Origin of the sequence: Iodidimonas muriae (assembly GCF_014647255.1) — a bacterium.
GTDB lineage: Bacteria > Pseudomonadota > Alphaproteobacteria > Sphingomonadales > Rhodothalassiaceae > Iodidimonas > Iodidimonas muriae.
Genome location: NZ_BMOV01000003.1, coordinates 115,014 through 228,742 on the forward strand (window position 1 = coordinate 115,014; position 113,729 = coordinate 228,742).

The following is a 113,729-nucleotide window of genomic DNA, read 5'->3' on the forward strand; positions in this document are numbered from 1 at the left end:
TTTCAAAAAACAGACAATTTTCACGTTTTGGTTTTCGCGCCGGGCAACTTAGACGGCAAAAAATACGCGTAGAGGTCACCCCAACAAACGCCCGCCCATCATAATCGAGGGCGCGGTTCAAAAGGGCGTCATAAAGTTCATCATCGGATAACCATGGATATATCATAAGAGGAAAATAGCAGACCCAGTTCATGCCGTCCGCCGCAAATCGGGCATGGAAATGGCCTTGCAATTTTGCCGCGCCCCAGAAAGGGTGGAGCCGCCGATTTCATGCCCTTCAAACCGCGCGTGTATCCTTATGGTTTTTTTATTGTTCGCCTTTTTTCTAACCGCCCTGCTTTACGCCACCGTCGGATTTGGTGGCGGCTCCACCTATAATGCGCTTCTGGTGCTCTCTGACACAGATTACCGGTTGCTCCCGGCCATCGCCTTGCTGTGCAATATTATCGTGGTGGCGGGCGGTGTTTGGCAGTTTGGAAGGCGCGGCCATCTTCATCTGAAGAAAATCGCCCCATTTCTTGTCACATCGATCCCCTTGGCGTGGGTCGGCGGACGCCTGCCCGTTTCTGAAATGGTGTTCATCGGGCTGTTGGGCCTATCTTTAAGTGCCGCCGGTCTGCATATGCTTTTGCAAAAAAAGCCGGATGGCACAGCCAGCATAAAACCATCCAATCCGTGGCTCAATGCTGCCATCGGCGGGGCCTTGGGCTTTCTATCGGGCCTTGTGGGCATCGGCGGCGGCATTTTTCTCGCCCCGATTCTGCATCTGATGCGCTGGGATACGGCGCGCGCCATTGCGGGCACTTGCAGCCTGTTTATTCTCGTCAATTCCATCAGTGGTCTTTTCGGGCAAGCCATGAAGCTCGACAATCTGCAATTACTGGGGCAACTGACAGATTATTGGATGCTTATCCCCGCCGTGCTGATCGGCGGACAAATCGGCTCGCGCCTTGGGGCGCAAGCCCTATCGGAAACGCTTTTGCGGCGGCTGACATCGGTGCTGGTCTTATATGTTGCCGTCCGCTTGCTGATCCGTTGGGCGGCCCTTGCAGGTGCCTGATTGAGCACATGGGGAATTGTTGGATTATCTGGCTGGCCCCTGACATGTTGTCTGATCCGCAATACCTCGCCCACGGCCTTATAAGGTCGTGGATGTATCCACAAAATCTTTCGAGCCGGGATCCCACAGGCACAGTTCCGCTTTGCCAAGACCGCGCACAAGAATGCCTTTATCAAGACGGGCGCTGTAAGTCCGGTGATGATGGCCATGTACAATGAGTTGCGCCCCCATCTTCGCCGCCAATTCGTCGATCACGTCAAATCCCATCATCTGTCCATTGCGATCATCCACAATGGAAGACGGGCCTTCATGACAGACGAGAATATCAGCCGATAACGGTTCCAGGCGATCGAAATCTTCCGGAAAAATCGAGGTGCGATGCGTTTGGGGCAGGCCCTTGCGCCACCGTTTCTGATGGCTGCATCCGGCCAGCATATCTGCCCGTGTGTGAAATTTTATGGCCTTTTTCTCCGGCCTTGGATACCAGACCTTGCCGCGGAAAACACCCCCCAGACCGGCCAGACATGTGCCGCCAATATCGGTGACCGAGGCATGAAAATTATTATGTTTGAGTTTGGATTCAAAGAGATGGTCGTACCAGTGGGTCTCGTTGGAATCATGGTTGCCATAAATCCAGTGGACGGCGATTCCCTTATCCAGAAACTCGGCAAGTTCCTTGTCCAGTGGCTGTTCCAGTTCCATATCGCCGACCGGCACAATGGCCTGAATTGCAATGCCTCTCTCCAGTTGCCGCCGGATCTGTTGGCAAATGTCCGCCCACCTGCCATGGGGATCGCCAATGAATGCAATGGCAGCCTGTGTCATATAAAATCACCCTTCTTATAAAGATTGCCGTGCCAGACCACCCTGTGACAATCCTGAATTATTCCAGTACGCGGATAATGAACACACCAGCCCATGCGGAAAATCCTGTCAAGACGCCCCCCCAAAGCATGTCTGTTGCAACCTGATTGATGGACCAGTCGCGCAGGGTTGCATAATTGGTAAATTCATAGGTGCCATAGGCCATCAGCCCCAGCAACACGCCACCGATCAAGGCAGCCATGGGATCGCCCTTTTGCAGCGCCGGGACGGATACAAACCACAATATGCCGGCCACATATCCAAGATAAAACACCGCTGCGGGTATCACACGAAACGGATCGGCATAGAGATGGGCAATATGCTGGTCGAACACCGGCTTGATCAGCAAGCGCAATCCGATTGCATCAAGGGCAAAGAAGATCACCGTGGTTGCGGCATAAAGGATTATGATTTTCATTGGGTCGGTCCTTTCATGATGGCACGGACCGCACGGAGCACAAGCACCACCATGCCAAGGGCTGCCAAGCCGATCACCGGCCAGTTCGCGTCGGAGATATTGGCGACAATCACGCCGATCAGCGCCCAGACGATGGCGGCAGGATAGCCCCATTCCCGAGGGCGTGCGGTTTGCACGCCAAGCGCCACCACGATCACGCCAATAAGGCACAAAATGGCGGCAGACTGCTCTGACAGAATTGCATAGCCGCCAAGGACAATCCCTATTGCCACGCCCGTTGCCGCTGTCAGCCAGCCTGCATAAAGGGCCACCGGCCTTAGCTGTAGCCAAGGCTGGTTCCGACCGGCACGCAGCATGGCAGCGATTGCGGCGGCAGCCATCACCACGATCATCAGCGTGGCCCAGATCGGCGCGATATTTGCGATTGCAATCCAGAAAGTACCAATGATCAGGCTGATCACAAGTGGCAGGCGCATTGCGCGCCAATCGGGGTCATCCGCCGCTTGCCACACCCCGAAAGCCGCGCCAATGATCAACCAGGGATAAATAAGACCCCAGATTGAAAAGGCATAGCCTGCAGGCTGTATTGATGGATAGAACTGCCGCACGGGAAACTGGTCTGGCGTGAATCCGTTAAAGCCGGGGGTGAACAACGGAGCAAGTGCAAAAGTCAGTGTGGCAATCAGTACGGCAATGGCAAGGGTTCTGGCATTCATGACAGTCCTTTCAGCGCACGAAACGGCGAATTAATGGCAGGGCTGCCCAATAGGGTAAGGCGCTCAGCAGCTTGAGCCCGTATGTGAAACGGCGCGGGAAATGCACTTCAAATCGGCGCGTATTCAGCCCGTGGATAATTGCGCAGGCGGCGGTTTCCGGCGTGACCATTGCAGGCATGTTGAAGGTGTTGGTCCGGGTCATCCGGGTATCGACGAAACCGGGGCAAATTAACCGGACATCGATGCGCCCCGCCAATTCCGTGCGCAGTGTTTCGGCAAGATTGATAACCCCAGCCTTGGTTGCCGAATATATCTGGCCTTGTGGCAGCCCGATATATCCTGCAACAGACCCACAAAGTGCCAATTGTCCCCCAGCGCGCAACAATGGCGGCGCGATCTGCGCAATATGAAAACTGCCCGTAAGATTGACCGTAACGATCTTCGCGGCGCGATCCGGGTCCGCATCTGCAATGCTGCCGGGATCGTAAAGCGCCGCCAGATGCACAATCCTGTCCAGTGGACCGACAGAAGCAATCTTTTCGGCGGCGGCCTTGATGCTGTCTCGACCCGCAATGTCGAGCGGCAGTGCACGATGGTCGGGCCCAAGGCTTTCAGCCAATGCTGTCAGCTTATCAGCGGAGCGCGCCGACAAAACCAGCCGCGCACCGCGCCTTGCCCATTCGCGGGCCAAAGCTGCACCGATGCCTTCGCTGGCACCAATGATCCAGATGGTTTCAGGCCGGTTTTCTGTTTCAGGCATGCGCCAGTTCCACCTGCACCACATCCGTCTGCCCGACTGCAAAACAGGCAGCGCTGGATTCAAGATAGAATCGCCAATTGCGCAAAAAGCCTTCATCATGGCCCAGTTTTCGAACCCGCTGTGCCCGGCTTTTCAAGCGCTCCGCCCAGATCATGCAGGTGCGGGCATAGTTGCGCCCGAAGGCATAGCTGTCCCGAACCTGAAGGCCAGCCTGACGGGCCTGATCCGCGATTATCGCGTCCGACAACAACAGGCCGCCGGGGAAAATATATTGGCGGATATAATCGGAACTGCGCCGGTATATATCGAAATTGGCGTCCGGCACCGTTATCGCCTGAATCATTGCAACCCCGTTTTCAGCCAGCCGCGCCTTGAGCGTGGCGAAATAGGCGGGCCAATAGCGTTGCCCCACCGCTTCGATCATCTCGATGGAAACGATATTGTCGAACTGGCCGCTGCTTTTGCGATAATCCTGAAGCCGGATATCCGCCCGCCCATCCAGCAAGGCATCGGCATATCCCTTTTGGCTGGGGGATATGGTCAACCCGGTCACATGATGCCCGCTATCGGCGGCGCGTGCGGCAAAGCCACCCCAGCCACACCCGATTTCCAAGACGCGCTCTCCGCCCTTCAAGCGGCTTAGAATACGGTCATATTTTCGGTTCTGGCCACGGGCGAGGTCGTCGTCACCTGCCGCAAATATGGCAGATGAATAGGTCATGCTTTCATCAAGGCAAAGCTGATAGAATTCGTTGCCCACATCATAATGCGCCCGGATATTACGCGCCGCCCCACGGATCGAATTGGCGCGCATCAAGCGGTTTATCAGGCGAAACTGTAGGCTGTTCCAGACATTTGCAGTGTCATAGCCCTGAAAAAGATCAAGATTGCGCAGGCCGACCTGCATCAGATCTTGAATGGATGGCGTATCCCAAAGACCGGCAACATAGCTTTCCCCAAGTCCGATATTACCGCGGGCGGCGATTGCCGGAACCATGGCCCAGTCGTTGATCTGGAGTTCACCCGCCGGATCACCATGACCGAAATCATGAACCCCGCCATCGGGATCACGCAATCTCAAGCTGCCATTCCGGATGCGCGCGCACGTCTCGAACAGCTTGTTTTTCAGGCGTTTATCAAAAAACGACATCAGCTAATCTCCGAATTCGGGGGTGTGGGACGGGCGCGATATCGCGCGCCTTTCAGCTTCAGGCGCAAGGCTTGCCAGTAAATCAAAATGATGCCGCGCAACGCGCCTAAAGGCCGACGGATACCGGCCTTGAGCAAGCCTGCATTTGTCAGTGCTGTACGAGAGCCGGACAAGGTGGCCATCACCCCCTCAGAGCCGTTGCGATAGAGGATGCGGATGGCAATATGGGCAGATGTTATGTCGAAACAGAACTCATAGTCCCCCGCAACATCCTGAAACGGCGAAACATGCAGCGATTTTGGTGTTTTGATCCGGGTGCTCTTGGTGATCGGGGCGAAATCCGGGAGGTGGCAAAGATAGGAATGACGATCCCCGAAGGGCGTTGATACCTCGGCAATCACGGCGATAAGGGCCGCGCCCTCTATCGCCAGCCAGAAGCTGACCGGGTTGAAGCCATATCCCAAAAACCGGGGCTGGGTCAGCAAACGCAACTGCAGTGTCCGGTGGCCCAATCCGTTTATGGCCAGAATTTCACGTGCCCAGTCAGGGCCGCGCCCTTTCTTTGGCGGGCCGCCATGATCCCGGTCATAAACCGCCATGAGATTGAAGCGATTGCGCGAAAACAAAAGCGGGGGGGCATCTTCGGCCTCCGGGTCGATCAACACATAATCCACGCTATAGTGGAATTGATGGCCAATCTTTCCCAACCGTTTATGGGTCGTGATGCCCATGATATGTTCCACAGGGCCATTCATGCGAATTGCCGCTTCATCAGCCGGTCAATACGCACAGCGCTGGCAAAGCCGTCTTCATGGAAACCATGCCGCATCCATGCTCCGGCGAACCATGTATTGTTCTGCCCCTGAATATGCGAAATCTGCCGCTGTGCGGCTAAAGCGCCTGCGTCAAACACCGGATGGCGAAAGGATGTTTGGTCATATATCAGATGCTCCGGCACCGGCCGGGCCGGATTGAGCGAGACAAAAAGCGGATCGTTTTCGGGGATATTTTGCAACCGGTTCATCCAGTAGGTCACGCCTATAGATGTTTCTGGCCCGCGCATATCCGCATTATATACCCAACTGGACCACACGGCCTTGCGCTTCGGCATCTGGGCAATATCGCTATGCAGAATAACCTGATTATCCTGAAAGGTGACCGCTGAAAGTGCGGCGCGTTCTTGGGCCGTTGGCTGTGTCAGCAGGCGTAATGCCTGATCTGCATGGCAAGCAAAAATAACATGGTCGAACGGTGCGTGCTCGCCGCCAAGGCTGTTCACGATGCTCCGCGACCCGGTGCGGTGGACGGCGTGCACCGGCGTTGTGATGCGAATTTCCACACCGCGTCCGCGCAGATGGCGTTCCAGCCGGCTCAGATAGTTCGCGCTGCCGCCATCCACGGTCCACCATTGGTGCTGCTCCGTTGCGCTTAATAAGGCGTGATTACGGAAAAACCGGATAATGGCACTGGCGGGAAAGCTGCGGACCTTCTCCGGCGGGGTTGACCAAATCGCCCCGCAAAGGGGCATCAGATAATATTCCTGGAACCAGCGACCCAGCCGCATTTCGTCCATCATTTCGCCAATGGTCGTGTCGTTGTCCCGGTCCACCGTCTCCGCATTGCTGTTAAAGCGCTGGATATCTTGCAGCATGCCTATAAAGCCGGGGCGCAACATATTGCGCTTTTGCGCGATCAGGGCGCGCAGATTGCGCAGGGCATATTCCACCTGCCCGTCATTCACAGTGATGCCAAAGCTCATATCACTTCTGGCAACCGGCACATCCAGTTCCTGAAACAGGCGTGTCAGATGCGGATAATTGGCATAGTTGAAAACGATAAACCCTGTATCGACCGGCTGATCGCCATTCCGCCCGGCGATAACAGTGCGGGCATGTCCGCCAAGGCGCGGTGCTGCCTCGAACAGGGTAACAGCATGGTGCGGCTCCATCAGATAAGCCGCAGCAAGCCCGGATATACCACCGCCAATGATGGCAATGCGTTGTGGGCAGATCGGGGAGGCATCCAGAAACATCACACATCCAGTCGCTATTTTACAGGATTACGGATGGGCTGGTGATTTGGATCAAAAATGATCCAGATCGCATATGCCTGCGTAGAAGGGATATGTTTGCAGCAAGCCTTCATATCGCACATACTCGGGAGAGCGGCCCGAAAAGGCCGCACCTGGAAAATGTGCTGAACGGCAGGAAAAAGGTGCCAGTTTCACCCGTCTCCGAAGTCTCGGAGCAAACCACTTGGATGCTCGCGGTTCGCGACCAGCGTGACCGCAAAGCCTTTGGCCGCCTTTACGACCATTATGCACCACGCCTTAAAGGGTTCGTCATGCGCTCCGGCTTGCCTGCGGCACAGGCGGAAGAGGTGGTTCAGGATGTTATGCTGACCATTTGGCACAAGGCCGCGCTGTTCGACCCCCATCGCGCACAGGTTTCTGCCTGGGTTTACCAGATCACTCGCAATCGGACTATCGACATGATCCGCAAGGAGCGCCGCCCGGTTCCGGAGGAGATTGAACAGGATAACGCTGTTGCGCCGGATGATGCGGGCCAGATTTTAGCGGTCGAGCAAGAAACCAGATATCTGGCGCAGGCACTTGCCGGGCTTAAACCGGGCCAGCGGGATGCCATTGAAAAGGCCTATTTGGGTGAGCTGACACATCAGGAACTCAGCACCCAGACCGGATTGCCGCTGGGAACAATCAAATCGCGTATCAGGCTAGGGCTAAAACGATTGCGACATGAATTGAAGGGAATGCGCTAAAAGATGCCCGTAATCACGCACCATATTCCAGATGCCATGCTTGCAGCCTATGTCAGCGGCAATCTTGAACATTCTTTCGCACTGGTGGTTGCCACCCATGTTTCGCTATGTCTCGATTGCCGCGCGGCGATGGAGGCCCATCAAGCACTTGGTGGGGCAATTCTGGAAACGACTGTTCCGGAAAAGCTGCCCAAAAGCCTGAAATCAAGCATCATTGACCGGCTGGACAGCCCCATGGTGGCTGCACCGGGCTATGGCCGTTCGGGCATTTTCCCCGCTCCGGTTATGACGGCATTGAAAGGCAAGCCCCCACGCTGGAAAATGCTGGGCGCAGGGATCAGGCAAAGCATCCTGTCCGCAGATCGCAGTGGTTCGGCGCGTCTGCTTTATATTCCGCCGGGACGGGCCGTGCCGGAGCACAGCCATAACGGGCTGGAACTGACATTGGTGCTGCAGGGCAGCTTCAGTGACAATACCGGACATTTTGGCACAGGCGATCTGGAAATCGCGGATGCTGACCTTAGCCATCAGCCAACCGCTGATCCGGATGTGCCCTGCATTTGCCTTGCAGCAACGGATGCACCGCTCCGGTTCAAACCGCTTATACCGCGCCTGCTACAACCCCTGTTTCAGATTTAACGACCTGCAGCACGAAAATGAAAAATCAGACGACATCAAAGCCGGCATAAAAGTACTCGCCCACAGATTATCATCGCGGCCAGATGTCGGAGAATTGTAATGGAAGGAAAATGGCGCACCCGAGAGGATTCGAACCTCTGGCCTCTGCCTTCGGAGGGCAGCGCTCTATCCAGCTGAGCTACGGGTGCCTTGAGCCATGTCGCATCATGGTGCGTGCCAAGATCAGGCTGGCGGACACTAGCGGAAATGCCCGGCCATTGTAAATGCACAAAGCGCATTTTTTGCACGCCGCCTTAACAGACTGTCCCAGACGGCTTTTTAAACCTTATGGCCATCGGTACGGCGGGCAGCAAAAGGCGGAGTAAGCACCGTATCTTTGGCTTCGCGCAGTTGCTTTGGATAATCCGCCGTATAATGAAGGCCGCGTGATTCTTTCCGCGCCATGGCTGACCGCACGATCAGACCCGCCACCGTAACCAGATTGCGCAATTCCAACAAATCGCCGGTCACATGGAAATTGCCGTAATAATCTTGGATTTCGCGGGCGAGAAGATCCACGCGATGTTGTGCCCGTTCCAAACGTTTGTCGGTGCGCACAATGCCCACATAATCCCACATGAAACGGCGCAATTCCGCCCAGTTATGGCTGACCACAATTTCTTCATCGGAATTGGTGACGCGGCTTTCATCCCAATTGCGTGCCAAGGCGGGATTTGGCAAATCCTTTAGCCGCGAGACGATATTTTCCGCCGCCGATTGGCCATAAACCAAACATTCCAGCAAGGAATTAGAGGCCATACGATTGGCCCCGTGAAGGCCGCTATGGGACGCTTCGCCGATACAATAAAGCCCTTCCAGATCGGTGCGTCCGGCCCGATCGATCACCACACCGCCACAGGTATAATGGGCAGCAGGCACCACCGGAATCGCCTGTTTGGTAATATCGATCCCATAATCAAGGCAGCGCCGATAAATGGTGGGGAAATGGCCGATCACGAAATCCGGGTCGCGGTGGCTGATATCCAGCAACACATGATCCAGCCCCAAGCGCTTCATTTCATGGTCGATGGCCCGTGCCACCACATCGCGCGGCGCAAGTTCGCCCCGCTTGTCAAAGCGGTCCATAAAACGCGTGCCGTCCAGCAGCGTCAGATGCGCCCCTTCACCGCGCAATGCTTCGGTGATGAGAAATGTTTTTGCCTTGGGATGAAACAGGCAGGTGGGATGAAACTGGTTGAATTCCATATTGGCAATGCGGCATCCGGCCCGCCACGCAATGGCGATCCCGTCCCCCGTCGAGCCATCGGGATTTGAAGAATAAAGATACACCCGGCTTGCGCCTCCGGTGGCCAGCACCACCGCCTTGGCGGCGAACACATCCACATGGCCGGTGCGCCGGTTCAACAGATAAGCGCCATGGCACCGGTCCGCGCCCTTACCATCACCGGAAAGATGCCGATTGGTGATAACATCCACCGCCACATGATGCTCTAAAACGGTGATATTCGGTTCGGCGCGGGCACGGCGCTCCAATGCCTGCTGCACCGCCCGTCCCGTGGCATCATCCACATGAATCACCCGGCGCACCGAATGGCCACCTTCCCGCGTCAGATGATAGCCCGCAGCATCGCTATCTTCCTCGCTGCGGGTAAATTCCACCCCCAAAGAGATCAGATCCTCGATGGCCGCCGGACCGCGCTCGACCACAAAGCGCACGGCGTCTTTATCGCACAGTCCGTCACCGGCGATCAGCGTGTCTTCGATATGGCTTTCCACCGTATCGCCAACCGACAGAACGGCGGCGATGCCGCCTTGCGCCCATTTGGTGGACCCTGAAGACAATTTCCCCTTGGAAACCACCGCCACACGGCCATGGGGGGCAATTTTCAGCGCCAAGGACAACCCGGCAGCCCCTGCGCCGATCACCAGAACATCAAATTCAGCTTTCATGATCAGGCTGCTGCATCGGCATCGCTGCCACGGGTCAGTTGCAGGAAAATATCCTCCAGATCGGTTTCATCCGTGGATAAATCACGCACCTCAAGCCCAGAGGCCGATAAGGCCGCCAGCACCGCGCCCACATCATTGCCCTTCCGCGACACCTGAAATGCCAAGCGATTCGGCCCCGCCAAACGGGCACGGAAGCCATTGAACTGTTCGGGGATCTCGGAAATCTCGCTGGCCAGATCGATCAGAATTTCTTTTTCATCAATCCGCGCCAGAAGATCCGGCGTCGGTTCAGAGCACACCACTTCACCATGATTGATGATGGCGATGGTGTCGCACAGCTCTTCCGCCTCTTCCAGATAATGGGTGGTCAGCACGATGGTGGTGCCCCGCGCATGCAATTCGCGCACATAGGTCCATAACAACTGGCGCAATTCGATATCCACACCCGCCGTCGGTTCATCGAGAATCAACACCGGCGGGGTGTGCACCATGGCTTTGGCCACCAGCAAACGCCGCTTCATCCCGCCCGACAAGGTGCGCGAATAGGCATGGCGTTTGTCCCACAAATGCACGGCTTTCAGCAATTCTTCGGTGCGCCGTTCGGATTTTGGCACGCCGTACATCCCGGCCTGCACTTCCATCATTTCCCACGGCGTGAAAAAGGCATCAAAAACCAGCTCTTGCGGCACCACCCCGATAGAGGCACGGGCATTGCGTGGATTTTCATCCAAATCAAAGCCCCAGACACGCGCTTCTCCCGAACTTTTGTTCACAAGTCCGGCGAGAATATTGATGAAAGTGGATTTTCCCGCCCCATTGGGGCCCAAAAGGCCAAACATAGAGCCTTGCGGAATGTCCAGATCGATGCCCTTCAAAGCACGTTTGGGCGAGGGGCCACCATAGGTTTTCTCAAGGGAACGCACATGGATGGCAGAGGGGGACGTCATAACCGGACACTCCTTTCAATCGGATCGTATCCCTTGCGCTAGCACCAGCCCCGCCTTCGGTCAATGCGTCCATAAAGGCATGACCCTAGTTGTGTGGCCAGATTGGCAGGGTTATACAAACAGAAAATACGCGCGCTATGCGTTTCTCAAGCCAAGAAGGACAGCCAAACAATGACCACCCCTCCACCGGAAACCCTGATCGTTGATAAAAAGACCGTCTCTTGCGATGGCGGAGAAGGCGCATTGGGCCATCCCCGCGTTTATCTGACCATGGGCGATGAAGGCCGCGTGGAATGTGGCTATTGTGATCGGGCGTTTATCCTGAAAGGCGGGCCTGCGGATAAAAGCAGCACCAAGGCCGCGTAGCTCCCTTTCGACATCGTCTCTCGCACTATCGTCCGGCACCCCTTTTGCGGGCTGCCATCTTTTATGAAAGCACTGCCCCATGACAGACAGCAAACATCTCTATCTCGTCGATGGGTCGGGCTATATTTTCCGCGCCTATCACGCCTTGCCCCCCATGACCCGCAAGGACGGCACCCCCGTCAATGCGGTTTACGGCTTTTCCAACATGCTGCTCAAGCTGTTGAAAGACGTGAATGAGGGAGAAGCGCCCACCCATTTTGCGGTGATTTTCGATGCGGCGCGCAAATCCTTCCGCAATGATATTTACGATGCCTATAAAGCCCATCGCCCCCCGGCACCGGACGATCTGGTGCCGCAATTCGCGCTGATCCGCGAAGCCACCAATGCTTTCAACGTGCCCGCCATTGAAATGGAGGGCTATGAGGCTGACGATATCATCGCCACCTTTGCCACCCGCGCCCGGGCCGAAGGCTGGAAAGTGACCATCGTGTCGTCGGACAAGGATCTGATGCAGCTTGTCAGCAATGATGTGAGCCTGTTTGACAGCATGAAAAACCGCCGCATCGGCGCTAAAGAAGTGCATGATAAATTCGGCGTCATCCCTGAAAAAGTGATCGACGTGCAGGCGCTTTGCGGCGATTCCGTAGATAATGTGCCCGGCGTTCCCGGCATCGGCCCTAAAACAGCGGCGCAGTTGATCGCCGATTATGGCGATCTGGAAACATTATTGGCGCGCGCCGGCGAGATCAAACAACCCAAACGGCGCGAAAATTTGCTGGCCCATGCCTATGATGCCCGCATGTCGAAAAAGCTGGTGACACTCCATTGCGATGTACCGCTGGAAGACTGGACACTGGATAAGCTGGCGGTCTGCTCTATGGAGCCGGAAAAGCTTTTGGCATTTGCCGACGACAACGGGTTCAAGGCCCTGCGGGCCCGGGTGGTGTCGCATTTGGGGGACGGCATCCCCGGCACCAGCCTGCAAGAAGCGGAAACCACCGAGATCAAAGCCACCAATTACAGCATTGTTGACCAGATGGCGGATCTGGAGCGCTGGATCGCCCGCATCCGCGATACCGGCATTGTGGCCGTGGATACGGAAACCACCTCTTTGGACCCCATGCGCGCAGAGTTAGTCGGCATATCCTTATCGGTAAAAGCTGGCGAGGCTTGCTATATTCCCCTGCGCCACCGCAAAAGCGACGGGCTGGATTTCGGCACAGATACGCTTCGGCAACTCCCTGTCAAAGATGCCCTTTCGGCTTTGAAGCCGATCCTGGAAGACCCCGCCATTTTGAAGGTGGGGCAGAATATCAAATATGATATGGCGATTTTCGCCAATGAAGGCATCCGGGTTCATCCCATCGACGATACCATGCTGATCTCTTATGTGCGTGATTGCGGGCTGCATGGCCATGGTATGGATGAACTGTCTGAACTGCATCTGGGCATCACCCCCACACCCTTCAAAGACGTTGCAGGAACGGGCAAGAAACAGATCACCTTCGATCTGGTGCCCATAGAAAAGGCCGCCCATTATGCGGCTGAGGATGCAGACATCACCGGCCGCCTTTATCGCCTGTTGAAACCCCGCCTGGCCGAGGCGGGGCTGCTCTCGGTCTATGAACGGCTTGAACGCCCGCTGGTGCCGGTTCTGGTGGATATGGAACGCGCCGGGATCAAGGTGGACCGCGCCGAACTGTCGCGCCTGTCGGCGGAATTTGCCGAAGGAATGGCCCGCCTTGAAACGGAAATTCACGAACTGGCCGGTGAAAGCTTCAATATCGCCAGCCCCGCGCAGCTTGGGCATATCCTGTTCGACAAGATGGATCTGAAAGGCGGCAAGAAGGGCAAAACCGGTGCTTGGTCCACCAGTGCCGATGTGCTGGATAAATTGGCGGCAGAGGGCCACACTTTGCCGGAAAAAGTGCTGTCATGGCGGCAACTTTCCAAGCTGAAAAGCACCTATAGCGATGCTTTGGGAAAAGCCATCAATGAAAAAACCGGGCGGGTGCATACCAGCTTTTCCATGGCTATCACCTCGACGGGGCGGCTATCATCCACCGACCCCAATTTGCAGAACATCCCCATCCGCACCCCCGAAGGCCGCCGTATTCGCCGCGCCTTTGTGGCCGATACGGGCAATCTGTTGATCGCCGCCGATTATAGCCAGATCGAATTGCGCATATTGGCGCATATAGCCGATATCGATGCCTTGAAAGATGCCTTTGCCAAAGGGATGGATATTCACGCCCTGACCGCGTCTCAGGTATTTGGTGTCCCCATGGAAAACATGGACCCCGCCACCCGCCGACGGGCCAAAGCCATCAATTTCGGCATAATTTACGGCATTTCCGCTTTCGGCTTGGCGCGTCAGCTTGATATCGGGCGCGACGAGGCAAAAGCCTATATCGATGCCTATTTCGAACGCTTTCCCGGCATTCGCACCTATATGGAGCGCACCAAGGAACAGGCCCATGAAACGGGGCATGTAACAACCTTGTTCGGCCGACGCAGCCATGTCTCCGACATCAATGCCAAAAATCCCAATTTGCGGGCCTTTGCCGAACGGGCTGCCATCAATGCCCCCATCCAGGGCACGGCCGCCGATATCATCAAACGCGCCATGATCCGTATGCCGCAAGCGCTTTTGGATGCGGGCTTGCCCGATATCCGTATGCTCTTGCAGGTACATGATGAACTGATCTTCGAAGCCCCCAAAGATCAGGTAGAAGCCGCCATTCCGGTGATCCGCCGCGTGATGGAACAAGCCACGGCACCGGTTCTTGATCTGGCCGTGCCTTTGCTGGTGGATGTGGGCACCGGTGAAAATTGGGATGATGCACATTGACCGACCTTTTGCCTGATTCCGCCCAATTATCGGTGTTCCTTTCGGCCACTTTGGTGCTGGGACTAACACCGGGGCCGGATATGATTTTGGTGATCAATCGCTCGCTTGGCCTAGGCTTCAAGGCGGGAATGATCACCCTTTTCGGCATCATGATGGGCGGAATGATGCACATGACAGCCGCGGCCTTCGGATTGTCTCTTGTGCTTATCAATCTGCCCCACGCATACGATATTCTACGCTTTTTGGGCGCGGCCTATCTGTTGTGGATGGCCATCGGGATCGCCCGCCATGGCAGCGGACTGGATCTCAGCCATGCAGACCAAGCCACGCCGCGCCCCACATCACGGCTTTTGCGTCAGGCATTCTTGACCAATATCCTTAATCCCAAAGTGATTTTGTTCCTGTTGGCCTTCCTGCCCCAGTTCGTTCCGGCGCAGGCGGACAATCCCACCCAGCGTATTCTTGTTCTGGGCGCGTTTTTCTTTGGCATAGGCTTTGTCATCATGGCCCTCTTGGCCGCCCTTGCAGACCGTGTGCGCCATTGGGTAATGGCCCATCCGGCCGTGCTCCGCGGGCAATCCTATGTCACCAGCGTGTTGTTGTTCGGATTTGCCGCCGCATTGGCCTTTTCCAACCGCCCCTGATGGGGAGCCAATGCTTGCAGCGCCCTATCCGGTGCCTTTATCAACGAACGGGACCTTTTCAAGTGAAGGACACTTTATGACACGGCCCTATCGCGGCATTATTCTGGCAGGCGGTTCCGGCACACGGCTTTATCCGCTGACCCGGTCTGTCAGCAAACAACTGATGCCAGTTTATGACAAGCCGATGATCTATTATCCGCTATCAACGCTGATGCTGGCGGGGATCCGCGATATATTGATCATCACCACCCCCGAACACCAGACGCAATTCCAGCATTTGCTTGGCAATGGATCACAATTCGGCATTGATTTAAGCTATGCCACACAGCCCGAACCGGGCGGGCTGGCGCAAGCCTTCCTGATTGGCGAGCACTTTATCGGCAACGACCCCGTCAGCCTCATTCTTGGCGACAACATCTTTTATGGCCAAGGCTTTCGTACAGTCTTGGAAACAGCCACCAAACGGGATGTCGGGGCCACGGTATTTGGCTATTATGTCAAGGACCCCGAACGCTATGGCGTGGTGAGATTCGATGCCGAAGGCCGCGCCTGCGATATCGAAGAAAAACCACAAAAGCCCAAATCCCATTATGCAGTCACTGGGCTTTATTTCTATGACAATCAAGTGGTGGACATTGCCAAATCCATCCGGCCATCCCCCCGGGGAGAGCTGGAAATCACCGATGTGAACAAGCGCTATCTGGAAGCCAGAACCCTATCGGTGGAAACGCTGGGGCGTGGTTTTGCATGGCTTGATACCGGCACCCATGCCTCGCTTTTGGATGCGGCCGATTATGTCCGGGTGATCGAAGACCGGCAGGGATTGAAAATTGCCTGCCCCGAAGAAATCGCCTTCCGCATGGGCTATATCAGCGCTTCGGAGCTGGAATGCTTGGCGGCTCCTTTGCTGAAAAGCGGCTATGGCGATTATTTGATGCAAATCTTGCGCGGCGAGGGGGCACGATGAAAATTCTCCCCACCGCCTTGCCGGATGTCAAAATCATCGAGCCCAAAGTTTTTGGCGATAATCGCGGCTTTTTCATGGAAACATGGAACGCCCGACGCTTTGGCGAACTCGGTCTTCCCGACAAGTTTGTGCAAGACAATCATTCCCGCTCCACCGGCCCGGTTTTGCGCGGCTTGCATTATCAAATTGGCAAACCGCAAGGCAAATTGGTGCGCTGTATTGCCGGGGCCATTCTGGATGTGGCGGTCGATCTGCGCCGCCACTCCGCCGATTTTGGGCGCTGGGTAGGGGTGGAGCTTTCGGCGGACAATCATCGGCAGCTTTGGGTGCCACAAGGCTTTGCCCATGGGTTTCTGGTGCTGGGCGACAGCGCCGAAGTTTTTTATAAATGCACCGATTTTTATGCGCCTGCGTGCGAGCGTTCGGTCATCTGGAACGATCCGGAGATTGCCATTGATTGGCCTTTGAATGGCCGCCAGCCCCTTTTATCGGCCAAGGATGCAGCCGCGCCATGCCTTGCAGATGCCGAGGTCTATCCATGAAGATAATGATCACCGGCGCACAGGGCCAATTGGGCCGGGACCTGCAAGACACCGCCCCAAAAGATAGGGAACTGGTGGCGCTGGACCGAAGCCAACTGGATATTTGCGATGAAAGCGCTACCATGCGATGCTTGGAAGCGCACCGGCCCGATCTGGTGATCAATGGGGCAGCCTATACGGCAGTGGACAAAGCGGAAACTGCATCAGAGCAGGCCTTCGCCGTCAATGAACAAGGCGCGGCCAATCTTGCCAAAGCTGTGGGCGCTTCGGGGGCAAGACTGATCCATATTTCCACCGACTTTGTGTTCAGTGGCACCGCCAACACGGCCTATACGCCCGATGCCCGCACCCATCCGCTGAATATATATGGGGCAAGCAAACGCGCCGGTGAACAGGCCATTTTGCACCATATCCCGGATCGGGCTTTGATCGTGCGTACATCATGGCTGTATTCCGTTCATGGGGCGAATTTTGTCAAAACCATGCTGAAATTGATGGCCAGCCGCGATCAGCTATCTGTGGTGGCGGACCAGCTTGGAACCCCTTGCTGGGCGAAGGGGCTGGCGCATGCTTTATGGCGCTTGGCAGAAAAACCGCAAAACGGCATTCTACATTGGAGCGATGCGGGCGTTGCAAGCTGGTATGATTTTGCCGTCGCCATCATGGAAGAAGGGCTGGCGCTTGGGCTGCTGGACCACCCGGTTCCCGTCAGCCCCATCAAAAGCGTCGACTATCCCACTCCGGCCCGTCGCCCTGCTTTTTCCGTTCTGGACAGCACAGAGGGTTGGCAGAAATCCGCCACCACGCCGGTGCATTGGCGAACATCCCTACGCCAGATGCTATGTGCCTTTTCCCGACAGTCCGCCCCATATCCGCAAAAATAAACAAGGCAGGCCCAAAACGGGATGTGAACGGGATTTGGAAGGTTTAATCGCCCGGTGAATAGCCTCTGACCGGTCGCCAGCCCAAACGCTCCACCGACCATCCCCAAGACGCCCTACCCGGCGCGTCAATGGTCACAGCCACGTCAAAGCGTTGCAGGGTAAAGCGCCCCGGTGCGCCGGTGGCTGCGGTGATGGCTTTTGCGTCGCCAATGGGTGTGGCCTGCCAGCTCATGCGGGCATTATGGCCAAGTTCGGCGCGTCCTTCGGGCTGCAACATGGGATTGATGCTGGCCAGAATGGCCAAGGCGGTGCGATCCGCCTCCATGCTTTGCTGCGCCCGTTCCACCGCAATCGCCGCCCGTGATGCGCTTTGCTGCAAGCCGAACAAGGCTGCCAGCGCCGTTCCCAAAATCGCAAGGGCTACCAGAACCTCAAGGATCGTGAAGCCGCCATTGCGATCTGTACCCGCCCTTTTCGCAATCGTTGAAGCGGCTACAGGACTATGCCGCCCGCCCATCATTGCTGCTTGGGAATTCGGGTGCGAAGCTGAACCGGATCAGACAAGGAGCGGTTGATCTCGTCCGTCAGATAATCGACGAACCGCTCGCGGTCCTCGGATCCCCGGATGATATAGGCGGTGATGATCACCAACAGCTCCGTTCGTTCGATATTCAGAGAATCCACACTGAACAGGCTGCCAAGCCAGGGAATGTCTTTCAGTAACGGAATACCCGTATCGCCGCGGGTGATGCTTTCCCGGATCAAACCGCCCAAAACGGCTGTGCCGCCATCATCAAGGGTCAATTGGGTGCTCAAATTCCGGTTGGAAATGATCGGGCTGGCAATGGCCGTATTGGGATTGGGTAAAGCGCTGGACACTTCCTGGGTGATGGTCAGATCCACCCGTCCGGTGCTGTACACCACCGGCTCGATATTGAGCAAAACACCGGTGGAGCGAAATTGCACCGACTGCAACACATCGCGGGAGCCATCACCGCTTTGCTGGTCGGCTGCAGCCTGCGTGGTGATCACCGGAACATCCGACCCCACCTGAATATTCGCTGCGCCGCCTGAGCGGGCCACCAAGCGCGGCGTGGACAGCACATTCACCTGCTGGTTTTGCGCAAAAGCATTCAAGGCTGCCGACACATCGCCGCTGACAAAGCCGAGATTGAACCCGGACCCGGCAAGCCCCAAGCCGCCATCGGTACCAAAATTCACATCGGCGCCATTCGTCCCGATGGAATCCACAAAAAATTCAACGCCATAGCGCGTGTCGTCGGTCAATGTGACCTCGGCCACGGTCACTTCAATCAGCACTTCCGGCGTTGGCTGATCCAGCCGCTGCAGCAATTGCAGCAGCCTTTGATAATCACTGGCGGAACCAGAGAAAATCAGCCGGTTGCCCTGCGGGTCCACCACCAGACTGCTGGAATTGGAGGACCGCCCCCCCGTCCGGTTCTGGTTATTTGGACCAGCGGCACCGGGTGGCGGAATGTCGTCCGATGCACGCAGCCGGGTATTGTCCAGCACCGCATTGGCTGTTTCGGCGATCAATGTGGCATCAGCATTTTGCACATCATAAACAAAGATCTGATCCACATCGCCCTTTTCCGCAGGCTGATCGAGAACATTCAGCCAGTAAAGCACCCGGCTGCGGGCCTCTTCTTCCTTCACGAAAATCATCAGGCTATTGGAAAAAGGAACCGGCACCAGATGAATGGGGAGAATTTGCCGGTTTCCGTTCGAGGCCTGCCAGCCTTCAGACTGCAAAATGGTCTGCAATTGGGTGGCCAACTCATCGACTTGCCAGAAAATCGGCTTGAATTGCAGCACTTCGGAATCGGCAAAAGCCAGATCGTCCATGGTTTCGATAATATCGAGCGCCGCATCCACATCTTCGGGCAGCCCCGACAAAATCACCGATCCTGTGGCGCTGTCATTGGTCACTTCCAAGGCGCCGCCACGGGGAAAGGCCTGCAACAAAAGATTGCGCATATTGTTGGAATCGATGGCCTTCAGCTGCACAAACTGCACCACCGGACGCAAAGCCGCCGGGGTGCCCGGCCGGCTGCGAGAGCGAATGAAGCTGGGCCGTCTTTGCCGCGCACTGCTTTCGCCAATAACCACATAAAGCCCATGCTGGGCGCTGACACGGATGCCATAATCCTTCAGGGCCAAAGACACGAGGCTCAGAAAATCCGGAGCTGGGATCTCTCCCGAAGACCGCAATTGGATCACATCTTTACGCGATGCCACCTCGGGGCCGGTGGAATAGGGAACTTTCAAGATTTCGCCAAACACCACATCGATAAAGGCGGGCAAAGACAAAGGCGGCACAGAGGCATCCACCAGCCCATCGGGAATGGGCGGTGCCTGACCATCCTCTTCGGCGCGGCGGTCTGCGGCCTTGACCGACGGCACAGTATCGCGGCGCAAACGATCTTCGAAAGGTTTTTTCAGGCGCGGCGCATCATCGGCTCCGCTGCCGATCCGCGCATCTTCCGCCGCCTTCACTTCTGGCCGCTGGACCTGTTTCCCCAAGGTGTTTTCATTCACCTTCAGGTCGTCCTGTTTGTTTAATGTGCTACAGCTCGACAACAGCAAGCCAAATGCCACCGCTGTTGAAACAACCCGCATCCGCCCCCAAGGCGCTCCGGCACGTTCCCCCTCGTACGAGATCATAGAAAAACACCACGCATTGCAGGCACCAAAAAGCCCCCTTCAACAAGGGAAGGCCGGAAAAAAATCGAATCAGAACAGAGCATATCTTGTGCGTTCATTATGGTCACATCACGCGAGGGACGATAGGGCGCGGCACAGGCAGGGTCAATGTTTCTCGACCCCTTTCAAAAAGGCCGCATCGGGGATTTTAACAAATACCGGAAGATGCTGTACGGGATCGTCTTTATAGCGCACCTCGATGCCATCAAGCGTGATCGAAACGATCTCCCACCCTTCTTCCGGACTGGTATTTTCAGACCACCCGGCAACACGGCCATCGGCATGGCGCAGATAGATCATCGGCGTCCGGTCAACCAAGGCTGCGGCAATGATATCGGGAAACGGTTTTTTTTCAGGTCCGGACAGACGCCCATCAGCGCCTTCCGCTCCCCCCGCGGCACGGCCAGCCTTCGCCGCATAGTCTTCTTCGGGAACAGTCCCGAAAGCACCGTCTTTGAGCAGCAAATGGGTCAGGCTATAAAGATCATGGCCCGCCACAGCCAGCATCACCGCAGAGGGGGGCACGGGAGGCTGCCACGAGGATGCGGACACCATGTCGCGCCGATGGGCTGTTTGCGATGCCAGAAATGTTCCGGCCCCCACAATCACCCCCGCCAAAAACAAAAGTCCGGCCAAAGCAAGGAGACCGCGCAAACGCTCAACCGGCATATGCCTGCCTTTCCGCTACGCCGTTAAAGGCGGCTTTTTTGGGCGCAGCAAGGGCAGAAGAGGCCGCTGTTGCCGCAGGCTGGTCCTGAGCGGATTGGGCCTGAAATGGCGCAAATCCCGAAAGCCGGACATTGGATCTGCGTTTGGAGAAATTGGCATTCACATCGCCGGGAATCAGACGCGGTTGATGCAGCGCCATAGAAACCAGCACCATCACAATGGTCGCCTGATCGCCGCGTGCGGTCAGATCAAAGCGCAGACCACTTTGGCCATCAACGGTCAACACATCGGGGCTTACCTTGATATTGGATGCCTGCGCCCCAAGACCATTCACCAGCGCTTCCAATTCCCCTTGCACCATGGCGGCGGCGATACCCGGTGTCGGGGCGACCCACTGGCCTTTTTGCCAATCGGCCAAAGCCCCACGCGCCTGCTTTGCCCGTGAAGCCCAAAGAGTGCCATCATCCAGCCCCCGCAAGGAAAGTGCTTGCGACTGTGCGGCTTGTGCGCGACCGCTAGCCATCTGTGCCTGATCCTGCACCTGCAAATAAATCCAGAACAGCAAAAGACAGCCCAGCACCTTCAATCCCAGAAGCGTGCGGTCATTGCTTTGCTGCTTAAACCAGGATTTCCAGTCGGTCATCATCTTCTCTTTAGAAAGCCACAGTCTGTCTGCTGCCCATATGGCAAATCGGATAATGCAAAAGGTCCAAAGACGCACCTAATCGTAGCCAGCCTTTTATTGCAAGCACCATGGCGCAATGATAAATTCTGGATATGAAGGAAACCTTATAAAGGGAACCATCCATAAGCGCCATCCTGATGATCGCCCCATTCAGGACCATCCATCAGTACTGGCGCATATCATGCAAACTGGCGTATACCACGCGAAAAGCGCATAAAAAACCCTGCGCCAGCCAACCGGAAGCGATAGGGCTTGCGACCTTGAAGTCACTGTGATTACCTATAAAATCACATAAGGTATTAAAGATATCCTCGATGATTTTTATGGATCCGGCCCAGAGCGCGACGCACTAAAAAAAACGACTCGCAGACGCATCTACGAGCCGTTTTTAGCGTGCAAGACACACACACTTCAATTAAGCGAAGTGGGATGTTTTTATGGGTCGGACACACGAGGACCATCCACAAGTTACGAGAAAGTCCGTTGGAACGCAAGGTAGAAAGTGGCTCAGGACAAGGGACACAGGCTGGCTTCAGCCTGATGGAAATTATTGTCACACTGGCGCTGCTATCGCTGATTTCTACCATTTTATTTCAATCAGTTGTCACCCAATGGTCAAATATGCAACGGGTGTCTGCCGCCTTTGATCGCGCCCAAAGCCTGCCTTTGCGTGCGGCACTTTTTCGTGATGTGGCCCGTGAACTGGTGCCCGCATGGCCCAACAGCCCGGAACGCGTTTTCAATGGCGATGGGTCCGGCTTTGAAGGCATGACCTTACGTCCGTTATCTGCCGGAAACCGCAAGCTCACCGCGATAGAGATCGCGCTGGAAAACGACAGCACCCCGCAAAGACTGGTGATCGACACGGGCGACGGGCAACAAACGCTGGTCGAAGGCATCGAAAATGGCCAATTCGACTATTTCGGAATGGATGGCCAATGGCATGAGGCATGGCCGCCAAAAGCCAATCCGGGAAACGGCTTTTTCCAGGATCAGGCGTTCTTTCAGACACCGGCCCTGCCCGAAGCCATCCGCCTGCGTTTCCAGATAAGCGGCACTCCGGCCTTGTGGGTCGTCCCCCTTGAGAACCGCCACAGGCTCCCCTTTCGCCTTGAAGGCTCTTCTGCCAGTGGAGAGCTCTTTTGACAGTGGATCAAAGCCAAAAGCCCCCGCGTGAAAGATCTGCGGGCATCGTTTTGCCGATGGTGTTGGTGTTTGTTCTGGTCTTTGCCGCCATCGCCATGATCGGGGTCCGCGCCTCCCGCTCCGGACAGGCTCTTGTCTTGATGCAGCAACAAGACATTGCTGCCGAGCGGGCGCTTATGACCACCGAATCCCGCACCTTGTTTCTCTGGCTGACGGCGCAACCGCTTTTGGGGGGAATCACCTTATCCGAGGATGCAAAATTCAACGCCCTGAGCCTGCAAGACGGATTAAAGGCCCCGTCGGACGATAGCAATTTCTGGTCGGCGCGCGGCGGTATGCGTCTGGATAGCACCGGCATTGTGGTGCGTTATCAAGATACGGGCGGGCTGATTTCCCTCAATTCCAATATTGAACCGGAAATCCGGGTGCTGCTGGAAGCTTTTGACCAAAGCGGCAATGACGCCGCCCGTTTGGAAGCCCGCCTTCTTGATTATACAGATGCCAATAACAACCGCCGTTTTCTTGGGGCCGAAGCCCCCGCCTATCGCTTGCTCAACCGCCCTGCCCCCAGCCAATCGCCCCTGCGCAGTGCCATGGAAGCGCAAAATATTCTAGGCTGGGATGAAGTGCCTGTTCTCTGGCATAATGAACGGCTAATAACGGTGACCACAACAGATACCCGTTCCATCGGGCTTGTCACCGGGCTCATCGCACCGGAAGTGCGTGCCTTGTTGACAGACAAAGTGATCGAGGAGGAATTAAACGAAAGCAGCACCATGTTCGGACGACGACAGGCCAGTCCCACAGCCCGGGCACGGTTTAGTTTTTACGCCCCCGTCACCGGTCCATCGGGGGCACGCCTTATTGAACGCATCATCGAGGTGGAGCGTCGGGCCATTGCACCGGACCGACCTTTTTACCGTTTTTTCATCGGCGAGCGCCGACAGCCGCAGGATTACAATGACGCTTCGACAATCACTGAACCACTTATTCCGTCCGGCACTTGAAGCCTTGCACGAAGACGGTCGCGTCACAGCCCTGCAAAGCGGTGGTTTTTTTGGCGGGTCTGTGCTGGTCTTGCCGCGTGCATGGTGCCGCCATCAATTTTTCCCCGGCGATTTCCAGAACACCAAGGCCTTGCAAGCGCTGCAATTAAAGGTGCAATTCAACACCCCTTTCAAAAATCCCGGGCTGTATCTGCGCGCAGGCACATCGGGGGCCAGCGTCTGGACATGGGATCAAGATACGGTTTTCGCGCATATCCCCCCGAAATCCGGCAAAAGGCTGATCCCGGAAAGCGCCTTGTTTCCCGCCATCAATGCGCCGGACAGCCAGATAAGAAAGCTCGCATGCCTCAGCGGGGTTGAAGGACAGATCTGGAAAGACGGCAGCTTGAAAACCTCCCGCTGGTGGGCGCAAGAGCCCAATGCGCGGGATTGGCAGGCCTTTTTAAAAGCGGGCCGCTTGTCACCGGACAATCAGGAACAGCCCATAAAAACCACCAAGGCGGACATCACGACACCGCCCTTCATTGATGGGCCGCTTCTGCCTTGGCTGAAAAAAAGCATTACAGCCAATCTTGTCCCGATCGTCTTGTTGCTGTTTCTGGCCCCGTTCACCTATCAACTGACACAATGGGGCGCCGCCCTATGGTTGGAACGGCACTATCAAGGGCAATCGGCGCAAAAGCGCCAATCGGCCCAGCCCTTATTGGCAGACCGGCGTGATGCCCTGTCGGCCATCGGGTCCATTAACACGGCCATGTCTTTGGGCGATGAAAGCCTGTTGTTGCACGCCTTGATGGAATGGGTGCGCGTTCTGGACGGTTTCGAACTGGAAATCTCGCGGCTGCAATTTTCAGACAACAAGCTGGCGGTTTATGCCTCTGGAGAGGGCCAAAGCAAGGCCCCACAAATTGTTGAAGCATTGGAAAACAGCCCTGTCTGGAGCGATGTCAGCCTGCAACCCTCTGTTGGCAATACGGTGATCGTGCGTGGTATCCTTCATGCCTTTACCAGCCCCGAAGCGGCCCCCAAGCAGCCCACCGCCAACAGCGATCAAGGCGCATAAGCTGCTCATCACAAACGCGCTAGCCGGTTGTCATTTCTCGATAAAGTTCATAAATTCGCCCAAATTTGGTCTGATTTTTCTCCCCGTAGATGCACTGCCTTGACCGTGCCCATAAAGCCGAACAAAGAGGCAGAAAATACGAAAAGAAAAATCACGCCGGCGATCAGGGCATGATGAAGGAGAGAAAAAGGAATATCGGGCATGACCACCATCCCGGATCAACGCAACCTTGACAGGCTGCTTCATGGGGATCAAATGTCGTGCCAGATAAAGAGAAGGAAAGGGAGGGTCGCCTGACGACCGCCGTTTCAAAGGCCGGGGCGCTATGGCCAAGATTGGCTGGCATCCTGCACTGAACAAAATATATCAACCCGGGGCCGCTTATGCGGCATCGTGGAAACCGTCCAATTGAAAAGTCCGCTTATGCGGCAACGTCTTACCATCGGGTAGACGAGAAAGGAAGATCCGTGGCCGTTCCTATCCTGCAACAGATCCGCGTGGGGAGCTATATCCTCAAGCAAAAGCTGAAAGGCAATAAGCGCTATCCGCTTGTGCTGATGCTGGAGCCTTTGTTCCGCTGCAATCTTGCCTGTGCCGGCTGCGGAAAGATCGATTATCCCGATCCAATTCTCAACAAACGCCTGTCCGTGCAAGACTGTCTGGATGCCGCCGATGAGTGTGGCGCCCCCATTGTTGCCATTCCCGGTGGCGAACCATTGATCCATAAGGAAATTGGTGAAGTGGTGGCCGGATTGGTCAAGCGCAAGAAATTCGTATCCTTGTGCACCAATGCACTGCTGCTTGAAAAGAAATTGCATCTGTTCAAGCCCTCGCCTTATCTGTTCTTCTCGGTCCATCTGGATGGCCTGCAAGAAGAGCATGATAAATCGGTATGCCAAGACGGTGTCTTTGAAAAAGCCATCAAAGGCATCAAAGCGGCACAGGACAAAGGCTTTCAGGTCAATGTAAATGCCACCATTTTCGATGGTGCAAAGCCTGAGCGCGTGGCGGCCTTCCTTGATTATGCCAAGGAAATCGGTGTGGGTGTCACCATCTCGCCCGGCTATGCCTATGAACGCGCCCCCGATCAGGAGCATTTCCTCAACCGCAAGAAAACCAAGGAATTGTTCCGCGACATTCTGGCCCTGGGCAAAGGCCGCAAATGGACGCTCAACCATTCCAGCCTGTATCTGGATTTTCTGGCGGGCAATGAAAGCTACCATTGCACCCCTTGGGGCATGCCGACCCGCAATATCTTTGGCTGGCAAAAGCCGTGCTATCTGTTGGGCGAAGGCTTTGTCTCAAGCTACAAGGAATTGATGGAAACCACCGACTGGGACACCTATGGCACTGGCAATTATGAAAAATGCGCCAACTGCATGGCCCATTGCGGTTACGAGCCAACGGCGGCCTCCGATGCCCTTGCCCATCCGTTAAAAGCGCTGATGTCAGCCCTTCGTGGTCCGCGGACCACAGGGCCGATGGCCAAAGAAATCAATATGGATAATCAACGTCCGGCCAAATACATCTTTGACAATCAGGTGCAAGACTTCATGAGCGATGTGCATGAAGACAAGGCAAAAGCATCAGCCGCGAAGGCCAAATCCGGTAAAGACGCTTTGGCCAAGACGGCCTAGAACCTTCTGAGCGGCACTGCTTTGCCGCCCTAAACGCAGCAGCTCGGGGATCATCCCCGGGCTTGCCATAAGACCGCGCAGAACCGGCCAGACACGGACACTGCCATCGGGCCTCATTCCCAACAGGGCCGCTTGCGGAATTTCCTGATCGGCAGGATCGGCAATCACCCGCAAGGCAAGGAACGGCACCCCCGCCGCATTGGCCGCCTTGGCCACGCCGAAACTTTCCATATCCACGCCCACGGCCCGGCTTTCCCGGAACAATGCCCGCTTTGCCCCCTGGCTGGCAGCAGGCACCACCGCTTCCACAAGATCCCCAGCAACCGGGTTCAATCCCTCTTGTTCCAAAGTCGCCATGATCTGACGATGATGGTCAAGGGACACCGGCAAGATGCGGTTTTCGGCACTCCGCACAGCGGTGGCGACAATCACCTGACCGCTGCGTAAAGCCGGATCAAGCCCGCCAGCCAATCCCATGGACAACACCATATCCACGCCCTCGTCCAAAAGGGCATTGGCCGCATCACGGGCCCGGGAACGCCCGGGACCACTCGCCTTGATCCGGACGCGGTCAAGGCAGCCAGCAGCACGCGCCATCCCTGTCAGCACCTGCGCTTCAAACACAAGGCCGGTTACAATGCCAAGTCTGGTCATGATTTTACTCGTTACACCCAATATCGCCCTCCAAAAGGAGCGCGCCGTTAGTACAGATAATCCTCGAACGCCCGACTTGCATCGCCGTGCCAGCGCCCCTCATAGGCGGCCAGCATCTCATCGGCAAGGGTGCGATTGTCCTCAACGATCTGTCGCAAGGTGCACAAGAAATGCGCTTCCGTTTCATCGGCATCATTGCGCCGGTTGCGGGCATCCAGCCCCTGTGCGGCAATGTCGAGCACATCACGGGCCAGATCGCGCAAGCTGCGATTCCCCGGCACCGGTGTCGCCAAGCCCCATTTGGGCGCATTATCGCGCAATTGGCGCATCTCATCGAAGGTCCAGTCTTTCACCAGATCCCACGCCGCTGCTTGCGCTGTGCCATCATAAAGCAAACCGGCCCACAAGGCAGGCAAGGCACAAAGCCGCGCCCAAGGCCCGCCATCGGCCCCGCGCATTTCCAAAAAGGTTTTCAAGCGCACTTCTGGAAATACTGTGGTCAGATGGTCTTCCCAATCTTTCATGCAGGGCAGCAAGCCTTCATGACCGGGCAGTTTTCCGGCCATGAAATCGCGGAACGACAAACCCGACACATCATGCATCACCCCATCGCGTTCGATGAAATACATGGGCACATCAAGGGCATAATCCACATAGCGTTCGAACCCGAAGCCCTCTTCAAACACGAAAGGCAACATGCCCGTGCGGTCGGGATCGGTATCGGTCCATATTTGCGACCGAAAAGACAAAAACCCGCTGGGCTTGCCTTCCACAAAGGGGGAATTGGCGAACAGGGCCGTTGCCAAAGGCTGCAAAGCCAAACCGATGCGGAATTTTTGCACCATATCGGCTTCCGACCCGAAATCCAGATTCACCTGAACGGTGCAGGTACGCAGCATCATATCAAGGCCCATCGAGCCTTTTTTGGGCATATAGGCGCGCATGATATCGTAACGCGCTTTTGGCATGATGGGTATGTCATCGCGCTTGGCTGTGGGATGAAAGCCCATCCCTAAAAAGCCGATCCCCATCTCGTCACCAATGGCCTTCACCTGCGTAAGATGGCTGTTCACCTCCCGGCAGGTTTGATGAAGCGTTTCCAAAGGTGCGCCCGATAGCTCGAACTGACCGCCCGGCTCCAAGGTGATGGATGCCCCATCCTGCGCCAAAGCAATCAGGTTCTTGCCTTCATATTTCGGCGCCCAGCCAAAGTGCTGCAAACGCTCCAGAATAGCCCCGATCCCCCGCTCACCTTCATAGGGAATGGGGGCGTGGCTCTTGCGATCGAACACGAATTTTTCATGTTCGGACCCAATCCGCCAGCGCTCTTTTGGCTTTATTCCCCGTTCCAATGAAGTGACGAGGTCGGCCCTGCCAAGGGGCATGTGCGCATTATCGGCCATAAAGCCTAAGCTCCGCATAGAGTGATCGACGCATCGAATTAGGCGCTGCGATCAGCTATTGCAAGTCTGTCCGCACCAATTCATAGGCAGACGCAATCAGGGACAATGCGCTGATAGCCGCCGTTTCCGCTCGTAAAATCCGCGCTCCCAAACTGACGGAACAGGTTGCCCGGTGGGCGCAAATGGCCTCGCGCTCGGCAACAGTAAAGCCCCCTTCCGGGCCGATCAACAACCCGCAAGAGCCTAAACCATCACCGGATTGTGAAGATCTGAACCATAGCACGGACAACAAAAGCGGGGCAGTTCGCGCTTCATCACAAAAATATAGCGGCCTGTCATCTGGCCATGCTTTCAAAGCCGCGTCCAAACCCGTTGGGGGGTCGATCACCGGCGTACTCAAGCGCTCGCATTGCTCCGCCGCCTCTGCCGTGATGGACAAAAAGCGCTCCATTTTCACCCGCTCCGTATTGGTGCGTCCGGTGATCACCGGCATGAGTCGCGCCACCCCGAGTTCGGTGGCTTTTTCGACAATCAGGTCTGTTTTGGTGCGCTTTACCGGCGCGAAAAGCAGTGTCAGCCCCGGCAATGCCGGATCAAGGGATTGCGGCCGCGTTTGCCCTTCAACCATCAACTGTGCGGATTTGCGGTCGGCTTTGACAAGCCGCGCCAGCCATTCCCCGTCACGGCCATTGAACAGCAAAACAGTTGCCCCCACGGCCAGCCGCATCACAGACACCAGATAATGCGCCTGCTCCCGCCCCAAAATTATGGTGCGTTGGGTCAAAAGGTCGTCCGCGACATATAGTCGGATATGCGATGCTTTTTTGCTCATCAAGGATGCCTGCCGTTTCAAATGCGCGGCGTCAAGCCCGTGGGTTCTGTACTTCGCCCACAGGCGCGGTTAGCATCCTTTCTGAAGTATAAAGAAAGGGGCACACAATGCGCATGCTGATCCTTGTTTTCGGGCTTTTCCTGATGGCTTCAAGCGCCAAGGCCCACACCATCATCCACGCTGGAACCGTGATTACCGATCCACGGGAAACGCCATTACAGGAACAATCGATCATCATTGCCGATGGCAAGATCGAACGGATCGAAGCGGGCTATCTCAAAGGCGACCCCGCCCATGACACGGTGATCGACCTTAGATCCGCCACGGTGCTGCCCGGCCTGATTGACATGCACACCCATATCCTGTTCGAGTTGAGCCCCACTTCCGCCCTTCAACGCCTGAAGATGAGCGCCACCGATGCCGCCATGCAAGGCGCCCTCTACGCAAAGCGCACATTGGAGGCGGGCTTTACCACCGTCCGCGATCTGGGTGATGAGCCAGAGGCCATTTACGGCCTGCGCGATGCCATCCACAAAGGCTATGTGGCCGGTCCGCGCATCATTGCGGCGGGCAACAGCATATCCGGCACCGGCGGCCATGCGGATGTGGATGGCTATAATGCCGAAATCGTCCATATGCTTACCCCCGACACCATTTGCGATGGCCCCTATGATTGCCGCAGGGCCGTGCGCGAAACGGTGAAATACGGAGCGGATGTGATCAAGATCACCTCCACCGGCGGCGTGCTTTCCGATTCCGCCACCGGCCTGATGCAGCAGATGAAAGACGACGAAATCGCCGAGATCATCTCCACCGCCCATTCACTGGGCCGCAAAGTGGCCGCCCATGCCCATGGGGCCGATGGCATCAATGCCGCCTTGGAGGCCGGTATCGATTCCATCGAACATGGCTCCATGCTGGATGAACGCTCCATCACCCTGTTCAAGGAAAGCGAGGCCTATCTGGTGCCCACCTTGCTGGCAGGGAAAACCGTGGTGGATAAAATCCGCGAACAGAATTTTCTCCCCCCCGCCATCCGCGAAAAGGCATTGGGCCTGCCGCCCATTGTGATGGAAAATGTCGGGAAAGCCTATAAAGGCGGTGTGAAAATCGCTTTCGGTACCGATAGCGGCGTGTCGACCCATGGCACCAATGCGCAGGAATTCCTGTTGATGCGCGATCTGGGCATGAGCAACAGCGAAATGATCGCAGCCGCCACGGTGAATGCCGCCGATCTTCTGGGGATGAGCGATCGTCTGGGAACGCTGGCACCGGGCAAAGCCGCCGATATCATTGCCGTATCCACCAACCCTTTGGAAAATATCGAAGCCCTGTTGGATGTGGGCTTTGTGATGGGCGCAGGACGGGTGGCGAAAAACACCTTCTGATCCTGACCCATAATATATTGCGTGCGTCCTCTAACAGAAAGCCTTGCCATGCCCGGCTCATCGCGTCTTCGTCGTTCCGTTCTCTATATGCCCGGTGCCAACAGCCGGGCGTTGGAAAAGGCCCGCACCCTGCCCTGCGACGGGGTCATCCTCGATCTTGAGGATGCGGTGGCTCCCGATGCCAAGGCCAAGGCTCGCCAGCAAATTGCCGAGGCATTGACCGCAGGCGGCTATGGAACACGGGAAGTGATCGTGCGCATCAACAGCCTTGATGGCCCATGGGGGCGCGAGGATCTGGCCGCCTTTGCATCGTGCCGTCCCGATGCGATCTTGTTGCCAAAGGTGGAAAGCCCGCAGCAGCTTTGTGATCTCGATGAGGCCATGAAAAAGTTGGGCTATGATCCGGAGACGGCCATCTGGGCGATGATGGAAACCCCGCGTGGCATCTTGGCGGCGGATAAAATCGCGGCAGGAACGGATCGTTTGGCGTGCTTTGTGATGGGCACAAATGATCTGGCGAAAGACTTGCACCTTACCCCCACCCCTGCCCGCGAAGGCTTTGCCACCAGTTTCGGTCTGGCCTTGCTGGCGGCCCGCGCCTTTGGGCTGGCTATTCTGGATGGGGTTTACGGCGATTTGCAGAATACAGAGGGTTTTGAACAGGAATGTCGCCAAGGTGTCATGCTGGGATTTGATGGCAAAACGCTGGTGCATCCCAAACAGATCGGCCCGGCCAATGATCTGTTCCGCCCCTCGGCAGACGCCATCGCCCACGCCACACGCATGGTGACCGCATGGAAAGACGCCGAAGCGCAAGGCAAAGGGGTGGCAACGCTGGACGGCAAAATGATCGAACATCTGCATATTCAGGACGCCCAACGCCTGCTCGCCCTCGACCACGCCATCAAGGAGCGGGGATAGCCCTTACCGAATGTCTTTCCTCGTCTTTTCTCAACACGACACTCGTTTCAAAGTGAAATCTATTGGCAATAACCGAATTTTTCGTTTCTAATTTCACACCAATTTAACAAATTATTATTATCTTATATATCGTAGGCTGATTGCTTGCGCTCATTTATCGCTCAGTGCTATATATAAATATAACGACGCACATTTAGAATTTCGGGACAGGTCATGGGCACACCATACAAATCGCCGTTAGGAATTAACGCGTCAAAAACGGACATTGAATCTTTTGCAGAAGATGTTGCGCAAAAAGCTGGCTTCAATCCCGGGGATAGCATCGAGAAACTCGTGGAGCGCTCTGGCGGGAAGCTAGAAGTGGGTTCTAGCGGATCTGGCGATGATGAAAGTGGATCAATTGTCGCCCGTGCGATGAATGACTACACCATTTATCTTTCGCGACACACGTCCTTGGCACGCGACCGCTTTACAATTGCTCATGAATTAGGCCATCTTTTACTGCATTTTAGAAAAATCCAGGAGGAAAACCCTGGCGCTGTGATGAGGGCAACCCGTTGGGTTGACGAAAACGACGAACAACAAAAAAGAGCAGAGTGGGAAGCAAATTGGTTTGCCGCGGCCTTTTTAATGCCTGCTGAAAAATTCACGGATTTTTTCAACGAAAACGATAAGAATCTAGACGCCACTGCTAATCATTTCAGGGTAAGCGTCGCTGCTGCTGAAATCAGATCTAAATCGCTTGGACTTTCTACTTAAGAAAATTTAAATATGCAGGAAAACCTTACCAAGCCCGATTATCGGGTTAGGCTGTTTTTGTCAGTAGACCTTACCGGATCGACACAGTTTAAATCGCAAGAAGGAAAGACCAACTTTGATTGGCTTAAAATCTTTCAAAGATTTTATGGAGAATTTCCTTGTGAGTTTGCAAAAAACTACTCGAAAATCTGTGAAGATATAACGGAAATTTGTGATCTCGAACGCAAATCTGCACCAAAAGTGTGGAAGACCATTGGTGATGAGATTCTATTTGTAAATCGCATAAACAGCATCACCCATTTAGGTGCGTGCATCACAGCATTTTCAAAAACACTTATAGATTTTGGCACTGAAATTAATAGCGCCCATTCATTAAACACAAAAGGGAATGGTTGGATTGCCGCTTTTCCCCACCCAAATTGTAGCATCAAGCTTTCACGAGATAATCTTGAAGATCCGTTAAGTGGAAAAAACGACATACTGACCGAAGAATTTGAAAAACAAGTAGATGAAAATCCACATGAATTTGATTTTCTTGGAAAGGGAATTGATGGTGGTTTTCGAATCTCACGAAACGCGACCATAGATACATTCACCATCTCACCAGCATTGGCACTGCTTCTTTGTCAAGCAAAACGAAACAAAGATACAACTAAATTTAACTGTGATCTTTATTTCCATGAAATGCAGCAACTAAAGGGCGTGGTAAATAACAATCCATATCCAATCATCTCAATTGATACAAACAGAGACAATCGCAAAAAAGAAATAAATGAATTACAGTCTAATCTTTTGGGATCGCCAAAAAATACAGATAATGATAGATTACAAAAATACTTAGAAAAATATATTGATTATCATGGAATAGAAAAACCACAATTAAGACTATTTTCCAGTAAATCTAAAATTTCCTACCCAGAACATTATCATAATTATATAGAAAAATGGGAATTAGAAAAAGAAAAAATACAAAAAGCAGAAAAAAATGAAGAAGAATCTATCGGAATAGATATGTCTGAGTCAAACACTAAAGTTATGACAAAGGAACTGATACAGATACTACTAGAAAGCTTTAAAATAGACAGAAAAGATTGAAATTAATTGCTAGCTGATACCAGCAGGGCGCGCATGTTGCCTTGACCATTTATTTTTCCAAACATGTGCCTACTCGCCCTCGACCACGCCATCAGGGAGCGGGGGTAAAGAAACGATCCAGTCCCCATTCTTTCGTCACCCCCGGACGTGATCCAGGGGTCAAGTGCGGCGGGGCCGGGGTGCTCCATCAACAAAGAACTAAATTCCCGGGTCAAGCCCGGGAATGACGACCAAAATCGGGAATGACGTTAGAAGGGCTGGTCTTGCAACAAAAGGGCGTGGCGTTGCAACACAGACTGGATTTGGGGGGAAAGTTCGGGCATGGCGATGCGGTATTATCCCCTCCCATTTTGGGCAAGATTGCCCTGCTCACGCAATCGCGCCTTGCGCCATCGCCCTCTGGCCGCTACACCAAAGTGCAACCGTTTTTAATGTGCCCCTCAAGGCCTTTATCTTCATCCATGAAACCTTTAGCCTTTCTGGCTATGGTTTCGTTTCTTATCGTTGCCGCGTAAGGCTTTCGCCCAAGAATACGCGCAGGAACATATGCGTTCAGGGAGCTTGCTGATGGCCAGCACACATCGTCCTTTATCTCCGCATCTGCAAATCTGGCGGTGGGGCCTGCATATGGGCCTTTCCATTTCCCACCGTGTAACCGGATCGGGCAATGCCGTTGGTGCCCTTATCCTTGTCTGGGGATTTTGCGCCCTTGCCACCGGGCCGGAAGCCTTTGCCTTCTTCATGGATGTGATGACCAGCCTTTTGGGCCGCATCGTTTTGTTCGGCGTTACCTTATCGGTGATGCTGCATTTGTGCACCGGCGTTCGCCATCTGATTATGGATAGCGGGCGCGGGCTGGACATTGAAACCAACCGCAAGCTTGGCTATGCGGCCATAATTGTCGCGATTGTGCTCACGCTGGGCCTGTGGGGTGGTACCTACTGGTTCGCTGGCGCATTGTAAGAGGGAGGCAGATCATGTCGAAATTCCGCACGCCGATCTCGAAAGTTCGCGGCTTTGGCTCGGCCAAATCCGGCGCAGTGCATTGGTGGCACCAAAAAATGACCGCCATTGCCAATCTTTTTCTTGTTTTGTGGTTTGCCTTCTCGATCATGTCGCTGGGCGGGGCCGATTACGCCACCTTCATCTGGTGGGTACGCGACCCTCTCGTGACAGTGCTTTTGGTCCTGATGATCGCAAGCCTGTTTTATCATTTCCGGTTGGGCCTGCAGGTGGTGATCGAAGATTATGTGCATAATGAGGGAACGAAAGCCGTCAGCCTCATTGCGCTCAACCTTGTCACCGCCGGATTGGCCTTGCTCGGCATCCTGTCTGTTCTCAAAGTGTCTTTCGGGGGATGACGCCCATGTCCGCTGCCTATCCGATTATCGATCACACATTTGATGCCGTGGTGGTCGGCGCTGGGGGCTCCGGCCTGCGCGCCACCATGGGTATTTCGCAAGCCGGCCTGAAAACCGCCTGCATCACCAAGGTATTTCCCACCCGGTCCCATACCGTGGCCGCACAGGGCGGCATTGCCGCTGCCCTTGGCAATATGGGCGACGATACCTGGCAATGGCATGCCTATGACACCGTCAAAGGCTCGGACTGGCTGGGCGATCAGGATGCCATCGAGTATCTTTGCCGCGAAGCCCCCAAGGCCGTTTACGAGCTTGAACATTTCGGCGTGCCCTTTTCGCGCACCGAAGAAGGCAAGATCTATCAGCGCGCCTTTGGCGGCATGACCACGAAATATGGTGAAGGCCCGCCCGCACAGCGCACCTGCGCCGCCGCTGACCGGACCGGCCATGCCATGCTGCATGCGCTTTATCAGCAAAGCCTGAAAAACAAGACCGACTTTTTCATCGAATATTTCGCCATCGATCTGATCATGGACGATGAAGGCCAGTGCCGGGGCGTGATTGCCATCTGCATGGAGGATGGCTCGATCCATCGCTTCCAGTCCCATGCGGTGGTGTTGGCAACCGGCGGTTATGGCCGGGCGTTCTTCTCGGCCACATCGGCCCATACCTGCACCGGCGACGGCGGCGGTATGGTGCTGCGGGCCGGCCTTTCGCTTCAGGATATGGAATTCGTGCAATTCCATCCCACCGGCGTTTATGGCGCGGGCGTTCTGATCACCGAAGGGGCGCGCGGCGAAGGCGGCTATCTCACCAATTCCAAGGGTGAGCGCTTCATGGAACGCTATGCGCCTTCAGCCAAGGATTTGGCCAGCCGCGATGTGGTGTCGCGCTCTATGGCACAGGAAATCCGTGAAGGCCGCGGCGTGGGCGATGAAGGGGATCATATCCACCTGCATCTGGACCATCTGGACCCTGCAATCCTTGCCGAACGCCTGCCCGGCATTTCAGAATCTGCCAAGATTTTTGCCGGTGTGGATGTGCGCAAGGAACCGATCCCCGTGGTGCCCACCGTGCATTACAATATGGGCGGTATTCCCACCAATTATCATGGCGAAGTGGTGAACCCCACCTCCGGCGACCCCGACCGTGTGGTGCCCGGCCTGTTCGCTGTGGGCGAAGCGGCGTGCGTTTCCGTACATGGTGCCAACCGTCTTGGCTCCAATTCGCTGATCGACCTTGTGGTGTTTGGCCGCGCCACCGCGTTCCGCGTGGCCGAAACGGTGAAAGCCAACACCAACCACAAGCCCTTGCCGAAAAACAATGCCGAAATGGCTCTGGGGCGTCTGGATCATTTCCGCAATGCCAATGGCGGCTCACCCACCCCGGAAGTGCGCTTGCATATGCAAAAAACCATGCAGGCCAATTGCGGCGTGTTCCGCACCGAGGAGGTGCTGCAAGAGGGCAAGGTGAAGATGGACGAGGTCTATGCCCGCATGGACGATCTCCATGTCTCTGACCGCTCGTTGATCTGGAATTCCGATCTCATTGAAACGCTGGAGCTGGACAATCTGATCGGTCAGGCGATGGTCACCATGCACTGTGCGGAAAACCGCCATGAATCACGCGGCGCGCATATGCATGAAGATTATCCCAAGCGCAATGATGACGAATGGATGAAGCATACGGTGACGCGCTTTGCCGATGGCAAGGTGAGCATCGATTACCGCCCCGTGCACGACTATACGTTATCGGACGAATTTGAATATGTGAAGCCGAAGGAACGCGTCTACTAATTTCGCGCAAATTCTGGCTGAATGAGGACGAGACATGGCGAAATTCACATTGCCGAAAAATTCGAAAGTCACCAAAGGCAAGCATGTGCCCGCCCCCGAAGGGGCCAGCAATGTGCGGCGGTTCAACGTCTATCGCTACAATCCCGACAGTGGCGAAAACCCGCGCATGGACAGCTATGATCTGGATATGGACAAGTGCGGCCCCATGGTTCTGGACGCGCTGATCAAGATCAAGAACGAGGTGGATACAACCCTCACCTTCCGCCGCTCCTGCCGCGAAGGGGTGTGCGGGTCTTGCGCCATGAATATCAATGGCACCAACACCCTTGCCTGCACTTTGGCGCTTGATGATGTGAAGGGCGATGTGGCGATCCATCCGTTGCCGCACATGCCGATCATCAAGGATCTGGTGCCGGACATGTCGAATTTCTATGCGCAATATGAATCCATTGAGCCATGGCTGAAAACCACCTCCCCCGATCCTGCGGGTAAGGAACGGCTGCAATCCCATGAAGACCGCACCAAGATCGATGGTCTTTATGAATGTATCCTATGCGCCTGTTGCTCCACATCCTGCCCCAGCTATTGGTGGAATTCCGATCGCTATCTGGGCCCGGCGGCGCTGTTGCAGGCCTATCGCTGGATTGCCGACAGCCGCGATGAAATGGCTGGCGAACGGCTGGATGATCTGGAAGATCCCTTCCGGCTTTATCGCTGCCACACCATCATGAACTGCACCAATGTGTGCCCCAAGGGTCTCAACCCCGCCAAGGCCATTGCGGAAATCAAAAAACTGATGGTCGAACGGCAAATCTAAAGCCAACGCACCGATCCCCATATAAAAAGGCCGTAGCACGAAAATGCTGCGGCCTTTTTTCGTGGCTTATCCGCCCCTGCTTATGTGCTGGGCGAACGGGCATCCCGGCGATTGGGTCCACATATTTGATCACTGGCATTATAGCCGCGATGCCTCAGAATCCCCCTGTCCTGCCTTGGCGCTCGAATGCGGCCCGACGGGGCTTCTATCTTTTGAAATATCCGGTTCATGGGTCCACCCTTTCGTTTATACGATCGACACAGCTCCTATTTCCAAAGCCAAAAATATATAATTCCGATAGAAATAGATGGATTGTTTTGTAACAAGAAACAAAGAATCACTCTCACCTTGCCATTGGCTCCGATCCGGCTCATATCCTATGGCACAGACCATTCCCGATATGACGAGGACCACAGGCCGATCATGACAAACACCACCGACCAATCCCGCCCCAAAGCCACGGCCCGACAAAGATTCCTGACCGAGCTAGGCCCGCTTTTGGTGTTTTTCCTTGTGAATTGGCAGATGGATATTTTCGCCGCCACGGGGGCGTTCATGGCCGCCATGCTGATGGCCATGGCCTATAGCTGGCACGCGACAAAGCATATTGCGCCGATGATGTGGGTATCCACGGCTCTTGTGGTGGTGTTCGGCGGGCTCACGCTATGGCTTCATGATGATACGTTCATCAAGCTAAAGCCCACCATCATCTATATTTTCTTCGCCACCATCTTGATGACGGGGCTGTGGTTCGGGCGGGTGTTTTTGCGCACGGTGCTGGGGGCCGCCTTCCCGCCCATGACAGACCGCGGCTGGACCATTCTCACCCGCAATTGGGCGCTGTTCTTTATCGGGATGGCAATTTTGAATGAACTTGTGTGGCGCAATTTCTCAACAGACAACTGGGTTGCCTTCAAAACCTTCGGGGCAATCCCGCTGACCTTTGTGTTCGCCCTTGCGCAAGCCCCCGTTCTCAGCAGACATCATCTCCCCGATGATGCACCAACAACAGAAACCGAAGCGAATTAAATGATCCGCCGCATATGAAAGGCTGCCCCTAGGCCCAGGCATCCATAGCTTTAGCCATTTTGATATCCCTTTCAGACAGCCCATCGGCATCATGGGTGCTCAAGGTGACATCCACCTTATTATAAACATTGAACCATTCAGGGTGGTGGTCCATCTTTTCCGCCAACAGCGCCACCCGGCTCATGAACCCGAAAGCCGCATTGAAATCGCTGAACTGGAAGATTTTGCGGATTGCATCACGGCCTTCCACCTGTTCCCATCCCGAAAGGCTGGCCAGTGCTTCTTCTCGCGCTGCGCCACTTAATGCCTTGACCATAGAGCCATCTCCTTCTTGTGGTCGTCTCACCAATAAAGCGGCACAGTGGGCGATCAAGGATTGGCAATCAAGCCTTTGCGGATAGCCCCCGGACACACCGCGTCTTTTTCTACGCAGCATGCCCGGGGTCACGGGAGAACAATGCGGCCTTAGCGCCCAAGAGAGGCGCCCATCAGCATCCGCGCCATGGCAACAAGATCGGCTTTTTGCAATTGGGAAATAGCCACATCCACCTTATCGGCAGCCAGACGCAAAGCCCGCGCCGACTCTCTGAAACGTTCGCCGGTTTCTTTGATGTTTTTGCAATCAATGCTCAAACTCGCCAGATCCGAACGGGCTTTATGATAGCTATGGGAAAACACTTCAAAGTCTGCCACGACCTTTGTGTAGCCGGGCATGTCCCCGGAGACTTCCTGTAATGGAGAATGCGGCACGTGGTACATGCTATTTCCTAATCTCTGCGATCATTTCGCCCGCCGCATAGACGTATCTTTTTCAAAATAGCCTTAGCGCCGGGCGCCCTCTCCAGAGAAAAAGCAAAGAGCGTGCCAGATCACAAAACAAGGAAAATTCTCTCTTTTATGTGATAATATCGAGAAAAATTTGTATTTTTTCGCATTTTGCAATCGACTTTGCGACCCACGCCCTCTCTTTTTTCAAAAACCACATTCATCGCATTTTCATCTTCCGGGCCTATTATGCGTTGATGAGCCGCAGGTTTTCTCACTGTGTCTGCGTATCATATAGGTCAGGTCACATGATCCCCTCTTGTGATTTGGTATTTTCCTCCCTGAACTCGGGCAGTGCGTTGGCACTGCCTTTTTTTTTAGCGCACCGTTATCAGGCTTGAACAAACACAGCATCACAGACAACTTGAGTACGCCGCCGGCGCTGCCATATAGAAAGAGCCAATCAGGAAAGGGAGTGATTGTGGTATCGGTATTGTTTGTGTGCATGGGGAATATCTGCCGCTCCCCCATGGCGGAAGGGGCCTTTCGCGCCCGCGCCAAAGCTATCGGGCTACTTGAAAAAAGCCATGGCATTTTCGTCGATTCCGCTGGCACCACCCATTATCATGCAGGGCAATCCCCCGATCCGCGCGCCATCGCCCTGACCAGCCGCTTGGGCTTTTCCATCAAAAACCAACGCGCCCGGCAAGCCCTTGCCTCCGATTTCGAAACATTCGACTATATTTTGGCGATGGACCGCGACAATCTTCATTATCTGGAAGGCATCGCCCCCGAACAGCACCGGCACAAGCTCTCCTTGATGCTGTCCCATGCCCCCCAAGTTCGACTGGATGAAGTCCCCGACCCTTATTATGGCGGCGACGAGGGCTTCGAGCGATGCTTTCGTCTGATTGATCAGGCTGCCCAAGCGGTATTGGATAAAATTCTTGCCAAACATTTCCCCGATCATGGGCGAAACGTCCCTTGATCGGCGCCAAGAACATCACAGACTAAGCAATAAGTCAGGCTTGCTCAAAAGCGCCCGCTCTTCCATGCTGCTCTTTCATAATAACCGAGGAGGCGACAATGATCGGCTATGTCACAATCGGCACCAATGATCTGGATAAAGCGGCCCCGTTTTTCGATACGCTTCTGGGGCTAATGGGCGGCACGCGCATGATGGAAGGCGACGGTTTCATTGCCTGGAGCAAAGGCCAGGACGGCGCCGGCCTTGGGGTCACGAAACCCTTTGATGGCAAGCCCGCAACCGTTGGCAATGGCGTGATGGTGGCACTGGAAGCCAAATCCCGCGACGAAGTGGATGCCCTTTATAAAAAAGCGCTTGAATTGGGGGCCCGCGACGAAGGGGCGCCGGGCGAGCGTATGGAAGGCTTTTATGCCGGATATTTCCGCGATCTGGACGGCAATAAATTCAATGTCTTCCATATGAAAATCGACTGAATGGCCGGATCGACGACACCAATCGCCCTCCGCCCCCATCGGGCTTGACAGGGGCGGACGGAAAGGGCTTTGTCGCCGCCATGATCGATACCATAAAAACACCGGATAGTGTGGTGGGCTGGGTGGGGCGCATACCCCGCCCAGTGCGCCCCTATCTGCGCTTGATGCGCGCCGACCGTCCGGCAGGGTTCTGGTTGCTGATGTGGCCCGCATGGTGGTCCACAGCCTTTGCCCTGCCACCAAACGCCCCCGATTTCTGGCTATTTTGTGCCTTGTTTTTCATTGGCTCCATCGTCATGCGGGGCGCAGGGTGCACATGGAACGATATTGTCGATCGCAAGCTGGATAAAGCCGTGGCCCGCACCGCCTTGCGCCCTATTCCTGCGGGCGAGGTTACGGTGCAAAAGGCCATTCTATTTGCCATCGTCCTCAGCCTTTCGGGATTTGCTGTTCTGGTACAGCTCAACAGCTTTGCCATCTTGCTGGGCGTTTTGTCGCTGATTCCGGTAACGATCTATCCCTTTGCCAAGCGCATCACCAACTGGCCGCAAGCCGTTTTGGGCCTGACCTTCAATTGGGGGGCCTTGATGGGCTGGGCCGCCGCTTTTGGAACGCTTGGCCCCGTCCCCTTGCTGCTTTATGCGGGGTGCCTGTTCTGGACCTTGGGCTATGATACCATCTACGCCCATCAGGATAAGGCGGACGATGCCATTGTCGGTGTAAAATCAACCGCGTTGAAGCTGGGAGATCAATCGGCCCGCTGGATCGCCGGCTTTTATCTGGTTTTCCTGATTGCCACCGGATTTGCCGGTTCTCTGGCTGGCTTTGGCTGGGGCTGGTGGCCGGGGCTGGTGGCTTTGGCGGGCCATCTGGGCTGGCAAGTGATCCGCCTTGATATCGACGATCCACAGCGTTGCCTTTCCCTTTTCCGTGCCAATTCCTGGGTGGGCTGGATCGTGTTTCTTTCTGCGATTGCCGGAAAACTCACAGCCTCGTGAGGCCGCACGCCCCGATAAAAGGGCATACCGACGATCTTTTTTACGCAATTCGGCCTTGTGGCATTGCAACATGAGCGCTAGGAAAAGAGCCATCCGGCGGCCCCTTTCCGCCTATCTTATTTTCGTATCAGGAGTGCAGTTATGGACCTCTCTAAAATTGCCATTGGCGAAAACCCACCTTGGGATATCAATGCCATCATTGAGGTGCCTGTTGGCTCCGAACCGGTGAAATATGAGTTGGACAAAGAGTCCGGCGCTTTGTTTGTGGATCGCATCTTGCACACTGCCATGCGCTATCCGTGCAATTACGGCTTTATTCCCCACACTTTGGCAGAAGATGGCGATCCGGTGGACATCATGGTGGCCAACCGCACGCCGGTGGTACCCGGCGCGGTGATGCGCTGCCGCCCGATCGGCGTTTTGGAAATGGAAGACGATGGCGGCATTGATGCCAAGGTTCTGGTGCTTCCTGTCGATAAGCTGCACCCCTTTTACAAGGGCCTGACAAGCTATAAGGAACTGCCGCAGATCCTGCTGGACCAGATTACCCATTTCTTCAAGCATTATAAAGATCTTGAAAGCGATAAATGGACCAAGATCACCGGCTGGAAAGATGCCGATGTGGCGGCCGAAACCATTGTCAAAGCCATCGAGCGCGCAAAGGGATAATCCCCTTTCCCTCGTGAGGCATTGCCCGGCCTAAGGCAAAGGGCTATGGCTGGGCCGGACCTGATTTGATCGGAGGCACCGCCCGGCCATGGCTTTTTCCTCTCTGCGCGATTTCATCGACCATCTGGAACGCACCGGTGATCTGGTGCGGGTTTCGGAACCTGTTTCCACCCATCTGGAGATGACAGAAATCCAGACCCGCGTTATTGCCGAAGGCGGGCCGGCGATTCTGTTTGAAAATGTGCATGATGAACATGGAAAACCTGCCACAATGCCGGTTCTGGTGAACCTTTATGGCACTGTGGCCCGCGTTGCCGGGGCCATTGGCCGCACGCCGGACCAACTGCGCGAAGTGGGGGAAACCCTTGCCTTTCTGCGCCAGCCCGAACCACCAAAAGGCCTGCGCCAAGCGTGGGAATTGCTTCCCTTGGCCAAACAGGTTCTGGCAATGCGGCCCAAATCCGTGCGCCGCGCCCTCTGCCAAGAGCAGGTGTTTACCGGCGACGACATCAATCTTGATCGCCTGCCCATTCAAGGCTGTTGGCCCAATGAGCCGGCGCCTTTGATCACATGGCCGCTGGTTGTCACCAAAGGACCAACAGACAAGGCCGAAGACAATTACAATCTTGGCATCTACCGCATGCAGAAGCTGGATCAAAAACGCACCCTGATGCGCTGGCTCAAGCATCGCGGTGGCGCACAGCAATATGGCCGCTGGGCGAAAGAAAAGCGCGAACCCTTGCCCGCTGCTGTGGTCATCGGTGCCGATCCGGGCACTACTCTGGCGGCGGTGACGCCTGTTCCCGATACGCTTTCGGAATATCAATTTGCCGGATTGTTACGCGGCAAGCCGGTAGAGCTGGTGGACTGTAAAACCGTTCCCTTGCAAGTGCCCGCCAATGCCGAGATCGTACTGGAAGGCCATGTCAGCCTTGAAGACTATGGCGATGAAGGGCCTTATGGCGACCATACGGGCTATTATAATTCCGTCGAGCCATTTCCGGTGTTCACCCTAAGCGCCATCACCATGCGCCGCGATCCCATCTATCTCAGCACCTATACCGGCCGCCCACCCGATGAACCCAGCGTTTTGGGCGAAGCCCTGAACGAAGTGTTCATTCCGCTGATCCGCCAACAATTCCCCGAAATTACCGACTTCTGGTTGCCGCCGGAGGGCTGCTCCTACCGCATCGCCGTTGTCAGCATGAAGAAAGCCTATGCGGGCCATGCCAAGCGGGTGATGATGGGGGTCTGGTCTTATCTGCGCCAGTTTATGTACACCAAATTCGTGATTGTGGTGGATGACGATATCGACGCCCGTTCATGGGCCGATGTGATGTGGGCCATGTCCACCCGCATGGACCCGGTGCGCGATACCACCATGGTGGAAGGCACCCCCATCGATTATCTGGATTTTGCGTCTCCCGTTTCCGGCCTTGGCGGCAAGATCGGATTTGATGCCACCAACAAGCTGCCGGGCGAAACAAACCGGGAATGGGGCCGGGAGATCGCTATGGAAACCGATATCGTGGATCAGGTCACGGAAAAATGGTCCCGCCTTGGCCTGCCCGGCACAGGCACACCCATCTGGAAAGGCGCAAAAAAGACCTCCTAACATCAAGCTGTCCCATAACGCTCCACCACCTCATAGGCGGCGGCTTCATGGCCCAAATGGCTTTGAAACAAGGTGATATGGGAGATATCAAAGGCTTGGGAGGAAAATCCCATATGCTGCGCCACATAGCCCGCGGCCCGCAATGAACGGCCCCTGAACCGCGCCAAGGTGACATGGGGGATATATTTGCGGCTTTCCGGTGCAAGCCCTGCCCTGATCAGCCTTCGGTCAATTTTCTCATGCAAGGCAATCAGCGGGGCGGGATTTGAAACCCCCACATAAAGAATACGGGGTGCGCGCGGTTTTCCGAACAGGCCCATCCCCTGCAGCGTTACGGAAAAAGCGGGGACAGACAAACCCTGAAGGCTTAAGCGCACCTCTTGGGCCGCAACCGGGTCCAGATTGCCGATGAACCGCAAGGTCAGATGCAATTGATCCAAAGCCTGCCAGCGCGCCCCATCAACCCCGCTGCCCATCATAAGAAGCGATTGTTTCACCTCATTTGGCAATTCCAGCCCGACAAACAAGCGAATCATCATAAGGCCCCCTTGGGCGATGGCCGTCTCAGGAAGCATCCCCCATGGAGAGCGCTTTTTCCACATAAGGCAGAATGCGATCAACCATGATGGCAATGCCTTCGGCGGTGGGGTGGATACCGTCGCGCTGATTAAGCGATGGATCTGCGGCCACGCCATCGAGAAAAAACGGATAGAGTGTCACATCATATTTTTCGGCCAGATCGGGGAAAATGCTGTTGAAGCGCTTTTGGTAGTCCGCTCCCATATTCGGGGGGGCCAACATGCCCGCCAAAAGCACGGGGATGCCGCGGCTTTGCACAGCAACAATAAGCGCATCCATATTGGCGCGGGTGATTTCAGGGGCAATGCCGCGCAAGGCATCATTGGCCCCCAATTCCAAAATCACCAGATCAGGGGGGGTATCAAGCGCCGACAAGACCCAATCGAGCCGCGCCCGTCCGCCGGTGCTGGTATCGCCCGACACGCCCGCATTCACCACCTTGACCGAACTGTCAAAATATCCATTCAGGCGGCGCTCAAGCTGGGCAGGAAAGCCCTGCCCCGGCCCCAAGCCATAGCCGGCCATCAGACTATCGCCAAAGCCGACGATCACCGTTTCTTCCCGATCATCCTGGGCTTGGGCACTGTCCATTCGCGCAAACGTGAAGACGGCAAGCCACCCAATCAACAAAGCGGTCGTGTATCGTTTCAACGATGGTTTATATCGGGACCAGCCCATTTCAGGGCATGATGCACGCAGTTTGCTTATTTTCATCATGGAGAAAAAGATGGCGGTGTTGCGCACGATAATCAATCTGCAAAATGTGGACCTGCGCTTAAATAGCGCTGCTGGCCCGGTCCACATCCTGCGCGGCATTGATCTTACGCTCCATGAAGGCGAAACCGTGGGGATTGTCGGCCCATCCGGTTCCGGAAAATCCACCCTGATGGCGGTGATGAGCGGGCTGGAGCAGGTGACCGACGGTTATGTTGAGGTGGATGGCCATGATCTGACCAAAATGGGGGAAGATGCGCTGGCCCTGCATCGGCGCGAACGCATCGGCATTGTTTTACAATCCTTTCACCTGATCCCCACCATGACGGCCCTTGAAAATGTGGCGGTACCCCTGGAGCTTGCCGGGCGCAAAGATGCCTTTGAACGCGCCCGCACAGAGCTTGAACAGGTGGGGCTATCACACCGGTTGGAGCATTATCCCGCACAACTTTCCGGCGGCGAGCAGCAGCGCGTTGCCCTGGCCCGTGCCATGGCCCCCGATCCAGCAATTTTGTTTGCCGATGAACCAACGGGCAATCTGGATACCAAAACAGGGTCCACCATCATCGATTTGATGTTTCAACTGCATGAAGAACGACAAACCACGCTGATCCTTGTAACCCATGATCCGGCCTTGGCGGCCCGCTGTGACCGGGTGTTACATATGGCGGACGGTGTGATTGTCCGGGAAGACCGCGGCATAAACAGCAAAAACGAGGCCGCCCAATGATCGGGCGCTCGCAAACCATGCCTCTGGTTTTGCGCTTTGCCTTGCGGGAAATGCGCGAAGGGCTGCGCGGATTCCGTATTTTTCTTGCCTGCCTTATTCTGGGGATCACCGCCATTGCCGGGGTGGGGTCGCTCAGTGCAGCCTTATTGGCAGGAATGGCCGGTCACAGCCGGGTTTTGCTGGCGGGCGATGCGGAAATTCGCATCCTTCACCACACACTCAGCCCGGAAGACCGCCAATGGATGGAACAGCAAGGGCAGGTATCGCGGTCTCTCACCATGCGCACCAATGCCTTTGCGGAAAAAACCGGCGAGCGCACTTTGGTAGAGCTGCGGGCGGTGGATGATATTTACCCCCATTATGGCCGCTTTGAAACACGCCCTGCCCTTGATCGTGCGGATCTGCTTGGAAAGCAGGACGGACGCTGGGGCATTGCCATTGATGAAACACTCGCGGATCGCTTGAAAATCGCGCTGGGCGACACCATCCGGTTGGGACAGGTGGATTTTACCTTACGGGCCTTCATTGAGAACGAACCGGACCGGGCCAATTTCGGCTTCCAGCTTGGCCCGGCGGTCATTATCAATCTGGCGTCCATCCCCGAAACGGCCTTGGTACAGCCGGGCAGCCTTGTGACCTATGTTTATAAATTACGCCTGCCCGATGCGGTGGATATCAAACAGTGGGCTGAAAATACCCGTGACCGCTTTGACGGCTCCGGCTGGCGTATCCGCACCCATGAAAACTCGGCGCCGCGCATTCGCCGCATCGTCAACCAGATGGGAATTTTTCTGGCACTGGTGGGCTTGACGGCACTTGTGGTCGGCGGCGTGGGCGTGGGCAATGCTGTGCGCGCCTATCTGGACCGTAAAACCGATACCATCGCCACCTTCAAAGTGCTGGGGGCTTCTGGCTGGATGATTTTTGCCATCTATCTGATGCAGGTGATGCTATTGGCTGCCCTTGCGGTTGCCATCGGATTGTTGGTGGGGGCGGGATTGCCCTTTGCCCTGCAAGGCTTTTTAAGCGACCGTCTCCCGGTGCCACCCCAATTCGGGCTATATCCGGCCCCGCTTTTAAGTGCGGCGCTTTATGGGTTTCTCATCACATTGGCGTTCACCATCTGGCCCTTGGGCCGGGCGCGCGATCTTCCGGCGGCACGGCTGTTCCGCAAATTGGTGGCGGGATCGGGTGCGCGACCACGCCGGGTTTATGTGCTGATGCTGGCGCTGACAGTGGCGCTGATTGTGGTGGCAACGCTTTTATTATCACCGCAGCCAAAGCTGGCCATGGGCTTCATGGTTGCCGCGGCGGTGTGTTTGGGCGTGTTGCGCTTTATGGGCTGGCTTTTGATGAAAGCGGCCGCACGGATCAAGCATGTGCGTTCGCCGGGCTTGCGCCTTGCCATCGCCAATCTGTATCGCCCGGGGGCAGCCACTGCCCCTGTGATCGTGTCTTTGGGGCTAGGGCTGACCCTTTTTGCCCTGATGGCGCTGGTGGAAGGCAATATGACCCGCGAAGTGACGGGGCAAATCCCCAAAAGCGCCCCGGCGTTTTTCTTTGTGGATATCCAGCCTTGGCAAATCGATGACTTCATCGAAACCGCCCAAAACATCCCCGGTGTGGCAGCCCTTGAAACCGTGCCATCCTTGCGCGGCACCATCGTCAAAATCAACGATACGCTCGCCGAAGATTGGGATACCAGCAATGGATCGGGCTGGGTTTTGCGCGGTGATCGCAGCCTTAGCTATGCGGTGGACATTCCAAAAGACAATGTGGTGAGCGCAGGCACCTGGTGGCCAAAGGACTATGCGGGCCCGCCGCTGATTTCCTTCTCTGCCGAAGAAGCGCAAGAATTGGGCATAGGCCTTGGGGATCGGCTGACCATTTCTATTCTGGGCCGGGAAATCGAAGGGGAAATCACCTCTTTGCGCGATTTGGAATGGGACAGCTTCCAATTCAATTTCGTGGTGCTGTTTGATCCCAAAACCCTTGCATCTGCGCCCCACAGCTTTATGGCCACCTTGGAAGCCAAAGGAGACGCGGAAGAACGCGCCTACCGCATTTTGACCGACAAATTCCCCAATGTCACAGCGGTGCGCATCCGCGAGGTATTGGCCTCTGTCACCGATATTCTGGGCGATATCGCATCGGCGGTGCGGGCAACCGCTGCCGTCACCATCATCGCCGGTATTCTGGTTCTGGCGGGCGCCATGGCGGCAGGCCATCGCAACCGGGTTTATGATTCGGTGATCCTGAAGGTTTTGGGGGCAACGCGAAAGGATGTGCTGCGCGCCTATTGCCTTGAATATGCTCTGCTGGGTGCCCTGACCGGGCTTGTGGCCCTGGTTCTGGGGGGAATTGGCGGCTATCTGGTGGTGAAGCATGTGCTGGAAATCAATTTTGTGGTGATGCCCGGCATCATGGCGCTGGTGGTGACCTTGTCTGTGCTGGCAACAGTCGCATTTGGACTGATCAGTACATGGGCAGCGCTTTCCGTCCGTCCGGCGCGATTGCTCCGCGCGGCATAAGGATCACGAATTTCTTTCGGTTTTACTTGAAGATCGCGGTGAAGACACCGATATTGGAAACAACATAATGCGCATCTGTTAAGAAGGAAGAGGCGAATAATGGTCCAAAGATTTGAACCGCGCTTTGCTACAGGCCGAGCCCCTGCGCAGACACAGGCCGAGGTCGATGCCGGCCTGCGGTCTTTCATGCTGCGCATCTATAACTATATGACCGGCGGTGTGCTGCTGACCGGTATCATGGCCATGCTGACCTACCGCGTGCCGGCCATGCAGGAAATGCTTTACAATATCGTGCTGACGCCCAGTGGCCCCGCCATTGCCGGCATGACCGGACTTGGCTGGATCGTCACTTTTGCACCGCTTGGCTTTGTGCTGGTGATGTCCTTCGGGATCAACAAACTCTCCGCCAGTGCAGCCCAAGGCTTGTTCTGGGCCTTTTCCGCGGTGATGGGCCTGTCATTGTCGTCGATTTTCTTCACCTATACCGGCGTGTCCATTGCCCGCACCTTCTTTGTGACAGCCGCCACCTTTGGCGCGCTCAGCATTTATGGGTACAGCACCAAACGCAATCTGACCGCCATGGGCAAGTTCCTTTTCATGGGGCTGATCGGCATGCTGATTGCCATGGTGGTAAATATCTTCATCGGCTCGTCAATGATGGATTTCATCATCTCCGCCGCCGGTGTGCTGATTTTCGCAGGCCTTACCGCCTATGACACCCAGCGCCTGAAAAACCTGTATTTCCAGATCGGTGGCAATGGCGAAGCCGTCGCCAAGCACGCCATCATGGGGGCCTTGAACCTGTATCTGGATTTCATCAACTTGTTCTTGTTCCTGTTGCGCTTCATGGGTGCGTCCCGCGACTAAACCTTTTGCGCATAATGATCTGAAACCCGGTCTGGAAACAGGCCGGGTTTTTTTGTGCCTTCCCCCTCTTGCGCGACGCCCTGCTTGTACCATATGGTACATTTACCGAACAGTACAAAAGAGGTTTGCACCATGTCACGCTCCACCCCCAAAGCCGGTTTCCGCCTTGGCATCTATGTGTTCAAGGATGCGGAAATTGTCGATTATGCAGCGCCTTATGGTGTCTTTTCCGTGGCCCGGCGGCTTGATCCCGCTTTGGATGCCTTTTTGATCGCCGATGCCTTGCGCCCTGTACAGACCCAAGCGGGGATGACGGTGCTGCCCAATTACAGCTTTGCCGATGCGCCGGCCATGGATGCCTTTTTGATTCCCGGCGGTTTTGGCACGCGGCAAGAAATGTATAATGGCCGCCTTCACAGCTATATCCGCAGCCTCCCAAGCCAATGCCTGTTGACCAGTGTGTGTACCGGCAGCTGGATTTATGGCCATATGGGCTTGCTGGACGGACTCCCCGCCACCAACCGCAAAGAGCCGGACCGGCTGGAAGCATCGGGTGCTGGCTTGGTTCCCATTGACCGATTAGCACAGATTGCCCCGAAAGCGCAGATCTCGCGGTCACGCGTGGTGGATGCCGGTCGTATCATCACGGCGGGCGGCATTGCCAGTGGTATGGAGATGGGCTTTTATCTGTTGGAACGCGCAGGCTATGACCAGAGCTTTATTGAAGATGTGGCGCGAATCATGGAATATGCCGATGCTTATGCTTTGTACCGGTCGGATCGCCACATCATCGACCAGTCATAAGCCCAACCGATTTGCCCGGAACTTGTTAGGAACAGCCCGTGCCCAGCCCCAGCTACGATCATGATGAGGTGATTGCCCGCCTAGGCGAGGTGTTTCGCCATTATGGCTATCATGGTGCCAGCCTATCGCGCATCACCCAGGCAACGGGGTTGGGCAAGGGCAGCCTGTATAATGCCTTCCCCGGCGGCAAAGAAGACATGGCGAATGCGGTGCTGGGCAGCATTGACGACTGGTTTTCAAACACCGTTTTCAGCGTTTTGGAACAACAAGGCGACCCGGCGGCGGCCTTTGCAACCATGTTTGAAGCGGTGCGCCACTATTTCCACAGCGGCCAACGTATCTGCCTGATGGGGGCTTTTGCGATGGATGACAGCCATGATCGTTTTCCCGAACAAATCAGCGGATATTTCGGGCGTTGGTGCGATGCCATGGCGGCCTGCCTTATGCGCGGCGGGCTAAAGCAAGCCCATGCCCAACGATTGGCGCGGGAAACATTGGTGGCCATTCAAGGCGGGCTGGTCTTGGCGCGGGGGCTGGATCATCCGGATGCCTTTATGGAGGCGGTGGCTCATCAGGAAGCGAAAATCACCGCCCTTTTGTCCGCCCGTCAACGCGCCGGATAACGCAAACGCCCCAAAAAGCGGGTCAGCGATGGCAAATTGGCGGTGCTGTTGCGCAAAGAGGCTTTCACCTTTTCAAATTGCATTACATTGTCGATGCGGCGGTCGAGAAACGCCCATGTATCGGCAAATCCTTCGGAACTGTCGGCGATCCAAGCCAGCAAGGTTGAAGAATAAACGGCGCTCAATGTCGCCCGCTTGGTATAGTGATTATAATCGGTGGCCGTATCACCGGCGGCACGCCAGATCACATCCGCCGTGCGCCACAGGCTTTTGGCAGACAAGGCCGCATGTTGCGGAAGGGCCAGCACACCCAATGCCCGCCGCACCGCTTCCCGATGGGGAATGGCCTGTTCCAGCCGGATACGCACCGCTGCGGTGATGCGTTCGCGGATGCGCATGCTTGCCCCGCCACGGCGTTCCAATTCCACCAGCATCATCCGGTCAGCACGGCGCATCATATGCTCGATGGCCTCCAAAGGACCGCCGGGGAACACCAGCCGCGCATAGCCTTCGGGCAAACCAAGTTCAGACGCCGCGCGCTCGATGGCGGTCCATGTCCAGCCATCGAAAGCGGCATGCATCATGGTGCCTTCGATCAGGTCGTCTTGCCATTCCTGTGGCGTACGATCGGTGGATGTGGTCATGGATGGCTCCTTTATTTGCACCCTATCGCTGCATATGATCCGCAGCAAGCGCCGTCCCTTTTGTTTGCCTTGGCTATTCGTAAATCGTTCAGGATGTGTTATAAGTGAGATACGAGATCAAAGCACCTGTGGTTTTCGTGCACCATTTATCGGCGGCACGGAACCTTTTTTCGTATCAGGCGTTATCTGACTTGTCCTCGCGCGCGTCCTTGTGGTATCGGGGCGAGCGTTTTGGGTGACTCTGTCAGTGTGCGCCCATTAATTTGGCCCACAGAAGACGCTGCTGGCCAGCCCAAAAGACCAGATAGGAGAGACCGACCACATGCAAGTTACCGTTCGGGACAACAATGTTGATCAAGCCCTGCGCGCGCTCAAAAAGAAGCTGCAGCGCGAAGGCGTTTATCGTGAAATGAAGCTGCGCCGCTTTTATGAAAAGCCGTCCGAGCGCCGCGCTCGTGAGCAGGCTGCTGCTGTACGCCGCGCCCGCAAGCTGGAGCGCAAGCGTGCCGAGCGTGACGGCGTCCGGTAAAACGCTGTCCCCTTTGGGTTGATAGCAAAAAGCCGCCTTACCATTTGGTAGGGCGGCTTTTTTTGTGCCATCGCAATGCATCATCCCGGACCGAAAACAACCTTCACCATTTGGCCTTGGCTTTGGCCTTATGGGTGCGGGTGCCCGGACGGCCAGCGGTGGACCGCCCCTTGCCGGACGCTGCCGGACGGTCTGCATCCCCTGGATGCAATTTGGTCAGGGCTCCGGATAAAATTCCGAGATCCGCATCTTCCAAGCGCTTCAATTCATCGCGCAGCCGGGCCGCTTCTTCAAATTCCAGATTGCCCGCCGCTTCCCGCATGCGTTTTTCCAGATCGGCAATCACCGTTTTCAGATTGTCGCCGGTACGGTGCAGGGACTCATCCACGCCGGTATCCACCGTCATATAATCCGCATTGGCCACATGGGCCATCACATCGGAAATACCGCGCTTGATGCTTTGCGGCGTAATGTTATGCGCCTCGTTATAAGCCACCTGCTTTGTGCGGCGGCGTTCGGTTTCCGCCAAAGCGCGCTCGATCGAGCCGGTGCGCTTGTCCGCATAGAGAATCACCCGGCCATCCACATTACGCGCCGCGCGGCCAATGGTTTGCACCAAGGACGTTTCGGAGCGCAAAAAGCCTTCCTTATCGGCATCCAATATGGCGACCAGCCCACATTCGGGGATATCCAGCCCCTCACGCAGCAGATTGATCCCGACCAGCACATCATAAACGCCAAGGCGCAGATCGCGGATCAGTTCGATTCGTTCCACCGTATCGATATCGGAATGCATATAGCGCACACGAATACCGTTTTCGTGCAGATATTCCGTCAGATCCTCTGCCATGCGCTTGGTCAAGGTGGTGGCCAGAACCCGCAGGCCGCGCTTTGCCATCTCGTGGGTTTCGCGCATCAGGTCATCCACCTGATGCTCTACCGGACGGATTTCCACCGGCGGGTCCACAAGGCCGGTGGGGCGGATCACCTGTTCGGCGAACACACCGCCCGTCTGCTCCATTTCCCAAGGACCGGGCGTTGCCGATACGAACAGCGATTGCGGCCGCATAGCATCCCATTCTTCAAACCTTAGCGGGCGATTATCCACACAGGCAGGCAAGCGGAATCCAAACTCCGCCAATGTTGCCTTGCGCTTTAAATCGCCCCGCGCCATGCCATTGATCTGCGGCACGGTGACATGGCTTTCATCCACGAACAAAAGCGCATTATCGGGCAGATATTCAAACAAGGTGGGCGGTGGCTCCCCGGGATTGCGCCCCGATAAATAGCGCGAATAATTTTCAATCCCCGGACAAGCGCCGGTGGCCATCATCATTTCCAAATCGAACTGGGTGCGCTGTTCCAGCCGTTGCGCCTCCAAAAGCTTGCCCTCTTCGGTAAAGCGTTTCACCTGCGCCAACATATCGGCTTTGATCTGGATAACGGCCTGATCCAGAGTCGGTTTCGGCGTCACATAATGGGAATTGGCGTAAAGCTTGATCTCTTCCAGACCACGAAATTTCTCACCGGTCAGAGGATCGAATTCCTGAATACTTTCCACCTCGTCGCCAAACATGGACAGCCGCCACGCCCGGTCTTCCAGATGCGAGGGGAAAATCTCGATCACATCACCGCGTACGCGAAAAGCCCCACGCTGGAAGGCCTGATCATTGCGCTTATATTGCAAAGCCACAAGCTGACGCAGCAATGCGCGATTGTCGATCTCATCGCCAAGGGCGATTTTCAGCGTCATATTGGAATAGGTTTCCACCGAGCCAATGCCATAAATGCACGACACGGAGGCAACGATAATCACATCATCGCGTTCCAAAAGCGCCCGCGTGGCGGAATGGCGCATGCGATCGATCTGCTCATTGATGGTGGATTCTTTTTCAATGAAGGTATCGGTGCGCGGCACATAGGCTTCGGGCTGATAATAATCATAATAGCTGACGAAATATTCCACCGCATTATCGGGGAAGAAGCTTTTGAACTCCCCATAAAGCTGTGCCGCCAGTGTTTTGTTGGGGGCCAGAATCAGGGTGGGTCTTTGGCTAGCAGCGATCACCTGCGCCATCGTGAAGGTTTTGCCCGATCCCGTAACCCCCAAAAGCACCTGGTTTTGCTCATTATTGCCAAAGCCTTTTAAAAGCTCGGCAATGGCGGTGGGTTGGTCGCCGGCGGGCTCATAGTCGCACGTCAGCCGAAACCGGATACCGCCTTCGGACTTTTCCGGGCGCACCGGCTTTTTCGGGATAAACACATGGGGATTGGTATGGGGCTGTGATGCTGACATGTGACAATAATGGGGCGGCACCTTCAGGAAAGAAAGAGGCGACGAAAAAGAATCCGCCCCCCGATTCTATACCGGAGGGCGGACAGAACATTCTTGAAATCAGGCGTAATGCCTAAATGACCCCGCTATTGCGGCAGGATCTGAGCCACAACCCGCTCAACACGCGGCAGAATATGCGGAATTGCTTCTTCTTCAGCCATATTCATCTGATTGGCCCAAGCAGACAGGCGCACACCATGCGGGAAATAGTTGCTTGTTCGAGTAGAACTGGCGCTGGAGCTGTTACCGCTGCGTTGGCTGCCACCAGATGCCATACGTGCATTGCTGGCGCCAGCCCCGTCCAGACGATCACTGCTGGATCCGGTTTCTATGGTAAATTCAACCGGAGTTTCACTATATTCCTCAAGCACGAAATCAATGATCATCGCCCATTCGCGCGGTCGTGAGGCATTGGCGATACCAAGGCCCATCAAGCTGCCTGCAGTTCCCCCAATGACACTGGACGCATTGTTGCCCATCACAGTGTCAGCAAGCGCATAGGTTCCAATGCCCGTGGCTGCACCAGAGATAATGCCCATACCGGCTGCGGCGCCAAGCCCACCCGATTCCGGCTCAACCTCACCAAAAAAGCGGAGATCTCCGCGCAGACGGAATTTGGCCTTTTCCGGATCATTGACCAACACCCAACCCAAGGAAGAGGCACCTGCACGCAATTGATTACGAAGATCAACATTCGCATCGCTCAGATTACGGAAAGAAATATAAACTGTTTTATCTTCGGCTCGCGGCGGATCAAGCTGCGGCGGTGCCACCACCCATGATGTACCACTCCGTGCCTCTGAATATTTATTGGCGGTTATTTTACCAAGTCCACGTGACACATCTGTGCAAGCGGCTGTTAAACCAAGCATGCCAACAAGCAAGATTGACGTAAAAGATCTATTGAACACAAGACCCCCCTTTGTTTCATGATATGGTTATCAATACATTAATTAATTTCTCCTGCTGTCACCTATGCTTCAAAGCATGTGTGAAACAAGTGAAACGTGACGTCGCTTATCATAATTTTTCTAAAGAAACAATTAAAACATCCTCCACCATGTTCCGTTGACAAGAGAGGCTGTCCGGTTTCCATTAAGCGCTGACAAAAACCGCGCGATCCATGTGCGGTGAGAAGGGAGTAAGAACAATGACAGCTTATTTGGGGAAAAAACGCTTTGGGCCGGCCTCTCGGCTGGTGCTGAGCATGGCAGCCCTTGGCCTGCTGGCCGCCTGCGACAATAATGCCGTGCAAAGTGCCGACGCCACCAAAGCGGCGCCAACGGTGGAAGACGCCATCCAGTTCGTCAAGGAGGCCGAAGCCACGGTATCGCGCGAATCGGAAGCGGCGGCGCGCACCGCTTGGGTGAATTCCAATTTCATCACCTATGACACCAATTGGTTGAGCGCCAAAAGCAGCGAGAAAATGACCACTCTGGGCGTGGAACTGGCGCAAAAAGCCAGCACTTTCCGCGATCTGGACCTTCCCGACGATGTGGCTCGCAAGATCAATCTTTTGCGGCTGGGCCTGACCCTGCCCGCTCCCGCTGGTGACACCGAAGCCACCGCCGAGCTGGCCCAAATCACCACCGATCTTGAAGCGTCTTACGGGAAGGGCAAATACTGCCCCGAAGACGGCAAGACGGTGCTTGGCTCCTATGCCCGCCCCGATGGCTGCCTTAGCCTTACCGAGCTTGAGCATGTGATCGGCAGTTCCAGCGATCCCGATGAATTGCTGGAAGCATGGAGCGGCTGGCGCACGATCTCGCCCGCCATGAAAGACAAATATGCCCGTATGGTGGACATCGCCAATGCCGGGGCCGAAGGGCTGGGCTTTAAAGATGTGGGCACCATGTGGCGCTCCAAATACGATATGGATGCCGATGCCTTCGCAGGTGATGTGGATCGCTTATGGGGCGAAGTGAAACCGCTTTATGATGCGCTTCAATGCCATGTGCGGGCCAAGCTCAATGAAAGCTATGGCGACGAGGTGGTGCCGCTGGATCAAGCAATCCCGGCGCATCTTCTGGGCAATATGTGGGCGCAAAGCTGGGGCAATGTGTATGATAAAGTGGCCCCTGAAGGCACCGCCCCCGCTTATGACCTGACCGCTTTGCTGGCGGAAAAGAACTATAGCGAACTGGACATGGTAAAAACCGCCGAGGGCTTCTTCACCTCGGTGGGTTTTGATCCCCTGCCCGAAACCTTTTATGAGCGGTCGCTGTTCCTCAAACCCGAAGACCGCGATGTGGTGTGCCATGCCTCGGCGTGGAATTTGAACGATATCGACGATATCCGCATCAAGATGTGCATCAAGGTGGATGCCGAAGATTTCCAGACCATCCATCATGAAATCGGCCATAATATCTATCAGCGCGCCTATTCGGTGCAGGACCCGCTGTTCCGCAACGATCCCAATGACGGGTTCCATGAAGCCATTGGCGACATGATCGCCTTGTCCATCACGCCGGACTATCTGCAGCAGATCGGCCTATTGCAAGATCTGCCCCCTGCAGAGGCGGATCTTGGGATTTTGCTCCGCCAAGCCTTGGATAAAGTGGCATTCCTGCCCTTTGGCCTGATGGTAGACAAATGGCGCTGGCAGGTGTTCTCCGGCGAACTGACACCGGATAGCTATAATGACGGCTGGTGGAAGCTGCGCGAACAATATCAGGGCGTGCGGGCCCCCAATGATCGCCCCGCCGATGCCTTTGATCCCGGTGCAAAATTCCACATTCCGGGCAACACGCCTTATATGCGCTATTTCCTGTCGCATATTTTCCAGTTCCAGTTCCAGAAAGCCGCATGCGATCTGGCTGGCTGGGAAGGCCCGCTGCATCGTTGCTCCATCTATGGCAATGAAGCCGTGGGTGAAAAGTTCAACGAAATGCTGGAAATGGGCGCGTCCAAACCCTGGCAAGATGCTTTGGCTGCCTTTACCGGCAAGTCTGAAGCCGATGCCACGGCGATCCTTGCCTATTTCGCACCGCTGAAAGAATGGTTGGATGAACAAAATGCCGACCGTGAGTGCGGCTGGTAAGCCCTTCATGAAGGCTTTGGTTTGACAATAAAAAGGGAGCGCTTTTGGCGCTCCCTTTGCTTTTCAGGCTTTCCCCTTGCAAAGAAAGCGGATCAACCTTCCAGCTGCTTGATCACATCTTCACAGCTATCGGCACAGGTGCCGCAGATCGCATGATGGCCCGCATGCATTTCACATTCGGAGCGACAGGATTTACAACTGTCGTTACAGACGGCGGCAATGGCCTCGAAATGCAGGCTGCCCGCATTGGCAAGGGTCCGGGTCGCTTCACACAGGGCCTTGGTTTCCCGCACCCGCTGGCTACATTCATAAAGGGAATTATCCCCCATATTCATCGCATCAAGGCAGTGTTGCAAACAGGCCTCGGATGTGGCCACGCAATGATTAAGAGCCTTGATCAAGTCAGCATGGGTTTCCCAAGGCTTGGGGCCCGCCGAGGCGGCAGCCGCCTTGTGATGGGTCTCGTGCCCGGTTGTTGCATTGGCGGCAAAGGCCGTCCCGGTCAGTAGGGCACCGGCTCCCAGACCAAGGGCGGAGCGGCGGTTCATCGCGGACATGACATATCCTTTCACAAAGTGGCACCCAGTACATCACGACTGATCGTAATGGTCGAACAATGATCCCATAATACACTTTGCCGGTCAAATGGCCGATGCATCATGGGGCCGCCCTACAAGGCGGGGCGTTGTTCATGCAAGCGCCCACCAATACGGATGGGATCAATGCGCACAGCACGCCCCGAATTGTCGCTTTCCACCAGCACCCCGCATATGGTTGGCTCGCCCAAAGCCGGGCTGAATCGCCCCCCCGGAATATGCCGGGTAAAGCGGCGCAAGGGTTCTTCCTTCTCCATACCGATCACCGAATCATAATCGCCGCACATGCCCGCATCGGTTTGATAGGCAGTGCCTTTGGGCAAGATCTGCGCATCGGCGGTGGGGATATGACTGTGGGTTCCCACCACACAGCTTGCCCGACCATCGGCAAATTGACCCATGGCCATTTTTTCGCTGGTGGCTTCGCCGTGAAAATCTATGAAGCTAAAGGCAAGCTGGCTTGATAGCACATGGCGTTTCAGTATTTTGTCCGCCACCGCAAACGGATCATCCAGCGGGTTCATGAACACCCGCCCCATCAAATTCATCACCAACACTTTTTTCCCGCGCGGCGCATCATAGATCCCGTAGCCCCGCCCCGGCGCACTATCGGGATAATTGGCCGGACGCAGCAGGCGCGGTTCCTGATCGATATGTGAAAGAATTTCTTTTTGATCCCAGGCATGATTGCCGGTGGTGATCACATCCACACCGACGGCGAATAATTCATCGGCAATGGCGGCGGTGATGCCGAAACCACCCGCGGCATTTTCACCATTCACGATCACGAAATCCAGCCGCCAGTCGCGCCGCCAGTCGGCCATCTGTTCGACCACCCTTTGCCGGGCCAAACGGCCAACAATATCGCCAAGAAAAAGAACGCGCATGAGACAGCCTCGATTGAAAAAGGTCAGATGAACCGAGCGGGTGTGACCAGCCCTGCTTCGGTCGCGATAAGATCAAGTGGCATGTCATGCGCTTCATGGGGCACGGATTCAAGCCTTTGGCCGGAAAATGCCAATCCGACAGTCAAAATCGGACGGGTTTTCTCCAATATGGCAAGGGTACGATCATAAAACCCGCCGCCATAGCCCAGCCGGAAGCCCGCATCATCAAATGCCAGCATCGGCACCAAAAGCACGGCCGGTGTGCATAAGGCGGCTGTCGTCACCGGCTCCATAAGGCCAAAACGGGCGGAGCGCAGGGCATCGCCGGGCTTCCAATGCCGAAAGTGCAAGGGGTGGTCCACCGCATCGACAACCGGCAGGCACAAGGGAATGTTACGGGCAGATAAGGCATCCAGCAACGGACGCGGGTCCAGTTCATCGCCTTTGGCCCAATAGCCCGCCACCGGGCCGGATATATCATGCGCGGCCATCCAGCTCAATAAAGGCGGCAGCGCATGGTTAGCAACGGCTTGCGGGGCATCGGGATGGGCGCAAAAAAGCTGCGCACGCACCAAACGGGCCTTTTGGCGCAAATCTGTTTTTTGGTGGCGAATGGGCATAATCCCCCTTGCGGCGACACCAAGGACAAAGAACGAACGCAGAGAAAGGAAGGTCGGCGGGGCCGCCATGGCCGTGGGTCTTGCAAATCCTCTGGCGCCAAGTGCACCAGGTGGGTGCCGTTATAACCGGACCAGGATCCGACCAGGGACAGCTCCCATTCGGAAGATTATCGCCCCAGGGATGTACGGTGCCTCACGAACCGGGCAGCGCCCGCCGATGCTGTTATTTAGGCGCTTCTCAGGCGTTCAACAATCCCTTCGATAGACAAAGCGGCATCATCGATCACTTTTGCGGCCATCTGCTCCCGTTCCAGCACCGGATCTTGTTCCCGCAAATCGCGCAATTCATCGGCAAACAGCAAAGCCACCATCAGCATCAACCGCGCTTCCCCGACCTGCCCCAGCTTTTTCGACAGATCGCGGGCTTTTTCATCCACCCGTTCCGCCAAGCCCTGCAGGCGTTCTTCATCACCATCGCGGCAAGCAAGGGTGTAGTTCTGATGATTGACGCTGACACTGATTTGTCCCATCAGGCGGCACTCCCAGCCATGCGTTCCACGGCATGAATGGTATGATCCAAACGCTGCGCCAAAGCCGCCCTTTGCTGATGCAACGCCGCCAATTCGGCCTTCAACCGGGAAATTTCCGCCGCCTGTGCGGCATTCACTTTATGCAAGTCGCCCACTTCTTCCCGCAGCATATTGTGTTCGGCGGCGCGATCGGCCAACAACTCTTCCAACACCAAGAGCACCGTTTCCAATCGCTGCGATGCACTTTGAAGCGCGTTGTCCTGTGTGTCCGTGCCCATCTTTCCGCCTCCATTCCCATCCGCCCGCCAGACGCATTGCCATCATGCCAAACACTATGACGTCAATAAAGGACAGGTCAATGCGGGGAAAGCGGTTGACGTGTCTGCCTGCTCAAAGCATTGTTGCGCCGATTTTTTTACACGCCCCTTCGGGGCCGAGTCGCGCCCATGCGACAAGGTGAAAAGGCTGATCCACATGTCTGACATCCAATCCACCGCCGTTTCCGATGAAATGATGGCCAATGCCATCCGTGCCCTTTCCATGGATGCGGTCCAAAAAGCCAATTCCGGGCATCCGGGGATGCCCATGGGCATGGCCGATGTGGCCACGGTTTTGTTCACGCAGTTCTTGCGATTCGATCCGAAACGCCCCGATTGGCCCGATCGGGACCGCTTTGTTCTATCGGCGGGGCATGGCTCGATGCTGCTCTATTCCTTGCTGCATCTGACCGGCTATGATCGACCCGGCATTGATGATCTGAAAAATTTCCGCCAGCTTCACTCTCCCACGGCGGGACACCCCGAATATGGCGAAATGCCCGGTATTGAAACCACCACCGGCCCCTTGGGGCAGGGCTTGGCAAATGCCGTGGGCATGGCTTTGGCGGAACGCATGGAAGCAGCGCGCACACCCGATTTATGCGACCATCGCACCTTCGTCATTGCAGGCGATGGCTGCCTGCAAGAAGGCATCAGCCATGAAGCGGCCTCTTTGGCCGGTCATTTGAAGCTGGGCCGCCTGATTGTGCTCTATGATGACAATGGCATTTCCATCGACGGTCCCACCGATCTGTCTTTCACCGATGATAGCCGCATGCGGTTTGAAGCCTATGGCTGGCACACATCCGGCGTGGATGGCCATGATCCGGAAGCCATTGCCGCCGCCATTGACGAGGCCATTCGGGAAGACCGCCCGTCATTGATCGCCTGCCGCACCACCATCGGATTCGGCTCCCCCAACAAATCGGGCAAAGCCTCCAGCCACGGCTCCCCCTTGGGAGATGAAGAAATCGCCCTTGCCCGTGCCGAATTGGGCTGGGACTATCCGCCCTTCGTCATCCCCGAAGATATCCGGGCCGCATGGCTGAAAGCGGGCCAACGCTCCAAAGCGCAGGCCGATGACTGGTATGCACGCTTTGACAGCCTGCCCACCGACAGCCGCGCCGAACTGGAACGCCGCCTATGTGGCGCCCTCCCCGCACGTTTTGCAAAGGCCATGGACGATTATATCGCCGATCTGCTGGCCAATCCGCAAAAGGTCGCCACCCGCAAAGCCTCGGAAATGGCGCTTGAAGTGATCAATGCCGTCATTCCCGAAATGGTTGGCGGATCGGCGGATCTGACCGGGTCCAACAATACCAAAACCAAAGATATGGGCATTGTCAGCGCCGATGATTTTTCCGGCGGCTATATCCATTATGGGGTGCGCGAGCATGGCATGGCTTCGGCCATGAACGGCATGGCCCTTCATGGGGGCTTCATCCCCTATGGTGGCACCTTCCTTGTGTTCACCGATTATTGCCGTCCGGCTATTCGTTTGTCGGCGCTGATGAAACAACGGGTGATCTATGTGATGACCCATGATTCCATCGGCCTTGGCGAAGATGGCCCCACCCATCAGCCTGTGGAGCATCTGGCGTCCTTGCGGGCCATGCCCAATCTTTATGTCTTCCGCCCTGCCGATGTGGTGGAAACCGCCGAATGCTGGAAAGCGGCTTTGGAAGCGGGTGAAACCCCCTCGATCCTGTCGCTCACACGGCAAGGTTTGCCGCAAGTGCGACTGGAAGATGCCGGCGAAAATCTCAGCGCCAAGGGCGGTTATATTCTGGCGGAAGCCAGTGACGGCACGCCCAAAGCGATCCTTTTGGCCACCGGCTCCGAGGTGAGCCTTGCCATGGACGCCCGCAGCGATCTGGAAGCGCAAGGCATCCCCACACGGGTCGTATCCATGCCCTGTCTGGAACTGTTCGACGCGCAAGAGGCCGCCTATAAGGCAGACGTGCTTGGCGATCATCTTCCCGATGTAAAGCGGGTGGCTGTGGAAGCGGGCATCACCTATGGCTGGGAGCGCTATGTGGGCCGCGAAGGGCAGATCATCGGCATGACCGGCTTTGGTGCATCGGCCCCTGCAGGGGACCTGTTCAAATATTTCGGTATCACCGCCGATGCAGTTGTTGAGGCGGTCAAAACTCGGCTATAGAACAATATAATCCGTCAAAAGACCCAAAATCGAGGACATATCATGAGCATTCGTTTTGCCATCAACGGCTTTGGCCGCATCGGTCGCCTTGTCTTGCGCGCTATTCTCGAGTCCGACCGCAAGGATGTTGAAGTGGTCGCCATCAACGATCTGGGCGACGCCGAAATGAATGCTTATCTGTTCAAGCGCGACAGCGTGCATGGCAGCTTCAATGGTGATGTCACGGCGGGCGATGGCGTGATGACCATCGATGGCCATGACATCAAGGTATTGGCCAATCCCGACCCCAAAAAATTGCCTTGGGGCGAGCTTGGCGTTGATGTGGTTCTGGAATGCACAGGCCGCTTCACCAGCGCCGAGCAGGCACAGGCCCATCTGGATGGCGGTGCCAAAAAAGTCCTGATTTCCGCTCCGGCGAAAAATGTCCCGATCACCGTTGTTTACGGGGTCAATGACGATCAGTTGAAGGCCGAACATAAAATCGTCTCCAACGCTTCGTGCACCACCAACTGCTTGGCGCCCGTGGCCAAAATCTTGCACGACAATCTCACCATCGAACGCGGCTATATGACCACGGTTCATGCCTATACCGCCGATCAGCGCTTGCAAGACAGCCTGCACAGCGATCCCCGCCGTGCCCGCGCTGCGGCCCTTTCGATGATCCCCACCAGCACCGGCGCGGCCCGCGCTGTGGGCCTGGTTCTGCCTGACCTTGCAGGCAAGCTGGATGGGTCGGCGGTGCGTGTGCCCACCCCCAATGTGTCGATGGTGGATCTGAAGGTAAACACCCAAAAAGCCACCAGCGCCGAAGCGGTGAACGAGATGATGAAAGCCGCAGCATCAGGGCCGATGAAGGGCATATTGGATATTGTCACCGATCCGGCCGTGTCCATCGACTTCAATCACTGCCCTGCCAGCTCCAGCTTCGATCTGGCCAGCACGCAAGTGATCGACGGCACCTTTGTCCGCGTCATGAGCTGGTATGACAATGAATGGGGCTTCTCCAACCGTATGGTGGATACGGCACGGAAAATGGCTCAATTGGGATAATCGTCACAGCCCGGCCAACCAAAGAGAGACACATCATGACAGCTTTCAAGCGCATTTCCGATATGGGTGATTTAAGCGGCAAGGTGGCTCTCGTGCGGGCCGATCTGAATGTTCCCATGACAGATGGCAGGGTTGCCGATGATACCCGTATCCGGGCCGCCATCAGCACCGTGCGGGCCTTGCGCGAAAAAGGCGCCAAAGTGGCTTTGCTATCCCATTTTGGCCGCCCCAAAGGGCAGGTGGTGCCGGAGATGAGTCTCAGGCCCCTGCTGCCCGCTCTGGTGGCCGCTTTTAGCGAGCCGGTGGGATTTGCCGCGGATTGCATTGGCGCGGCGGCCCAGCAAGCCCTTGCCGAAAATACAGGCATTGTCTTGCTGGAAAATGTGCGCTTCCATGGGGGCGAAGAAGCCAATGATCCGGCCTTTGCCAAGGCCCTTGCAAGCCTTGGCGATCTTTATGTGAATGACGCCTTCTCCGCCGCCCATCGCGCCCATGCGTCCACCGAAGGGCTGGCGCATTTTCTGCCCCGTTGCGCAGGGGAAACCATGGCTTTGGAGCTGGAGGCTCTGGAAAAGGCTTTGGGCAATCCGGCGCGTCCGGTGGCGGCCATTGTGGGCGGGGCCAAAGTGTCATCGAAGCTGGATGTGCTCACCCATCTGGTGGAAAAGGTGGATCATCTGATCATTGGCGGCGGCATGGCCAACACCTTTCTGTTCGCCAAGGGCTGCGCCATCGGCAATTCACTGGCCGAGCGTGATCTGGCGGATGTGGCCCGCGATATCCTTAGCCGCGCCGAAAAAGAAAACTGCGTCATCCATCTGCCTGTGGACGGCGTGGCAGCCAAGCAATTCGCGGAAAATGCCCCCAGCCGCACCGTGGCCCTGATTGATGGCCAAGCCAGCGATATTGGTGACGATGAAATGATCCTCGATGTGGGGCCCGCCACCATCAATGCCTTGAAAACCGTTCTTGCGGGGGCCAAAACACTGGTGTGGAACGGGCCATTGGGTGCCTTTGAAATTGCGCCTTTCGGTCAGGCCACTTTTGCGTTGGCGAAAGAAGCCGCACAGCTTACGGATGCTGGCCGCCTGCTTACTGTGGCCGGTGGCGGCGATACGGTTTCGGCGCTCAATATGGCAGGCGTTGCGGCACACTTCTCCCATATTTCCACGGCGGGCGGCGCCTTTCTGGAATGGATGGAAGGCAAAACGCTGCCGGGCGTTGCGGCACTCCTCAGCTGACCCTGCGATCGGCTCTTGGATGATTGCCGCCCGCGTCTCTGTAGTGTAAGCAAAAGCCAAACATTGGTCCTTCACTACAGGGGAAGTCGCATGAAGGTCACCCGCACGGTCAAGAATATCCTTTCTTGGTATGAATCCGACAATCCGGGCACAAAAGCCAATCTGGCGCGCATCTTGATGGCAGGCCGCTTGGGCGGGACCGGTAAAATGGTCATCCTGCCGGTGGATCAGGGATTCGAGCATGGCCCCGCGCGGTCTTTTGCCCCCAATCCCGATGCCTATGATCCCCATTATCATTTCCAGCTTGCCATTGATGCGGGGCTGAACGCCTTCGCCACACCTTTGGGCATGTTGGAAGCCGGGGCCGATAGCTTTGCCGGACAAATTCCGCTGATCATGAAGGTCAACAGCTCCAATAGCTGGGCGCAGGAAAAGGATTCGGCGGTTTATGGCACGGTGGCGGATGCCTTACGGCTGGGCTGTTCGGCCATCGGCTTCACCATTTATCCCGGATCGGAATATTTCAACGAAATGGTCGAAGAAATCAGCGACCTGACCGCCGAAGCCAAAGCCGCCGGATTGGCTGTGGTGGTGTGGAGCTATCCCCGTGGCGGCCTGTTATCCAAAGACGGAGAAACCGCCATCGATGTATGCGCTTATGCCGCCCATCTGGCAGCCCTGATCGGCGCCCATATCATCAAGGTGAAATTGCCGTCCGACCATGTGGAACAGGCCGACGCCAAAAAAGTGTATAAAGCAGAAAAGATCGACATTGCCACACCGGCAGCACGGGTGCGCCATGTAATGCAGTCGGCCTTTAACAGTCGTCGATTGGTGGTTTTTTCGGGCGGTGCGAAAAAAGGGGAAAACAGCGTGTTCGACGATGCCCGCGCCATCCGCGATGGCGGCGGCAATGGCTCGATCATTGGCCGCAACACCTTCCAGCGCCCGCGCAAGGATGCGCTGGATATGCTTTCCAACATCATCGACATCTACAAAGGCAAAGCCTGACAATAAGGGGCCTGTGTCCGCTCGCAGGCCCCCCCTATCTTCAGGTCAAAAGGACCAGCATGACAGACAATTCAATGCGCGAACGCCCCCGCCTTTATCTGATCACGCCAGCGCACTTCACGCTGGAATCGTTCAAAGGCGCTTTAAAAGCAGCATTTGAAGGCGGCGATATTGCCTGTGTGCAATTGCGCATGAAAGAAACCGGCGATGATCAGGTGCTTGCGGCAGCCAAAGCCCTGATGCCCATCGCCCATGCCCATGATGCCGCGTTTCTGATCAATGATCGGGCGGATCTGGCCGCACAGGCCGGAGCGGACGGGGTGCATCTGGGGCAGGAAGACGGCGATTTGGCAGAGGCCCGAAAAGTTCTGGGGCATGACAAGGATATCGGCGTCACCTGCCATAATTCGCGCCATTTGGCCTTTGAAGCCGGTGAAGCCGGGGCCGATTATGTGGCCTTCGGGGCATTTTTTCCCAGCCAGACCAAAATTGCAAAAACCACCGCGGATCTGGAAACCATCCAGATATGGGCGGATATTTCCGAAATCCCCTGCGTTGCCATTGGCGGGATCACGGCAGAAAACTGTGCGCCTTTGGTAAAGGCCGGAGCAGATTTTCTGGCGGTCTCCGATGCGATCTGGTCCCATGAAAACGGCCCGAAAGCCGCCGTCTCCGCCTTTAATGCGGCCATTGATGCGGCCTTTATAAGCAAAGACGCATCCCCCGCATAACGGCTCAAGGCCGCCAAAAGATTGAATGACGCGCCCGCCTCTGTTAGGAGGTGAACGAAATTTCGTAAACCTCTCTTGAAAAGTGACACTGTCTCATGAAGATCGATGGGAATGCAGTCCGCCCCGGCAATGTGATCGAACATAAGGGCGGGCTTTGGCGCGCCGTGAAAATCCAGCACACCCAACCCGGCAAGGGTGGGGCTTATTTGCAGGTAGAACTGAAAAACCTGCGCGATGGCTCCAAGCTCAATGAACGTTTCCGCTCGTCGGAAAAGGTTGAAAAGGTGCGTCTGGAACAGCGCGATTATCAATTCCTGTTCCATGAAGGCGATATGTTCACCTTCATGGATATTGAAAGCTACGAGCAGATTGCCCTTCCACAAGACGATATCGGCGAACAGGCGGTATTCTTGCGGGATGGCATGGCTGTGCAGCTTGAAATGTATGATGGAGCCCCCTTGGGCGTGCATCTGCCCGAACAGGTGGAATTGACCGTCGCCGAAACCGAACCGGTGGTGAAAGGGCAAACCGCATCGTCATCCTACAAGCCCGCACGGATGGACAATGGCGTGCGCGTGATGGTGCCGCCCTTCGTCAATGAAGGCGACCGGATCGTGGTGGCCACGGAAGACACCAGCTATGTAAAGCGGGCAGACTGATGGCCCGTCGTTCCCCCCTTGTAAACGTCATGGCATCGGCGGCCAACAAAGCCGCCCGCAATCTGCGCCGCGATTTCGGTGAAGTCGAGCATTTGCAGGTGTCGAAAAAAGGCCCGGCGGATTTCGTCTCGGAAGCCGACCGACGTGCCGAAGCCATCTTGTTCGATGAGCTGAAAAAAGCCCGCCCGCGCTTTGGTTTTTTAATGGAAGAGCGCGGTGTGGTAGAAGGCGATGATGCCAGCACCCGCTGGATCGTTGATCCTTTGGACGGGACCACCAATTTCCTGCATGGCCTGCCCCATTGGGCCATCACCATCGCCGTTGAAGAGCGCGGTGAAATTGTTTCCGGCATCGTTTATGATGTTTTGAAAGATGAACTGTTCTGGGCCGATAAGGGCAATGGCGCCTTCGTGAATGACCAGCGTTTGCGGGTGTCTGGCCGGTCCACCATGGCCAGCGCTTTATTGGCCACGGGCATCCCCTTCATGGGCAAGCCAGATCATCCGGTCTTTCTTGCACAATTGGCCGCCTTCATGCCCGAAGTGGCAGGGGTGCGGCGCTTTGGCTCTGCGGCCCTTGATCTGGCCTATGTGGCCGCTGGCCGTTATGAAGGCTTTTGGGAACAGGACCTTAGCACCTGGGATATGGCCGCTGGCCTGTTGCTGGTACGCGAAGCCGGGGGCTTTGCCACCGACATCAAGGGTGGCAGCCGGATTTTGGAAACGGGAAGCATTGTGGCGGCCAACCCTGCTTTGCATCAGCCCATGCTGAAAATTCTGAAATCCGCTGGGAAGCGTTAAGCGGACCGGAAATGACACATAAAACGGGGCGTTTTTTGCTGTTGGTCGGGATGATGGGAGGGCTTTTCTCCTTCCAAACCAGTGCCCAACAAGAAGACGCCCCCGTTGGCTGGCCTTATCGCCCGCAAACCCGCGACCTGCCGGTGCCCATGCCCGCGCAGCCAGAGCCAAAAAAAACCGACGATCCCAAAGCGGCGGAAAGCCCGCGCAAATCCGGTTATCCGAAAAAAATCCCCGAACGGGAAAAGCCGGTTCCCTACAAAATCCTGCCCCAAGCACCCTCTGAAGAGGCGTCCCAAACCGAGTCGCACTCTTCAAGCGATCCCGACAGCCCCGCCATGAATGCCATTGCGCCTTTAGAGCGGTTTTTGCTGCCGGTGCCGGAGCTTGATTTTACCTATGATGCAGGCCGCATCGCCCTGACGCGGGATGAAGTGAACCAGTTGAACCGCTTGGCCCAACGCTTGCGGGCCGGTACGGAAAAGATCACCATCACCGCATGGGCGGCCCCTATTTCAAACCCTGTTTCAAACTCTGGTTCCGGCTCCGCAGCACAAGAGGCCCGAACCGTCCTTGAACATGCCCTGGCCCGCTGTTTGGCCGTGCGGGGATTTCTGGTGCGTGAAGGCATCGCGCTCAACCGCATGACCATCCATGCCCTTGCCAGCCCCGAACAAGGCGCTTCAAAAAAGGCCCGGCTCATGATCCGACAAGAAAAGCCCACGCCCTGACGGCAGCACAAGCCCACAAGGCCAGCGCTGCCATAGAAGCGGCCAAATGCTGTATAAAATAATCCCCGGCAAATGATTTCGATTGCGCTATAAATGCTTTAGAAAGGGCCATGGAACTTAAAAGGGCTGGGGCACTTATCGGAGCGATTATGAACGGACAACAACGCTTTCTCAATCGGATGATCGTGTTCGTGCTGGCAGTGGCGCTTTTGGCCGCCGTGCTGGCGGAACAGCTTTCAACGGCATTTCTGGCCAATCCCTTGCTGAACGGGATTATTGGCGTGGTTTTGCTTTTGGGTATTGTCTATAGCTTCCGCCAAGTGCTGATGCTGAAGCCTGAAACCGAATGGCTCAAGGCATATCGCCGCGGCAATGAAAGCCTTCCCGAACGCAGCCCGCGCCTGCTTGGCCCCTTGGCGGCAATGATCGGCGATCAGGCCGGTGACCGGCCGGTGCGTATGACCGCCATGTCCATGCGTTCTTTGCTCGATAGCGTCGATTCGCGCCTTGATGAAGGCCGCGAAATTTCGCGTTATCTTACCCGGCTTTTGATTTTCCTCGGCCTGTTGGGCACCTTTTGGGGATTGCTGGCGGTGCTGGCGGCCATTGGCAACACCATCCAAAGCCTGAGCGTTGAAACCAGCGATCTCAGCTTGATGTTTGATGCTTTGAAGCGCGGCCTTGAAGAGCCTTTAAGCGGCATGGCCATTGCGTTTTCCTCTTCATTATTCGGCCTTGCGGGGTCCGTCATATTGGGCTTTCTCGATCTTCAATCGGGTCAGGCACAAAACCGCTTTTACAATAATCTGGAAGACTGGCTGTCCACCGTGGCCAAGGTGTCACGCGGCGGCCCGTCCATGGATATGGGCGATGAAGATGGTGCCAGCCTTGCGGCCGGGTCGTATCTCAGCGCCTTGCTGGAACAAACCGCCGATAGTCTCGATCAGCTCCGCCGTACCATGGAGCAATCGGAAACCGCGCGGGGAGATGCCAATGCCGGGCTGATGCGCCTGTCGGAAGGTTTATCCGCCCTCACCGATCAGATGCGGTCCGATCAGGCCGTCACAAAACGCCTGACCGATGCCCAGATCCACACCCAGCGCACATTGGAACGCTTTGTGGACAGTGCTGATGCGCAAACCATCAGCCTTGATGATGTTTCCATGACCCATTTGCGGAATATGGATCTCAGCCTGCGAAAATTGCTGGAAGATCAAAACCGCGCATCGGAGAAAACCGGCGACCTTTTGCGCTCGGAAATGAAAATGCTGGCCCGCACACTGGCCGCCGCCCTTGACCGCAAGCCCTCACAGAACCGCCCGTCCGGCAGCCCTCAAGGAGATGAAGGGCAATGAGCCTGCGTACCGCAAGACGGCGCAATGATGGTGGCGACGATACGTGGCCGGGCTTTGTGGATGCCCTGTCCACTTTGCTGCTGGTTCTGGTGTTTTTGCTGTCCATCTTCGCCTTGGCGCAGTTTTTTCTCGGCGCGGCGCTTTCAGGGCGCGATGCGGCATTGGAACGTCTGCGCGATCAGGTGGCGGAACTGGGGCAGCTTTTGAATCTGGAACGGCAATCCAATGCCGACCTGCGCGACAGCCTTGGGGCCTTGTCTGCCAATCTGCAAACCATCCGGTCAGAGCGCGATGATCTCTCGAACCAGATCAGCGGTCTGGAAAGCGCATTGGAAGATGCGCGCAACAAACTGGCCGAAGCGGACATGCAGGCCGCAAGCCACAGTCAGGATATGGCAGACCTGCAAGAACGCTATCAAAGCACCGCCGAAGATCTGGCACAGGAAAAAGAACTGTCCGCCGCGGCACGCAATCGGGTGGCCGAATTACAAGCCAGCCTGACCGCCTTGCGCCAGCAACTGGCGCGGCTGGAAGCGGCCCTTGATGCCTCGGAACAGCGCGATAAAGAACAACAGGCCACCATTGTCGATCTAGGCCGCCGTCTCAATGTGGCGCTGGCGCAAAAGGTGGAGGAACTGGCCGGCTTCCGTTCGGAATTTTTTGGCCGCCTGCGCGAAGTATTGGGCCAACGCAGCGATATCCGCATTGAGGGTGACCGCTTCATTTTTCAATCGGAATTGCTGTTTGCCTCTGGCAGTGCGGCTTTGGGGTTCGAGGGACGCACGCAAATGCGTCAGGTGGCCCAAACGCTTTTGCAAATCACCGGACAAATTCCCTCGGATATCGATTGGGTATTGCGGGTGGATGGCCATACGGACAAACGCCCCATCAGCACCGCCCAATTTTCCAATAATTGGGAGCTATCGGCGGCGCGGGCCATTTCCGTGGTGCAATTCCTGATCAGCGAAGGGGTGCCCCCGCAACGCCTCGTGGCGGCGGGCTTTGGTGAATATCAGCCCATAGCACAAGGGGACAGCGCCGAAGATCTGCGCCGCAATCGCCGCATCGAAATGCGTTTCACCCAGCGCTAAACCTTGGGGTCATATTCTAAAGCACCGCGGTGGGGCGGGCCAAATCCTGGGCGGCATCCACATCGAATTGAAGCTGCGCCAGCCGCGCATAAAGCGGGCTTTTCTGCAACAGATCTTCATGGCGGCCGCTGGCCACCACATGGCCATCTTCCAGCACCACGATACGGTCGGCCTTCAATACGGTGGCCAAACGGTGGGCGATCAGGATGGTGGTGCGGCCCTCCATCAAATGCTCAAGCGCTCTTTGCACCGATTGTTCCGCTTCTGCATCCAAGGCGCTGGTGGCTTCATCCAAAAGAAGAACCGGCGCATCGCGCAAGATCGCACGGGCAATGGCAAGGCGTTGCCGCTGACCGCCGGAAAGCCGCACACCGCGCTCGCCCAGCCAGGTCTCATAACCTTCGGGAAGTTCCCTGATAAAATCATGGGCCACAGCGGCTCTGGCGGCGGCTTCCACCTCGTCATCTCCGGCATCGGGCCGGCCATAACGGATATTTTCCCGCACCGTATCGGCAAAAATCACCGTCTCTTGCGGCACAATGGCAAGCTGGTTGCGCAAATCCACCGAGTCTATATCGCGGATATTCACACCATCAAGCAACACCACCCCCGATTGCGGGTCGAAAAAACGCAGCAATAATTGCAAGACCGTGGATTTTCCCGCCCCCGAAGGGCCAACAAGCGCCACGCTTTCCCCCGGCGCGGCCTCCAGAGTAAAATCTTTCAACGCCGCAATGCCCGGCTTGGACGGATAGGAAAAGGAAATCTGCTGAAAAGACACCCGGCCTTCCAAGGGCTGCGGCAAGGACAAAGGATCGGCACGCACCACCAGATCCGTTCGGGCATCCAGCAACTCCCCCAGTCGGCCTGCGGCACCGGCGGCCCGCTGCAAATCGCCATAAACCTCGACAACGGCACCGGCAGCGGCGGCGGCCATCACCGCATAGCCCACAAAGGCCGCCATTTCTCCGCCGGTCATACGGCCCGCCACCACCTCTTGTGCGCCCTGCCACAAAATGAATGTAATGGCGGACGAGATCAGGAACACCACCACCCCTGCCATTGTGGATCGCGCCCGAATACGGCGTTGGGCGGTGCTATAAGCCGCTTCCACCGCCGAGCCAAAGCGTTCCTTCTCCGCTTCTTCACGGGTGAAAGCCTGCACCACCTCTATGGCTCCAAGGCTTTCCGTGGCCATAGAAGCCACATCGGCAATGCGGTCCTGCGATGAACGCGACAAAGCCCGCACCTTACGCCCCAGATACACGATGGGCGCGATAATGACGGGAATGGCCACGGTGATGATCGCCATCAAGCCGGGATTATAAATCACCATCATGCTCAATCCGCCGATGAACAAGGCGGTGTTGCGCAAAGCGATGGAAACGGAGGTACTGACAACCTGTTGGATCACCCCCGCATCGGCGGTCAACCGGGAGGCAATTTCGCTGGGGCGGTTTTCTTCAAAAAACGACGGATGTAAAGACACCACCCGTGCATGGGCCGCCCGCCGTAAATCCGCCACCACCCGCTCGCCCAGCAAGGTAACGAAATAGGCGCGACACGCTGCCGCAATGGCCAAAACGGTCACAATACCGAACAGAATCGCAAAGGCCCGGTTGATGGCGTCCGGATCTTCTCCACCGAATCCCTTGTCGATCACCGGCTGCAACGCCCCGATCGCCGCCAAATTCGCCGCCGCCGCCACACTAAGCGCCAACAAGGCTGCAAATCCCAAGCCCTTGTAACGCAAGGCATAACCGGCAACCAGCTTCAGCCGTTTCAGCTTTGACAGATCGCTCCGTCCGGTTTTGTCCGTTGAATCTTTTCTCTCGCGCGCCAAATCTATTGCCAATCTCTTTCGCACATGCTTTATCCCTGCGGCTATAGCAGCGCTGCTACAGCCCGACAATCGCGCAATCTGAAAGGCCATGAAATTTATGGCCCTTTAAAATGATTGATGCGGAATGCAAACCTTGCAATAGCAACGGTAACGGGCTATGTAGCGCGCTCGAATTTTGCGGAGAGGGCCATGCAGAAAGATATTCATCCTGATTACCACATGATCAAAGTGGTCATGACGGACGGTACTGAATTTATGACCCGCTCGACTTGGGGCTCCGAAGGTGAAAGCCTTCAGCTCGAAATCGATCCCACGTCCCACCCGGCATGGACCGGCGGCGCCCAGCGCCTGATGGACAAGGGCGGTCAGGTCGCGCGGTTCCAAAAGCGTTTCGGCGCTTTTACGCTGAAAAAATAAAATCGGGCGTCGCGATTATCAATCGCCGCTTGATCAAATCAGAAAAAGCGCATCCGGCATATGTCCTGATGCGCTTTTTTTCGTGCGCATTTGCCGCTCGGACTTGGGGGCCTCGTCCCGCTCGCCGCGGGCAATCTCGTCCCACATGGCATGAACAACCGTGCGTCCCTCGCCTTTCGAGCCAAGCGCGTTCGGTGTTTCACCATCACCGCCACAGCCATCCTCCATCATGGCTTCAAGGCGCAAGACCCGCTGGTATAATCCGCGGCTGCGGGCGCTTAGATCCTGCGTTGAAGGCGATAAAACAGAAAGAGACCGATCTTCTTGGGCGAGGCACGTTTCCCGATCCCCCAAGCGATAAGCCGCAGTACAAGCCTCTTTTTCGCTCAACTCGCCTTGCGCGACCGCTTTGCGGGCCAATGCCCACGCAATCACATGCATGATCCGCACCGACATCCGCATGGTTTCCACCACATAGGCGGTTTCGGCTTCCGCCTGAGCGCTTTTATGCGCCGCATAGCGGGCGGAGGATAAAAAAGAACGCAATTCCATCGCCATATCCATGGCATCGCAATAGGCGCGATCCACCGATTGGAACACATGAACAGGCGCCGTCTGCGACCGCTGGCCTCTCTCTTCAAGCCATGTGCTCAATGTTCCCTCCTGCGAACCACCCTATGCCCTGTCACCACTATAACAAAATTGCCAGAATTTTACAGTTTTGTGCCGTAAACGGCTCTTGACCACCAGAAAATCGCGCATACATAAAGCTCGCGGTCGCCAATATCGGGGCCGCAAATATGGCCTGTTCCGGCTAAAAACCAGCGGAACAGCGCCAATCATATCGCTCAAATAAAGAGGATATTTAGCCATGCGTAGCTTGGATTTAACACCCCTGATGCGGTCGTCTGTAGGCTTTGACGACCTGTTCCGTTTGGCGGAAGCCCGGTTGGATTCGGCCAGCCAAAGCTATCCGCCCTATAATATTGAAAAGCTGGGTGACGACGAATATCGCGTCACGATGGCCGTCGCCGGCTTTTCTGCCGATGAGCTGGATGTGGTGCTGGAAGATCGCGTCCTGACTGTTACGGGACGTGCTACCGAAGAAGATGACAGCCGCACATTCTTGCATCGCGGTATTGCCAAGCGCGCTTTTGAGCGCACCTTCCGTCTGGCAGAAACCGTTGAAGTGAAAGGCGCAGGATTTGAAAATGGCTTATTGACCATTTCTCTGGAGCGGCGCGTTCCCGAGCATATGAAACCGCGCCAGATCACCATCGAAAAAGGCAGCCCAAAAGCCTCTGTTTTGGCATCGGGCGATAAGGCCGTGGCAGAAAAAACCGCCGCCTGAATAATAGCGGGATCGACTGGCCCCACTGCATGGCTCTTGCTATGTGGTGGGCTGGATCAACCGCCCGTCATTCCCGGGTTTGACCTTCCTGCCTCGTCATTCCCGGGCTTGACCCGGGAATCCAGGTCTTTGTTGGTGGCGCGCTCCGGCCCTGCCGGTCTGGACCCCCGGATCAAGTCCGGGGGTGACGAGTGTGGGGCGACCGTGTGTGACGGAAAATATATAGCAGTGGCGATTAGACAACGGCGCCCATATCGCCACCTTTCACGGTTTCCCGAACAAGGCTTCAGCGGCGACTTGGCTGGCGCCTTTCGAGGCACGCACCCGCTCGGTACGCGCAATCTCGGCCCGCAAGCGCTCGATCCGTTCAACAAGATCATCAAGAGAATAGCTGTCCAGATCTTCGCCTTCCAATGCCTTTATCGGCTGATCTTTTCGCACGGGCCTGTCTTCCAGATCCATCACACTCTCCATAAAAATCATAAAGCCCATGATCACACGTTGATTATCGCCCGATCAGGCGTCACACTTTCCCCAAATTGGTAATAGGGGAGGCCACATGAAGGCAATTGAAATCGCAGGATTTGGTGCCCCAGATGTCTTGCAACCATGCAATCGTCCGGACCCGTCTCCCCGGCAAGGAGAGGTGCTGATCAAGGTGGTGGCTGCAGGGGTGAACCGCCCCGATGTGGTGCAACGCCGCGGACTATATCCACCGCCCCCCGGCGCATCAGATATTCCCGGCCTGGAGATTTCCGGCACCATCGAGGCCTTGGGAGCCGGGGTGACCAATTGGGCGGTGGGTGATCGGGTCTGCGCCCTTGTGGCCGGAGGCGGTTATGCCGAACTGTGCGTAGCCCCCGTTGAAACGCTCCTTCCCGCTCCGCAAAATCTGCCGCTGGCCCATGCGGCCGCCTTGCCGGAAACGGTGTTTACCGTATGGTCCAATGTCTTTGAGCGCGGCTATCTGGATCACGGCGAATGGCTTTTGGTGCATGGCGGCTCGTCGGGCATCGGCTCTACCGCCATTCAGCTTGCCAAAGCCTTTGATGCCCATGTGATCACCACCGCTGGGACAGATGAAAAATGCGCCTTTTGCCGCGATCTGGGGGCCGATCTGGCCATCAATTATCGGGATCAGGATTTCGTTTCCGCTGTGAAAAAGGCCACGGACGGGCGCGGTGTGGATGTGGTTCTGGATATGGTGGGCGGCGATTATGTGCCGCGCAATCTCGATTGCCTTGCCACGGAAGGCCGCCATGTGACCATTGCCTTTTTAGGTGGCCCGAAAACGACGCTCAATCTTGCCCCCCTGATGCTGAAACGCCTTGTCATGACAGGATCGACATTGCGGGCCCGATCTCTTTCCTTCAAGGCCGCACTTGCGCAATCGGTCGAGCAATTGGTGTGGCCAATGATTGAAAAAGGACGCTTTGCGCCAGTAATCGACAGTGTCTTTCCCCTAGATGAGGCATGGCGCGCCCATAGCCGCATGGAAGACAGTGTACATATGGGAAAAATAATTTTACAAATTTCATCGGATTAAGGATAAAAGAACTTCTAAAACAATAAATTCCACGCGCGCGGGACAATTTTATGGACGACAAGAAAGCCCTGCTGGACAGCCTGAAGATCACCCGCGATTCCCCTCCTCCGTCGGAAGGAAAAAAGCGATATGGGTGGATCATTCTGGCGATCCTTGTGCTGATCGCGCTGATGGCCGCCGGGCTTTGGTGGGGTTTATTATCCGACGATAAAAATATAGCCGCGCCTGCTGGCCAAAATACCGCGGCGCCCGCCGCTGCTAAACCGGACACAGCCCAAGAAACCAGCCAAGCCACCCAGCCAAACGAAACAAGCACAGCCGCCACCAAAGAGCGCGTGCTCAATGCATCGGGCTATATCACCGCAAGGCGCATGGCCACGGTATCGGCAGAGATTACCGGTCGGGTCACCGAAATTCTGGTGGAAGAAGGCATGCGTGTGGAAGAAGGCCAGCTTGTGGCCCGGCTTGATGATGCGTTGGCCCGCGTCGATTTTGATCTGGCAAAAGCGCAGGTGAGTGCGTCTGAAGCTGCGGTGAAAGCAAGCCGCGCCAATCTTGCGGAAGCCAATCGCGTTCTGACGCGGGTATCGCAACTGAGTTCGGCAAATTACTCTTCTATAGCGGATTTCACACAGGCGGAAGCTGCGGTGGAATCTCTCACGGCCGATCTGGCACGGGCCGAAGCAAATCTGAATATTTCAAAACTTCAAGTAACCCGTGCTCAGGAGCGGTTGAACGACCATGAGGTTCGCGCCCCCTTTGCCGGCGTTGTGATTGATAAAAACGCCCAGCCCGGTGAAATTGTCGCCCCCGGATCTGCGGGCGGCGGTTTCACCCGTACCGGCATCTGTACGCTTGTGGATATGGATAGCCTTGAGATCGAAGTGGATGTGAGCGAGAGCTTCATCGGCCTTGTAACTCCCGGTCAACGGGTCGAAGCGCGATTGGATGCCTATCCCGACTGGATCATTCCCGCGCATGTGATCGCCATCATTCCCACCGCCAACCGCGATCGGGCAACGGTGCGCGTGCGCATTGCCCTTGGTGAAAAAGACAGCCGTATTCTGCCGGAAATGGGTGTGAATGTGGCCTTTATGGAAAACCGCTAACGTAAATTTCTGAGATACTGCTTGCCAGATGAAGGATATGCCCATGCCCGACACTCCTTTGATTATGCTCGAAAATGTCTCAAAGGCTTACCGCAAGGCAAAGTCAGAAATTTCCATTTTCGACCAGTTGAACCTTTCCATCAAGGAAGGCGATTTCGTGGCCATCATGGGGCCATCGGGATCTGGAAAAACCACATTGCTCAACCTTCTTGGCGGCGTTGACCGGCCCACCAGCGGCACCATCACCATCAATGGCGAACGCATTGATAAAATGAGCGAAAGCGCCCTGTCGCGCTGGCGGGCACATACCGTTGGCTTCATCTTCCAGTTCTATAATCTGATGCCCATGCTAACGGCGGCCCGCAATGTGGAGCTCCCGCTTTTGCTGACAAAGCTTTCAAGGAAGCAACGCCGTGAAAATGTCATGACCGCCTTAAAAGTGGTGGGGCTGGAAGATCGTGCCAAGCATAGCCCGCGGGAAATGTCCGGGGGCCAGCAACAGCGCGTGGCCATCGCCCGCGCCATCGTTTCGGACCCGAAATTGTTGTTATGCGATGAACCCACCGGTGATCTGGATCGGGAAACCGCCGGTGAAATTCTATCCACCCTGCAAATGCTGAACCGCGATTTTGGCAAGACAATCCTGATGGTGACCCATGATCCGGAAGCCGCCAAATATGCCAAAAGCATTCTGCATTTGGATAAGGGCCATTTCGTTGAAGAACTGGTGACATCATGACCCACGGCACCTTGATCTGGAAAAACCTGACGCGCTATCGGCTGCGTTTTTTCCTCACCACATTTGCAATTTTTATCGCCTTTTTTCTGTTCGGCATCTTGCAAAGCTTCGATAAAGCCCTTGATGCCGGAGCCGAATTGGCCGCCGACGATCGCTTGGTGGTAAGCAACCGTATCAACTTCACCCAACCGCTGCCCATTGCCTATGTGGACCGCATCCGCAGCATGGATGGGGTGTTACACGCCACCCATCAAAGCTGGATCGGCTCATATTATCAGGAACCGCGCAATTTCATTTTCGGATTCGCCGTGGACCCGGAAAGTTTCATGACTGTCTATCAAGACGACATCGTTTTGCCCGCAGAGCAGATCGCAGCCTTCATCAAAAACCGGCGCGGCGTGCTTGTGGGGGCGGATACCGCCGGAACTTATGGCTGGGCACTGGGCGATCTGGTGCCCATTTCCAGCAATATCTGGCAGCAGGCCGATGGATCGAAGGTTTGGGATGTGGTGATTGAAGGGATCTTCCAATCCAGCCGCGACGAACTTCCCGCCAATGGCCTTTATATGCATTACGACTATCTGAACGAGGCCCGGACGTTCGGAAAAGATTTCACCGGCACGGTGGCCCTGACCACCACCGATCCGACGCTCAATGATCAGGTGGCCCAAGCCATCGATTTCCGGTTCCAGAATTCCGCCTATGCCACCGAAACCCGGACGGAAGCGGCATTCAATCGCTCGTTCGTGGACCAACTTGGCAATATCGGCCTGATTATTTCCTCGGTGGTGGGGGCCGCCTTGTTCACCATTCTGATCATTGTCGGCAACACCATGGCCCTGTCGATCCGGGAGCGAACCAGCGAGATCGGGGTGATGAAAGCGCTCGGTTTTCGCGCCTCGACGGTGTTTTCCATGGTTTTGGGTGAAGCCTTTGGTTTGGCCTTTTTTGGTGGGCTGATCGGTACCATTACGGCATGGGGGCTTGTGGAAATCGCCCGCAATATCCCCGGTTTTCCCTTCGTCTTGGGCTTCCCGACCAGTGTGTGGCTGCAGGCTTTCGGTTTGATGGTCGTTCTTGGCGTGCTCACCGGGCTTTTCCCTGCATGGAACGCCTATCGTTTGAAGCTCAGCACCGCATTTGCAAGGGTGTAATCATCATGATGAAGCAAATTCTCTCGGTAAGCTGGATCAGCCTTCGCAGTCTGCCACAAAGACTTTGGCTCAGCCTCGCCACCATTCTCACCATTGCCGTGGTTGTGGCGGTGTTGCTGGCCTTTCTCGCCATGTCCAACGGCTTTCGCAAAACCCTTGAAGGCACGGGCTCTGATGATGTGGCGCTGATCTTGCGCGGCGGGGCCAGCACAGAACTGAATTCCGTTTTAAGCCGCGAAGATCAGGCCGTTCTTGAAACCGCCGCAGGCATTGCCAAAAACAATGGCGAGCCCATGATTTCGGGTGAGCTTTATGTGGTGGTGAATGGCACAAAGAAAACCAGCGGCACCAAGGTCAATTTGCCTTTACGCGGGCTTTCTGAACAAGGCATCGCAATGCGCGGCCCTGTCACCATCAGCCAAGGCCGCCTGTTCGTACCGGGCCGCAATGAACTGGTGGTGGGGCGCGCCCTTTTAGGAGAATTCGACGGCTTCGATCTGAACTCTACCGTTCGTTTCGGTGCCACGGATTGGGACATTGTCGGCGTCTTTGAAACCGGTGGAACGGTGTTCGAATCGGAATTGTGGAGCGATCTTGCCGGCGTGCAAAACCAGTTCAATCGCGGCAGTTCAGTACAATCTGTCCGCGCCAAACTCACCAGCCCCGATGCCATCGAAGACCTTAAAGATTTTGCTGAAAACGATCCCCGTCTGGGCGTCGATGTGATCAGCGAAAAGGACTATTTCAAAGAACAGTCCCAAAGCACCTCTGACCTGATCCTTGTGCTGGGATGGCCGCTGGCCATTGCCATGGGCCTGGGGGCTTTGGCCGGAGCGCTCAATACCATCTACACATCGGTGGCCGCCCGCGCGCGAGACATTGCAACATTGCGCGCCATCGGCTTCTCCAGCCTCTCCGCTTTTTTCGGCACATTATCCGAATCACTTGCACTTTCGGTGCTGGGCGGGCTGTTGGGAGCCGCGGTTGCCTGGAGCTTTTTCGACGGATTGAGCACATCCACCCTTGGCGGCGGCTTCACCCAAGTGGTGTTCAGTTTTCAACTGGGCGGTGCCTTGCTGGTGCAAGGGGCCATATTGGCCCTTGGAATTGGCTTGGTTGGTGGGTTTTTTCCGGCCATCCGCGCCGCTCGTCTGCCGGTTGCAATGGCCTTTTCCGACCGATAGGAACCAAAGCTTCCATATGGTGATAAAATAATCCGCGAACGTCTTGATTGATGGACAAAGCTGCGCCACAGTCACCTTCATTGCTAGCCTTTGCGATGGGTCTTTCTCCGTGATTTGACAGATGCACTTCACCGGTTTGGGGAAGGCCCGCGCCGGGGCTAGTGCTTTATTGCGTGTCTTTTGGAGAGGACTATGAGCCAGCCACTGATGCCGATGGCAACCGCCGTTTGGCTGATCGACAATACCTCGCTCACATTCAAGCAGATCGCTCGTTTTTGCGGCTTGCATGATCTTGAAGTGCAAGGCATCGCGGATGGAACCGTCGGGCAATCCATCGCCGGAATCGACCCCACGGCCAATGGCCAATTGACATGGGCCGAAGTGCGCCGTTGCCAAGATGATCCTTCGGCATCTTTGGTGCTGAGCAAAGGGGCCAAGCCCGAACAGACCCGGACCAAAGGGCCGCGCTATACGCCCGTTTCCAAGCGGCAGGATAAGCCCGATGCCATTGCATGGCTGTTGCGCCACCATCCCGAGCTTTCCGACACGCAAATCTCGCGCCTTGTGGGCACCACCAAGCCAACCATCAGTGCCATACGTGAGCGATCCCACTGGAATATCGCCAATATCCGCGCCCAGGATCCCGTTGCCTTGGGCCTTTGCAAGCAAATGGAATTGGATGAAGCGGTTCAAAAAGCCGCCGTTCGCGCACAAAAGAACGCTCCGGAACAGCCTGAGAGCGCCCCTGCAGAGGGTGCAGCAGATAGCGGCGCCGATGTGGAAAGCCCTGCCGACGACACCCCCGCATCGGATCTCTGATAATCGGGTAAGTCCGGCTTTATAAAAACCTATGTGCTGTCATAAGAACGGCCACCGGATCGAAGACAAAAAAAATGGGCGCGGCCAAAAGGCTGCGCCCACATCTTTTATCATTGGCTCTTGTTAATGATGCTCGTATCCGTTGAGCTTTTCCTTCAGTAAAAGCTTCTCGCGTTTAAGCTTGGCTAATCGAAGGGTATCCGGCGCGGGCCTGCTGGCCTCTTGGGTGATAATCCGTTCCAACGTGGCGTGTTTGTCTGCCAGAGCCTGAGCATGCGCCTGCTGTGTCATACCGGTATCCTCCTTCATTACGAACAACACTGATATGGCACCATATAAGGTCTCTGATTGTCACTTCAATTCGCACCCCGATGCGTCACCATGCCCCATATTTCTTGAAACAGCGCACCTGAACCCATTCTGACGCAGCATCCAACTGCCCGTCATTGCGCAAAAATTCCGGCCATGGCCGGATGCAAGCAGCGCTCTTTGCTCCATGCGAAATTTCCGCCCTTCCCTTTTTACAAAGCACCGCGCCTCCCTCAATTTCACACAGCGGTCCCGACTCGGAAGGGCCACAGAAGCGGCCTATGGTTTGAGCGCGCGATGCACTCTTGTGGTTTTCCCCCATGACTCGCTATAATATGGCCGGACTTGGGGGTCTGTCCGACTTTCGAAAGCACATCGCATGCACGACGGAATGACACTGGCGGACGCAGAATTGAAAAAGCGTCTGAAGATTCTGGAACAAGAACATCGTGATCTGGATATGGCAATCGAGGCCCTGCATAGCGCCGGGTCCTTCGACCAGCTTCAGATTCTGCGGATGAAAAAACGGAAGCTTTTATTGCGGGACCAGATCCGGCATCTGGAAGACCAGATTCTGCCCGATATCATTGCCTGACCGCCCCACCATCCTTGAGATGCCGCTGCTTTTTAAAGGCGTACATAAGCCTGTCCGCATGCGCCAAGGCGCCCTCTGCGTCATCATCCTGTGTCAGCCCATAGGCGCCATAACTTACCGTTAGGGGGATGGTTGTCCCATTGATCTGCGGTTCTGCACGGGCAACGGCATCGGCCAGTCGTTTGGCCATGTCCTCGGCATGTTGTTGGTCCGTATGGGGCAGGATCATCCCGAACTCATCCCCGCCCAAACGCGCCACAAGATCAAAGGTACGGCTATAGCGTGTCAGCGCATCTCCCACCGCCAGCAAGGCCGCATCCCCCGCCGCATGGGTAAGCCGGTCATTGATGCGTTTCATATTATCCACATCGAAATACAAGATGCTTACCGGATGACCATAACGATTGGCCAAAGCGATCTGCCGATTCAATTCACGCATGAAGGCGCGGCGGTTCAAAACCGGCACCAAGGCATCATGATCTGCCAGTTTTTCAAGCTCGGCAATCTGTGCCTGCGCCCGCCCCAAGTGAAGGGTGAGAGTTTCCACATCCCCGATCAAGCGGGTAATGGCGGCCTGCACCTCTGGGGTAAGATCATGTTCAGGGATTCCGAAAAGAATGAAATCGTCTTGAAATGCCGCACCATCCTCCGCCACATCCCCATCAGGATTATTTTCCTGATAGCGCTTGTCACGTTGGCCGGATGAAATCGCATTCACAGCATCTGCGGCATCTACTTTCATCAAGCGGCACCTATCCCTAATACCCTGTTAAGATTTGAGGTCTGCGCACCAATTGTCAAGGATAAGCCACTTTCCAGCGCTTGCGTCGGCACGCCCTCTCCCTATAATGCGCTCACGCATCTCACCGCTGGCCCTGGAGCATCGAATGACAGATCCCACGCCTTTGGTTGGCATCATCATGGGTAGCCAATCCGATTGGGAAACCATGCGCCATGCTGTGGCCATTCTGGAAAATCTGTCCATCCCCCATGAGGTGAAAATCGTTTCCGCCCATCGCACACCAAAGCGGCTTTACGACTATGCCCAATCGGCGCGTGACCGCGGCCTCAAGATCATCATCGCCGGCGCCGGTGGTGCCGCACATCTACCGGGTATGGCAGCCGCCCTTACCCCTTTGCCGGTGTTCGGCGTGCCGGTGGAAAGCAAGGCTCTCAAAGGTATGGACAGCTTGTTATCCATCGCGCAAATGCCCGGCGGCATCCCTGTGGGAACCTTGGCCATTGGCAAGGCGGGGGCAAAAAATGCTGCACTTTTGGCGGCGGCTGTGCTGGCTCTGATGGATCACGATCTAGCCAAGCGGCTGGATTCCTTTCGCGCCGAACAGACGGATACAGTGGCCCCGGCCCCGCAACAAAACGCCCCTTGAAAGAAAGAAATTTCCATGACCGGACGCTCCGAACGCGCGGAAACCTTTGAAAGCCTGGCGCCGGGCGGCACCATTGGCATATTGGGCGGCGGGCAGTTGGGGCGCATGTTGTCCATAGCGGCGGCGCAGCTGGGCTATCGCACGGCCATTTATTGCCCCGATCCTTTAAGCCCCGCCTTCCAGATGTGTGACCGGTATTGGCAGGCCCCATATGAAAGCCGGGCCGCCCTGTCGGAATTCGCCGATGCGGTGGATCTGATCAGCTTTGAATTCGAAAATGTGCCGGCCTTGTCCTTGGATTTTCTGAAAGCAAGGGTGCCCATCCGGCCCGGCATTGCATCCTTGGCGACAACGCAGGACCGTTTATTTGAAAAGGACTTTCTCTCGGTTCTTGATATTCCCGTAGCGTCTTATCACGATGTGGCCAGCGCCGCAGCGCTGCACGATGCCGCCCAGACGCTGGGCTATCCGGTGATCGCCAAAACCCGCCGGCTGGGCTATGATGGCAAGGGGCAGGTGCGCTTGGAAAAGGGCGATAATGCCCAAGACGCATGGGATTCTTTGGCATCGGAACTGGTGATCGCCGAAAGCGTCATCCCCTTTGATCGGGAAATCTCGGTGCTTTTGGCCCGCGGGATTGATGGCAATATCGCCAGTTGGCCGCCCGTGGAAAACGATCACTCAAAAGGGATTTTACGCACCAGCCGCGTTCCCGCCACCATCAGCGACTCTGTGGCCGATCAAGCGCTCAGCTATGCCCATGCCATTGCCGAAGCGCTGGATTTTGTGGGTGTTCTGGCCGTGGAAATGTTCGTGATCGATAAAACCGGAGAGGTTTTGGTGAATGAAGTGGCCCCGCGCGTTCACAATTCCGGGCACTGGACACTGGATGGCGCCGTTACCAGCCAATTCGAGCAACATATCCGCGCCATTTGCGGATTGCCTTTAGGCGACAGCCGCGCTTTGGGGCGAATCCGCATGGAAAATCTGATCGGTAAGGACATCACCCATTGGCGCAATATCCTTGGCGATCCTTTGGCCCATTTCCACCATTATGGCAAAGCCGTTGCCAAGCCGGGGCGTAAAATGGGCCATGTCACCTGGGTTGATCCCGATTAAGCCACGCCCCTTTGCCCAGCCATTTTCACCGGACAAAGGAAGGCGTTTTTCAGACGTCCAATAGATCGATCGATGGAGAGCGGCGCAAAGCCGGTGGATCAATCGCATCCACAAGCGCCAGCGCCCCCATATTCAAAAGCCCCCGCGCCGTCACCGATGGCGTGACGATATGCGCGGATTTTTTTGTCCCCAAAAGCAAGGGGCCGATGGGCAGCCCATCGCCAAGAACCTTCAAAAGCTCATAAGAGATATTGGCGGCATCCAGATTGGGCATCACCAGCAGATTGGCCATGCCCGAAAGGCGGGAATGGGGGAAAATGCGGTCCCTGATTTTTTCTTCAATGGCCGCATCGCCGTGCATCTCGCCCTCCACCTCCAGATCCGGGGCCATTTCATGCAACAGCGCCAATGCCGTGCGCATTTTGGCGGCGCTATGGGTTCTGGATGACCCGAAATTGGAATGAGACAGCAAAGCCACTTTCGGCGTCAAGCCAAAGCGCCGCACTTCATCGGCGGCCAAGATGGTCACTTCAGCGATCTCTTCAGCCGTGGGGTCTGGCGTGATGAACGTATCGCACAGGAAAAACGTGCCCTTGCCCAACATCAGAACCGATAAAGCCGACGCCGCCTTCACCCCATCCGACAGGCCCACAATATCAAGCACATGGGTGAGATGCCGATGATAGCGCCCAACCGCACCGCAAACCATGGCATCGGCTTCGCCGCGATGCAGGGCCAGGGCCGCAATGGCGGTGTTGTTGGTGCGCATGATGGTGCGCGCCTCATCGGGAGAAACGCCCTTTCTTTCCATCAATTCATGATAGCTGCGCCAATATTCGCCATAACGCGCATCATTTTGCGGATTCACCACTTCAAAATCCACATCCGGACGGATGCGCAAGCCCAGCTTCTCGATACGGCTTTGCACCACTTTGGGACGACCCACCACCGTGATATCGGCCATGCGTTCATCCAGAAGAGCCTGGGCCGCCTGCAGCACCCGTTCATCTTCCCCTTCGGCAAACAAAAGCCGTTTACGCTGGGTGCGGGCCCGTTCGAAAATGGGCTGCATCAGATTGCCAGACCGGAAAACAAAGGTATTGAGTTCCGCAAGATAGGCATCAAAATCCTCAATGGGCCGCCGCGCCACACCACTGTCCATGGCCGCTTTGGCCACAGCCGGGGCCACTTCCGTCATCAGCCGCGCATCAAAGGGCTTGGGGATCAAATAGTCCGGCCCAAGACGCAAAGGCTCGCCTTCATAGGCGCGGGCCACCACGTCCGACACCTCTTTTTCCGCCAGCGCCGCAATGGCCTTTACGGCGGCGATTTTCATCGCTTCATTGATGTCGGTCGCCCCCACATCCAAAGCACCGCGGAACATAAAGGGATAGCACAGCACATTATTGACCTGATTGGGAAAATCCGACCGGCCAGTGGCAATGATGGCATCGGGACGGGCTTCGCGGGCCAGATCCGGCATGATTTCCGGCTCAGGATTGGCCAGCGCCATGATGACCGGCTGCGAGCCCATCTTTTTTACCATATCCGCTGTCAAAACCCGGGGTGCAGATAATCCCAGGAAAATATCGGCCCCTTCGATCGCATCGCTTAGCGAACGCATATCCGTTTTGCGCGCATATCGGGCTTTATAGGGGTTCATCCCCGCCTCGCGGCCCTCATAAACCACGCCATCAATATCGCACAGGGTGATATTGTCTTTTGCCAATCCCATGGAAACCAGCAGATCAAGACAGGCAAGGCTGGCCGCTCCGCCCCCGGTAGAAACCAGCTTCACATTCCCAAAGCTTTTCCCAACCACTTTCAGCGCATTATAGATTGCGGCCCCTGCCACAATGGCGGTGCCATGTTGATCGTCATGGAACACCGGAATGTCCATGATCTTGCGCAAGCGTTCTTCAATGATAAAACATTCAGGCGCCTTGATATCTTCAAGATTGATGGCCCCAAACGTGGGTTCAAGGGCGGCCACCACCTTGCAAAACAGGTCCGCGTCAGTGGCATCCACTTCAATATCGAAACAATCGATATTGGCGAATTTCTTGAACAGAACCGCTTTGCCTTCCATCACCGGCTTGGAAGCCAGCGGCCCGATATTGCCCAATCCCAAAACGGCAGAGCCATTGCTGATCACCGCCACCAGATTGCCCCGCGCCGTCAATTGCGCCGCTTGGGCCGGATCGTCGACAATGGCCGTACAGGCTGCCGCCACACCGGGAGAATATGCCAGCGCCAAATCTCGCTGTGTAACCAGCGGCTTGGTGGCGACGACGGCTAATTTTCCAGCGGGAGCCATACGGTGATAACGCAGGGCAGATTCATAAAGCTTATCGGAATCAGGCATAAAGGGCGCAACCAAAGCTATAAGGGTGAAACACGGAGCCCTCTTATAGCGCAGCATTTGGGCAAACGCACCTGTCGCTTATGCAACACACGCATTTTGCCCGCTTTTTTGATCAAGGCCGCTTGGACAGCCTTTGACCAAGGCCGTTTGGACAAGGGGTGCGCTCAAGCGTCCTTGTCCTTTTGCTTATCGTTGGCGCTTTCGTCCTCTTCTCCCATGTCATGGAAGGTGATGTCCCCAAAGCCTGCATTGACTTTACGGATGTTTTTGGGATTGCCATACACATCGACTTCACCCACACCATTGACAGCAACCATCGCCGAATCCGTGGCATAGGCCGACATCTGGCCCGCACCATTGATGGTGAGCTGCACCGTTTTACAGCGCAAGTCCCTGGCATCCACATCTGCGGCCCCGTTGCTTACAGCGATCAGGGTACCGCACCGGCCCTCGCCCTCAATGTCGCCAGCTCCGTTGATGGTCAGCATCAGGCTCTCACTATCCAAATTCATCAACTGGGCACTGGTCGCGCCATCAAGCGTCAAAGCCGTCAGGCTGGGCACATGGAGCACCATCTTGACGTCCCCGAACCCTCTATTGCCCAACTTCCCTTTCGGTTCGACCAGCAATTCACCATTTATGATCTTTGTCTTGATCAGATTCAGGACCTCCTTGTCGCCTTCGACCTTGAGCATCGCAGGCTTTCCCGCCACCAGATCCACATCATAATGGCCCACAAGCCGTACCCGATTGAACTCCGCCATGCTGATATCCCTGGTCTGGGATATGTCTTCACCGGACAGTGTGATTCGGATGATTTCTTCGGATCGGATCTCTTCCATCAGCTGACTTGGGGTAACGAATGAAGCCACCACAACCACAGCAAAAATGGCTGCAATGACACCGCCAAAAACCATTGTCCGTTTATTCTGGATTCCTGTCATCCATGTTCTCCATTCACTGATCGCCGGTTACCGGACGGTCGTCGCATTTCCCGCTAACAGCCTGTGCAAGCAGTGCTCTTTGCAAAAAGCACAGCCTCATTAATATATCCAAACGATATAATAGCTTTGCAGATTGATCAAGGCCTATGATTTAGAGCGCCTAAAAACAAAGGCGATCGAAGCGGTGGTCCCTTGCCAAGCCCATAAGTCCCCCGCAAAATGGCCCTTGATGATCAACCACAATCCCATTGCCCCTTTCCCGTCCACCAGCAATGCCCCGAAGGCAGTGCTGTTCACGCGCATGGAATTGACGCTGATCCTGAATGTCTATGGGCGCATGGTTGCCGCTGGATACTGGCGCGACTATGGCATCCATAGCGGCCGCGACAGGGCGGTGTTTTCCATTTTCCGCCGTGCCAGCGAAATGCCACTTTACCGGATTATCAAAAGCCCTGCCCATGCCAAACGACAAGGGGCATGGCTGATCCTTGGCATGGACGGGCAAATCCTGAAGCGCGGACAGGCTTTGGAACCGGTATTAAAACTGTTTGAACGCCAGCTTCTAAAGCTTGCGGATTGACCCCGTTTCCATGCCGGAAATCACTCTTTTTCCTTCAGCTTATAAGCGACAAATTTCCCGAGCCCGCAAGAGGCCCCGGCCACCGAACTGCGGTTCAAAACGGTGATGATATCGGTGTTGCATAACTGCCCGGTACTGGTGGAATAGGTGAAGCTTTCATAAAAACCAAGCTGCGGGCACCGATTGGGCAAATTGCTGAGATAGCCTTCCCGACCGCGCATCTCAAAAAAGATTTCTGTATCCGACAACACATGGCTTTGGGAAATCCGCGTCAAGGAAATGCAGCTTTTTTCCTCTCCCGTTGCCTCATAGCGGCCAAGAATAGCGTGATCTTTCTCGATCTTTGCGGCCTGTGCCGCATCCGGCGTGTTTTCTTGTCCTTGCGCGCAGGCGGCCACCGCCGCCAGCCCGAAAAGAAAAAGCCATCTGAACGATCCTTCCATCATTCCACCCTTCCTTGGTTAAAGCTTCGCCATATCGCCCAAATGAACGCCGGGCGCTCACATCTGTTCCGGTCGGGGGTCCAGCCGTTCAAAAAGCCCAAGCCCGCACAAAGCGCCGGGGCCATCAGGGCTTTTGACCTGAACCATATCAGTGCGGCACAGCGTCTCCGCTTTGGCGCGAATATCGAAGGATTCACTCATCATAAGGCCGGGACAGACTTGCGGCAAATCATTGCGCCACAGGCTATCATCGGCAAGCTGGAAGGTGATGGTATTGAGATCGATCACCGCCATTTCCACAATCGGAACAGGCGGCAAGCAAGCTTTGGTTGCGCCGCTATTTTGCCAGGCAGAAAGCCGGATATCTTCAAGTCGTTGCACGGGGGGCGGGTTCGACCCGGCACCATTACATGCAGCAAGGCCAAAGGCCAAAGCCACAAACAGAGCCAAAACAAAGCCGCCCCGCATCCCCATGTCTATGCGTCCTTAAAGATCGAATTTGATCCCCTGCGCCAAAGGCAGGTCCGTGGAATAATTCACCGTAGAGGTTTGGCGGCGCATATAGACCTTCCACGCATCGGAGCCGGATTCGCGGCCACCGCCGGTGTCTTTCTCACCACCGAACGCACCGCCGATTTCCGCGCCGGACGTACCGATATTCACATTGGCAATGCCACAATCGGAACCGGTGGCCGACAAATAACGCTCGGCTTCGCGCACATCATTGGTGAAGATGGCAGAGGACAAGCCCTGCGGCACACCATTTTGCAAGGCAATGGCTTCATCCAGCGTGCTATATGTCACCACATAAAGGATCGGCGCGAAGGTTTCTTCCACCATCACCCCGGCTTGCTTGGGCATATCCACCAGCGCCGGACGGGCATAATAGGCATTGGGGTATTCATCTTCCAAAACCCGTCCGCCGCCATGCACGGTGCCGCCTTCCTTGCGGGCTTTTTCCAATGACCTTTCCATGCCATCGAAGGATGCTTTGTCGATCAATGGCCCCACAAGTGCTCCTTCAAGGGGATTGCCCACCGTTACGGCGTCATAGGCTTTTTTAAGGCGCGGCATCAACGTGTCATAAACGCTTTCATGCACGATCAACCGGCGCGTCGAGGTGCAGCGCTGACCGGCTGTGCCCACAGCCCCGAATACAATGCCGCGCACCGCCAGATCCAGATCGGCAGAAGGGGTAACGATGATGGCATTATTGCCGCCCAGTTCCAAAAGGCAGCGGCCAAAGCGGGCGGCCACACGGGGCCCCACTTTGCGACCCATGGCGCATGAGCCGGTGGCGGAAATCAGCGGCAGGCGCGGATCATCCACCATGGCTTCCCCGACATCTGCAGCACCAATGATCACGTGCGACAAGCCTTCCGGTGCCGCGCCAAACCGCTTTACGGCACGTTCAAACAAGGCCTGACAGGCAAGGGCAGTGAGCGGCGTTTTCTCTGATGGTTTCCAGATCACCGGATCACCGCAAACCAAGGCAAGGGCGGCGTTCCACGACCATACGGCCACCGGGAAATTGAAAGCGGAAATCACCCCGACAGGGCCAAGGGGCTGCCATGTTTCACGCATGGCATGGCCAGGACGTTCGGACGCGATGGTCAGGCCATAAAGCTGGCGCGACAGACCGACAGCGAAATCGCAAATATCGATCATTTCCTGAACTTCGCCCTTGCCTTCTTCAAGGATTTTGCCGCATTCGGCACTGACAAGGCGGCCCAGCGCTTCTTTATGATCGCGCAGTTCTTCACCCAAAAGCCGCACCAGTTCACCACGTTGCGGCCCCGGCACGGCGCGCCAGCTTGCAAATGCGTCCGTAGCCTTGCCGATCTTGGCCGAAACCATTTGCGGGCTATCAAGGTCCACATGGCCCAAAACGGCCCCGTCGATGGGGCTGGTCACGGCCAGTTCGCCTTTGGTAAAATGCGCCGGGTCCAAATGAAGGGCGGTCAGCAAATCTTGAGACGTCATAGGAATACTCCTGAGATTATATATGTCGGGCCAAATAACGCCTTTATGCGCCAAGGCCGCTTAATGTTGCAGTGGGACTGATTGCTTCACGGTCCACAATGATTTCAATGAGAGCCGGACCATCGGTGGCCAAGGCACGGCCCAAAGCCGGTTCGAATTGATCGGACGAATCCACCCGCCATGCCTCCATCCCGAAGGCTTTGGCATAGGCGACAAAATCGGGATTCGTGAGATCGGTTCCGCTGACCCTTTGGGGATAGCTGCGTTCCTGATGCATGCGGATGGTGCCGTACATGCCGTTATTGAGCACCAAAAACACCGTTTTCGCATTATAGCGTACAGCGGTGGCCAGTTCGTTACCGCTCATCAAAAAGCAGCCGTCCCCGGCCACAGCCGCCACCGGACGGTCCGGTGCGGCCAGGCTCGCCGCGATGCCCGCAGGCACCCCATAACCCATGGCTCCCGATGTGGGCGCAAGCTGGGTTTTAAAGCCGCGATATTCAAAAAAGCGGTGCAGGAACGCTGCATAATTTCCCGCACCATTGGTGACAATCGCCTCATCGGGAAGGGCCGCCCGCAAGCTGTGATAAAGCGCCCCAAGCTGCACTGCGCCGGGATTGGCAACAGGGCTGCGCCATCCGCTTTCCTCTGATGCGGCACCACCGCACCAATCGGCCCAATCGCCCGACACCCCTTCTTCCGACAAGGCTTTTGCAAACAGTCCGGGAGCGGCATTGATGGCATGATCCGCTTGATAAACCCGGCCCAACTCCTCGGCCCCGGCATGCACATGCACAAGACGTTGGTGCGGTACGGGCACATCGAGGCGATGATAACCATGGGTCGTCATCTCTCCCAAACGCGGGCCGATCACCAGCAACAGATCCGCAGCCTTCATGCGGTTGACCAGCGCCGGATTGGCCCCGATCCCCATATGCCCGGCATAGGCTGGCGAGCGATTGTCTATCAAAGACTGGCAGCGGAATGACGTGGCAACGGGCAGATGGTGGCGTTCCGCAAATGCCTGAAGGGCTTTGGATTGATCCGCACTCCACGGGCCGCCACCGATCAGGAGAAGCGGCTGTTTTGCCGCCGAAATGGCCTTTGCCACCGCCACCACATCTTCTTTTGCCGGATGCGCCTGCACCGGCTTGTGTGCGCGGCTGCGCTGACGGCCGGTCGAAGCGCTGAGAACATCTTCAGGCAAAGCCAGCGCCACCGGACCTTGCCGCCCCGCCGTGGCGGTGGACCAGGCATGGCCCAGATATTCCGCTATCCGGTCGGGCGTTCCCACTTCGCCGGTCCATTTGGTCAGTTCCGACAGGAATTTGCGATAATCAATTTCCTGAAAGGCTTCCCGGTCGATCATTGAGCGTGCCACTTGCCCAATGAACAACAGCATCGGCGTCGAATCCTGAAATGCCGTATGCAGCCCGATGCTGGCATGGGTCGCCCCCGGCCCGCGGGTTACAAGCGCCAAGCCGGGGTCGCCGGTGAGTTTCCCATAAGCCTCCGCCATATTGGCGGCAGAGGCTTCATGGCGACAGGTGATGAACGGCAAGCGGTCCCGCACATCATGGAGCGCATCCAGCACCGCCAGATAGCTTTCGCCCGGCACGCCGAAAGCCATTCTGGCCCCGGCCTGCACCAGCGACTCCACAAGAACACCGGCGCCGGTCATGGGCGGAGCGCTTTTTGAAAGGCCTGTTCCTGAAGCGGTCATGGCGGCTTATTCCGCAGCCCGGCCCGCAGCTCCCGGCGTCATATCTGCCACATTGGGTTGCGCCAGCGCATAATGCCGCCCGAAACGGTTTTCCAAGAACATATCCAGCGAGATATCTTCTTGCCGCACAAAGCCTTTTTGGGCAATCGCGCCGGTGGTCAACAAATCCAGAACGGCACAGATGCCCGCCGATGTGGTGATCTGGATACCGCTCCACATGCGGCCATCCAGTTCATGGGCATAAACCTTCTGGGCATGGCTTTCCTGCATGAATCGCCCATTGCGATAGCCCGATACGGTGACGAAAATCAGCACCACATCCTGCATGGTCAACGGGATGGCATGCTCAAAAATGTCTTTCATCAAGTCCGGCTTTTCGGCCAGACGCAGATCCTGAAGCAGCATTTTCACGATATCGCGGTGGCCCGGATAACGCACCGTGCGATAATTGAGGTTATTCACCTTGCCTGCCAGCGTTTCCGCCAAGGTGCCAAGCCCGCCCGACGTATTGAAGGCTTCATAGGTGATGCCATCCAGTGAGAAATGCTCGATTTCTTCCAAGGGCGGCACTTCTTTGAGCACACCGCCGACAACCGCATCGCATGGATTGCAATATTCGTTGATCAGCCCGTCGGTGGACCAGGTGAGATTGTATTTCAACGCATTGGTGGGATATTTCGGCAAAGCCCCAACGCGCATATGCACATTGTGCAGGCTGTCAAAGCGACCGGCCAGATCGGCGGCAACGATGGAAATAAAGCCCGGAGCCAGCCCGCATTGGGGAATAAACGCGGTTTCGGCATTTTCCGACAGCGCCTTGATGGCGCGGGTGCTGGCCACATCTTCGGTAAGATCCAGATAATGGCAGCCCGCTTCTTTTGCCGCCTTGCCAATGCCGGGATTAAGATGGAACGGCATGGCCGACAGAACCGCAAAACAGCCCTGCATGGCACTTATCAAGCTGTCATGATCGCTGGCATCCACCACCCGTGTTTCAACGCGATCGGATTGCACAATGCGCGCAAAAGCGGCCTCGTCCCGATCGCCCACACGCACGTGATAATCGCCGGTTTGCGCCAGCATCACCGTGATCATTTCACCGATCTTGCCAGCACCCAGCAATAAAATCCGCTTCATAGTACTACACTCCCAAATACAAATGGGGATTGCGCGCGCCTTTCATAGGTCTTGGGCAATCCCTCCCCAAAGCTATAACCCCGCCTTGATACTCTCATGCTGACATACTTGTGAACCCCTGTTCCGCAGTTGTGACCCCGCCATCAATGTCCCTCAAAGACCGGGTATTCTATATATCAAGATCATATGATTGTTCGAACCCGTGCTGTCACAGAACCGGAAACCCACGTGCCGCCTGATTTCAATTGTAATTTCGATGCTCCTTATGAAGCCCCCCACCCCATTGCCCGGGGCATTGTGCAGGTGCTTGCCCAAAACCCCAAGGATTACACCTTTCGTGGTACCAACAGTTTTCTGGTGGGCGAAACCGAACTGGCGATCATCGACCCCGGCCCCTTGCTGGACAGCCATATCGATGCCTTGATGAAAGCGGTGGCAGGGCGCCCCGTGCGCGCCATTTTGGTCACCCATAGCCATCGGGATCATTCTCCGGCAGCCGCTGCCTTGTCACAGCTCACCGACGCACCGGTGATGGGCCATCGCCCCATCGACGCCGCCATTGCCGCCCTGACCACAGAAGACGTGGATCTGGCCTTTGCGCCGGATCGAGAGCTGACAGATCAAGACAGCATCACCATCGATGGGCGGGTAATCCGCGCCGTTCACACGCCAGGGCATTTTCCCAACCATTTATGCTACGCCCTTGAACAAGAGCGTATTTTATTTTCCGGCGATCAGGTGATGGGCTGGTCCACCACCGTCATTTCGCCGCCCTTGGGCAATCTGGAGCATTATCTGAATTCGCTGGATGCCCTGCTGACCCGTGATGACCGGCTGTATCTGCCCAGCCACGGCCCGAAAATCGACAATCCGCATCACTATGTCCGTCAGTTGATCGAGCATCGCCATTGCCGCGAACAACAGATTATCGCCTGTCTGCAAAAAGGCTGCCGCACGCCCGCAGAAATTGTCTCGCAGATTTATACGGGCCTGACCCCGCGCCTTGTTCAGGCGGCACAACAATCGGTCCAGGCTCATCTTGACTATTTGACCGCTCAAGGGCTTTTAGGTCCGGGGAATGTCTATCACCCCCGCCCCACCGAATCGGCTTTACGCCCCGTTCAGTCCTAGAGGTTGTTTCATGAAAATCGGTCGCGTCCTTATCACCTTCGCCGGACTGGCTGTGATTATGGGCGGCCTTTATGCCTGTGTCGGGCCACCTTCCGACCTGCGTGACGACCACGGCATATGGGACGTCACACGCCTGTCTGTCGATGCCCCCATCGGCGCCGACGAATCCACACAGATCGCCGCTTATACCCAAGGCCCCTCAAACGCGCGCACCGTGATATTGGTCCATGGCACGCCCGGCTCTGCCGAAGGTTGGCGGGATTTCATGACCATGGCGGGCGACAGCTTTCATTTCATCGCTATTGACCGCCCCGGCTTTGGCGAAAGCGGACCGGAAGGGGCTGTGACCTCCCTTGCACAACAAGCGGCAGCCCTTCGCCCATTTCTGAAGCCAGAGAATGGCCTGAAACCAATCCTGATGGGCCATAGCCTGGGAGGGCCGGTGGTCGTGCGCGCTGCCATGGATTATCCCGATCTGGTGGGCGGGCTAATATTGGCGGCAGGGGCATTCGATCCCGATCTGGAAAAGGTCTATGCCATCCAGCATCTCGGCGACAGCTTCCTTCTGTCTTGGGCCCTGCCGCGGGCCATGCGCAATGCCAATCGCGAACTGATCGCCCTTGAAGACGAGCTGGTGCAGCTATCTAAAGGGATCGCGCAGATGCGCCTGCCCATCATCATGGTGCATGGCACCGAAGACGATCTGGTCCCCTATGCCAATGTGGATTATATGCGCAAAACGCTTCCCGAAGACGCGCCCTTTACATTGGCGCGTCTGGATGGACAAAACCATTTCCTGCCATGGAACTCCAAAGAGATTCTGTTGGACGCCATCCAAGAACTGGACCGACATCTTATCGACAATGCTCAGGCGCGGTCCAACATCCGCAACGAATAAGCAGGCGCCTCCCCCTCGGCGGGATGGTCTATACAAGAAACTTCACGCCACTGATCTTTGGAGAGTTCGGGAAAATACGTATCGCCCGCCACCTCCAGATGCACCCGGGTCAAATACACCCGATCGGCGCGGGGCAGGCTTTGCCTGTAAATCTCGCCGCCACCGATCACCATGATTTCCTCATCCGATCCGGCCATGCGGATGGCCTCATCCACCGAAGACGCCACATCAACCCCCTCGGCGTGCCAGTTTTCCTGACGGGTAATGACAATATTGCGGCGCTTGGGCAAAGGCTTGCCAATGGATTCATAGGTTTTACGGCCCATTAGAACCGTATGCCCCAAAGTGATCTTGCGAAAATGCCGCAAATCAGCGGGCAGGTGCCAAGGCATCGCTCCTTTCATGCCAATCACGCCATTTTCGGCAGCGGCCACAATCAGTGATAGTCTTGCCATAAAAGGAGGTTCCTGCTTTGCTGGTCTGGTGCCATTATATCCGTGCCACATCCTATAAAGCCGGAGTTGAAGATGATCAAACGCCTGTCCATTGCGCTTGTCGCCCTGTTATTGCTCACCGGCGCTTCCGGTTATGGGCTTCATGTTTATTATAAGGACCGCATCTTCAATCCTTCGCCCGACAGACCGGATGCGTCTTTGGTGCCTTTTCCCGTTGAAACCGTCAGTATCGAAACGCCCGACGGGCTGGCCTTGAATGCGTGGTGGCATGCGCCACTTGCGGGTGAAGAAACCATTCTTTATCTGCACGGCAATTCCACAAGCATCGGCAAATATACGCGCGGAACCGCACCTTTGGTAGAAGCGGGTTATGGCGTTTTGATGCTGGAATATCGCGGCTATGGCGGCAATCCGGGGGCTTTATCCGATGATGGATTTCTGATCGACGCCAAAGCCGGGCTGGACTGGCTGGAAGATCGCGGTATTCCGTCCCCGAGCGTGCATGTTTACGGCTATTCGCTGGGCACCGGCACCGCCGTTCCTTTGGCGGCAGATCGCGCCGTTGCCTCTGTTGTTTTGGCGGCCCCTTTCGCCTCTATCGCAGAAATGGGCTACGACCAGTTCCCCAAATGGTTCGTCGATGCGATTTTGACGGACCGCTTCGATTCCATCGCCCGTATTCAAGATGTGGAAGAGCCGGTGCTGATTATTCACGGCACCGAAGATGCCACCGTACCGCAGCATCAATCCGAGCGCCTGATGGCGGCGGGCGGCGACAATATCACCCGCCTGTTATTTGATGGGGCGGGACATGGCTGGGATCTGTTTGAGCCGCGCGGCAATGCGGCTATTCTGGATTTTTTACGCCAGCATGAAAGCACCAAAATGGCATCCGAAGCGACGACGACTCCTTAACTCAACAGAGTGCGTGCGCACACACCCAACCGCCCGCCTCGGCCCAAATCAATGTCGGCAGACACAGAGGCGGTTGGGATAGAACGTGCCATCAACAAAAAGACGCGCAAAAACTGGCCCTAGTGATAAAAACTGGCCTTAGCGATAATGGGCTCTGGCGCGTTTCATCGCGTCATTTAAATCATCAAGCGCTTTTTCCGCCCCTTTGCGAATATCGCCCATGGCATGCTCGCTGGCTTTTTGCAGCTTGCTGATCCGGTCATGGGCCTCGTCGCGCTGGGAACGCGCCTGCTTGACATAAGAATCAAATTCCGCCTGCTTTTCCGCCCGGAATTTGCGGGCTTTCGCCTCCATCTTTTCCAGCTCGGCTTCCCATTCGTCCAATGTTGCCTTTAAAGACTCATAAGTCTGCCCGCTCTTGGCCATTGTACCACCTCTGTCTGGTTGTTCCTGCCACAAAGCAGAAACGATCAAAGACAAAAATGGTTCGCGGCCTTTAAACGGCAACGGGGGCCTTGATATGCGGATGGGGGTCATAATCCTCAAGGCGAAAATCTTCATATTGAAACGCCTCGAGGGATGTGCGCTGCGGATTGAGGATCATCTTCGGCAAAGGGCGCGGCGTCCGGCCAAGCTGCAGATCCGCCTGTTCCACATGATTGCTATAAAGATGCGCATCGCCAAAGCTATGGACAAAATCCCCCGGACGCAGCCCTGTTTCTTGGGCCATCATCATGGTCAGCAACGCATAAGAGGCAATATTGAACGGCACACCCAAAAAAATATCCGCCGAACGCTGGTAAAGCTGGCACGATAAACGCCCATCGGCCACATAGAATTGAAACAGGCAATGGCACGGCGGCAAAGCCATGTGATCCACATCCGCCACATTCCACGCAGATACGATCAACCGCCGGCTATCGGGGGTTTTCTTGATGGCCTCGACCACATTGGATATCTGGTCGATCACCCGGCCATCCGCCGCTTCCCATGCCCGCCATTGCTTGCCATAAACCGGGCCAAGCTCGCCCTTTTCATCGGCCCATTCATCCCAGATGCGAACTTTGTTTTCTTGCAACCAGCGGATATTGGTGTCGCCGCGCAAAAACCACAAAAGCTCGTAAATGATTGACCGCAAATGCAGTTTTTTCGTGGTGAGAAGCGGAAAGCCCTGCTCCAGATCGAAGCGCATCTGATGCCCGAAAACCGAGTAGGTCCCCGTTCCTGTGCGGTCTTGTTTGAACGTGCCTTGCGTTCGCACATGGCGCAACAAGTCAAGATACTGTTTCATCGAAAATATTACCGTTCTTCTATTCAGGGCTGCAAATGTTTCCGATCATCAAGCCCATAAAAGCAGTCAGAGATCGTTCAAATTTTAAGGGCCTTTTAACTCTGTGGTTCGATAGTGCTTGGGCAAGAGACAATACTGCCTAAACGGGCGTCGGGGGTATCATGAGCGAAACAAGTCTGAGTGTTAAAACAAAAACCGGAATTCTGGAAGAGCTGAGCGATATCACGTTCAAGCTCGAAATGAATAGCCGCATCCAGAATTTTGCCGCGGGGGGCAAGCTCCGCGACGATCTGTGTCTTTTATGGCCGATTATCGAGCCGAATATCGACACCATATTGCAAACATTCTTCGACAATCTTCTGATCCATGAAGAAGCGCAAAACGCCATCGATACATCACGGTTGGAACAAATCAAAAAGCGGCAGGTGGAATTCTGGCATTTCATGTTCACCGCACCAATGGATCGCCGCTATGGTCAGGTCATTTCCGAGCGCGGCGCCTATATGCACCGTATCGGATTGAGCCCGAAATTCTATCTTCCCGCTTATGCCACCGTCTATGACATGTTCATCACATATGTGATCGAAGGAATCGAAAACCGCGAAGGCCGCGCCAAGGCCGTGGTGGCGCTCAACCGGCACAATTTTTTGATGAACGAGATCATGTCGTCCACCAATCATGAAATGGTGCGCGAAAGTGCCGAAGCGCTTTTGGAAGAGCATGGCAAAAACTTCGAGCAAGAAGTGGTGAGCACGCTGAAAAGCGTAACCGATGCCGTCCAGCGGATGCGCAACAATGCCAGCGAAGTAAGCACCGCCATCGAGGCCATGAGCGCCTCCAGCACCACCGTTTCCAATGCCGCCGACAGCAGCGCCGACAATGTGCGCACCGCAGCCGCGGCCGCCGAAGAACTCTCTGCCTCGGTGCAGCAGATGAACGAACAGGTACAACGCTCGTCCGGCGCATCGGGCGAAGCGTCCAAGGAGGCAAAAGCCGCCGGCGAAGTGATCGACAGCCTTGCAGGCTATGTGGAAAAGATCGGCCATGTGGTCAAGCTGATCGACGATATCGCCGGGCAAACCAATCTGCTGGCCTTGAATGCCACCATTGAAGCGGCGCGGGCGGGCGAGGCAGGCCGGGGCTTTGCCGTGGTTGCCAATGAAGTGAAAGCCCTTGCGGGGCAAACGGCACAAGCCACCAAGGAAATTGCCAGCCAGATTTCTTCTGTCCAGTCCGCCACCCAGGAAGCGGTGAGCGCCAATAAGCGGCTGGACACCACCATCACACGGGTCAGCACCATTTCCGACGAGATCACCTCGATGATCGACGAACAGGCACAGGCCATCAACGAAATCACCCGCGCCGTGACAGAAGCGGCGGGCCGCAGCGAGGATGTCTCGTCCAATATTGCCGAAGTATCCTTGTCGGCAGGCAATATCGGCGGCTCCATGTCCGATGTGCGGCAACTGGCTGGCGATGTGTTTACGCTGACAGAAACCTTGTCGAACAAAATTGACAGTTTCCTTGAAGCCATCCGCAGGGATAGCCACGAAAATCAAGCATAAGAAAAAAGGCGCTGCATCTTTACCAACAAGCCGCAGCGCCCTTTTTCGATTTCTTGGGCCACATATTCATAAATGGCGCCGCTCAGGATTTATGGACGATATGGTCCGCCCCATTCCCCCAGCCGGGCCTTGTCGAGAAGCGTTGCGCCAGATAATCGATAAAGCGCCGCACCTTGGTGGAAAGGTGCCGGTTGGGCGGATAGATTGACTGCACCGGCAAAAGAGCTTGCTGATAATCGCTCAGGATTTCCACAAGGCCCTCTTGCTCCAGATCCGCGCCCAAAAGAAAATCGGGAATGGCCACGATCCCCAGTCCGTGGCGCGCGGCTTCTTTCAATGCATCCCCATTATTGGCCCGCATCGGGCCGGACACCCGCACCGACTGGCTTTGCCCATCGGAGCCAGTAAAGGCCCACTCACCAGAATTGTTGCGCCCGCGATATAAAAGACAATCATGGCCGGCCAAATCCGCAGGACTGAGCGGTGTGCCAGAGCGTGACAAATAGGCAGGGCTGGCCGCCACCACCATTCGCGCCACGGCAATCTTCCGGGCAATCAGGCTGGAATCCGATAAGCTGCCAATGCGCAAAGCCAGATCATAGCCTTCTTCCACCAGATCAACGAATCGATCGTTGAAATCCACATCTATCTTCAAATCGGGATACTGGCCCAGAAATTCCGGCAAGGCCGGGGCCACATGGCGAAGCCCGAAATCCAGAGCACAGCTTATACGCAATGTGCCACGCGGTTCCGCATTAAGGCTGGACACCGCATTGTCCGCATCGGCCAGATCCTCCAGAATCCGCGTCGCCCGTTGCACATAAGCGCGCCCTTCTTCCGTCAGGCTCACCTGCCGTGTGGTGCGATAAAACAACCGCGCTCCCAAATGGTCTTCCAAAGCCGAAACCAGCTTCGATACGGCGGATTTTGACTGATTCAGGCTGCGCGCAGCCATGGAAAAACTGCCTCTTTCGGCAACCTTCAAAAACACCCGCAATGCCGCCAGTTGATCCATAAGAGCTTTCCCTTCCCGCCATCACACAGGCTTTTCGCCCCTTTATCACGCCTGCCATTGGGCCTTTGTGCATTGATAAACGCAAGCCTCTTTAAACCTTCGCCAAAAATGCTTATATAGGCGCTGTCGGGCAACCGACTATGGCAGTAAACGGTGCGTGGAATAGGCATTATGGACCCGGGGGCGGTACCCGGCGCCTCCACCATCAGCGATTGAAGCCCATAAAGGCATATAGGCCGGGGAAGCGATCGCTGCTGATGGGGGCGAAATAGGATCGACATGTGCTCAAAGGCGATACTTTCTGCTCGGTATGGTACCACCGTGATGGGCCAAATTCACAAATGCCAATGATAACGAGGCATTTGCTGTTGCAGCGTAATTAAGACCTAGCGGTCAAGATTGCAGAGCAATCAGCACGGTAATCAGGGGTGCACCGGGTAACAGAAGCATTCCCGCGGTTCGGAGGGCACCGGGCAACAAAAAGCCCTCCACTTCCCGCAGTCCCCTATATCGGCTCCCTTTATCGCCCTGTGCTTTCATCAGGGCGCATCTGGTGCCTTTGCCTCTTTTGTGGCGTTGCCCTCTATGCTTATGGGGCTCACCACGATTTCAATAGGAGCGCCGGTTTTTAAAAGCCAAATGGCCGCATCCTGCACCTGCTTTGCGGTAACAGCCCGATAATCCGCTTCCACCGTGCGGTAACGCTTTAACCGCTCAGGAGCATGCGACAGCCCTTCCAGCATGCCGAACAACCAGCCCTGATTGCTATCGCGCCAACGGCCAAGCTGTTCCATCACCGGCTGGCGGGCGCGTTCCAGCAAATCATCACTGGGGGCTGTTTGCGCCACCCTTTCCAGCAATGCCGACAGCGCCTCCACCACCTCATGGCTGCGGGCGCTATCGCTATCAGCGGACAACGCGATCAGCCCGCGATATCCCAAGGACGAATCCAATTGCCATGAGGCTTGCGGCGAATAAGACAACCCTCCGGCCTCGCGCACATCTTCCCGCGCCAGAATATCAAGCACGCTGGTCATCAAATGCAGCGCCAAAGCCCTGGGGCGCTCCACACCGTCCCGCACCGGCCAGTAAAGCGACACCCGCGATCCCGCATCATGGCCATCATAGGTAAAGGCAGCCTTGGCCCCATTGTCCGCGAATTGGGGGAGAATGGGTCCGGCCAAGTCCGGCTCCGCAGCCCGCTCTGGCAACGCCCCCAATGTATTGGCCAACAGCGTTTGTGCTTCCAAAACCCGGATGTCCCCCACCAAAGAGACTTCCAAAAATTCATGGGCCAATAAGGGGGTCAGGCGCTTCACCACCGTTTCCCGGTCTGGCGCAAGGGCCGCCTCCAGATCGGCAGGGAAGCCCACGCGGCGCTGGTCGCCCGAAAAGATAAACGGCACCCCTTCGGCACGCAGAACCGATTGCGGGCTGGCCCGCAACCCGGCGAAAAGCTGCGTCATGGACCGTTCGTAAATTGGCACCGCATCGGGCCGGAACGCCGGATCGGTCAATAGTGCGGCGGCATATTGCAGGGCAATGGGCAGATCCGCACGCATGGCGGCCCCTAAAATCCGCACCCCGCCCCCATCGATAGACAATTGTACCGACATGTTTTTATCGGCAAACAACCGCGACAATTCCTGAAAATCATGGGCCCCAAGCCCCCCCAATGTGGCCCATTGACCGGCTTTGGCCATCAGCCCCGCTTCATCGGGCGCAAAAGCGGACAAGCCATTGCCCAGCCGGATCGAAAAGCGCACGGTATTGCGTTCCAGATCGCTGTCCTTGATCTGTGCCACCACATTGTTGGCAAAGGTCAGGCGCTCGAAATCGAAATCCTCGATATGTTCTTGGGAAACGATCTCGCCGGGTTCGCCAAACACCTGATAGGCAAAGGCCTTGTCGTCAGATGGTTGCCACGGCTGCAATGGCGTTTCCCCTGCCGCCGCCCATTCGGCCAAAATCTCCGCTTCGCTCACCGGCCCATCGCTGTTTTGCAAGCGCACGAAAATGGCCGGAGCCTTGCCTTCATAACGATCCTTTAATGCGGCCTTCACATCCTCAAGGCTGAGTTGGTCCACCACATCCATCAAATCCGCCAACAGCGCAGACGGATGCCGCGCCACGAAATCCGCCGCCGTCGACCGAAGGATATTCGATGCCAACGCACCCGAACTGCGGGTATCGGCCCGATCGGCGCTGGCCTTTAAACTTGTGATCTGGCTCCGGCGCATCAGATCCAGTTCTTGCTCTGTGATGCCAAAAGCCAGCAACCGGTCCAGTTCACGCCGCGCCACATGAAGGGCGGTGCGCCAATCATCGCCAACGGGGGTGAATTGAAACCCCGCAAAATAGGCGGCACGGGGGATATGATCGCCAAATGGCCCGCCAGAGCTGAACCCCGCATCATCGGCAAACATCAGATCTTGCAAGCGGCGGCGATAGGCCCCCATGGCAAAATCCAGCGCCAATCCGCGCTTCAAAACGGCCCGCCGTGTATCTTCATCGGCCTTTTGCAGCCGATAGGCACCGCTATAGCCAAGGGATTGGCTGGCAATGCTCTTTGCTGGCTGTTCAAAATATACGGTAATAGAAGGACGCAGGCTTTCTTCCACATGGCTTAGGGCGCGCGGGGCCTGCGGCAAGGATATGGTCAGTTCCTCACTCACATCCGGGGCCGCCACGCCCTTGCCTTTAAAATCGGCAAAGCGGGCGCGCACTTCCGCTTCCACCGCTTCGGCATCAAAATCCCCCACCAGCACCAGCAGCATTTTTTCAGGCCGGTAATGGGCTTGGTAAAACGCCAGCAGATCCTCGCGGCTGATGGCATGAAGGCTCTCTCGCGTGCCAGCGGGCCATTGTTCTGCGGCTTTTGCACCGGGCGTCAAAAAGCGCATCCGGATTTTTGAAGATTGCGCCGCGCTGCTATCGCGCGACACCAATTCGCTTATCACCACATCCCGTTCTTGCTCCACATCCTCTTCTGTCAGCAACAGGCCATCAGAAATATCGCGGAAAATATCCAATGCGCGGGAGATGCGGTCGATCCCGGAGCCGGGCACAGTCAGATAATATGTGGTTGCCTCCAGCCCGGTGGTGGCATTGCTATCGGCCCCCGATTGCAGGCCCAAACGCTCCAGTTCTGTGAACAATCCTTCATCGGGGCGGCGGATGGTTTTCTGAAAGGCCAGATGTTCAAGAAAATGCGCAATGCCGCCAAGTTCCGGCACTTCATCCAGCGATCCCACATCCACACGCAATTGCAAGCTGGCCTGATCGCGCGGCGTTTTGTTTTCCATGATGGCATAGCGCAGGCCCGTATCCAGCCGCCCCCACTGGATGGCAGGATCGGGCGCAAGTCCAAAAACATTCCGCTCATGGGGAAAGGCAAGATCCGGGGAAGGCGCATTCAAAGGCGGGGTCTGGGAAAAAGCTGCAATCGGGAAAACAATACCGGCCAGAACAATAATTCTTGCGAAAAAACGATAAAAATCAGCCATTTGTGAGAATTACTCCATAACAATTATGCATCGATGGAAAGCCGCATTCTCCAAGATTGCGACCCCAGCCCTTTAAACCGGCTGGCCAGTACAGATATGAAGGACTATAAGGGCGTCGAGTCCGAATGTCGGCCCGTTTTTTCCTTAAAAGGCACAGGTCAAGATTGCATCCATGTCCGAATCTCAATTCAACTATGATGAAATGGTGCAAGATGCGTTGCGCGGCGTCGTGCGTGAAATATTGCGTCGTGTCATGCGCGAGGGGCTTCCCGGCGCCCATCATTTCTATATCGCTTTCCGTACCCGCGCCCCTGGCGTCATCATCCCCGAGCATCTGAAAAAGCGTTATCCCGATGATATGACCATCGTTGTGCAGCATCGCTTCTGGGGGCTGGAGGTGGCTGACGATCATTTCGTTATCGGGTTATCCTTCAATCATAAGCCGGAACGGCTGGTGATTCCGTTCAATGCGGTGGTCGGCTTTGTCGATCCCTCCGTGCAGTTCGCTTTACAGTTTCAAGACGAGCATGGGCGCGACGAAGAGGCTGGCGACTCCGGTGCCGGGGACGAACCCGTTGCCCTGGATACTGTCTCTGCCGAGCCGGAATCCGATGCACAGGATACCAATCACGACGATGATGGCACCCCCAATGATGATAACAAAGTCGTCGCATTGGATGCCTTTCGTAAAAAGACCTGATCTGCCCCATCATTCGGCCAAAACGGACCGGCACTGCCGAGCCGTTGCCTTTGGCCGTCACAAGACCCGTTGCAGGAGATAAGATATGTCCGAGAATGGTGTGCGCACCGAGCGCGATAGCTTTGGAAAACTGGACGTTCCCGCCGACCGCTATTGGGGCGCGCAAACTCAACGCTCCTTGATCAATTTCCCCATTGGTGGCGAAACCATGCCGCTGCCGGTGGTGCGCGCCTTGGGCATTGTGAAGCAAGGGGCCGCGCGGGCCAATATGGCGCTGGATAATCTGGATAGCCGCATCGGCAAAGCCATCGACCAAGCCGCACAAGAAGTGATCGACGGCAAGCTCAACAATCATTTTCCGCTGGTGGTATGGCAAACCGGATCGGGTACCCAATCCAATATGAATGCCAATGAGGTGATCGCCAATCGCGCCATTGAAATTCTGGGTGGCGAACTGGGATCGAAAGATCCGGTGCATCCCAATGATCATTGCAACCGCTCGCAAAGCTCCAACGATACCTTCCCCACGGCCATGCATGTGGCGGCGGTGGAAGAAATCCATCACCGCCTGATCCCGTCTTTGGAGCATCTTTTAAAAGCGCTGGAGCAAAAAGCCGACGCCTTCAAAGACATCGTCAAGATCGGTCGCACCCATTTGCAAGATGCCACGCCCCTGACGCTGGGTCAGGAATTCTCCGGCTATGTGCATCAGGTCAAGCAATCCCTGCGCCGCGCCAAAGCCGTTCTGCCCGCCCTTTATCAACTGGCACAGGGCGGCACCGCTGTGGGCACCGGCATCAATTCAAAGCCCGGCTTCGCCGAACGTGTGGCGCAAGAAATCGCGGCCATCACCGGTCTGCCCTTTGTTACGGCCGAGAATAAATTTGAAGCATTGGCCGCCCATGATGCCTTGGTGGAAGCCTCTGGCGCCATGAACAGCATCGCCGTGTCCTTGATGAAAATCGCCAATGACATCCGCTTGCTGGGCTCTGGCCCGCGGTGCGGCCTTGGTGAACTGGTCCTGCCGGAAAACGAGCCGGGCTCGTCGATCATGCCGGGCAAGGTGAACCCCACCCAATGCGAAGCCATGACCATGGTGTGCGCACAGGTGATGGGCAATCATGTGGCGGTGACCGTCGCAGGGTCCAACGGGCATATGGAACTGAATGTCTACAAGCCGGTGATGATCTATAATCTGCTGCAATCCATCCGCCTTTTGGCCGACGGGGCGCGTTCCTTCACCGACCGCTGTGTCGCTGGCATTGCAGCCAATGAAGACCGCATCACAACGCTGCTCAATGAATCGCTGATGCTGGTGACGGCTCTTGCCCCCACCATCGGCTATGACAAAGCTACGGAAGTGGCCAAAAAAGCCCATAAATCCGGGGCTACATTGAAAGAAGCGGCGCTATCCCTTGGATATGTAACGGCAGAAGAATTTGACCGGGTGGTGCGCCCCAAAGACATGGTGCATCCCAAAGACTGAGCCTTGGTCATGACAAGAAAAAGCCCGGCCAAGCGATCTGTTCTGATCCGCGGACACCGCACCAGCATTTCGCTTGAGCCGGCTTTCTGGGATGAAATAACCCGCATTGCCCATCATCGCGGGCTCTCTATCAACGCCCTTGTCACCGCTATCGACGAACAGCGCGAAACCAATCTCTCCAGTGCCTTGCGCTTATTGGTGCTGGAGAACTTGAAGCGCGAAGCGGGGCGTTAGGGTCACGGTTTTGGCGGGGTTTCTGTCGGAGCATCTTCCTTTAACGGCACATCCGGCCTTGGCTTGGTGCCCACCACATCCGGAGCCTTCAAAAGGTCCGATCCGGGTATATCCAGCCGTTTGAACACCGATGTCGCCAATTGGGACGCCCGCCAGCGCAGCAATGGGTCGGTATCAAGGGCGATGGTGGGGTTGGAAACGGCTCCCCCCAAATCAAACCCGATGGGCGGCGCATCGGGATAGTCTTCAAGGCGGACTGTGCCGGTCATTGAAAGCGCCCAGGCCCCAAGATCCAGACTGGCGCGGCTTTCCATCTGCCCCGCCGCAAGAGCGGTCCGCATCGGGGCCATTTGCACAAGGCCTTTTTGCGCTTGCAAATCCACCGTCATATCCGTGAACGGAGTTTGGCCCGATGAAAAGGCATTAAAAGCAAGTGCGCCCAGCTCCTTAGCGGAAGAAGCACTCTTGAGGCCGCGCACAAGGCCGGGAAGGTCCACCCCTATCAACGCGCCATTTTGAATATGGACTCGGCTTTGACCGCTGACAGACGACACCATATCGAATTGGCTATTGCCTTTGGCGGAAAAGGCCCCCGCAACAGACCCCTGACCATCAATGATCCCGTGGCCGAGTGTTGCCTTGAGCATGTCGGCAAAGCGGCTGTCCTTTAGCGCATAGGTCAGGCTCAGATCCGGCACGCCCCCCACATCCAGAGCCCCCGACATCGACAGATCGCCGCCGAAAAGCTTGCCCGTCACGGCATCCAGGGTCAGCACCCCTTGGTCCAGTCGGGCTTCCACCACCGGCGCATCCAGTTTCCAAGGATCAAGCGTCATCACTTGGGCGGCAAGCGCCAAAGTACCGTCAAAACCGCGCAGTCCTTCCAAGGCCAAAGGCTCTTGCGACCAGCGGCGAGTGCCGGTTTTCCGGGCTGGCATAATTCCTGTAGAGGCGGGGGGCAGAAAATCCGACAGCGGCATCGCCCCCAAATCCAGCTCTGCCGTCAGAAAGGGCCGGTCTTTTGCCAAAATCACATCCAATGTGCCTGAAACGCGACTCGGCCCCATTTCTGACGGCGCGATCTTCAACCCCAGCCGGTGGGACGACGCGTCATAAGCAACGGACAGATGGCCGGAGAGCGGCCCCAGTTCCGCCTTGCGTGGCCGATAATCCGGGATCACTTGCCGCACCAGCTGCGCCAGTTCAGGATGCGTGGCCGTTATATCCAGTTCAAGAGTTTGCGCGCCATCATGGCCCGCCATTTGTCCGGTCACATCCATCTGACCGCCCAAAAGGCGCCCCTCCCCGGCCACATCAAGGCCCATTGCCGGTCCGGACAGCTGCGCCTCCAGATGCACCGGCAAGGCATCGCCATGGGCCAAGGCATCAAAACCAAAACGCGCAGCCAAAGCCCGATGGGACGGATGATCCACTGTCAAATCCATATCCAATATGCCTGCCTTTGGATCAAGAACCGAGCCAGCCTTGCCCCGCGCTGTCAGGCGTCCGCCCGCAAGCTGCCCGCCAAGATCCACCTCCATATCGGTCAAGGCGCCGGCAATGCGCCCTTCAAATGTAACAGACCCCACAGAGCGCAAAAATGGCAGGGATGTAACGGCCAGCGCATCCACCGCGCGGGCCAGATCCGGCAAGCTGCCCCGCACCAGCATATCGATGCCGGGAATGTCGTCCCCTGCCTGCACCCGCCCGGAAAAGCCAAAATCGGCCCCTTCCTGATTTTTAAAGGCGGCCCTTTCCACCGTCAGGGCATCCATATGCCGATCCAGAACAAGCTGCACATCGCGCAGTTCCTGCCCAAAAGCACTCAATCGGCCCAATGCCAGCTTCAAGCGCAGATCAAGGCTCTCGGGATCAACCAGCATATCATTGGCCCTGCGCGACAAATCCACCCTGTCAAAAGGCGGCGCATCAGGCGCGGGCGGCAAGAAATAATCATCAAGGGCCAAACGATCGACGCGGATATCCGCCTCCAGAGCAGACTGATCCGTCCCAAAGGCCATCAGCGCCGTCCCTTCCAGTCGGCTGGCATCCAAAACAAGGCTAAGATCATCAAACGCTATGTCATTGGGGGTGGCCTTCACAGCGCTTTCAAAAACAAGGCTGGACAGCCGATCCCTTGGGATGGGAAGCGCGATCTCCAACCAATCCAAAACCGCACGCACATTGCTCGACGATGCCTTTAATGTTCCTGCCAGTTGGGGATTTTCCCCCATTTGCATAAGCTGCCCGTTCAAAGACAGGCTTGATGCGCCGGGTAGATTGGCCCGCGCCTGTTCGATCACCAACACACCGTCTTCGCTGTGCAGTTCCATGGTGGCGCGGCTGATCATGCCACCACGATAATGGGCCGCATCCACCGCCAAAGACAGGGTCAGCGCCAAATCCTCTGGCACATCGGGCCAGTTCACCGTTTTTTCCGAAAAGATGGATGCCCCTTCCGCCGCGGCCGCTTCCACCGCATCTTTGGCAAAAAACGGGTCCAGATCGATCTGGTCGGCGCGCACGGTCGCGGTCAGCGCCGGATCATCTTCCATGATATATAAAAGCGCACCGCTTAAGGTCGTTGCGGCAAATTTTCCGCGCAGATCGCTCAACCGGATATCGCCATCCACCGACAAATCCCCCTCAAGGGAGAATGGTTGGTCCAGTCCGGCGATGACGGGGAGCGGGTGCGACGCCATATTGCCCATATCGCCCAGCAAAACAGCCAGATCCGGGATATTTATTCCTGCCGACAAGGCCATTTGCGGCCTATGGGCATCGGCATCTTGCAGGCGAAACCAGCCCGACAAAGTGGCTTTGGCATCGCGCACCATCATTGTAACCGAAACTGGCACCCGCGCCGCCCGTTCAAAGCGGCTGGCCTTTATGGAAAGGTCCAGCGGCACATCGGCCACCTGCATCCGGGCCTGCCCCTGAAACGGTCCGGAAAGCGACTCTGCCACAAGCCGAAGCTCGATAGCACTGGCCTTGAACTCCTGCATCGATTGCGCGTCATAAAAGCTGAGCGTGCCTTTTCTGACGACAAAATCATCCACGCTGATGGCCGCCATGGCGCTGTCGGTTTCGGGAATATCCGTCTCCTTTGGTGCCTCTCCGCCCAATAGCCAGTTACCCCGGCCATCCGCCGCCCGCTCCAAGGCAATCTCCGGAGCGATCAATTCAATACGCCGTATCCGGATATCACCGCGCAGCAAAGGGAACAGCGCCACCACGGCATCCAACCGTTCAGCCTTGGCCAGATAGTCGGCACGCCCATCGGGAACATTGCCAATCCGCACATCCGCCGCCCGCAATGCGGGCGTGGGCAGGGTGCGAAAAGACAAATCTCCGGCGATAACAACCTGCCGCCCCAAAGCCGTGCTCATCATCGTTTCAAAGCGGCCTTTATAGGCCGTCCAATCGATCAGACCGGGGGCAATCAGCACAAGACCAAGCAAAACCACCAGCAGACCAGCCGATATCCAGCCCGCCAGACGCCAGCGCCGTGCCCCTTTTTCCGACGCATCCAACGCTGTGTCGTTCATATCCGTGCGGTCTTTTAACGGCTTGATGACCATCGTTGAAAACCAAATCCTTGCAGCCACATATCCGATACGCTTATCACATAAGGACTGTGTGGCAGTCTTGGGGCATATTGCAATCCGAAAGCAGATGTTTCCATAGCCGTACACCAACCCATGAGAAGGGATCGCCCTTGACCCGTTATCATCGCCCCTCGCCTCTTCCTTCCTCAGGTCTTATGCGGTTTTCTGCCTTGTTATGGGCAACCTTCCTGATGAGCCTTTCCGTCCCGGCCTTTGCCGGATGCAGCGATGCGCCCCGCCCCGGCGTGGAATGGACCCGCTGTTTCATGAATGGGCGGCAATTTCAAGATATCGACATTCAAAACGGCATTGTGCGCGACAGCAGCTTTAGCCGCGCCACTCTGGACCGCGCCAATTTATCGGGGCTGGATGGGCGGAGGGCAAAATTCATGTCTGCCAGCCTTAAAAACGTAAATTTATCCGGAGCCAATCTGATCGATGCGGATTTCACCAAGGCGGATCTGAGCGGCGCGGATCTGAGCCATGCGGATCTGCGCGGTGCCCGACTGTTCCAGACCAATCTCGGCGGCGCAAATCTGACCCAGGCGCGGCTGGAAGATGCCGATCTTTATCGAACCGATTTTACCGGAGCCACATGGATCGATGGCACCACCATTTGCGCCGAAGGCTCGATAGGGACCTGCAAATAACCAAGGCAACGACGAATCATGCAACGCCCATCAACAAGCCACCGAATGCGCGCGGCCATTATGGGAATGCTGGGCCGGCTGCGCTATGACCATTCCATCCTGTTTGTGCTGGCCATCGGGATCGGCACGCTGGCGGGATATGGAGCCATCGGCTTTCGCTTGCTGATCAATGCCTGGGGCTATCTGGCCTTTGGCGCCAGCGAAGAACAACTGATTGCCGGGATCATCCGGTTGCCTTGGTGGCACATGCTTTTGGCCCCGGTGGCCGGTGGCATAGTGGTTGCTTTGCTGCTGAAATGGTTCTTGCCCGATGGCCGCCCGCAAGGGGTATCGGAAGTGGTGGAATCGGTGGCGTTGCGCGATGGACGCATGGACTTTCGGGCTGCCTTGGCCAATGCGGTGTCCAATGCAACGGCTCTGGGCTTTGGTTCGTCGGTGGGCCGCGAAGGCCCCGTGGTTCATCTGGCGGCAGCCATTGCCTCGTTTTTCTCGCAACGCCTTCATCTATCGCCGGCGGTGATGCGCACCTTGGTGGGTTGCGGTGTGGCCAGCGGGGTCGCCGCCTCGTTCAATGCCCCCATTGCCGGGGTGATCTTCGCTTTGGAAGTGGTGGTGGGCCATTATGCTCTGCATGCCTTTGCACCCATTGTGGTGGCGGGCGTTGCCGGCACCATCGTTTCACGGATTCATCTGGGCAATTTCCCCGCCTTCACCGTTCCCCCTTTGGAAATTGCATCCTTGTGGGAATTTCCCGCTTTTGGCCTGTTGGGGATTTTATCGGCGGTGGGAGCCATCCTCTTCATGCAGTCGATCTTTTGGGCCACCGATCTGCGCCGCCATATCTCCAGCCTGCCCGATTGGGTCTTTCCTCCCGTGGGTGGCGCTTGTGTGGGGATTGTGGCCATCTGGCTGCCCGAAGTGATCGGCGTTGGCTATGAAGGCACCGATAGCGCGCTTAAGGGCAGTTATGGCTTCGGGCTTTTGATTGCCCTGTTTCTTGGCAAAATTGCCCTCACCGCCCTTTGCACAGCGGCGCGATTCGGCACCGGTGTTTTTTCACCCGCCTTATTCACCGGGGCCATGCTGGGCGGCGCCTTCGGGGTGGTGACCGCAAGCATGTTTCCCGATTTCACGTCCGGACCGGGCGTTTATGCGGTGGTTGGTATGGGGGCTTTTGCGTCCTCGGTCTTGGGAGCGCCCATGTCCACCATCCTGATCGTGTTTGAACTGACCGGCGATTATGAAGTGACCATGGCCGTGATGGTTGCTGCGGCCCTGTCGTCGATGATTACCCATTTTGCCTATGCGCCTTCATTTTTTCTACGCCAGCTTGAACGACGCGGGCTTAATCTGGAATCGGGGAAAGCCTCCCATTTGTTGAAATCCACGGGCACAAAGGCGGTCATGCGCACAATTTTCTCCACAGTGCCCAAAAGCGCCAGCATTTTTGAAGTCCGCCGGCATCTGGTGGCCCAAGGCGGCGGAAAGCTGATGGTTGTCGATGAAAACGGTGCCCTTACCGGTATCATTTCCTTTGCCGATCTGCCCGAAGAAGCCTTTGATCCGGATCTGAACCATCTGGTGCGCGCTGCAGAAATAATGCGTGCAAATCCGGCGGTAATTTATGCCTCTGACACTCTGGAAAGCGGCCTGCGCATGCTGGAACGCACCGGCGAGCACGATTTGCCGGTTCTGTCGGATACCAGCGCGCGTTTGGTGATCGGTATTTTGAACCATGAAGATGTGCTCAAGGCCTATAATCGCGCATTGCTGGACAGCCAGGGCAAAGACTGATCGCGCTTTATCCGGTGGCCATTTCCCCGCCAAAAGATTAAACAAGGCGCATGAATTCCGATCCCTTTGATTTTTCCGATGTCGGCCCCGCCCCCAAGGCCACACCGCCCGCCCAACAGGCCCCTTGGCTTTCCGGGCTAAATCCCGCCCAGCGCGAAGCTGTGGAGCGGCTGGATGGCCCTGTTCTGGTGCTGGCAGGCGCAGGAACCGGCAAAACACGGGTGCTGACAACCCGCATCGCCCATATGATCGCCACCGGCAAAGCCCATCCCGGCGAAGTTCTGGCCGTCACCTTCACCAATAAAGCGGCGCGGGAAATGCGCGAACGGGTGGAGCGGCTATTGGGCCGTCCGGCCGCGGGCATGGCGCTTGGCACCTTCCATTCCATTTCGGCACGCTGGCTGCGCGAACATGCAGAATTGGTGGGCCTGAAATCCAGCTTCACCATTCTTGATACCGACGACCAGATCCGGTTGCTCAAGCAATTGATCAAGGCGGCGGATATTGATGAAAAGCGCTGGCCCGCA

114 protein-coding genes, 1 tRNA gene and 2 other RNA genes (2 of these 117 cut by a window edge) are annotated in these 113,729 nt (G+C 56.1%); 67 read left to right on the top strand and 50 right to left on the bottom strand.

All coding sequences use genetic code 11. The features are described 5' to 3' along the window. A protein-coding gene (locus IEX96_RS05440; protein WP_150005793.1) for a bifunctional transcriptional activator/DNA repair enzyme AdaA crosses the window boundary here: on the bottom strand, positions 1–166 show its 5' end (the start). It extends 923 nt beyond the left edge of the window; 166 of the gene's 1,089 nt are visible here — the first part of the coding sequence; its start codon is at positions 164–166; the stop codon falls past the left edge of the window. A gap of 132 nt (positions 167–298) precedes the next feature. Here IEX96_RS05440 and IEX96_RS05445 point away from each other — a divergent pair, with 132 nt between their 5' ends. Beyond that, a complete protein-coding gene (locus IEX96_RS05445) occupies positions 299–1,060 on the top strand; it encodes a sulfite exporter TauE/SafE family protein (protein ID WP_150005792.1) in 762 nt (253 codons plus the stop codon). Positions 1,061–1,138: 78 nt separating this feature from the next. Here IEX96_RS05445 and IEX96_RS05450 read toward each other — a convergent pair whose 3' ends face one another. From IEX96_RS05450 to IEX96_RS05480, 7 genes are read right to left on the bottom strand one after another with little or no spacing between them, the layout of a single operon-like run. Beyond that, positions 1,139–1,885 carry a metallophosphoesterase family protein gene (locus tag IEX96_RS05450; protein WP_188873594.1) on the bottom strand — a complete coding sequence of 249 codons (747 nt, stop codon included), beginning with the start codon at positions 1,883–1,885 and terminating at the stop codon, positions 1,139–1,141. Positions 1,886–1,943: 58 nt separating this feature from the next. After that, positions 1,944–2,342, bottom strand: coding sequence for a DUF2177 family protein (locus tag IEX96_RS05455; RefSeq protein ID WP_150005021.1), 399 nt, complete (start codon positions 2,340–2,342; stop codon positions 1,944–1,946). After that, positions 2,339–3,058: a TspO-related membrane protein gene (locus IEX96_RS05460; protein WP_150005020.1), complete on the bottom strand. Its 720-nt coding sequence runs from the start codon at positions 3,056–3,058 to the stop codon at positions 2,339–2,341. Before IEX96_RS05460 ends, IEX96_RS05455 begins: the two co-directional genes overlap by 4 nt. Before the next feature lie 10 nt (positions 3,059–3,068). Continuing rightward, on the bottom strand, positions 3,069–3,818 hold the full coding sequence (locus IEX96_RS05465) for an SDR family NAD(P)-dependent oxidoreductase (RefSeq protein WP_150005019.1): 750 nt from the start codon (positions 3,816–3,818) through the stop codon (positions 3,069–3,071). Further along, positions 3,811–4,968, bottom strand: coding sequence for an SAM-dependent methyltransferase (locus IEX96_RS05470; protein ID WP_150005018.1), 1,158 nt, complete (start codon positions 4,966–4,968; stop codon positions 3,811–3,813). Before IEX96_RS05470 ends, IEX96_RS05465 begins: the two co-directional genes overlap by 8 nt. Further along, positions 4,968–5,723 (bottom strand): DUF1365 domain-containing protein, encoded by a 756-nt coding sequence (locus tag IEX96_RS05475; RefSeq protein ID WP_150005017.1) that lies wholly within the window; start codon positions 5,721–5,723, stop codon positions 4,968–4,970. Before IEX96_RS05475 ends, IEX96_RS05470 begins: the two co-directional genes overlap by 1 nt. Further along, positions 5,720–7,000 carry an NAD(P)/FAD-dependent oxidoreductase gene (locus IEX96_RS05480; RefSeq protein WP_150005016.1) on the bottom strand — a complete coding sequence of 427 codons (1,281 nt, stop codon included), beginning with the start codon at positions 6,998–7,000 and terminating at the stop codon, positions 5,720–5,722. Before IEX96_RS05480 ends, IEX96_RS05475 begins: the two co-directional genes overlap by 4 nt. Positions 7,001–7,092: 92 nt before the next feature. On the opposite strand from IEX96_RS05480, the gene IEX96_RS05485 reads away from it, so the two are divergent. Both IEX96_RS05485 and IEX96_RS05490 read left to right on the top strand, forming a co-directional pair. Then, positions 7,093–7,746 carry a sigma-70 family RNA polymerase sigma factor gene (locus tag IEX96_RS05485; protein ID WP_229773557.1) on the top strand — a complete coding sequence of 218 codons (654 nt, stop codon included), beginning with the start codon at positions 7,093–7,095 and terminating at the stop codon, positions 7,744–7,746. A 3-nt stretch (positions 7,747–7,749) separates the two neighbouring features. After that, positions 7,750–8,385 carry a ChrR family anti-sigma-E factor gene (locus tag IEX96_RS05490; RefSeq protein ID WP_150005015.1) on the top strand — a complete coding sequence of 212 codons (636 nt, stop codon included), beginning with the start codon at positions 7,750–7,752 and terminating at the stop codon, positions 8,383–8,385. 111 nt (positions 8,386–8,496) lie between these two features. On the opposite strand, the gene IEX96_RS05495 is transcribed toward IEX96_RS05490, so the two are convergent. From IEX96_RS05495 to IEX96_RS05505, 3 genes are all read right to left on the bottom strand, one after another. Then, positions 8,497–8,573 (bottom strand) — tRNA-Arg (locus IEX96_RS05495). A 130-nt stretch (positions 8,574–8,703) separates the two neighbouring features. Beyond that, on the bottom strand, positions 8,704–10,335 hold the full coding sequence (gene nadB / locus IEX96_RS05500) for an L-aspartate oxidase (RefSeq protein ID WP_150005014.1): 1,632 nt from the start codon (positions 10,333–10,335) through the stop codon (positions 8,704–8,706). A 2-nt stretch (positions 10,336–10,337) separates the two neighbouring features. Beyond that, positions 10,338–11,282 (bottom strand): ABC transporter ATP-binding protein, encoded by a 945-nt coding sequence (locus IEX96_RS05505; protein ID WP_150005013.1) that lies wholly within the window; start codon positions 11,280–11,282, stop codon positions 10,338–10,340. 171 nt (positions 11,283–11,453) lie between these two features. Between IEX96_RS05505 and IEX96_RS05510 the strand changes: the two genes are divergently transcribed. The 6 genes from IEX96_RS05510 (at position 11,454) to rfbD (ending at position 17,536) form a co-directional block, all read left to right on the top strand. After that, on the top strand, positions 11,454–11,648 hold the full coding sequence (locus IEX96_RS05510) for a zinc-finger domain-containing protein (RefSeq protein WP_150005012.1): 195 nt from the start codon (positions 11,454–11,456) through the stop codon (positions 11,646–11,648). Positions 11,649–11,727: 79 nt separating this feature from the next. After that, positions 11,728–14,499 carry a DNA polymerase I gene (gene polA / locus IEX96_RS05515; protein ID WP_188873595.1) on the top strand — a complete coding sequence of 924 codons (2,772 nt, stop codon included), beginning with the start codon at positions 11,728–11,730 and terminating at the stop codon, positions 14,497–14,499. Next, a complete protein-coding gene (locus IEX96_RS05520; RefSeq protein ID WP_150005011.1) occupies positions 14,496–15,143 on the top strand; it encodes a LysE family translocator in 648 nt (215 codons plus the stop codon). The genes polA and IEX96_RS05520 overlap by 4 nt, the downstream gene beginning before the upstream one ends. A 76-nt stretch (positions 15,144–15,219) precedes the next feature. Then, entirely contained in the window at positions 15,220–16,110 is an 891-nt protein-coding gene (gene rfbA, locus IEX96_RS05525) for a glucose-1-phosphate thymidylyltransferase RfbA (RefSeq protein ID WP_188873596.1), read from the top strand. Next, positions 16,107–16,652 (top strand): dTDP-4-dehydrorhamnose 3,5-epimerase, encoded by a 546-nt coding sequence (gene rfbC / locus IEX96_RS05530; protein WP_150005010.1) that lies wholly within the window; start codon positions 16,107–16,109, stop codon positions 16,650–16,652. The genes rfbA and rfbC overlap by 4 nt, the downstream gene beginning before the upstream one ends. Then, the gene (gene rfbD, locus IEX96_RS05535; protein WP_188873597.1) at positions 16,649–17,536 is read left to right on the top strand and encodes a dTDP-4-dehydrorhamnose reductase; all 888 of its coding nucleotides are present in this window, start codon (positions 16,649–16,651) and stop codon (positions 17,534–17,536) included. The genes rfbC and rfbD overlap by 4 nt, the downstream gene beginning before the upstream one ends. Before the next feature lie 43 nt (positions 17,537–17,579). Here the strand turns inward: rfbD and IEX96_RS05540 are convergent, their stop codons facing one another. The 4 genes from IEX96_RS05540 to IEX96_RS05555 form a co-directional block, all read right to left on the bottom strand. Next, positions 17,580–18,053, bottom strand: coding sequence for a type II secretion system protein (locus tag IEX96_RS05540; protein ID WP_150005009.1), 474 nt, complete (start codon positions 18,051–18,053; stop codon positions 17,580–17,582). Further along, positions 18,053–20,221 (bottom strand): secretin GspD/PilQ domain-containing protein, encoded by a 2,169-nt coding sequence (locus IEX96_RS05545; protein ID WP_188873598.1) that lies wholly within the window; start codon positions 20,219–20,221, stop codon positions 18,053–18,055. Before IEX96_RS05545 ends, IEX96_RS05540 begins: the two co-directional genes overlap by 1 nt. Before the next feature lie 144 nt (positions 20,222–20,365). Next, entirely contained in the window at positions 20,366–20,929 is a 564-nt protein-coding gene (locus IEX96_RS05550) for a hypothetical protein (protein WP_150005006.1), read from the bottom strand. Then, a complete protein-coding gene (locus IEX96_RS05555; protein ID WP_150005005.1) occupies positions 20,919–21,572 on the bottom strand; it encodes a hypothetical protein in 654 nt (217 codons plus the stop codon). The genes IEX96_RS05550 and IEX96_RS05555 overlap by 11 nt, the downstream gene beginning before the upstream one ends. Positions 21,573–22,097: 525 nt before the next feature. On the opposite strand from IEX96_RS05555, the gene IEX96_RS05560 reads away from it, so the two are divergent. Genes IEX96_RS05560 through IEX96_RS05570 form a run of 3 tightly spaced genes read left to right on the top strand, consistent with a single transcriptional unit; the run spans position 22,098 to position 24,830 of the window. Next, positions 22,098–22,760 (top strand): prepilin-type N-terminal cleavage/methylation domain-containing protein, encoded by a 663-nt coding sequence (locus tag IEX96_RS05560; protein WP_188873599.1) that lies wholly within the window; start codon positions 22,098–22,100, stop codon positions 22,758–22,760. Then, on the top strand, positions 22,757–23,767 hold the full coding sequence (locus IEX96_RS05565) for a general secretion pathway protein GspK (protein WP_150005003.1): 1,011 nt from the start codon (positions 22,757–22,759) through the stop codon (positions 23,765–23,767). Before IEX96_RS05560 ends, IEX96_RS05565 begins: the two co-directional genes overlap by 4 nt. Beyond that, positions 23,721–24,830 (top strand): hypothetical protein, encoded by a 1,110-nt coding sequence (locus IEX96_RS05570; protein WP_150005002.1) that lies wholly within the window; start codon positions 23,721–23,723, stop codon positions 24,828–24,830. Before IEX96_RS05565 ends, IEX96_RS05570 begins: the two co-directional genes overlap by 47 nt. A 47-nt stretch (positions 24,831–24,877) precedes the next feature. On the opposite strand, the gene IEX96_RS05575 is transcribed toward IEX96_RS05570, so the two are convergent. Beyond that, entirely contained in the window at positions 24,878–25,033 is a 156-nt protein-coding gene (locus tag IEX96_RS05575; protein WP_188873600.1) for a hypothetical protein, read from the bottom strand. Between the two features lie 264 nt (positions 25,034–25,297). On the opposite strand from IEX96_RS05575, the gene hpnH reads away from it, so the two are divergent. Beyond that, positions 25,298–26,467: an adenosyl-hopene transferase HpnH gene (gene hpnH, locus IEX96_RS05580; RefSeq protein ID WP_150005001.1), complete on the top strand. Its 1,170-nt coding sequence runs from the start codon at positions 25,298–25,300 to the stop codon at positions 26,465–26,467. Here the strand turns inward: hpnH and IEX96_RS05585 are convergent. From IEX96_RS05585 to IEX96_RS05595, 3 genes are read right to left on the bottom strand one after another with little or no spacing between them, the layout of a single operon-like run. After that, positions 26,417–27,121: a phosphorylase family protein gene (locus tag IEX96_RS05585; protein ID WP_150005000.1), complete on the bottom strand. Its 705-nt coding sequence runs from the start codon at positions 27,119–27,121 to the stop codon at positions 26,417–26,419. The genes hpnH and IEX96_RS05585 overlap by 51 nt on opposite strands. A 47-nt stretch (positions 27,122–27,168) precedes the next feature. Then, positions 27,169–28,524, bottom strand: coding sequence for a glutamate--cysteine ligase (locus tag IEX96_RS05590; RefSeq protein ID WP_229773558.1), 1,356 nt, complete (start codon positions 28,522–28,524; stop codon positions 27,169–27,171). A 55-nt stretch (positions 28,525–28,579) separates the two neighbouring features. Continuing rightward, positions 28,580–29,356, bottom strand: a complete 777-nt coding sequence (locus tag IEX96_RS05595; protein WP_150004998.1) for a 16S rRNA (uracil(1498)-N(3))-methyltransferase — start codon at positions 29,354–29,356, stop codon at positions 28,580–28,582. Positions 29,357–29,463: 107 nt separating this feature from the next. Here IEX96_RS05595 and IEX96_RS05600 point away from each other — a divergent pair, with 107 nt between their 5' ends. The 9 genes from IEX96_RS05600 (at position 29,464) to IEX96_RS05640 (ending at position 38,522) form a co-directional block, all read left to right on the top strand. Continuing rightward, positions 29,464–30,744 carry an amidohydrolase family protein gene (locus tag IEX96_RS05600; RefSeq protein WP_188873601.1) on the top strand — a complete coding sequence of 427 codons (1,281 nt, stop codon included), beginning with the start codon at positions 29,464–29,466 and terminating at the stop codon, positions 30,742–30,744. A gap of 48 nt (positions 30,745–30,792) precedes the next feature. Then, complete coding sequence (locus tag IEX96_RS05605) at positions 30,793–31,665, top strand: HpcH/HpaI aldolase/citrate lyase family protein (RefSeq protein WP_188873602.1); 873 nt, start codon at positions 30,793–30,795, stop codon at positions 31,663–31,665. 213 nt (positions 31,666–31,878) lie between these two features. Next, entirely contained in the window at positions 31,879–32,424 is a 546-nt protein-coding gene (locus IEX96_RS05610; protein ID WP_150004996.1) for an ImmA/IrrE family metallo-endopeptidase, read from the top strand. A gap of 12 nt (positions 32,425–32,436) precedes the next feature. Then, entirely contained in the window at positions 32,437–33,519 is a 1,083-nt protein-coding gene (locus tag IEX96_RS05615) for a hypothetical protein (protein ID WP_188873603.1), read from the top strand. Between the two features lie 567 nt (positions 33,520–34,086). Then, entirely contained in the window at positions 34,087–34,482 is a 396-nt protein-coding gene (sdhC, locus tag IEX96_RS05620; RefSeq protein WP_188873604.1) for a succinate dehydrogenase, cytochrome b556 subunit, read from the top strand. A gap of 14 nt (positions 34,483–34,496) precedes the next feature. Next, the gene (gene sdhD, locus IEX96_RS05625; RefSeq protein ID WP_150001160.1) at positions 34,497–34,880 is read left to right on the top strand and encodes a succinate dehydrogenase, hydrophobic membrane anchor protein; all 384 of its coding nucleotides are present in this window, start codon (positions 34,497–34,499) and stop codon (positions 34,878–34,880) included. 5 nt (positions 34,881–34,885) lie between these two features. Beyond that, positions 34,886–36,676 (top strand): succinate dehydrogenase flavoprotein subunit, encoded by a 1,791-nt coding sequence (sdhA, locus tag IEX96_RS05630; protein WP_188873605.1) that lies wholly within the window; start codon positions 34,886–34,888, stop codon positions 36,674–36,676. A 34-nt stretch (positions 36,677–36,710) separates the two neighbouring features. Then, a complete protein-coding gene (locus IEX96_RS05635; RefSeq protein WP_150004993.1) occupies positions 36,711–37,493 on the top strand; it encodes a succinate dehydrogenase iron-sulfur subunit in 783 nt (260 codons plus the stop codon). Positions 37,494–37,916: 423 nt separating this feature from the next. After that, a complete protein-coding gene (locus IEX96_RS05640; RefSeq protein ID WP_150004992.1) occupies positions 37,917–38,522 on the top strand; it encodes a septation protein A in 606 nt (201 codons plus the stop codon). A gap of 28 nt (positions 38,523–38,550) precedes the next feature. Here IEX96_RS05640 and IEX96_RS05645 read toward each other — a convergent pair whose 3' ends face one another. After that, a complete protein-coding gene (locus IEX96_RS05645; RefSeq protein ID WP_150005039.1) occupies positions 38,551–38,838 on the bottom strand; it encodes a 4a-hydroxytetrahydrobiopterin dehydratase in 288 nt (95 codons plus the stop codon). A gap of 149 nt (positions 38,839–38,987) precedes the next feature. Next, on the bottom strand, positions 38,988–39,236 hold the full coding sequence (locus IEX96_RS05650; RefSeq protein WP_150004991.1) for a hypothetical protein: 249 nt from the start codon (positions 39,234–39,236) through the stop codon (positions 38,988–38,990). Between the two features lie 532 nt (positions 39,237–39,768). Here IEX96_RS05650 and IEX96_RS05655 point away from each other — a divergent pair. The 5 genes from IEX96_RS05655 (at position 39,769) to IEX96_RS05675 (ending at position 44,030) form a co-directional block, all read left to right on the top strand. Further along, positions 39,769–40,275 (top strand): low molecular weight protein-tyrosine-phosphatase, encoded by a 507-nt coding sequence (locus tag IEX96_RS05655; RefSeq protein WP_150004990.1) that lies wholly within the window; start codon positions 39,769–39,771, stop codon positions 40,273–40,275. 98 nt (positions 40,276–40,373) lie between these two features. Continuing rightward, on the top strand, positions 40,374–40,748 hold the full coding sequence (locus tag IEX96_RS05660) for a VOC family protein (RefSeq protein WP_150004989.1): 375 nt from the start codon (positions 40,374–40,376) through the stop codon (positions 40,746–40,748). An 80-nt stretch (positions 40,749–40,828) separates the two neighbouring features. Beyond that, positions 40,829–41,746: a 4-hydroxybenzoate octaprenyltransferase gene (ubiA, locus tag IEX96_RS05665; protein ID WP_188873606.1), complete on the top strand. Its 918-nt coding sequence runs from the start codon at positions 40,829–40,831 to the stop codon at positions 41,744–41,746. A 141-nt stretch (positions 41,747–41,887) separates the two neighbouring features. Beyond that, positions 41,888–42,415 carry an inorganic diphosphatase gene (ppa, locus tag IEX96_RS05670; RefSeq protein WP_150004988.1) on the top strand — a complete coding sequence of 176 codons (528 nt, stop codon included), beginning with the start codon at positions 41,888–41,890 and terminating at the stop codon, positions 42,413–42,415. An 88-nt stretch (positions 42,416–42,503) separates the two neighbouring features. Continuing rightward, on the top strand, positions 42,504–44,030 hold the full coding sequence (locus IEX96_RS05675; RefSeq protein WP_150004987.1) for a UbiD family decarboxylase: 1,527 nt from the start codon (positions 42,504–42,506) through the stop codon (positions 44,028–44,030). Positions 44,031–44,032: 2 nt separating this feature from the next. Here the strand turns inward: IEX96_RS05675 and thpR are convergent, their stop codons facing one another. Then, the gene (gene thpR / locus IEX96_RS05680; protein ID WP_188873607.1) at positions 44,033–44,569 is read right to left on the bottom strand and encodes an RNA 2',3'-cyclic phosphodiesterase; all 537 of its coding nucleotides are present in this window, start codon (positions 44,567–44,569) and stop codon (positions 44,033–44,035) included. Positions 44,570–44,594: 25 nt separating this feature from the next. Next, positions 44,595–45,200, bottom strand: a complete 606-nt coding sequence (locus tag IEX96_RS05685) for an arylesterase (protein WP_229773560.1) — start codon at positions 45,198–45,200, stop codon at positions 44,595–44,597. A 136-nt stretch (positions 45,201–45,336) separates the two neighbouring features. Here IEX96_RS05685 and IEX96_RS05690 point away from each other — a divergent pair, with 136 nt between their 5' ends. The 5 genes from IEX96_RS05690 to IEX96_RS05710 all read left to right on the top strand — a co-directional run bounded on the left by IEX96_RS05690 (position 45,337) and on the right by IEX96_RS05710 (position 50,878). Continuing rightward, on the top strand, positions 45,337–46,053 hold the full coding sequence (locus tag IEX96_RS05690) for an ABC transporter ATP-binding protein (protein ID WP_210431897.1): 717 nt from the start codon (positions 45,337–45,339) through the stop codon (positions 46,051–46,053). Continuing rightward, on the top strand, positions 46,050–48,584 hold the full coding sequence (locus IEX96_RS05695) for an ABC transporter permease (protein WP_150004984.1): 2,535 nt from the start codon (positions 46,050–46,052) through the stop codon (positions 48,582–48,584). Before IEX96_RS05690 ends, IEX96_RS05695 begins: the two co-directional genes overlap by 4 nt. A 99-nt stretch (positions 48,585–48,683) precedes the next feature. Next, complete coding sequence (locus IEX96_RS05700) at positions 48,684–49,451, top strand: Bax inhibitor-1/YccA family protein (protein WP_150001148.1); 768 nt, start codon at positions 48,684–48,686, stop codon at positions 49,449–49,451. A gap of 132 nt (positions 49,452–49,583) precedes the next feature. Beyond that, positions 49,584–50,255: a DJ-1/PfpI family protein gene (locus tag IEX96_RS05705; RefSeq protein ID WP_150004983.1), complete on the top strand. Its 672-nt coding sequence runs from the start codon at positions 49,584–49,586 to the stop codon at positions 50,253–50,255. Between the two features lie 38 nt (positions 50,256–50,293). Continuing rightward, a complete protein-coding gene (locus IEX96_RS05710) occupies positions 50,294–50,878 on the top strand; it encodes a TetR/AcrR family transcriptional regulator (RefSeq protein WP_150004982.1) in 585 nt (194 codons plus the stop codon). Here IEX96_RS05710 and IEX96_RS05715 read toward each other — a convergent pair. Continuing rightward, positions 50,863–51,522, bottom strand: coding sequence for a COQ9 family protein (locus IEX96_RS05715; protein ID WP_150004981.1), 660 nt, complete (start codon positions 51,520–51,522; stop codon positions 50,863–50,865). The two genes, IEX96_RS05710 and IEX96_RS05715, sit on opposite strands and share 16 nt — an antisense overlap. A 322-nt stretch (positions 51,523–51,844) precedes the next feature. Here IEX96_RS05715 and rpsU point away from each other — a divergent pair, with 322 nt between their 5' ends. Next, positions 51,845–52,051, top strand: coding sequence for a 30S ribosomal protein S21 (gene rpsU, locus IEX96_RS05720; RefSeq protein ID WP_150001145.1), 207 nt, complete (start codon positions 51,845–51,847; stop codon positions 52,049–52,051). Between the two features lie 103 nt (positions 52,052–52,154). Here the strand turns inward: rpsU and uvrB are convergent, their stop codons facing one another. Further along, positions 52,155–54,347, bottom strand: a complete 2,193-nt coding sequence (gene uvrB / locus IEX96_RS05725; protein WP_188873608.1) for an excinuclease ABC subunit UvrB — start codon at positions 54,345–54,347, stop codon at positions 52,155–52,157. A 125-nt stretch (positions 54,348–54,472) separates the two neighbouring features. Beyond that, on the bottom strand, positions 54,473–55,162 hold the full coding sequence (traT, locus tag IEX96_RS05730) for a complement resistance protein TraT (protein WP_188873609.1): 690 nt from the start codon (positions 55,160–55,162) through the stop codon (positions 54,473–54,475). Positions 55,163–55,536: 374 nt separating this feature from the next. Here traT and IEX96_RS05735 point away from each other — a divergent pair, with 374 nt between their 5' ends. After that, positions 55,537–57,426 carry a M2 family metallopeptidase gene (locus IEX96_RS05735; RefSeq protein ID WP_229773561.1) on the top strand — a complete coding sequence of 630 codons (1,890 nt, stop codon included), beginning with the start codon at positions 55,537–55,539 and terminating at the stop codon, positions 57,424–57,426. A gap of 92 nt (positions 57,427–57,518) precedes the next feature. On the opposite strand, the gene IEX96_RS05740 is transcribed toward IEX96_RS05735, so the two are convergent. The 6 genes from IEX96_RS05740 to IEX96_RS05765 all read right to left on the bottom strand — a co-directional run bounded on the left by IEX96_RS05740 (position 57,519) and on the right by IEX96_RS05765 (position 60,337). Continuing rightward, the gene (locus IEX96_RS05740; RefSeq protein ID WP_150004979.1) at positions 57,519–57,983 is read right to left on the bottom strand and encodes a Csp1 family four helix bundle copper storage protein; all 465 of its coding nucleotides are present in this window, start codon (positions 57,981–57,983) and stop codon (positions 57,519–57,521) included. Between the two features lie 113 nt (positions 57,984–58,096). Then, a complete protein-coding gene (locus IEX96_RS05745; protein WP_150000907.1) occupies positions 58,097–58,909 on the bottom strand; it encodes a TIGR00282 family metallophosphoesterase in 813 nt (270 codons plus the stop codon). A gap of 23 nt (positions 58,910–58,932) precedes the next feature. Further along, a complete protein-coding gene (locus IEX96_RS05750) occupies positions 58,933–59,529 on the bottom strand; it encodes a 5-formyltetrahydrofolate cyclo-ligase (RefSeq protein WP_150004978.1) in 597 nt (198 codons plus the stop codon). A 55-nt stretch (positions 59,530–59,584) separates the two neighbouring features. Further along, positions 59,585–59,743, bottom strand: a non-coding RNA gene (gene ssrS, locus IEX96_RS05755) — 6S RNA. 13 nt (positions 59,744–59,756) lie between these two features. After that, positions 59,757–60,059 (bottom strand): cell division protein ZapA, encoded by a 303-nt coding sequence (locus tag IEX96_RS05760; RefSeq protein WP_150000906.1) that lies wholly within the window; start codon positions 60,057–60,059, stop codon positions 59,757–59,759. Next, entirely contained in the window at positions 60,059–60,337 is a 279-nt protein-coding gene (locus IEX96_RS05765; protein WP_150004977.1) for a hypothetical protein, read from the bottom strand. Before IEX96_RS05765 ends, IEX96_RS05760 begins: the two co-directional genes overlap by 1 nt. Before the next feature lie 196 nt (positions 60,338–60,533). Between IEX96_RS05765 and tkt the strand changes: the two genes are divergently transcribed. The 10 genes from tkt (at position 60,534) to IEX96_RS05815 (ending at position 71,206) form a co-directional block, all read left to right on the top strand. Beyond that, positions 60,534–62,537: a transketolase gene (gene tkt, locus IEX96_RS05770; protein ID WP_188873610.1), complete on the top strand. Its 2,004-nt coding sequence runs from the start codon at positions 60,534–60,536 to the stop codon at positions 62,535–62,537. 42 nt (positions 62,538–62,579) lie between these two features. After that, positions 62,580–63,587 carry a type I glyceraldehyde-3-phosphate dehydrogenase gene (gene gap, locus IEX96_RS05775; protein ID WP_188873611.1) on the top strand — a complete coding sequence of 336 codons (1,008 nt, stop codon included), beginning with the start codon at positions 62,580–62,582 and terminating at the stop codon, positions 63,585–63,587. A gap of 35 nt (positions 63,588–63,622) precedes the next feature. After that, positions 63,623–64,828, top strand: a complete 1,206-nt coding sequence (locus IEX96_RS05780) for a phosphoglycerate kinase (protein ID WP_188873612.1) — start codon at positions 63,623–63,625, stop codon at positions 64,826–64,828. Between the two features lie 90 nt (positions 64,829–64,918). Next, positions 64,919–65,839 carry a class I fructose-bisphosphate aldolase gene (locus IEX96_RS05785; RefSeq protein WP_150004976.1) on the top strand — a complete coding sequence of 307 codons (921 nt, stop codon included), beginning with the start codon at positions 64,919–64,921 and terminating at the stop codon, positions 65,837–65,839. A 59-nt stretch (positions 65,840–65,898) separates the two neighbouring features. Then, positions 65,899–66,570, top strand: a complete 672-nt coding sequence (thiE, locus tag IEX96_RS05790) for a thiamine phosphate synthase (protein WP_229773562.1) — start codon at positions 65,899–65,901, stop codon at positions 66,568–66,570. Between the two features lie 95 nt (positions 66,571–66,665). Further along, a complete protein-coding gene (gene efp / locus IEX96_RS05795; RefSeq protein ID WP_150004975.1) occupies positions 66,666–67,229 on the top strand; it encodes an elongation factor P in 564 nt (187 codons plus the stop codon). Continuing rightward, complete coding sequence (locus IEX96_RS05800) at positions 67,229–68,029, top strand: inositol monophosphatase family protein (protein ID WP_150004974.1); 801 nt, start codon at positions 67,229–67,231, stop codon at positions 68,027–68,029. The genes efp and IEX96_RS05800 overlap by 1 nt, the downstream gene beginning before the upstream one ends. 11 nt (positions 68,030–68,040) lie before the next feature. Then, a complete protein-coding gene (locus tag IEX96_RS05805) occupies positions 68,041–68,760 on the top strand; it encodes an OmpA family protein (protein WP_150004973.1) in 720 nt (239 codons plus the stop codon). 149 nt (positions 68,761–68,909) lie between these two features. Then, positions 68,910–70,115, top strand: a complete 1,206-nt coding sequence (locus IEX96_RS05810) for a MotA/TolQ/ExbB proton channel family protein (protein WP_150004972.1) — start codon at positions 68,910–68,912, stop codon at positions 70,113–70,115. Then, a complete protein-coding gene (locus IEX96_RS05815; RefSeq protein ID WP_150004971.1) occupies positions 70,112–71,206 on the top strand; it encodes a peptidoglycan -binding protein in 1,095 nt (364 codons plus the stop codon). Before IEX96_RS05810 ends, IEX96_RS05815 begins: the two co-directional genes overlap by 4 nt. 16 nt (positions 71,207–71,222) lie before the next feature. On the opposite strand, the gene IEX96_RS05820 is transcribed toward IEX96_RS05815, so the two are convergent. Beyond that, a complete protein-coding gene (locus IEX96_RS05820; protein WP_229773563.1) occupies positions 71,223–73,073 on the bottom strand; it encodes an ABC transporter transmembrane domain-containing protein in 1,851 nt (616 codons plus the stop codon). 165 nt (positions 73,074–73,238) lie between these two features. On the opposite strand from IEX96_RS05820, the gene rpmE reads away from it, so the two are divergent. Next, entirely contained in the window at positions 73,239–73,466 is a 228-nt protein-coding gene (rpmE, locus tag IEX96_RS05825; RefSeq protein ID WP_150000896.1) for a 50S ribosomal protein L31, read from the top strand. Positions 73,467–73,499: 33 nt separating this feature from the next. Here rpmE and IEX96_RS05830 read toward each other — a convergent pair whose 3' ends face one another. Next, on the bottom strand, positions 73,500–74,120 hold the full coding sequence (locus IEX96_RS05830) for a DUF1465 family protein (RefSeq protein WP_150004969.1): 621 nt from the start codon (positions 74,118–74,120) through the stop codon (positions 73,500–73,502). Between the two features lie 217 nt (positions 74,121–74,337). On the opposite strand from IEX96_RS05830, the gene IEX96_RS05835 reads away from it, so the two are divergent. After that, a complete protein-coding gene (locus tag IEX96_RS05835; protein ID WP_150002705.1) occupies positions 74,338–74,817 on the top strand; it encodes an Hsp20 family protein in 480 nt (159 codons plus the stop codon). Positions 74,818–75,081: 264 nt separating this feature from the next. Here the strand turns inward: IEX96_RS05835 and IEX96_RS05840 are convergent, their stop codons facing one another. After that, positions 75,082–75,279: a DUF1192 domain-containing protein gene (locus IEX96_RS05840; protein WP_150004968.1), complete on the bottom strand. Its 198-nt coding sequence runs from the start codon at positions 75,277–75,279 to the stop codon at positions 75,082–75,084. A gap of 97 nt (positions 75,280–75,376) precedes the next feature. Here IEX96_RS05840 and IEX96_RS05845 point away from each other — a divergent pair, with 97 nt between their 5' ends. From IEX96_RS05845 to IEX96_RS05870, 6 genes are all read left to right on the top strand, one after another. Further along, on the top strand, positions 75,377–76,363 hold the full coding sequence (locus IEX96_RS05845; protein WP_150004967.1) for an NAD(P)H-quinone oxidoreductase: 987 nt from the start codon (positions 75,377–75,379) through the stop codon (positions 76,361–76,363). Between the two features lie 50 nt (positions 76,364–76,413). Continuing rightward, positions 76,414–77,472 (top strand): efflux RND transporter periplasmic adaptor subunit, encoded by a 1,059-nt coding sequence (locus IEX96_RS05850; RefSeq protein WP_150004966.1) that lies wholly within the window; start codon positions 76,414–76,416, stop codon positions 77,470–77,472. Between the two features lie 43 nt (positions 77,473–77,515). Then, a complete protein-coding gene (locus tag IEX96_RS05855) occupies positions 77,516–78,211 on the top strand; it encodes an ABC transporter ATP-binding protein (RefSeq protein ID WP_150004965.1) in 696 nt (231 codons plus the stop codon). After that, entirely contained in the window at positions 78,208–79,365 is a 1,158-nt protein-coding gene (locus IEX96_RS05860; protein WP_150004964.1) for an ABC transporter permease, read from the top strand. The genes IEX96_RS05855 and IEX96_RS05860 overlap by 4 nt, the downstream gene beginning before the upstream one ends. 5 nt (positions 79,366–79,370) lie before the next feature. Further along, a complete protein-coding gene (locus IEX96_RS05865) occupies positions 79,371–80,549 on the top strand; it encodes an ABC transporter permease (protein ID WP_150004963.1) in 1,179 nt (392 codons plus the stop codon). 192 nt (positions 80,550–80,741) lie between these two features. Next, positions 80,742–81,368 carry a DUF1013 domain-containing protein gene (locus IEX96_RS05870; RefSeq protein ID WP_150004962.1) on the top strand — a complete coding sequence of 209 codons (627 nt, stop codon included), beginning with the start codon at positions 80,742–80,744 and terminating at the stop codon, positions 81,366–81,368. Between the two features lie 123 nt (positions 81,369–81,491). Here the strand turns inward: IEX96_RS05870 and IEX96_RS05875 are convergent, their stop codons facing one another. Next, positions 81,492–81,659 carry a DUF465 domain-containing protein gene (locus IEX96_RS05875; RefSeq protein WP_150004961.1) on the bottom strand — a complete coding sequence of 56 codons (168 nt, stop codon included), beginning with the start codon at positions 81,657–81,659 and terminating at the stop codon, positions 81,492–81,494. A 397-nt stretch (positions 81,660–82,056) separates the two neighbouring features. Here IEX96_RS05875 and IEX96_RS05880 point away from each other — a divergent pair, with 397 nt between their 5' ends. Next, the gene (locus tag IEX96_RS05880) at positions 82,057–82,272 is read left to right on the top strand and encodes a YdcH family protein (protein WP_229773564.1); all 216 of its coding nucleotides are present in this window, start codon (positions 82,057–82,059) and stop codon (positions 82,270–82,272) included. Here the strand turns inward: IEX96_RS05880 and IEX96_RS05885 are convergent. Further along, entirely contained in the window at positions 82,262–83,014 is a 753-nt protein-coding gene (locus IEX96_RS05885; RefSeq protein ID WP_150004960.1) for a GGDEF domain-containing protein, read from the bottom strand. The two genes, IEX96_RS05880 and IEX96_RS05885, sit on opposite strands and share 11 nt — an antisense overlap. Before the next feature lie 145 nt (positions 83,015–83,159). Here IEX96_RS05885 and purE point away from each other — a divergent pair, with 145 nt between their 5' ends. Together purE and IEX96_RS05895 are read left to right on the top strand one after the other, a co-directional pair. Then, positions 83,160–83,660, top strand: a complete 501-nt coding sequence (purE, locus tag IEX96_RS05890) for a 5-(carboxyamino)imidazole ribonucleotide mutase (RefSeq protein ID WP_150004959.1) — start codon at positions 83,160–83,162, stop codon at positions 83,658–83,660. Positions 83,661–83,675: 15 nt separating this feature from the next. Next, on the top strand, positions 83,676–84,779 hold the full coding sequence (locus tag IEX96_RS05895; RefSeq protein WP_150004958.1) for a 5-(carboxyamino)imidazole ribonucleotide synthase: 1,104 nt from the start codon (positions 83,676–83,678) through the stop codon (positions 84,777–84,779). A 49-nt stretch (positions 84,780–84,828) separates the two neighbouring features. On the opposite strand, the gene IEX96_RS05900 is transcribed toward IEX96_RS05895, so the two are convergent. Continuing rightward, the gene (locus tag IEX96_RS05900) at positions 84,829–87,144 is read right to left on the bottom strand and encodes an NADP-dependent malic enzyme (protein WP_150004957.1); all 2,316 of its coding nucleotides are present in this window, start codon (positions 87,142–87,144) and stop codon (positions 84,829–84,831) included. Positions 87,145–87,308: 164 nt separating this feature from the next. Then, complete coding sequence (locus tag IEX96_RS05905; RefSeq protein ID WP_150004956.1) at positions 87,309–88,088, bottom strand: GIN domain-containing protein; 780 nt, start codon at positions 88,086–88,088, stop codon at positions 87,309–87,311. Between the two features lie 229 nt (positions 88,089–88,317). Between IEX96_RS05905 and IEX96_RS05910 the strand changes: the two genes are divergently transcribed. Then, complete coding sequence (locus IEX96_RS05910) at positions 88,318–88,668, top strand: DUF2794 domain-containing protein (protein ID WP_150004955.1); 351 nt, start codon at positions 88,318–88,320, stop codon at positions 88,666–88,668. A gap of 20 nt (positions 88,669–88,688) precedes the next feature. Here the strand turns inward: IEX96_RS05910 and IEX96_RS05915 are convergent, their stop codons facing one another. Genes IEX96_RS05915 through IEX96_RS05935 form a run of 5 tightly spaced genes read right to left on the bottom strand, consistent with a single transcriptional unit; the run spans position 88,689 to position 93,954 of the window. Next, positions 88,689–89,114 (bottom strand): DUF6491 family protein, encoded by a 426-nt coding sequence (locus tag IEX96_RS05915; RefSeq protein ID WP_150004954.1) that lies wholly within the window; start codon positions 89,112–89,114, stop codon positions 88,689–88,691. 54 nt (positions 89,115–89,168) lie between these two features. Further along, complete coding sequence (locus tag IEX96_RS05920) at positions 89,169–89,585, bottom strand: hypothetical protein (RefSeq protein WP_150004953.1); 417 nt, start codon at positions 89,583–89,585, stop codon at positions 89,169–89,171. 12 nt (positions 89,586–89,597) lie between these two features. Further along, a complete protein-coding gene (gene amaB / locus IEX96_RS05925) occupies positions 89,598–91,094 on the bottom strand; it encodes an L-piperidine-6-carboxylate dehydrogenase (RefSeq protein WP_188873614.1) in 1,497 nt (498 codons plus the stop codon). A 43-nt stretch (positions 91,095–91,137) separates the two neighbouring features. Beyond that, positions 91,138–92,817: a thiamine pyrophosphate-binding protein gene (locus tag IEX96_RS05930; RefSeq protein ID WP_188873615.1), complete on the bottom strand. Its 1,680-nt coding sequence runs from the start codon at positions 92,815–92,817 to the stop codon at positions 91,138–91,140. Positions 92,818–92,823: 6 nt separating this feature from the next. After that, entirely contained in the window at positions 92,824–93,954 is a 1,131-nt protein-coding gene (locus IEX96_RS05935) for a saccharopine dehydrogenase family protein (protein ID WP_150004952.1), read from the bottom strand. A 186-nt stretch (positions 93,955–94,140) separates the two neighbouring features. Between IEX96_RS05935 and IEX96_RS05940 the strand changes: the two genes are divergently transcribed. Both IEX96_RS05940 and IEX96_RS05945 read left to right on the top strand, forming a co-directional pair. Beyond that, the gene (locus tag IEX96_RS05940; RefSeq protein WP_150004951.1) at positions 94,141–95,085 is read left to right on the top strand and encodes an MBL fold metallo-hydrolase; all 945 of its coding nucleotides are present in this window, start codon (positions 94,141–94,143) and stop codon (positions 95,083–95,085) included. A gap of 10 nt (positions 95,086–95,095) precedes the next feature. Beyond that, on the top strand, positions 95,096–95,983 hold the full coding sequence (locus IEX96_RS05945) for an alpha/beta fold hydrolase (protein WP_188873616.1): 888 nt from the start codon (positions 95,096–95,098) through the stop codon (positions 95,981–95,983). On the opposite strand, the gene folA is transcribed toward IEX96_RS05945, so the two are convergent. Next, positions 95,953–96,438, bottom strand: a complete 486-nt coding sequence (folA, locus tag IEX96_RS05950; protein ID WP_150004949.1) for a type 3 dihydrofolate reductase — start codon at positions 96,436–96,438, stop codon at positions 95,953–95,955. The two genes, IEX96_RS05945 and folA, sit on opposite strands and share 31 nt — an antisense overlap. A 72-nt stretch (positions 96,439–96,510) precedes the next feature. Here folA and IEX96_RS05955 point away from each other — a divergent pair, with 72 nt between their 5' ends. Then, positions 96,511–97,353, top strand: a complete 843-nt coding sequence (locus IEX96_RS05955) for an alpha/beta hydrolase (RefSeq protein ID WP_150004948.1) — start codon at positions 96,511–96,513, stop codon at positions 97,351–97,353. Between the two features lie 138 nt (positions 97,354–97,491). On the opposite strand, the gene IEX96_RS05960 is transcribed toward IEX96_RS05955, so the two are convergent. Continuing rightward, positions 97,492–97,779, bottom strand: a complete 288-nt coding sequence (locus tag IEX96_RS05960; RefSeq protein ID WP_150004947.1) for a sll1863 family stress response protein — start codon at positions 97,777–97,779, stop codon at positions 97,492–97,494. A 70-nt stretch (positions 97,780–97,849) separates the two neighbouring features. Next, positions 97,850–98,644, bottom strand: coding sequence for a thymidylate synthase (locus IEX96_RS05965; RefSeq protein ID WP_150004946.1), 795 nt, complete (start codon positions 98,642–98,644; stop codon positions 97,850–97,852). 161 nt (positions 98,645–98,805) lie between these two features. Here IEX96_RS05965 and IEX96_RS05970 point away from each other — a divergent pair, with 161 nt between their 5' ends. Continuing rightward, the gene (locus IEX96_RS05970) at positions 98,806–100,209 is read left to right on the top strand and encodes a globin-coupled sensor protein (RefSeq protein ID WP_150004945.1); all 1,404 of its coding nucleotides are present in this window, start codon (positions 98,806–98,808) and stop codon (positions 100,207–100,209) included. An 82-nt stretch (positions 100,210–100,291) separates the two neighbouring features. On the opposite strand, the gene IEX96_RS05975 is transcribed toward IEX96_RS05970, so the two are convergent. After that, positions 100,292–101,224: a LysR family transcriptional regulator gene (locus tag IEX96_RS05975; protein ID WP_188873617.1), complete on the bottom strand. Its 933-nt coding sequence runs from the start codon at positions 101,222–101,224 to the stop codon at positions 100,292–100,294. Positions 101,225–101,310: 86 nt separating this feature from the next. Between IEX96_RS05975 and ssrA the strand changes: the two genes are divergently transcribed. Beyond that, positions 101,311–101,679, top strand: a transfer-messenger RNA (tmRNA) gene (gene ssrA / locus IEX96_RS05980). A gap of 84 nt (positions 101,680–101,763) precedes the next feature. On the opposite strand, the gene IEX96_RS05985 is transcribed toward ssrA, so the two are convergent. Then, positions 101,764–104,730: a M16 family metallopeptidase gene (locus tag IEX96_RS05985; protein WP_150004944.1), complete on the bottom strand. Its 2,967-nt coding sequence runs from the start codon at positions 104,728–104,730 to the stop codon at positions 101,764–101,766. 172 nt (positions 104,731–104,902) lie between these two features. Between IEX96_RS05985 and IEX96_RS05990 the strand changes: the two genes are divergently transcribed. The 3 genes from IEX96_RS05990 to IEX96_RS06000 all read left to right on the top strand — a co-directional run bounded on the left by IEX96_RS05990 (position 104,903) and on the right by IEX96_RS06000 (position 107,150). Further along, positions 104,903–105,430: an SspB family protein gene (locus IEX96_RS05990; protein WP_150004943.1), complete on the top strand. Its 528-nt coding sequence runs from the start codon at positions 104,903–104,905 to the stop codon at positions 105,428–105,430. An 85-nt stretch (positions 105,431–105,515) separates the two neighbouring features. Then, entirely contained in the window at positions 105,516–106,916 is a 1,401-nt protein-coding gene (fumC, locus tag IEX96_RS05995) for a class II fumarate hydratase (protein ID WP_150004942.1), read from the top strand. A 9-nt stretch (positions 106,917–106,925) separates the two neighbouring features. After that, positions 106,926–107,150 carry a ribbon-helix-helix domain-containing protein gene (locus IEX96_RS06000; protein ID WP_150004941.1) on the top strand — a complete coding sequence of 75 codons (225 nt, stop codon included), beginning with the start codon at positions 106,926–106,928 and terminating at the stop codon, positions 107,148–107,150. Between the two features lie 2 nt (positions 107,151–107,152). On the opposite strand, the gene IEX96_RS06005 is transcribed toward IEX96_RS06000, so the two are convergent. Further along, positions 107,153–110,698 (bottom strand): AsmA family protein, encoded by a 3,546-nt coding sequence (locus IEX96_RS06005; protein WP_188873618.1) that lies wholly within the window; start codon positions 110,696–110,698, stop codon positions 107,153–107,155. A gap of 251 nt (positions 110,699–110,949) precedes the next feature. Between IEX96_RS06005 and IEX96_RS06010 the strand changes: the two genes are divergently transcribed. The 3 genes in view from IEX96_RS06010 to IEX96_RS06020 are tightly spaced (at most 50 nt apart) and all read left to right on the top strand, a layout consistent with a single transcriptional unit that may run on beyond the window. Then, entirely contained in the window at positions 110,950–111,408 is a 459-nt protein-coding gene (locus IEX96_RS06010; protein ID WP_229773565.1) for a pentapeptide repeat-containing protein, read from the top strand. 18 nt (positions 111,409–111,426) lie between these two features. Beyond that, complete coding sequence (locus IEX96_RS06015) at positions 111,427–113,202, top strand: chloride channel protein (protein ID WP_188873619.1); 1,776 nt, start codon at positions 111,427–111,429, stop codon at positions 113,200–113,202. Positions 113,203–113,252: 50 nt separating this feature from the next. After that, positions 113,253–113,729, top strand: the beginning of a protein-coding gene (locus IEX96_RS06020; RefSeq protein ID WP_188873620.1) for an ATP-dependent helicase. 1,902 nt of this gene lie beyond the right edge of the window; the window shows 477 of its 2,379 coding nt (coding positions 1–477); the start codon lies at positions 113,253–113,255; its stop codon lies off the right edge, out of view.

Coding starts and splice junctions, on each gene's coding strand:
- IEX96_RS05445 (WP_150005792.1), top strand. CDS start 299: ATGGTTTTTTTATTGTTCGCCTTTTTTCTAACCGCCCTGCTTTACGCC.
- IEX96_RS05450 (WP_188873594.1), bottom strand. CDS start 1,885: ATGACACAGGCTGCCATTGCATTCATTGGCGATCCCCATGGCAGGTGG.
- IEX96_RS05455 (WP_150005021.1), bottom strand. CDS start 2,342: ATGAAAATCATAATCCTTTATGCCGCAACCACGGTGATCTTCTTTGCC.
- IEX96_RS05460 (WP_150005020.1), bottom strand. CDS start 3,058: ATGAATGCCAGAACCCTTGCCATTGCCGTACTGATTGCCACACTGACT.
- IEX96_RS05465 (WP_150005019.1), bottom strand. CDS start 3,818: ATGCCTGAAACAGAAAACCGGCCTGAAACCATCTGGATCATTGGTGCC.
- IEX96_RS05470 (WP_150005018.1), bottom strand. CDS start 4,968: ATGTCGTTTTTTGATAAACGCCTGAAAAACAAGCTGTTCGAGACGTGC.
- IEX96_RS05475 (WP_150005017.1), bottom strand. CDS start 5,723: ATGAATGGCCCTGTGGAACATATCATGGGCATCACGACCCATAAACGG.
- IEX96_RS05480 (WP_150005016.1), bottom strand. CDS start 7,000: ATGTTTCTGGATGCCTCCCCGATCTGCCCACAACGCATTGCCATCATT.
- IEX96_RS05485 (WP_229773557.1), top strand. CDS start 7,093: ATGTTTGCAGCAAGCCTTCATATCGCACATACTCGGGAGAGCGGCCCG.
- IEX96_RS05490 (WP_150005015.1), top strand. CDS start 7,750: ATGCCCGTAATCACGCACCATATTCCAGATGCCATGCTTGCAGCCTAT.
- nadB (WP_150005014.1), bottom strand. CDS start 10,335: ATGAAAGCTGAATTTGATGTTCTGGTGATCGGCGCAGGGGCTGCCGGG.
- IEX96_RS05505 (WP_150005013.1), bottom strand. CDS start 11,282: ATGACGTCCCCCTCTGCCATCCATGTGCGTTCCCTTGAGAAAACCTAT.
- IEX96_RS05510 (WP_150005012.1), top strand. CDS start 11,454: ATGACCACCCCTCCACCGGAAACCCTGATCGTTGATAAAAAGACCGTC.
- polA (WP_188873595.1), top strand. CDS start 11,728: ATGACAGACAGCAAACATCTCTATCTCGTCGATGGGTCGGGCTATATT.
- rfbA (WP_188873596.1), top strand. CDS start 15,220: ATGACACGGCCCTATCGCGGCATTATTCTGGCAGGCGGTTCCGGCACA.
- rfbC (WP_150005010.1), top strand. CDS start 16,107: ATGAAAATTCTCCCCACCGCCTTGCCGGATGTCAAAATCATCGAGCCC.
- rfbD (WP_188873597.1), top strand. CDS start 16,649: ATGAAGATAATGATCACCGGCGCACAGGGCCAATTGGGCCGGGACCTG.
- IEX96_RS05540 (WP_150005009.1), bottom strand. CDS start 18,053: ATGGGCGGGCGGCATAGTCCTGTAGCCGCTTCAACGATTGCGAAAAGG.
- IEX96_RS05545 (WP_188873598.1), bottom strand. CDS start 20,221: ATGATCTCGTACGAGGGGGAACGTGCCGGAGCGCCTTGGGGGCGGATG.
- IEX96_RS05550 (WP_150005006.1), bottom strand. CDS start 20,929: ATGCCGGTTGAGCGTTTGCGCGGTCTCCTTGCTTTGGCCGGACTTTTG.
- IEX96_RS05555 (WP_150005005.1), bottom strand. CDS start 21,572: ATGACCGACTGGAAATCCTGGTTTAAGCAGCAAAGCAATGACCGCACG.
- IEX96_RS05570 (WP_150005002.1), top strand. CDS start 23,721: ATGACGCTTCGACAATCACTGAACCACTTATTCCGTCCGGCACTTGAA.
- IEX96_RS05575 (WP_188873600.1), bottom strand. CDS start 25,033: ATGCCCGATATTCCTTTTTCTCTCCTTCATCATGCCCTGATCGCCGGC.
- IEX96_RS05585 (WP_150005000.1), bottom strand. CDS start 27,121: ATGACCAGACTTGGCATTGTAACCGGCCTTGTGTTTGAAGCGCAGGTG.
- IEX96_RS05590 (WP_229773558.1), bottom strand. CDS start 28,524: ATGGCCGATAATGCGCACATGCCCCTTGGCAGGGCCGACCTCGTCACT.
- IEX96_RS05595 (WP_150004998.1), bottom strand. CDS start 29,356: ATGAGCAAAAAAGCATCGCATATCCGACTATATGTCGCGGACGACCTT.
- IEX96_RS05600 (WP_188873601.1), top strand. CDS start 29,464: ATGCGCATGCTGATCCTTGTTTTCGGGCTTTTCCTGATGGCTTCAAGC.
- IEX96_RS05605 (WP_188873602.1), top strand. CDS start 30,793: ATGCCCGGCTCATCGCGTCTTCGTCGTTCCGTTCTCTATATGCCCGGT.
- IEX96_RS05610 (WP_150004996.1), top strand. CDS start 31,879: ATGGGCACACCATACAAATCGCCGTTAGGAATTAACGCGTCAAAAACG.
- IEX96_RS05615 (WP_188873603.1), top strand. CDS start 32,437: ATGCAGGAAAACCTTACCAAGCCCGATTATCGGGTTAGGCTGTTTTTG.
- sdhC (WP_188873604.1), top strand. CDS start 34,087: ATGGCCAGCACACATCGTCCTTTATCTCCGCATCTGCAAATCTGGCGG.
- sdhD (WP_150001160.1), top strand. CDS start 34,497: ATGTCGAAATTCCGCACGCCGATCTCGAAAGTTCGCGGCTTTGGCTCG.
- sdhA (WP_188873605.1), top strand. CDS start 34,886: ATGTCCGCTGCCTATCCGATTATCGATCACACATTTGATGCCGTGGTG.
- IEX96_RS05635 (WP_150004993.1), top strand. CDS start 36,711: ATGGCGAAATTCACATTGCCGAAAAATTCGAAAGTCACCAAAGGCAAG.
- IEX96_RS05640 (WP_150004992.1), top strand. CDS start 37,917: ATGACAAACACCACCGACCAATCCCGCCCCAAAGCCACGGCCCGACAA.
- IEX96_RS05645 (WP_150005039.1), bottom strand. CDS start 38,838: ATGGTCAAGGCATTAAGTGGCGCAGCGCGAGAAGAAGCACTGGCCAGC.
- IEX96_RS05650 (WP_150004991.1), bottom strand. CDS start 39,236: ATGCCCGGCTACACAAAGGTCGTGGCAGACTTTGAAGTGTTTTCCCAT.
- IEX96_RS05660 (WP_150004989.1), top strand. CDS start 40,374: ATGATCGGCTATGTCACAATCGGCACCAATGATCTGGATAAAGCGGCC.
- ubiA (WP_188873606.1), top strand. CDS start 40,829: ATGATCGATACCATAAAAACACCGGATAGTGTGGTGGGCTGGGTGGGG.
- ppa (WP_150004988.1), top strand. CDS start 41,888: ATGGACCTCTCTAAAATTGCCATTGGCGAAAACCCACCTTGGGATATC.
- IEX96_RS05675 (WP_150004987.1), top strand. CDS start 42,504: ATGGCTTTTTCCTCTCTGCGCGATTTCATCGACCATCTGGAACGCACC.
- thpR (WP_188873607.1), bottom strand. CDS start 44,569: ATGATGATTCGCTTGTTTGTCGGGCTGGAATTGCCAAATGAGGTGAAA.
- IEX96_RS05685 (WP_229773560.1), bottom strand. CDS start 45,200: ATGGACAGTGCCCAAGCCCAGGATGATCGGGAAGAAACGGTGATCGTC.
- IEX96_RS05690 (WP_210431897.1), top strand. CDS start 45,337: ATGGCGGTGTTGCGCACGATAATCAATCTGCAAAATGTGGACCTGCGC.
- IEX96_RS05695 (WP_150004984.1), top strand. CDS start 46,050: ATGATCGGGCGCTCGCAAACCATGCCTCTGGTTTTGCGCTTTGCCTTG.
- IEX96_RS05700 (WP_150001148.1), top strand. CDS start 48,684: ATGGTCCAAAGATTTGAACCGCGCTTTGCTACAGGCCGAGCCCCTGCG.
- IEX96_RS05705 (WP_150004983.1), top strand. CDS start 49,584: ATGTCACGCTCCACCCCCAAAGCCGGTTTCCGCCTTGGCATCTATGTG.
- IEX96_RS05715 (WP_150004981.1), bottom strand. CDS start 51,522: ATGACCACATCCACCGATCGTACGCCACAGGAATGGCAAGACGACCTG.
- rpsU (WP_150001145.1), top strand. CDS start 51,845: ATGCAAGTTACCGTTCGGGACAACAATGTTGATCAAGCCCTGCGCGCG.
- uvrB (WP_188873608.1), bottom strand. CDS start 54,347: ATGTCAGCATCACAGCCCCATACCAATCCCCATGTGTTTATCCCGAAA.
- IEX96_RS05735 (WP_229773561.1), top strand. CDS start 55,537: ATGACAGCTTATTTGGGGAAAAAACGCTTTGGGCCGGCCTCTCGGCTG.
- IEX96_RS05740 (WP_150004979.1), bottom strand. CDS start 57,983: ATGTCCGCGATGAACCGCCGCTCCGCCCTTGGTCTGGGAGCCGGTGCC.
- IEX96_RS05745 (WP_150000907.1), bottom strand. CDS start 58,909: ATGCGCGTTCTTTTTCTTGGCGATATTGTTGGCCGTTTGGCCCGGCAA.
- IEX96_RS05750 (WP_150004978.1), bottom strand. CDS start 59,529: ATGCCCATTCGCCACCAAAAAACAGATTTGCGCCAAAAGGCCCGTTTG.
- IEX96_RS05760 (WP_150000906.1), bottom strand. CDS start 60,059: ATGGGACAAATCAGTGTCAGCGTCAATCATCAGAACTACACCCTTGCT.
- IEX96_RS05765 (WP_150004977.1), bottom strand. CDS start 60,337: ATGGGCACGGACACACAGGACAACGCGCTTCAAAGTGCATCGCAGCGA.
- tkt (WP_188873610.1), top strand. CDS start 60,534: ATGTCTGACATCCAATCCACCGCCGTTTCCGATGAAATGATGGCCAAT.
- gap (WP_188873611.1), top strand. CDS start 62,580: ATGAGCATTCGTTTTGCCATCAACGGCTTTGGCCGCATCGGTCGCCTT.
- IEX96_RS05780 (WP_188873612.1), top strand. CDS start 63,623: ATGACAGCTTTCAAGCGCATTTCCGATATGGGTGATTTAAGCGGCAAG.
- IEX96_RS05785 (WP_150004976.1), top strand. CDS start 64,919: ATGAAGGTCACCCGCACGGTCAAGAATATCCTTTCTTGGTATGAATCC.
- thiE (WP_229773562.1), top strand. CDS start 65,899: ATGACAGACAATTCAATGCGCGAACGCCCCCGCCTTTATCTGATCACG.
- efp (WP_150004975.1), top strand. CDS start 66,666: ATGAAGATCGATGGGAATGCAGTCCGCCCCGGCAATGTGATCGAACAT.
- IEX96_RS05800 (WP_150004974.1), top strand. CDS start 67,229: ATGGCCCGTCGTTCCCCCCTTGTAAACGTCATGGCATCGGCGGCCAAC.
- IEX96_RS05805 (WP_150004973.1), top strand. CDS start 68,041: ATGACACATAAAACGGGGCGTTTTTTGCTGTTGGTCGGGATGATGGGA.
- IEX96_RS05810 (WP_150004972.1), top strand. CDS start 68,910: ATGAACGGACAACAACGCTTTCTCAATCGGATGATCGTGTTCGTGCTG.
- IEX96_RS05815 (WP_150004971.1), top strand. CDS start 70,112: ATGAGCCTGCGTACCGCAAGACGGCGCAATGATGGTGGCGACGATACG.
- rpmE (WP_150000896.1), top strand. CDS start 73,239: ATGCAGAAAGATATTCATCCTGATTACCACATGATCAAAGTGGTCATG.
- IEX96_RS05835 (WP_150002705.1), top strand. CDS start 74,338: ATGCGTAGCTTGGATTTAACACCCCTGATGCGGTCGTCTGTAGGCTTT.
- IEX96_RS05840 (WP_150004968.1), bottom strand. CDS start 75,279: ATGGATCTGGAAGACAGGCCCGTGCGAAAAGATCAGCCGATAAAGGCA.
- IEX96_RS05845 (WP_150004967.1), top strand. CDS start 75,377: ATGAAGGCAATTGAAATCGCAGGATTTGGTGCCCCAGATGTCTTGCAA.
- IEX96_RS05850 (WP_150004966.1), top strand. CDS start 76,414: ATGGACGACAAGAAAGCCCTGCTGGACAGCCTGAAGATCACCCGCGAT.
- IEX96_RS05855 (WP_150004965.1), top strand. CDS start 77,516: ATGCCCGACACTCCTTTGATTATGCTCGAAAATGTCTCAAAGGCTTAC.
- IEX96_RS05860 (WP_150004964.1), top strand. CDS start 78,208: ATGACCCACGGCACCTTGATCTGGAAAAACCTGACGCGCTATCGGCTG.
- IEX96_RS05865 (WP_150004963.1), top strand. CDS start 79,371: ATGATGAAGCAAATTCTCTCGGTAAGCTGGATCAGCCTTCGCAGTCTG.
- IEX96_RS05870 (WP_150004962.1), top strand. CDS start 80,742: ATGAGCCAGCCACTGATGCCGATGGCAACCGCCGTTTGGCTGATCGAC.
- IEX96_RS05875 (WP_150004961.1), bottom strand. CDS start 81,659: ATGACACAGCAGGCGCATGCTCAGGCTCTGGCAGACAAACACGCCACG.
- IEX96_RS05880 (WP_229773564.1), top strand. CDS start 82,057: ATGCACGACGGAATGACACTGGCGGACGCAGAATTGAAAAAGCGTCTG.
- IEX96_RS05885 (WP_150004960.1), bottom strand. CDS start 83,014: ATGAAAGTAGATGCCGCAGATGCTGTGAATGCGATTTCATCCGGCCAA.
- purE (WP_150004959.1), top strand. CDS start 83,160: ATGACAGATCCCACGCCTTTGGTTGGCATCATCATGGGTAGCCAATCC.
- IEX96_RS05895 (WP_150004958.1), top strand. CDS start 83,676: ATGACCGGACGCTCCGAACGCGCGGAAACCTTTGAAAGCCTGGCGCCG.
- IEX96_RS05900 (WP_150004957.1), bottom strand. CDS start 87,144: ATGCCTGATTCCGATAAGCTTTATGAATCTGCCCTGCGTTATCACCGT.
- IEX96_RS05905 (WP_150004956.1), bottom strand. CDS start 88,088: ATGACAGGAATCCAGAATAAACGGACAATGGTTTTTGGCGGTGTCATT.
- IEX96_RS05910 (WP_150004955.1), top strand. CDS start 88,318: ATGATCAACCACAATCCCATTGCCCCTTTCCCGTCCACCAGCAATGCC.
- IEX96_RS05915 (WP_150004954.1), bottom strand. CDS start 89,114: ATGATGGAAGGATCGTTCAGATGGCTTTTTCTTTTCGGGCTGGCGGCG.
- IEX96_RS05920 (WP_150004953.1), bottom strand. CDS start 89,585: ATGGGGATGCGGGGCGGCTTTGTTTTGGCTCTGTTTGTGGCTTTGGCC.
- amaB (WP_188873614.1), bottom strand. CDS start 91,094: ATGACGTCTCAAGATTTGCTGACCGCCCTTCATTTGGACCCGGCGCAT.
- IEX96_RS05930 (WP_188873615.1), bottom strand. CDS start 92,817: ATGACCGCTTCAGGAACAGGCCTTTCAAAAAGCGCTCCGCCCATGACC.
- IEX96_RS05935 (WP_150004952.1), bottom strand. CDS start 93,954: ATGAAGCGGATTTTATTGCTGGGTGCTGGCAAGATCGGTGAAATGATC.
- IEX96_RS05940 (WP_150004951.1), top strand. CDS start 94,141: ATGATTGTTCGAACCCGTGCTGTCACAGAACCGGAAACCCACGTGCCG.
- IEX96_RS05945 (WP_188873616.1), top strand. CDS start 95,096: ATGAAAATCGGTCGCGTCCTTATCACCTTCGCCGGACTGGCTGTGATT.
- folA (WP_150004949.1), bottom strand. CDS start 96,438: ATGGCAAGACTATCACTGATTGTGGCCGCTGCCGAAAATGGCGTGATT.
- IEX96_RS05955 (WP_150004948.1), top strand. CDS start 96,511: ATGATCAAACGCCTGTCCATTGCGCTTGTCGCCCTGTTATTGCTCACC.
- IEX96_RS05960 (WP_150004947.1), bottom strand. CDS start 97,779: ATGGCCAAGAGCGGGCAGACTTATGAGTCTTTAAAGGCAACATTGGAC.
- IEX96_RS05965 (WP_150004946.1), bottom strand. CDS start 98,644: ATGAAACAGTATCTTGACTTGTTGCGCCATGTGCGAACGCAAGGCACG.
- IEX96_RS05970 (WP_150004945.1), top strand. CDS start 98,806: ATGAGCGAAACAAGTCTGAGTGTTAAAACAAAAACCGGAATTCTGGAA.
- IEX96_RS05975 (WP_188873617.1), bottom strand. CDS start 101,224: ATGGATCAACTGGCGGCATTGCGGGTGTTTTTGAAGGTTGCCGAAAGA.
- IEX96_RS05985 (WP_150004944.1), bottom strand. CDS start 104,730: ATGGCTGATTTTTATCGTTTTTTCGCAAGAATTATTGTTCTGGCCGGT.
- IEX96_RS05990 (WP_150004943.1), top strand. CDS start 104,903: ATGTCCGAATCTCAATTCAACTATGATGAAATGGTGCAAGATGCGTTG.
- fumC (WP_150004942.1), top strand. CDS start 105,516: ATGTCCGAGAATGGTGTGCGCACCGAGCGCGATAGCTTTGGAAAACTG.
- IEX96_RS06000 (WP_150004941.1), top strand. CDS start 106,926: ATGACAAGAAAAAGCCCGGCCAAGCGATCTGTTCTGATCCGCGGACAC.
- IEX96_RS06005 (WP_188873618.1), bottom strand. CDS start 110,698: ATGAACGACACAGCGTTGGATGCGTCGGAAAAAGGGGCACGGCGCTGG.
- IEX96_RS06010 (WP_229773565.1), top strand. CDS start 110,950: ATGAGCCTTTCCGTCCCGGCCTTTGCCGGATGCAGCGATGCGCCCCGC.
- IEX96_RS06015 (WP_188873619.1), top strand. CDS start 111,427: ATGCAACGCCCATCAACAAGCCACCGAATGCGCGCGGCCATTATGGGA.